At 66.2% G+C, this 113,541-nt stretch carries 106 protein-coding genes, 1 tRNA gene and 3 pseudogenes (2 of these 110 running past the window's edge); 37 read left to right on the plus strand and 73 right to left on the minus strand.

What is annotated here, in order from left to right:
• The 3 genes from uvrA to ACGFNJ_RS37165 form a co-directional block, all read right to left on the minus strand.
• Positions 1-1,019, minus strand: the 5' end (the start) of a protein-coding gene (gene uvrA, locus ACGFNJ_RS37155; protein WP_393459568.1) for an excinuclease ABC subunit UvrA. 2,041 nt of this gene lie to the left of the window's left edge; only the first 1,019 of its 3,060 coding nucleotides appear in the window; its start codon is at positions 1,017-1,019; its stop codon lies beyond the left edge, outside the window.
• A 118-nt stretch (positions 1,020-1,137) separates the two neighbouring features.
• Positions 1,138-3,243 carry a glycogen debranching N-terminal domain-containing protein gene (locus tag ACGFNJ_RS37160; RefSeq protein ID WP_393459571.1) on the minus strand — a complete coding sequence of 702 codons (2,106 nt, stop codon included), beginning with the start codon at positions 3,241-3,243 and terminating at the stop codon, positions 1,138-1,140.
• 272 nt (positions 3,244-3,515) lie between these two features.
• Entirely contained in the window at positions 3,516-4,568 is a 1,053-nt protein-coding gene (locus tag ACGFNJ_RS37165) for a glycosyltransferase (RefSeq protein WP_393459574.1), read from the minus strand.
• A 327-nt stretch (positions 4,569-4,895) separates the two neighbouring features.
• Here ACGFNJ_RS37165 and ACGFNJ_RS37170 point away from each other — a divergent pair, with 327 nt between their 5' ends.
• Positions 4,896-5,528 carry a response regulator gene (locus ACGFNJ_RS37170; protein WP_393459577.1) on the plus strand — a complete coding sequence of 211 codons (633 nt, stop codon included), beginning with the start codon at positions 4,896-4,898 and terminating at the stop codon, positions 5,526-5,528.
• 8 nt (positions 5,529-5,536) lie between these two features.
• Entirely contained in the window at positions 5,537-6,736 is a 1,200-nt protein-coding gene (locus ACGFNJ_RS37175; RefSeq protein ID WP_393459580.1) for a GAF domain-containing sensor histidine kinase, read from the plus strand.
• Between the two features lie 6 nt (positions 6,737-6,742).
• Here the strand turns inward: ACGFNJ_RS37175 and ACGFNJ_RS37180 are convergent, their stop codons facing one another.
• Together ACGFNJ_RS37180 and ACGFNJ_RS37185 are read right to left on the minus strand one after the other, a co-directional pair.
• Entirely contained in the window at positions 6,743-7,795 is a 1,053-nt protein-coding gene (locus ACGFNJ_RS37180; protein ID WP_393459583.1) for a fused (3R)-hydroxyacyl-ACP dehydratase subunits HadA/HadB, read from the minus strand.
• 149 nt (positions 7,796-7,944) lie between these two features.
• Positions 7,945-8,727 carry a sigma 54 modulation/S30EA ribosomal C-terminal domain-containing protein gene (locus tag ACGFNJ_RS37185; protein WP_393459586.1) on the minus strand — a complete coding sequence of 261 codons (783 nt, stop codon included), beginning with the start codon at positions 8,725-8,727 and terminating at the stop codon, positions 7,945-7,947.
• A 264-nt stretch (positions 8,728-8,991) separates the two neighbouring features.
• On the opposite strand from ACGFNJ_RS37185, the pseudogene ACGFNJ_RS37190 reads away from it, so the two are divergent.
• Positions 8,992-9,744, plus strand: a pseudogene (locus ACGFNJ_RS37190) (GAF domain-containing protein); the annotation flags it as partial.
• A gap of 1,278 nt (positions 9,745-11,022) precedes the next feature.
• Positions 11,023-11,640 carry a sensor histidine kinase gene (locus ACGFNJ_RS37195; RefSeq protein ID WP_393459999.1) on the plus strand — a complete coding sequence of 206 codons (618 nt, stop codon included), beginning with the start codon at positions 11,023-11,025 and terminating at the stop codon, positions 11,638-11,640.
• Between the two features lie 3 nt (positions 11,641-11,643).
• Here the strand turns inward: ACGFNJ_RS37195 and ACGFNJ_RS37200 are convergent, their stop codons facing one another.
• Positions 11,644-12,789 (minus strand): beta-ketoacyl synthase N-terminal-like domain-containing protein, encoded by a 1,146-nt coding sequence (locus ACGFNJ_RS37200; RefSeq protein ID WP_393459589.1) that lies wholly within the window; start codon positions 12,787-12,789, stop codon positions 11,644-11,646.
• 258 nt (positions 12,790-13,047) lie between these two features.
• Here ACGFNJ_RS37200 and ACGFNJ_RS37205 point away from each other — a divergent pair, with 258 nt between their 5' ends.
• Both ACGFNJ_RS37205 and ACGFNJ_RS37210 read left to right on the plus strand, forming a co-directional pair.
• The gene (locus ACGFNJ_RS37205) at positions 13,048-14,397 is read left to right on the plus strand and encodes a diguanylate cyclase domain-containing protein (protein ID WP_393459592.1); all 1,350 of its coding nucleotides are present in this window, start codon (positions 13,048-13,050) and stop codon (positions 14,395-14,397) included.
• Positions 14,398-14,708: 311 nt separating this feature from the next.
• Positions 14,709-16,997: a HelD family protein gene (locus tag ACGFNJ_RS37210; RefSeq protein WP_393459595.1), complete on the plus strand. Its 2,289-nt coding sequence runs from the start codon at positions 14,709-14,711 to the stop codon at positions 16,995-16,997.
• Positions 16,998-17,292: 295 nt separating this feature from the next.
• Here ACGFNJ_RS37210 and ACGFNJ_RS37215 read toward each other — a convergent pair whose 3' ends face one another.
• The 3 genes from ACGFNJ_RS37215 to ACGFNJ_RS37225 form a co-directional block, all read right to left on the minus strand.
• Positions 17,293-17,745, minus strand: a complete 453-nt coding sequence (locus tag ACGFNJ_RS37215; protein ID WP_069165577.1) for a universal stress protein — start codon at positions 17,743-17,745, stop codon at positions 17,293-17,295.
• Between the two features lie 484 nt (positions 17,746-18,229).
• Positions 18,230-18,658: a DoxX family membrane protein gene (locus ACGFNJ_RS37220; RefSeq protein ID WP_393459600.1), complete on the minus strand. Its 429-nt coding sequence runs from the start codon at positions 18,656-18,658 to the stop codon at positions 18,230-18,232.
• Between the two features lie 96 nt (positions 18,659-18,754).
• A complete protein-coding gene (locus ACGFNJ_RS37225) occupies positions 18,755-19,642 on the minus strand; it encodes a DUF6597 domain-containing transcriptional factor (RefSeq protein WP_393459603.1) in 888 nt (295 codons plus the stop codon).
• A gap of 94 nt (positions 19,643-19,736) precedes the next feature.
• Here ACGFNJ_RS37225 and ACGFNJ_RS37230 point away from each other — a divergent pair, with 94 nt between their 5' ends.
• On the plus strand, positions 19,737-20,207 hold the full coding sequence (locus tag ACGFNJ_RS37230; RefSeq protein WP_393459606.1) for a VOC family protein: 471 nt from the start codon (positions 19,737-19,739) through the stop codon (positions 20,205-20,207).
• 1,631 nt (positions 20,208-21,838) lie between these two features.
• Here the strand turns inward: ACGFNJ_RS37230 and uvrB are convergent.
• Positions 21,839-24,031: an excinuclease ABC subunit UvrB gene (uvrB, locus tag ACGFNJ_RS37235; protein WP_393459609.1), complete on the minus strand. Its 2,193-nt coding sequence runs from the start codon at positions 24,029-24,031 to the stop codon at positions 21,839-21,841.
• 327 nt (positions 24,032-24,358) lie between these two features.
• On the opposite strand from uvrB, the gene ACGFNJ_RS37240 reads away from it, so the two are divergent.
• The 5 genes from ACGFNJ_RS37240 to ACGFNJ_RS37260 all read left to right on the plus strand — a co-directional run bounded on the left by ACGFNJ_RS37240 (position 24,359) and on the right by ACGFNJ_RS37260 (position 26,995).
• Positions 24,359-25,003, plus strand: coding sequence for a DUF402 domain-containing protein (locus tag ACGFNJ_RS37240; RefSeq protein WP_393459612.1), 645 nt, complete (start codon positions 24,359-24,361; stop codon positions 25,001-25,003).
• 47 nt (positions 25,004-25,050) lie between these two features.
• Positions 25,051-25,575, plus strand: coding sequence for a DUF402 domain-containing protein (locus tag ACGFNJ_RS37245; RefSeq protein WP_393459615.1), 525 nt, complete (start codon positions 25,051-25,053; stop codon positions 25,573-25,575).
• 90 nt (positions 25,576-25,665) lie between these two features.
• A complete protein-coding gene (locus ACGFNJ_RS37250) occupies positions 25,666-26,004 on the plus strand; it encodes an ArsR/SmtB family transcription factor (RefSeq protein ID WP_393459618.1) in 339 nt (112 codons plus the stop codon).
• Positions 26,001-26,537, plus strand: a complete 537-nt coding sequence (locus ACGFNJ_RS37255; protein WP_393459621.1) for a pyridoxamine 5'-phosphate oxidase family protein — start codon at positions 26,001-26,003, stop codon at positions 26,535-26,537. Before ACGFNJ_RS37250 ends, ACGFNJ_RS37255 begins: the two co-directional genes overlap by 4 nt.
• The gene (locus ACGFNJ_RS37260; protein WP_393459624.1) at positions 26,534-26,995 is read left to right on the plus strand and encodes an SRPBCC domain-containing protein; all 462 of its coding nucleotides are present in this window, start codon (positions 26,534-26,536) and stop codon (positions 26,993-26,995) included. Before ACGFNJ_RS37255 ends, ACGFNJ_RS37260 begins: the two co-directional genes overlap by 4 nt.
• On the opposite strand, the gene coaE is transcribed toward ACGFNJ_RS37260, so the two are convergent.
• A complete protein-coding gene (gene coaE / locus ACGFNJ_RS37265) occupies positions 26,992-28,194 on the minus strand; it encodes a dephospho-CoA kinase (protein ID WP_393459627.1) in 1,203 nt (400 codons plus the stop codon). The genes ACGFNJ_RS37260 and coaE overlap by 4 nt on opposite strands.
• A 329-nt stretch (positions 28,195-28,523) precedes the next feature.
• Here coaE and ACGFNJ_RS37270 point away from each other — a divergent pair, with 329 nt between their 5' ends.
• Positions 28,524-28,736 (plus strand): hypothetical protein, encoded by a 213-nt coding sequence (locus tag ACGFNJ_RS37270; RefSeq protein ID WP_393459630.1) that lies wholly within the window; start codon positions 28,524-28,526, stop codon positions 28,734-28,736.
• A gap of 66 nt (positions 28,737-28,802) precedes the next feature.
• Here the strand turns inward: ACGFNJ_RS37270 and ACGFNJ_RS37275 are convergent, their stop codons facing one another.
• From ACGFNJ_RS37275 to ACGFNJ_RS37320, 10 genes are all read right to left on the minus strand, one after another.
• Entirely contained in the window at positions 28,803-30,347 is a 1,545-nt protein-coding gene (locus tag ACGFNJ_RS37275) for a phospholipase C (RefSeq protein WP_393459633.1), read from the minus strand.
• Positions 30,348-30,570: 223 nt separating this feature from the next.
• Positions 30,571-31,971, minus strand: a complete 1,401-nt coding sequence (locus ACGFNJ_RS37280) for an MATE family efflux transporter (RefSeq protein WP_393459636.1) — start codon at positions 31,969-31,971, stop codon at positions 30,571-30,573.
• 4 nt (positions 31,972-31,975) lie between these two features.
• Positions 31,976-33,034, minus strand: a complete 1,059-nt coding sequence (locus tag ACGFNJ_RS37285) for a PLP-dependent cysteine synthase family protein (protein ID WP_393460002.1) — start codon at positions 33,032-33,034, stop codon at positions 31,976-31,978.
• Between the two features lie 89 nt (positions 33,035-33,123).
• A complete protein-coding gene (locus tag ACGFNJ_RS37290; RefSeq protein ID WP_393459639.1) occupies positions 33,124-34,461 on the minus strand; it encodes an alanine racemase in 1,338 nt (445 codons plus the stop codon).
• The gene (locus ACGFNJ_RS37295; protein WP_393459642.1) at positions 34,458-35,435 is read right to left on the minus strand and encodes an ornithine cyclodeaminase; all 978 of its coding nucleotides are present in this window, start codon (positions 35,433-35,435) and stop codon (positions 34,458-34,460) included. The genes ACGFNJ_RS37290 and ACGFNJ_RS37295 overlap by 4 nt, the downstream gene beginning before the upstream one ends.
• Positions 35,432-36,109 carry an ABC transporter ATP-binding protein gene (locus ACGFNJ_RS37300; RefSeq protein ID WP_393459645.1) on the minus strand — a complete coding sequence of 226 codons (678 nt, stop codon included), beginning with the start codon at positions 36,107-36,109 and terminating at the stop codon, positions 35,432-35,434. Before ACGFNJ_RS37300 ends, ACGFNJ_RS37295 begins: the two co-directional genes overlap by 4 nt.
• Positions 36,106-36,933, minus strand: a complete 828-nt coding sequence (locus ACGFNJ_RS37305) for an ATP-binding cassette domain-containing protein (RefSeq protein WP_393459648.1) — start codon at positions 36,931-36,933, stop codon at positions 36,106-36,108. Before ACGFNJ_RS37305 ends, ACGFNJ_RS37300 begins: the two co-directional genes overlap by 4 nt.
• The gene (locus ACGFNJ_RS37310; protein ID WP_393459651.1) at positions 36,930-37,745 is read right to left on the minus strand and encodes an ABC transporter permease; all 816 of its coding nucleotides are present in this window, start codon (positions 37,743-37,745) and stop codon (positions 36,930-36,932) included. The genes ACGFNJ_RS37305 and ACGFNJ_RS37310 overlap by 4 nt, the downstream gene beginning before the upstream one ends.
• On the minus strand, positions 37,738-38,718 hold the full coding sequence (locus tag ACGFNJ_RS37315; protein ID WP_393459654.1) for an ABC transporter permease: 981 nt from the start codon (positions 38,716-38,718) through the stop codon (positions 37,738-37,740). The genes ACGFNJ_RS37310 and ACGFNJ_RS37315 overlap by 8 nt, the downstream gene beginning before the upstream one ends.
• Positions 38,715-40,322 carry an ABC transporter substrate-binding protein gene (locus ACGFNJ_RS37320; protein WP_393459657.1) on the minus strand — a complete coding sequence of 536 codons (1,608 nt, stop codon included), beginning with the start codon at positions 40,320-40,322 and terminating at the stop codon, positions 38,715-38,717. Before ACGFNJ_RS37320 ends, ACGFNJ_RS37315 begins: the two co-directional genes overlap by 4 nt.
• A 136-nt stretch (positions 40,323-40,458) precedes the next feature.
• Here ACGFNJ_RS37320 and ACGFNJ_RS37325 point away from each other — a divergent pair, with 136 nt between their 5' ends.
• The gene (locus tag ACGFNJ_RS37325) at positions 40,459-41,586 is read left to right on the plus strand and encodes a hypothetical protein (RefSeq protein ID WP_393459660.1); all 1,128 of its coding nucleotides are present in this window, start codon (positions 40,459-40,461) and stop codon (positions 41,584-41,586) included.
• A 6-nt stretch (positions 41,587-41,592) separates the two neighbouring features.
• On the opposite strand, the gene ACGFNJ_RS37330 is transcribed toward ACGFNJ_RS37325, so the two are convergent.
• Both ACGFNJ_RS37330 and ACGFNJ_RS37335 read right to left on the minus strand, forming a co-directional pair.
• On the minus strand, positions 41,593-42,537 hold the full coding sequence (locus tag ACGFNJ_RS37330) for an AEC family transporter (RefSeq protein ID WP_393459663.1): 945 nt from the start codon (positions 42,535-42,537) through the stop codon (positions 41,593-41,595).
• Positions 42,538-42,559: 22 nt separating this feature from the next.
• A complete protein-coding gene (locus ACGFNJ_RS37335) occupies positions 42,560-43,258 on the minus strand; it encodes a TetR/AcrR family transcriptional regulator (protein ID WP_393459666.1) in 699 nt (232 codons plus the stop codon).
• Positions 43,259-43,344: 86 nt separating this feature from the next.
• Here ACGFNJ_RS37335 and ACGFNJ_RS37340 point away from each other — a divergent pair, with 86 nt between their 5' ends.
• From ACGFNJ_RS37340 to ACGFNJ_RS37350, 3 genes are all read left to right on the plus strand, one after another.
• The gene (locus tag ACGFNJ_RS37340) at positions 43,345-44,022 is read left to right on the plus strand and encodes an NAD(P)-dependent oxidoreductase (RefSeq protein ID WP_393459669.1); all 678 of its coding nucleotides are present in this window, start codon (positions 43,345-43,347) and stop codon (positions 44,020-44,022) included.
• Between the two features lie 110 nt (positions 44,023-44,132).
• Positions 44,133-44,795, plus strand: coding sequence for a hypothetical protein (locus tag ACGFNJ_RS37345; protein WP_393459672.1), 663 nt, complete (start codon positions 44,133-44,135; stop codon positions 44,793-44,795).
• A gap of 231 nt (positions 44,796-45,026) precedes the next feature.
• Complete coding sequence (locus tag ACGFNJ_RS37350; RefSeq protein ID WP_393459675.1) at positions 45,027-47,255, plus strand: MMPL family transporter; 2,229 nt, start codon at positions 45,027-45,029, stop codon at positions 47,253-47,255.
• On the opposite strand, the gene ACGFNJ_RS37355 is transcribed toward ACGFNJ_RS37350, so the two are convergent.
• Complete coding sequence (locus ACGFNJ_RS37355) at positions 47,242-47,874, minus strand: TetR/AcrR family transcriptional regulator (RefSeq protein ID WP_393459678.1); 633 nt, start codon at positions 47,872-47,874, stop codon at positions 47,242-47,244. The two genes, ACGFNJ_RS37350 and ACGFNJ_RS37355, sit on opposite strands and share 14 nt — an antisense overlap.
• A gap of 102 nt (positions 47,875-47,976) precedes the next feature.
• Positions 47,977-49,458 (minus strand): 30S ribosomal protein S1, encoded by a 1,482-nt coding sequence (rpsA, locus tag ACGFNJ_RS37360; RefSeq protein WP_069165557.1) that lies wholly within the window; start codon positions 49,456-49,458, stop codon positions 47,977-47,979.
• A gap of 245 nt (positions 49,459-49,703) precedes the next feature.
• Here rpsA and ACGFNJ_RS37365 point away from each other — a divergent pair, with 245 nt between their 5' ends.
• Positions 49,704-50,558, plus strand: coding sequence for a class I SAM-dependent methyltransferase (locus ACGFNJ_RS37365; RefSeq protein ID WP_393459682.1), 855 nt, complete (start codon positions 49,704-49,706; stop codon positions 50,556-50,558).
• Here the strand turns inward: ACGFNJ_RS37365 and ACGFNJ_RS37370 are convergent.
• The gene (locus tag ACGFNJ_RS37370) at positions 50,555-51,919 is read right to left on the minus strand and encodes an erythromycin esterase family protein (RefSeq protein ID WP_393459685.1); all 1,365 of its coding nucleotides are present in this window, start codon (positions 51,917-51,919) and stop codon (positions 50,555-50,557) included. The two genes, ACGFNJ_RS37365 and ACGFNJ_RS37370, sit on opposite strands and share 4 nt — an antisense overlap.
• A gap of 113 nt (positions 51,920-52,032) precedes the next feature.
• Between ACGFNJ_RS37370 and ACGFNJ_RS37375 the strand changes: the two genes are divergently transcribed.
• Positions 52,033-52,734, plus strand: coding sequence for a MerR family transcriptional regulator (locus ACGFNJ_RS37375; RefSeq protein ID WP_393459688.1), 702 nt, complete (start codon positions 52,033-52,035; stop codon positions 52,732-52,734).
• Between the two features lie 93 nt (positions 52,735-52,827).
• On the opposite strand, the gene ACGFNJ_RS37380 is transcribed toward ACGFNJ_RS37375, so the two are convergent.
• From ACGFNJ_RS37380 to ACGFNJ_RS37390, 3 genes are all read right to left on the minus strand, one after another.
• Positions 52,828-52,980 carry a toxin-antitoxin system HicB family antitoxin gene (locus ACGFNJ_RS37380; RefSeq protein ID WP_141717931.1) on the minus strand — a complete coding sequence of 51 codons (153 nt, stop codon included), beginning with the start codon at positions 52,978-52,980 and terminating at the stop codon, positions 52,828-52,830.
• A gap of 11 nt (positions 52,981-52,991) precedes the next feature.
• A complete protein-coding gene (locus tag ACGFNJ_RS37385) occupies positions 52,992-53,876 on the minus strand; it encodes an SPFH domain-containing protein (RefSeq protein WP_393459693.1) in 885 nt (294 codons plus the stop codon).
• Between the two features lie 101 nt (positions 53,877-53,977).
• A complete protein-coding gene (locus ACGFNJ_RS37390) occupies positions 53,978-55,342 on the minus strand; it encodes an FAD-binding oxidoreductase (RefSeq protein ID WP_393459696.1) in 1,365 nt (454 codons plus the stop codon).
• Positions 55,343-55,413: 71 nt separating this feature from the next.
• On the opposite strand from ACGFNJ_RS37390, the gene ACGFNJ_RS37395 reads away from it, so the two are divergent.
• Complete coding sequence (locus ACGFNJ_RS37395) at positions 55,414-56,319, plus strand: LysR family transcriptional regulator (protein ID WP_393459699.1); 906 nt, start codon at positions 55,414-55,416, stop codon at positions 56,317-56,319.
• A gap of 73 nt (positions 56,320-56,392) precedes the next feature.
• Here the strand turns inward: ACGFNJ_RS37395 and ACGFNJ_RS37400 are convergent, their stop codons facing one another.
• The 4 genes from ACGFNJ_RS37400 to ACGFNJ_RS37415 all read right to left on the minus strand — a co-directional run bounded on the left by ACGFNJ_RS37400 (position 56,393) and on the right by ACGFNJ_RS37415 (position 60,300).
• Positions 56,393-57,145 carry an amino acid ABC transporter ATP-binding protein gene (locus ACGFNJ_RS37400; RefSeq protein ID WP_393460005.1) on the minus strand — a complete coding sequence of 251 codons (753 nt, stop codon included), beginning with the start codon at positions 57,143-57,145 and terminating at the stop codon, positions 56,393-56,395.
• Positions 57,146-57,204: 59 nt separating this feature from the next.
• Positions 57,205-58,164 carry an amino acid ABC transporter permease gene (locus tag ACGFNJ_RS37405; RefSeq protein WP_393459702.1) on the minus strand — a complete coding sequence of 320 codons (960 nt, stop codon included), beginning with the start codon at positions 58,162-58,164 and terminating at the stop codon, positions 57,205-57,207.
• Between the two features lie 3 nt (positions 58,165-58,167).
• Entirely contained in the window at positions 58,168-59,028 is an 861-nt protein-coding gene (locus ACGFNJ_RS37410; RefSeq protein WP_393460008.1) for an ABC transporter substrate-binding protein, read from the minus strand.
• A 183-nt stretch (positions 59,029-59,211) separates the two neighbouring features.
• On the minus strand, positions 59,212-60,300 hold the full coding sequence (locus ACGFNJ_RS37415) for an isocitrate/isopropylmalate dehydrogenase family protein (RefSeq protein ID WP_393459705.1): 1,089 nt from the start codon (positions 60,298-60,300) through the stop codon (positions 59,212-59,214).
• A 219-nt stretch (positions 60,301-60,519) separates the two neighbouring features.
• Between ACGFNJ_RS37415 and trxA the strand changes: the two genes are divergently transcribed.
• Entirely contained in the window at positions 60,520-60,891 is a 372-nt protein-coding gene (gene trxA, locus ACGFNJ_RS37420) for a thioredoxin (RefSeq protein WP_393459708.1), read from the plus strand.
• Between the two features lie 67 nt (positions 60,892-60,958).
• Here trxA and ACGFNJ_RS37425 read toward each other — a convergent pair whose 3' ends face one another.
• Both ACGFNJ_RS37425 and ACGFNJ_RS37430 read right to left on the minus strand, forming a co-directional pair.
• Positions 60,959-61,393 (minus strand): alpha-isopropylmalate synthase regulatory domain-containing protein, encoded by a 435-nt coding sequence (locus tag ACGFNJ_RS37425; RefSeq protein WP_393459711.1) that lies wholly within the window; start codon positions 61,391-61,393, stop codon positions 60,959-60,961.
• Positions 61,394-61,882: 489 nt separating this feature from the next.
• Complete coding sequence (locus tag ACGFNJ_RS37430; RefSeq protein WP_069165568.1) at positions 61,883-62,377, minus strand: carbonic anhydrase; 495 nt, start codon at positions 62,375-62,377, stop codon at positions 61,883-61,885.
• Between the two features lie 330 nt (positions 62,378-62,707).
• Between ACGFNJ_RS37430 and ACGFNJ_RS37435 the strand changes: the two genes are divergently transcribed.
• A complete protein-coding gene (locus tag ACGFNJ_RS37435) occupies positions 62,708-63,403 on the plus strand; it encodes a hypothetical protein (protein ID WP_393459714.1) in 696 nt (231 codons plus the stop codon).
• A 27-nt stretch (positions 63,404-63,430) separates the two neighbouring features.
• Here the strand turns inward: ACGFNJ_RS37435 and ACGFNJ_RS37440 are convergent, their stop codons facing one another.
• Positions 63,431-64,051, minus strand: a complete 621-nt coding sequence (locus ACGFNJ_RS37440) for a LysE family translocator (protein ID WP_393459717.1) — start codon at positions 64,049-64,051, stop codon at positions 63,431-63,433.
• 101 nt (positions 64,052-64,152) lie between these two features.
• Between ACGFNJ_RS37440 and ACGFNJ_RS37445 the strand changes: the two genes are divergently transcribed.
• A complete protein-coding gene (locus ACGFNJ_RS37445; protein ID WP_393459720.1) occupies positions 64,153-65,034 on the plus strand; it encodes a LysR family transcriptional regulator in 882 nt (293 codons plus the stop codon).
• A 78-nt stretch (positions 65,035-65,112) separates the two neighbouring features.
• A complete protein-coding gene (locus tag ACGFNJ_RS37450; RefSeq protein ID WP_393459723.1) occupies positions 65,113-65,763 on the plus strand; it encodes a maleylpyruvate isomerase N-terminal domain-containing protein in 651 nt (216 codons plus the stop codon).
• A gap of 13 nt (positions 65,764-65,776) precedes the next feature.
• Here the strand turns inward: ACGFNJ_RS37450 and ACGFNJ_RS37455 are convergent, their stop codons facing one another.
• Both ACGFNJ_RS37455 and ACGFNJ_RS37460 read right to left on the minus strand, forming a co-directional pair.
• Positions 65,777-66,757, minus strand: coding sequence for an aldo/keto reductase (locus ACGFNJ_RS37455; RefSeq protein WP_393459726.1), 981 nt, complete (start codon positions 66,755-66,757; stop codon positions 65,777-65,779).
• A complete protein-coding gene (locus ACGFNJ_RS37460) occupies positions 66,757-67,635 on the minus strand; it encodes a DMT family transporter (RefSeq protein WP_393459728.1) in 879 nt (292 codons plus the stop codon). The genes ACGFNJ_RS37455 and ACGFNJ_RS37460 overlap by 1 nt, the downstream gene beginning before the upstream one ends.
• A 129-nt stretch (positions 67,636-67,764) precedes the next feature.
• On the opposite strand from ACGFNJ_RS37460, the gene ACGFNJ_RS37465 reads away from it, so the two are divergent.
• Positions 67,765-68,205 (plus strand): Lrp/AsnC family transcriptional regulator, encoded by a 441-nt coding sequence (locus tag ACGFNJ_RS37465; protein ID WP_393459731.1) that lies wholly within the window; start codon positions 67,765-67,767, stop codon positions 68,203-68,205.
• Positions 68,206-70,135: 1,930 nt separating this feature from the next.
• On the opposite strand, the gene polA is transcribed toward ACGFNJ_RS37465, so the two are convergent.
• From polA to ACGFNJ_RS37505, 8 genes are all read right to left on the minus strand, one after another.
• Positions 70,136-72,880, minus strand: a complete 2,745-nt coding sequence (gene polA / locus ACGFNJ_RS37470; RefSeq protein ID WP_393459734.1) for a DNA polymerase I — start codon at positions 72,878-72,880, stop codon at positions 70,136-70,138.
• Positions 72,881-73,098: 218 nt separating this feature from the next.
• Positions 73,099-74,775 (minus strand): DUF885 domain-containing protein, encoded by a 1,677-nt coding sequence (locus ACGFNJ_RS37475; protein ID WP_393459737.1) that lies wholly within the window; start codon positions 74,773-74,775, stop codon positions 73,099-73,101.
• Positions 74,776-74,826: 51 nt separating this feature from the next.
• Positions 74,827-75,522 (minus strand): ABC transporter ATP-binding protein, encoded by a 696-nt coding sequence (locus ACGFNJ_RS37480; RefSeq protein ID WP_069164483.1) that lies wholly within the window; start codon positions 75,520-75,522, stop codon positions 74,827-74,829.
• 92 nt (positions 75,523-75,614) lie between these two features.
• Positions 75,615-76,607 carry an ABC transporter ATP-binding protein gene (locus tag ACGFNJ_RS37485; protein ID WP_393459740.1) on the minus strand — a complete coding sequence of 331 codons (993 nt, stop codon included), beginning with the start codon at positions 76,605-76,607 and terminating at the stop codon, positions 75,615-75,617.
• Positions 76,604-78,028, minus strand: coding sequence for a branched-chain amino acid ABC transporter permease (locus ACGFNJ_RS37490; protein ID WP_393459743.1), 1,425 nt, complete (start codon positions 78,026-78,028; stop codon positions 76,604-76,606). Before ACGFNJ_RS37490 ends, ACGFNJ_RS37485 begins: the two co-directional genes overlap by 4 nt.
• Positions 78,025-79,062 (minus strand): branched-chain amino acid ABC transporter permease, encoded by a 1,038-nt coding sequence (locus tag ACGFNJ_RS37495; RefSeq protein ID WP_069164462.1) that lies wholly within the window; start codon positions 79,060-79,062, stop codon positions 78,025-78,027. Before ACGFNJ_RS37495 ends, ACGFNJ_RS37490 begins: the two co-directional genes overlap by 4 nt.
• Before the next feature lie 98 nt (positions 79,063-79,160).
• On the minus strand, positions 79,161-80,357 hold the full coding sequence (locus ACGFNJ_RS37500) for a branched-chain amino acid ABC transporter substrate-binding protein (RefSeq protein ID WP_393459747.1): 1,197 nt from the start codon (positions 80,355-80,357) through the stop codon (positions 79,161-79,163).
• A gap of 311 nt (positions 80,358-80,668) precedes the next feature.
• Positions 80,669-81,286, minus strand: coding sequence for an ANTAR domain-containing response regulator (locus ACGFNJ_RS37505; RefSeq protein WP_069164460.1), 618 nt, complete (start codon positions 81,284-81,286; stop codon positions 80,669-80,671).
• A 222-nt stretch (positions 81,287-81,508) separates the two neighbouring features.
• Between ACGFNJ_RS37505 and ACGFNJ_RS37510 the strand changes: the two genes are divergently transcribed.
• Positions 81,509-81,595 (plus strand) — tRNA-Leu (locus ACGFNJ_RS37510).
• A 43-nt stretch (positions 81,596-81,638) separates the two neighbouring features.
• On the opposite strand, the pseudogene ACGFNJ_RS37515 reads toward ACGFNJ_RS37510, so the two are convergent.
• The 5 genes and pseudogenes from ACGFNJ_RS37515 to ACGFNJ_RS37535 form a co-directional block, all read right to left on the minus strand.
• Positions 81,639-82,750: pseudogene (locus ACGFNJ_RS37515) on the minus strand (tyrosine-type recombinase/integrase).
• Positions 82,751-82,849: 99 nt separating this feature from the next.
• On the minus strand, positions 82,850-83,059 hold the full coding sequence (locus tag ACGFNJ_RS37520; protein ID WP_393459751.1) for a helix-turn-helix transcriptional regulator: 210 nt from the start codon (positions 83,057-83,059) through the stop codon (positions 82,850-82,852).
• A gap of 131 nt (positions 83,060-83,190) precedes the next feature.
• Positions 83,191-83,526, minus strand: coding sequence for a replication initiator (locus ACGFNJ_RS37525; RefSeq protein ID WP_393460012.1), 336 nt, complete (start codon positions 83,524-83,526; stop codon positions 83,191-83,193).
• Between the two features lie 65 nt (positions 83,527-83,591).
• Positions 83,592-84,452 (minus strand): annotated as a pseudogene (locus ACGFNJ_RS37530) (replication initiator); the annotation flags it as partial.
• Positions 84,442-84,867 (minus strand): hypothetical protein, encoded by a 426-nt coding sequence (locus ACGFNJ_RS37535; protein WP_393459754.1) that lies wholly within the window; start codon positions 84,865-84,867, stop codon positions 84,442-84,444. The pseudogene ACGFNJ_RS37530 and the gene ACGFNJ_RS37535, both read right to left, overlap by 11 nt.
• A gap of 333 nt (positions 84,868-85,200) precedes the next feature.
• On the opposite strand from ACGFNJ_RS37535, the gene ACGFNJ_RS37540 reads away from it, so the two are divergent.
• Together ACGFNJ_RS37540 and ACGFNJ_RS37545 are read left to right on the plus strand one after the other, a co-directional pair.
• Positions 85,201-86,343 carry a helix-turn-helix domain-containing protein gene (locus tag ACGFNJ_RS37540; protein WP_393459757.1) on the plus strand — a complete coding sequence of 381 codons (1,143 nt, stop codon included), beginning with the start codon at positions 85,201-85,203 and terminating at the stop codon, positions 86,341-86,343.
• Positions 86,340-86,894, plus strand: coding sequence for a hypothetical protein (locus ACGFNJ_RS37545; protein WP_393459760.1), 555 nt, complete (start codon positions 86,340-86,342; stop codon positions 86,892-86,894). Before ACGFNJ_RS37540 ends, ACGFNJ_RS37545 begins: the two co-directional genes overlap by 4 nt.
• Before the next feature lie 649 nt (positions 86,895-87,543).
• On the opposite strand, the gene ACGFNJ_RS37550 is transcribed toward ACGFNJ_RS37545, so the two are convergent.
• From ACGFNJ_RS37550 to ACGFNJ_RS37560, 3 genes are all read right to left on the minus strand, one after another.
• Positions 87,544-88,626, minus strand: a complete 1,083-nt coding sequence (locus tag ACGFNJ_RS37550; RefSeq protein ID WP_393459763.1) for a hypothetical protein — start codon at positions 88,624-88,626, stop codon at positions 87,544-87,546.
• 250 nt (positions 88,627-88,876) lie between these two features.
• Positions 88,877-89,101, minus strand: coding sequence for a hypothetical protein (locus tag ACGFNJ_RS37555; protein WP_393459766.1), 225 nt, complete (start codon positions 89,099-89,101; stop codon positions 88,877-88,879).
• A 622-nt stretch (positions 89,102-89,723) separates the two neighbouring features.
• Entirely contained in the window at positions 89,724-90,578 is an 855-nt protein-coding gene (locus ACGFNJ_RS37560) for a hypothetical protein (RefSeq protein WP_393459769.1), read from the minus strand.
• A gap of 207 nt (positions 90,579-90,785) precedes the next feature.
• Here ACGFNJ_RS37560 and ACGFNJ_RS37565 point away from each other — a divergent pair, with 207 nt between their 5' ends.
• The 3 genes from ACGFNJ_RS37565 (at position 90,786) to ACGFNJ_RS37575 (ending at position 92,690) form a co-directional block, all read left to right on the plus strand.
• Complete coding sequence (locus ACGFNJ_RS37565; RefSeq protein WP_393459772.1) at positions 90,786-91,298, plus strand: monooxygenase family protein; 513 nt, start codon at positions 90,786-90,788, stop codon at positions 91,296-91,298.
• A gap of 227 nt (positions 91,299-91,525) precedes the next feature.
• Positions 91,526-92,146 (plus strand): low molecular weight phosphatase family protein, encoded by a 621-nt coding sequence (locus ACGFNJ_RS37570; RefSeq protein ID WP_393459775.1) that lies wholly within the window; start codon positions 91,526-91,528, stop codon positions 92,144-92,146.
• 124 nt (positions 92,147-92,270) lie between these two features.
• A complete protein-coding gene (locus ACGFNJ_RS37575) occupies positions 92,271-92,690 on the plus strand; it encodes a hypothetical protein (RefSeq protein ID WP_393459778.1) in 420 nt (139 codons plus the stop codon).
• 94 nt (positions 92,691-92,784) lie between these two features.
• Here ACGFNJ_RS37575 and ACGFNJ_RS37580 read toward each other — a convergent pair whose 3' ends face one another.
• From ACGFNJ_RS37580 to ACGFNJ_RS37630, 11 genes are all read right to left on the minus strand, one after another.
• The gene (locus ACGFNJ_RS37580) at positions 92,785-93,597 is read right to left on the minus strand and encodes an acyl-CoA thioesterase (RefSeq protein ID WP_393460015.1); all 813 of its coding nucleotides are present in this window, start codon (positions 93,595-93,597) and stop codon (positions 92,785-92,787) included.
• 92 nt (positions 93,598-93,689) lie between these two features.
• Positions 93,690-95,108 carry a pyruvate kinase gene (gene pyk / locus ACGFNJ_RS37585; protein ID WP_393459781.1) on the minus strand — a complete coding sequence of 473 codons (1,419 nt, stop codon included), beginning with the start codon at positions 95,106-95,108 and terminating at the stop codon, positions 93,690-93,692.
• A 104-nt stretch (positions 95,109-95,212) separates the two neighbouring features.
• Positions 95,213-95,881 carry an amino acid ABC transporter permease gene (locus ACGFNJ_RS37590; RefSeq protein WP_069164455.1) on the minus strand — a complete coding sequence of 223 codons (669 nt, stop codon included), beginning with the start codon at positions 95,879-95,881 and terminating at the stop codon, positions 95,213-95,215.
• Positions 95,882-95,893: 12 nt separating this feature from the next.
• Positions 95,894-96,622: an amino acid ABC transporter substrate-binding protein gene (locus ACGFNJ_RS37595; RefSeq protein WP_393460018.1), complete on the minus strand. Its 729-nt coding sequence runs from the start codon at positions 96,620-96,622 to the stop codon at positions 95,894-95,896.
• A 233-nt stretch (positions 96,623-96,855) separates the two neighbouring features.
• Complete coding sequence (locus tag ACGFNJ_RS37600; protein ID WP_393459784.1) at positions 96,856-97,398, minus strand: NINE protein; 543 nt, start codon at positions 97,396-97,398, stop codon at positions 96,856-96,858.
• Between the two features lie 252 nt (positions 97,399-97,650).
• Positions 97,651-98,862: a prolipoprotein diacylglyceryl transferase gene (gene lgt / locus ACGFNJ_RS37605; RefSeq protein ID WP_393459786.1), complete on the minus strand. Its 1,212-nt coding sequence runs from the start codon at positions 98,860-98,862 to the stop codon at positions 97,651-97,653.
• A 511-nt stretch (positions 98,863-99,373) separates the two neighbouring features.
• Positions 99,374-100,174 (minus strand): tryptophan synthase subunit alpha, encoded by an 801-nt coding sequence (gene trpA / locus ACGFNJ_RS37610; RefSeq protein WP_393459789.1) that lies wholly within the window; start codon positions 100,172-100,174, stop codon positions 99,374-99,376.
• The gene (trpB, locus tag ACGFNJ_RS37615) at positions 100,171-101,436 is read right to left on the minus strand and encodes a tryptophan synthase subunit beta (protein WP_393459792.1); all 1,266 of its coding nucleotides are present in this window, start codon (positions 101,434-101,436) and stop codon (positions 100,171-100,173) included. The genes trpA and trpB overlap by 4 nt, the downstream gene beginning before the upstream one ends.
• Positions 101,433-102,251, minus strand: coding sequence for an indole-3-glycerol phosphate synthase TrpC (gene trpC / locus ACGFNJ_RS37620; protein ID WP_393459795.1), 819 nt, complete (start codon positions 102,249-102,251; stop codon positions 101,433-101,435). Before trpC ends, trpB begins: the two co-directional genes overlap by 4 nt.
• Before the next feature lie 195 nt (positions 102,252-102,446).
• The gene (locus ACGFNJ_RS37625; RefSeq protein WP_393459798.1) at positions 102,447-103,382 is read right to left on the minus strand and encodes a TIGR02234 family membrane protein; all 936 of its coding nucleotides are present in this window, start codon (positions 103,380-103,382) and stop codon (positions 102,447-102,449) included.
• On the minus strand, positions 103,379-104,929 hold the full coding sequence (locus tag ACGFNJ_RS37630) for an anthranilate synthase component I (protein ID WP_393459801.1): 1,551 nt from the start codon (positions 104,927-104,929) through the stop codon (positions 103,379-103,381). The genes ACGFNJ_RS37625 and ACGFNJ_RS37630 overlap by 4 nt, the downstream gene beginning before the upstream one ends.
• 193 nt (positions 104,930-105,122) lie before the next feature.
• Here ACGFNJ_RS37630 and ACGFNJ_RS37635 point away from each other — a divergent pair, with 193 nt between their 5' ends.
• The 4 genes from ACGFNJ_RS37635 to ACGFNJ_RS37650 all read left to right on the plus strand — a co-directional run bounded on the left by ACGFNJ_RS37635 (position 105,123) and on the right by ACGFNJ_RS37650 (position 107,240).
• Positions 105,123-105,422, plus strand: a complete 300-nt coding sequence (locus ACGFNJ_RS37635; RefSeq protein WP_393459804.1) for a hypothetical protein — start codon at positions 105,123-105,125, stop codon at positions 105,420-105,422.
• A 53-nt stretch (positions 105,423-105,475) separates the two neighbouring features.
• A complete protein-coding gene (locus ACGFNJ_RS37640; protein ID WP_393459807.1) occupies positions 105,476-105,940 on the plus strand; it encodes a peroxiredoxin in 465 nt (154 codons plus the stop codon).
• Positions 105,941-106,019: 79 nt separating this feature from the next.
• Positions 106,020-106,598 carry a permease gene (locus ACGFNJ_RS37645; RefSeq protein ID WP_393459810.1) on the plus strand — a complete coding sequence of 193 codons (579 nt, stop codon included), beginning with the start codon at positions 106,020-106,022 and terminating at the stop codon, positions 106,596-106,598.
• Between the two features lie 201 nt (positions 106,599-106,799).
• Positions 106,800-107,240: a MarR family winged helix-turn-helix transcriptional regulator gene (locus ACGFNJ_RS37650; protein WP_393460021.1), complete on the plus strand. Its 441-nt coding sequence runs from the start codon at positions 106,800-106,802 to the stop codon at positions 107,238-107,240.
• On the opposite strand, the gene hisI is transcribed toward ACGFNJ_RS37650, so the two are convergent.
• From hisI to ACGFNJ_RS37680, 6 genes are all read right to left on the minus strand, one after another.
• Positions 107,241-107,588: a phosphoribosyl-AMP cyclohydrolase gene (gene hisI, locus ACGFNJ_RS37655; protein ID WP_393459813.1), complete on the minus strand. Its 348-nt coding sequence runs from the start codon at positions 107,586-107,588 to the stop codon at positions 107,241-107,243.
• 29 nt (positions 107,589-107,617) lie between these two features.
• Complete coding sequence (locus ACGFNJ_RS37660) at positions 107,618-108,556, minus strand: TIGR03564 family F420-dependent LLM class oxidoreductase (protein ID WP_393459816.1); 939 nt, start codon at positions 108,554-108,556, stop codon at positions 107,618-107,620.
• Between the two features lie 63 nt (positions 108,557-108,619).
• Positions 108,620-109,393 carry an imidazole glycerol phosphate synthase subunit HisF gene (hisF, locus tag ACGFNJ_RS37665; RefSeq protein ID WP_069164444.1) on the minus strand — a complete coding sequence of 258 codons (774 nt, stop codon included), beginning with the start codon at positions 109,391-109,393 and terminating at the stop codon, positions 108,620-108,622.
• Between the two features lie 4 nt (positions 109,394-109,397).
• Entirely contained in the window at positions 109,398-110,213 is an 816-nt protein-coding gene (locus ACGFNJ_RS37670) for an inositol monophosphatase family protein (RefSeq protein ID WP_393459820.1), read from the minus strand.
• Positions 110,210-110,941, minus strand: a complete 732-nt coding sequence (gene priA, locus ACGFNJ_RS37675; protein WP_393459823.1) for a bifunctional 1-(5-phosphoribosyl)-5-((5-phosphoribosylamino)methylideneamino)imidazole-4-carboxamide isomerase/phosphoribosylanthranilate isomerase PriA — start codon at positions 110,939-110,941, stop codon at positions 110,210-110,212. Before priA ends, ACGFNJ_RS37670 begins: the two co-directional genes overlap by 4 nt.
• Positions 110,942-110,952: 11 nt before the next feature.
• Entirely contained in the window at positions 110,953-111,456 is a 504-nt protein-coding gene (locus ACGFNJ_RS37680) for a MarR family winged helix-turn-helix transcriptional regulator (protein ID WP_393459826.1), read from the minus strand.
• Between the two features lie 96 nt (positions 111,457-111,552).
• Between ACGFNJ_RS37680 and ACGFNJ_RS37685 the strand changes: the two genes are divergently transcribed.
• Positions 111,553-112,059 (plus strand): nuclear transport factor 2 family protein, encoded by a 507-nt coding sequence (locus ACGFNJ_RS37685; RefSeq protein ID WP_393459829.1) that lies wholly within the window; start codon positions 111,553-111,555, stop codon positions 112,057-112,059.
• A 4-nt stretch (positions 112,060-112,063) separates the two neighbouring features.
• On the opposite strand, the gene ACGFNJ_RS37690 is transcribed toward ACGFNJ_RS37685, so the two are convergent.
• Positions 112,064-112,570, minus strand: a complete 507-nt coding sequence (locus ACGFNJ_RS37690) for a hypothetical protein (protein ID WP_393459832.1) — start codon at positions 112,568-112,570, stop codon at positions 112,064-112,066.
• 227 nt (positions 112,571-112,797) lie between these two features.
• On the opposite strand from ACGFNJ_RS37690, the gene ACGFNJ_RS37695 reads away from it, so the two are divergent.
• Positions 112,798-113,262: a hypothetical protein gene (locus tag ACGFNJ_RS37695; protein ID WP_393459835.1), complete on the plus strand. Its 465-nt coding sequence runs from the start codon at positions 112,798-112,800 to the stop codon at positions 113,260-113,262.
• A 9-nt stretch (positions 113,263-113,271) separates the two neighbouring features.
• Here the strand turns inward: ACGFNJ_RS37695 and hisH are convergent, their stop codons facing one another.
• On the minus strand, positions 113,272-113,541 hold the final stretch of the coding sequence (gene hisH / locus ACGFNJ_RS37700) for an imidazole glycerol phosphate synthase subunit HisH (RefSeq protein WP_393459838.1). Its footprint extends 366 nt past the window's final position; only the last 270 of its 636 coding nucleotides appear in the window; the start codon falls outside the window, past its right edge — the gene reads right to left on this strand; the stop codon is at positions 113,272-113,274.

Consider the following 113,541-nt stretch of genomic DNA (forward strand, 5'->3'; position numbering starts at 1 on the left):
TCCATCGAGAACCCGACGGATTCGGCAAGCCCGGACAGCAACCGGGTGAAGTACTCCGCGGTCTGCCCGCGCGACCACGGCGCGATGGCACCCTCGTTCAGGCTCAACGCCGGATCGGGCACCACCAGTTCCGGATCGACCTCCTTGCGGATGCCGAGGCCGGTGCAGTCCGGGCATGCGCCGTAGGGCGAGTTGAACGAGAACGACCGAGGTTCCAGGTCTTCGATGTCGAGCGGATGCCCGTTCGGGCAGGCCAGCCGCTCGGAGAAGCGCCGCTCGCGATCGTGCGCGTGCTCGTCGCGATCCACGAAGTCGAGGACGACGATCCCGTCCGCCAACCGCAGCGCGGTCTCGATCGAATCGGTGAGGCGCTGTTTGGAATTCGGCTTGACGGCAAGGCGGTCGACCACGACCTCGACGTCGTGCTTCTCCTGTTTCTTCAGCTTCGGCGGATCGGTCAGCGGATACACCACGCCGTCGACCCGGACCCTGGAGTAGCCCTGGGTGTTCAGCTGGTCGAACAGGTCGACGAACTCACCCTTGCGGGTGCGCACCACCGGCGCGAGCACCTGAAATTTGATGCCCTCCTCCATGGCGAGCACCTGGTCGACGATCTGCTGCGGCGTCTGCTTCGCGATCAGCTCACCACAGACCGGGCAGTGCGGCGTGCCCGCGCGCGCGTACAGCAACCGCAGGTAGTCGTACACCTCGGTGATGGTGCCGACGGTCGAGCGCGGGTTGCGGTTGGTGGACTTCTGGTCGATCGACACCGCAGGCGAGAGGCCCTCGATGAAGTCGACGTCCGGCTTGTCCATCTGCCCGAGGAATTGCCGGGCGTAGGCCGACAGCGATTCCACGTAGCGCCGCTGGCCCTCGGCGAAGATCGTGTCGAACGCCAGGCTCGACTTACCGGAGCCGGACAGCCCGGTGAACACGATGAGACTGTCGCGGGGCAGGTCGAGGTCGACCCCCTTCAGGTTGTGCTCCCGAGCTCCGCGCACAGTGAGGCGTTCCGCCACCAGGTGAGTCCCTTCTCGATCGTGTTCGGCATCAACCAACAAACGGCGTTCAGACGTATCCCGCCGTCATGCTAGGCGTGCCCACCGACAAGTTTTTCCGAGCGCGTTCCGCAGGCGGTCAGTCCTCGGTCCGCCGCAGGTCACCGGACAATCCGCGGACCTGCCAGCCCTCCGTGTCGACGCTCACCGTCAGCACATCCGAACCCACGCGCAGGCCGCTGACGCGCAGCGGCAGATAGCGGGCGGGGACCACCGGCGCAACCGACAGCACCCCCTCCGGAACGCTCGGTTCCAGTCTCAACAGCGTACGCAGAAACAGCAGTGGCGCGGCAGCGGCCCACGCTTGCGGCGAACAGGACGTCGGATACGGCACCGGGATGTCGAATTCGACGCGATCGAATCCGCAGAAGAGCTCGGGCAGCCGGTAGCCGAATCGCGTCGAGGCATCGAGCACTGCGGAGACCACCCGGTTCGCGTGCTCGGTGTAGCCGTAGCGCATCAGGCCCGCCGCGCAGATCGCGTTGTCGTGCGGCCAGATCGAGCCGTTGTGATAGCTGACCGGGTTGTATGCGCCCATCGAGGTGGCCAGCGTGCGAATCCCCCAGCCACTGAACATCTCCGGCGACAGCAAGTGGTCGGCGACGCGTTCGGCTTTGTCGTCGTCGATGATCCCGGTCCACAAGCAGTGCCCGATGTTGGAGGTCAGCGCGTCGATCGGGCGCTTGTCCCGGTCGAGCCCGATCGCGAACCACCCCTGCTCCGGCAGCCAAAAGGCCTCGTTGAAGGCGGTTTTCAGCTGCAAAGCCTTGACCCGCCAGCGCTCGGCGGTCGCGTGGTCGCCGCTACCAGCGGCGAGCGTGGCCCGCGCGCGATACGCCGCGTAGACGTAACCCTGCACCTCGGCGAGCGCGATCGGCGCCTCCGGCAGCGTGCCGTCGGCGAAATTGACGCCGTCCCACGAGTCCTTCCACCCCTGGTTGGCCAGGCCGTGTTCGGCGGCACGCTGGTATTCGACGAACCCGTCACCGTCGAGATCGCCGAAGTGCTCGATCCATTCCAGCGCGCGATCCGCGTGCGGCAACAGCTCGTCCCTGATCCCGGCATCCAGGCCCCAGCGCTGCAGTTCACCGAGCAGCATCACGAAAAGCGGGGTGGCGTCGGCGGTTCCGTAGTACGCGGTGCCGCCACCGAGCAGCAGCGTCGCGGCCCGCCCGAACCGCACCTCGTGCGGGATTCGGCCCGGCTGTTCCTCGGTCGCCGTATGTACCTCGGCGCCCTGCAAACCGGCCAGGCTCTGCAGCGTGCCGACGGCCAGCCTGCGGTCGAGCGGCAACACCATCCACGAGGTGAGCAGCGAGTCCCTGCCGAACAACGCCATGAACCATGGCGCGCCCGCGGCGACCACCGAACGCTCAGGATGGTCCGGGTCGAAAATGCGCAGCGCACCGAGATCGGTGACGGTGCGCTGCAACACCGCGGCCAGGGTCTCGTCGTCGGTCTGCACAGTCGGCGAATTCGCATACCACTCGCGCAGTCGCTGCGCGGGCGCGCTGCGATTGACCGGAGTGCCGCACGGATAGCGCGGCGGTGCCTGCCCCGTGCCGAGCGCGGGCAGATACTCGATGCACGACGACCATTCGCCGCGGCCGGGAAGCTTGACGTCCCAATGCAATTCGCGGCCGGTCGCGCGACTGTTGCTCCCGATGACGGTCACCGCCATGTCGAGCTCGTCGCGCTGGATCTCGACCGCGCCGTCCATCGCACGCGCCGCGGTGATCACATCGTGGCCGGTGCGGCCTTCTTTCACCTCGAACAGGTCGGCGAAATCGGCGTCGAGTTCCAGCACGATCGTGCATTCCAGCGGTGCGCCGGACAGGTTGCGCACGGTCAGGTCCTCGCGCATGCCGTCGCCGACGTGACGGGCGACGATCACCAGCGCCGTGCTGTCGGCGATGCCTGCCCGCGGCGCGGTCCTGGCGAGCAGGGTCGCGCTGTACGGGTCGTCGTAGCGCACGGTGAGCGGCTGCGGTTCGGTCCCGTCGACGGTCAGCCGCCAATGCGACAGCACCCGGGTGTCGCGAACGAACAAGCCCTCCGGGCGATTCGGGCTGATCGAGCCGCCGACGTCGCTGATGCAGAACGTCGAGCCCTCGACCAACGTGACGCCGGCACCGATGGTCCGTGGACCGGTCGTGTCGGCCCCATCTCCCCAAGGGTGGGTCACAAGGTCGCCCTACGGTCGCTCACGACTGCGCCTCGCTGGACCCTCGGCGCCGTCGTGCGCTGCGCCCTCGGTCCACTCACTGACCCTCGGTTCACGACTTCGCCGCACTGACGAACGACTCTGTCGTGCGCGATCGTGCGCTGCGCCCTCGGTCCACTCGCTGGCGCTCGCTCATGACTGCACCTCGCTGACATCGCGCGGCCCCGCGCTGTGTCCTCGGTTCACTCGCTGACACCCGACCCCGTCGCGCGACCCCGCGCTGCGCCCTCGGTTCACGCCACCGGTGCCGGTGCCATCGCCCGGGTGGCGCGTTCATCAGCAAGGATGCTGCGGTACAGCTGTTCGTGATCGCGGGCCATCCGCAGCCTGCCGAAGCGCTGTTCGGCGGCCGCGCGGCAGGCGCGGCGATCGATGGTCGGCACGGCGTCGAGCGCGTCCACCATCTCGTCGACGTCGCGACACAGGAATCCGGTCTTGCCGTGCTCGACGATCTCCGGTGCCGCGCCGTTCGGGAACGCCAGAACCGGTGTGCCGCAGGCCAACGACTCGGCCATGACGAGCCCGAAGGGTTCCGGCCATTCGATCGGATTGATCAGCGCGTCCGCGTGGCGCACCAGCTCGACCCGGCGCGCCAGCGGTTCCTCGCGCGGTTCGGGGTCGTCGGGGCCCATCAGTGGACGCACGCGCTCAGTGTAATAGCGCCGCTCCTCGGGTTCGCGCATCTTCGTGATCATGAGCAGCTTGCGCCGGGCCTGCCTGGCGATCTGCACCGCGCGGTGCACGCCCTTCTCCTCGTTCATCCGGCCGACGAACACCACGTAGCCGCCGCCACCAGGGCCGTATCGGTAAGCGCCGAGATCGATTCCGTGCCGGATCACTCCGGCGATCGGCACGGTGCCCGCCATGCGCCGCTGTGCCTCGGAGATCGCGACGATGTGGGCGTGGCGCGCCATCGAACGGAACAGCTCCTGGCGCATCGCCGAGAACGGACCGTGGTTGGTGACCACCACGGGCGGCCCGTTGTGGGTGGCGCCGACGAACGGGCCGAGCGAGGTGTGGTCGTGAATGATGTCGAGATCGGAGAACGTCTCGTAGGCCGCGAGCACGTGCATCAGCTCGGCTTCGCCGACACCGATCTGCGCGGTCGGGTGCTCGTACAGCGAATACCGGTGCACCGGGCAGGTGGACTCACCCACCGTGAACAGGTGCACGTCGTGCCCGAGCAGGTCAAGACCGACGGCCAGATTGCCGACCACCGATTCGGTGCCGCCGTAGGCGGGCGGCGGTACCGGCACCCACGGCGGGACTATCTGCCCGATTCTCATAAGACGCCGCGCTTTTCGTCGCGTCTACCCTCCTGCGAAGCGCCCCACTGCGCGCCGCAACCGGCACACCGTGATCGGGCATCGGCAAGGGTGTCTACGACGGTGGATCCACATCCAGGACAAGCCTGTGACGGACCGAAGATCGTGCTGAAATTTAGTGTCGCTGAATACGTCATCGCTCGAGTTCCCACGAAACATGAGCCTTATGGCTCCGCTGCCCACGGCCCCTCTGGTTGACTTCATTGCAAGCTTACCCGGAACGCCGGTGTCTACTCTGGCATTTCGAGACTGCTGATTCGGCCAGGTAGACGACGCCAGGAGGCTGCCGTGCTCGAAGTTTTTCTCGTCGACGACCACGAAATCGTCCGGCGCGGTCTGATCGATCTGCTGGAGGGCGATCCCGAGCTGACGGTGATCGGCGAAGCGGGCGACGTCGCGCAGGCGATGGCCCGCATTCCCGCGCTGCGCCCCGATGTCGCGGTGCTCGATGTCCGGCTGCCGGACGGCAACGGCATCGAACTCTGCCGCGATCTGCTCGCCGAGGTCGACGGGCTGCGCTGTCTGATCCTCACCTCCTACACCGACGAGCAGGCGATGCTCGACGCGATTCTGGCCGGGGCAAGCGGATACGTCGTGAAAAACATCAAGGGCATGGAGTTGGCCGCGGCGATCAAGGCGGTCGGCGCGGGCCGCTCGCTGCTGGACAATCGCGCGGCCGCCGCGTTGCGCGCCCGCCTACGCGACAGCACCGACGACGACGGACCGCTGGCCGGGCTCACCGAGCAGGAGCGCAGGCTGCTCGAGTTGCTCGGCGAAGGACTCACCAATCGGCAGATCGCGGCCCGAATGTTCCTGGCGGAGAAGACGGTGAAGAACTACGTGTCGCGGCTGCTCGCCAAGCTCGGCATGGAGCGGCGGACCCAGGCGGCGGTGCTGGCCAGCAAGCTCGGCGACCGCTGAACCGCGCCATGACGGACGCCGTCCCGCACGCAGTGCTCGACATGCTGCGCGCCGTCGTGGACACGGCCGCCCGCGTCGCCGTCGACAATGCCCGGCTCTACCAGTGGGCCCGCACCAGGCAGGCGTGGAGCGAGGCGACCAGGGATATCGCCACCGAGTTCCTCGCGGGCACCGAGCCGCGCCGGGTGCTCGCGCAGGCCGTGCAGCGGGCGCGCACGCTGACCGGGTCGGCGCAGGCGATTCTCGCCGTGCTCGACGCGGGTACCCCGCCCGAGGAAGCCACGGAACTTCTTGTCGCGCAATGGTCGGGGACGAACGCACCCGACGGTGCGCCCACTGTGCGCCTCACCGACACTGCCGCGGGCAAGGCGTTCGCGGAACGCGCGGTGGTGCAGCTGGCCGACGCACGCGACGTCGATCTCGGCGCTCCGGTGGCGATAGCGGGGCCTGCGCTGATCCTGCCGCTGCAGACGGCAGGCGTGGGGCTCGGTGTGCTGATCATCTCGCGCGCACCCGAATCCGCGCCCTACCCAGCGGAACTCGTCGCGCTCGTCACCGCGTTCACCCATCAGGCCGCGCTGGCCATGCAGCTCGCCGACGCGCAGCGCCGCACCCGCGAGCTCGACGTGCTCGCCGACCGCGACCGCATCGCGCGCGATCTGCACGACCACGTCATCCAACGGCTCTTCGCGGTCGGGCTCGGCCTGCAACGCACGAGCGCCAGGGTCGACGATCCGCAAGTGCGGCAACGACTATCGGATGAGATCGACCGGCTGCAGGAGATCGTGCACGAGATCAGGACGACGATCTTCGACCTGCACGGCGGCGCGGGCACCTCGCTGCGGCGACGGCTGGAGGACGCGATCCGCCAGCAGACGGCGGACACCGCGATGCACGCGCGGCTCGGCGTCGACGGACCGCTGTCGGTGGTCGGCCCCGCGCTGGCCGACCACGCGGAAGCCGTGGTGCGCGAGTCGGTCAGCAACGCGGTACGGCACTCCGGCGGCGACGCCGTGACTATCCAGATCACCGTCGGCGACGAGCTGACCGTCCTCGTCGAGGACAACGGTGTCGGCCTGCCCGCCGAGGTAATACCCAGCGGGCTGGCGAATCTCACGCAGCGGGCGGTCGCGTCGGACGGCACGTGCAGCGTCGAATGCCGAGTAGGCGGCGGCACCCGAGTGCACTGGGCCGCACCACTGAGTTGAGCGCCGTCAGGACAGGCGAACGACCGCGGTGGCGCGGCCGAAGATCTTGCGGCCCGCATGCGTTGCGGTGAGCGCCACGGTGGCGGTGCCGGTCGGCTCGTCGACGGATTTGACCCGGCCGGTGAACTCGACCTCGCTACTGCCTTGTGCCGCTACGTAAACCGGGCTCGTCATGCGCACGCTGTACTCCTTGATAGCGCCGGGGTCGCCGAGCCATGAGCTGAGATAGCCCGCGCCGAGGCCCATGGTCAGCATGCCGTGCGCGACGACACCACGATCGAGTCCGACGAGTGTCGCAGCGCCGGAATGCCAGTGGATCGGATTCGCGTCACCCGCGACACCGGCGTAGTTGACCAGGTCACCGTGCTTGAGCCGAAATGTGTGCGGTGCCAGCACCGCCCCCGCCGACACGACGGCCAACGGTAAGGCGCGCCCGCTCGTCCGCGAGTCCTCGGCGGTGACAACGGGTTCGGCCGGATCGATCGGGGTGAACCCGATCGGATGCACCGGCTCGGAGATGGTGCCGTGGCGCACGATCGCGGACATCAATGTGGCGATCTCGTCCTTGTTCGCCAGGTCGCCTGTGCTCGCCATCAGCGTGGTGTACGCCGTGAGTACGGCGCGGTCGTGCTGGTCGGTCACGATGTTCTGCACCACCATCAGATCGCCGCCGAACGCGCGGCGAAATGAGTGCAGCGCAAGCGAACTGGTCAGCAGGTCGCCGACGACCAACGGCCGGTGGAAAGTCAGCACCTGGTCGGTCTGCACGGTCGCGGCAAGGTCGTAGTCGTCGAGGATCTGGGTCAGCGCCGCTTGCGCGATGCCGCCGAGCACGCAGCTAAAGGTCGGTGGCGCAACCAATCCCGCATACCCGTAGGCCGTGGCGACCGTCTCGTCCCAGTGCACGGGGTGATCGTTCTGCACTGCCCTGGCGAACTCCCTGACCTTCTCCCTGCCGACCTCGTAGTGGTCGTTGACGCGAAAGCGCCTGCCGATCACCGAGTGGCTCGGCGCCGGTGGATCGACGACTCCATCGTGCACAGCACCGACACGGTTCAAGACCTACTCCTCACATCACTGGCGTTTGCAGAAGTAGTCGTCACGGCAACGGCTTCGGATGGGTTGCCGATCGGACGACGCCCCATGGTATGACCAAGCTCATACTCGATGGGCCCGATCAGCAGCAGCCTAGAAGTGCCGACGCGAGGTCAGCGCGGCGTGACGAGGGTGAGATCGCCGTCGTAGCGCCGGTAGAGCAGCCGGCCGCGGCCGGACTCGGGGTCGGTGTAGAACACGAACGGTAAGCCGTTGTCGCACAACATGATCGCGGCCTTGTCGTCGTCCAGGACGGGCGCCGATGCCGAATCGACGAGGTGCGGGAGCGCGGTCACCGCACGCGGCGGGGCGAGCAACGACACCGCGGCGTGATGGGCGGCTCGGCGCGCACCGAGCGGATCACCCCGGTAGACAACGGTGTCCACGCCGGACTCCTCGTCCACGAACAGGTACGCGTCGTAGTCCATCGCGTCCATCACGGCGGTCGCCTCGTCGGCGGAGCACTTCATCAGCACATAACGCTTGCGGCGCACGATCGGACGTGGTTCGGTGACCGCTGCCAGCGGCGGTCGCGCCGGATCCGGCCAATCGCGGGGCTGGGTCGTCGTCATCCGAGCCAGCTGCCGGTCGAGTCGTTCGGCGGCGAAGGTGACCGCGAAGCCGCCGGGGCCGGTCACCTGCACCCGAGTCGCGATGCCCTGGCAACGAATGTTGGCCTGCACCACGGTCGCTTGGTCCGCGTCGGCGGGCGCGGTGACCCGAACTCTGGTCGCCGCGTCCAGGTGATGGCGACGCAGCACCCGGCCGATCGCGCGGACCGCCCGCGTGACATCCATGGCAGGCACGTCGCCGGACGTGGTCACCGCAAGATCGAGATCACCTGCGGTGCGCCAATATTGTGGTACCGACGTATGCAACAGCCCAGACGACTTCATGTGACACGCCCTGCTTTCGATTTCTGATCCCGAAGTCATGTCACCATCGCAACGGTCTGGCGAACAGGGCCGAAAGTCCCCGATCGGCCGATGAGTCCCGATGGCGCACGGAGGCCGAGCAGGCGCAGGAACCGACGCGGGCCTGCGCTGCCCAACTAGACTGGCACGAGGCGCAGTTCACGCGTCCGACGCCGAGCAGAAGGACGGTGTCCGTCGCCAAACCGGACCACAGGCGGAGGCGCACTGCCAACAGGGGAAGCCGATATGAGTGATGATCACGGCACCGACCCCTACTCGGTCCGCGACACCCTCTCGCAACTGCGGCTGCGCGAATTGCTCAGCGAGGTCAAGGAACGCGTCGAGCTCATCCTCGATTCCCGCGACCGAATGGACGGTTTGGTCGAGGCGATGCTCGCCGTCACCTCCGGCCTCGACCTGGACGAGACCCTGCGCACCATCGTGCGCACCGCGATCAGCCTGGTCGATGCCCGCTACGGCGCGCTGGCCGTACGCGGCCACGACCAGCAGGTGGTGCAGTTCATCGACGAGGGGATGGACGACGCGACCCGCGAGGCCATCGGACGACTGCCCGCCGGGCACGGTGTGCTCGGCGTCGTGTTCAACCAGTCCAAGCCGCTTCGCCTCGAAGAGCTCTCGAATCACCCTGCCGCCGTTGGCCTTCCGGAGCACCATCCGCCGATGCATACTTTCCTCGGCGTGCCGGTGCGCATCCGCGACGAGGTGTTCGGCAGCCTCTACCTGACCGAAAAGGCGGGCGGCCAGCCGTTCACCGACGATGACGACGTGCTGGTCCAAGCGCTTGCGGCCGCCGCAGGCATCGCGGTCGACAACGCACGGCTCTACGACTCGGCCCGCACCAGACAGGCCTGGATCGCCGCCACCCGCGACATCGCCACCGAGTTCCTGGCGGGCACCCACTCCGCCAGCGTGTTGGCCCACGTCGTGGAACATGCACGCACGCTGACGAATTCGCACCGGTCGTTCCTGGCAGGCCCGCACCTGATGGACCTCTACGACCCCGAAAACATCGACGACACACCGGATCTGAGCAGCTCCGACCTGTTCGGCGGCGGAGGACCGAAAGGCTTACCGGTTCTGCACGACACCGAGAACCGAGCCGACCCCTACGGTGTGCGCGAAGTACTGGACAGAGTGAACGCGTACATCCGCGACGCACATGACCGAGCGAACGCAGGCGGCACAGCGGGCCCACACAACCCAGCCATCCCCTATCCCACCCCAAGCACACCAGGCCGAGCGAACGCGCACGGCACAACAGACCCGCACGACCCAGCTGACCCTCACCGAAAAACCGACACGGCAGGCGCATACGACACAGCAGGCACCACCGACACAACGGTCCCGCATGCCACTGCGAGCTCCCGTGACGCTGCCAGCACTCACGACACTGTCGGCCCTACAGACCTACCCGGCGCCCCTGGCACCCACGGCACAGCGGGCACTGCCGACTCACCGGTCCCGCACGGCACCAGAAGCGCACGTGTCGTTGCCGGCGCTCACGGCACTGTCGGCCCCGCGGACGTTCCCAACGCAGCTGGCACCTACGGCACAGCAGACACCACCGATACAACAGTCCCAGATGGCACTACAAGCGCACGTGACACTGCCGGCACTCGCGGTGCCGCGGACTTCCCAGACGCGACGAGCACGTACGGCACAGCCGCTCCGCCGGAGACACGTGACACAACGGACCCACCCGGCCAGCCAGACCCACCGGACAGGCGTGGCACAACGGACCCACTCGGCACGGCAGGCATACTCGGCCCGGCAAGCTCACTCGGCCCGGCAAGCTCACTCGGCCCAGCAGGCCCACTCGGCCCGAGAGCCCCACTCGGCACCGCAGGCCCGTTCGGCACGACAGACGCATCCACCACCAAGGACGCGAGTGGCGCTGAGCGACTGGGCAGTTCGCGGAATGCGCCCGACGAACTCATGATCACGCACTGGTGCGGCCCTGGCCCGGACCACGAGGGCAGCCTCGTGCGCACCGAGGGCACCGCGCTCGGCGAGGCGTTCATCCGCCGCACCCCGCTGCGCTTCGACGATGCGAAGAGTGTCGATCTCGGCATCACGCTGCCCGGTGCGGGTCCGCTGCTGATCCTGCCGCTGTGCACCCCCGACACCACCCTCGGCGTGCTTGCGACGATGCGACAGGCTGGTGCCGCACCGTATTCCGACGAGCTGGTCGAGCTGACCGCCGCGTTCACCGACCAGGCGGCGCTGGCCATGCAGCTCGCCGACGCTCAGCATCGGATGCGCGAGATCGATATCCTGGCCGACCGTGATCGCATCGCCCGCGATCTGCACGATCACGTCATCCAGCGCTTGTTCGCCGTCGGTATCACCCTGCAGGGCGCGGTCGCCAAGACCACAGTTCCCGAAGTGCGGCAACGGCTTTCGACGGTGGTCAACGATCTGCAGGAGGTAGTGCAGGAAATCCGCACCTCGATCTTCGACCTACACGGCGGCCACGGCAACCCGCTGCAGCAGCGGATCGAGCATGCGATTCGTCGGCAGACCGCGGAAAGCCCGATGCGGGCAACGTTTTCGGTGTCCGGCCCGCTCTCGGTGCTGGAGGCGGAGTTGGCCGACGATGCGGAGGCGGTGGTGCGCGAGGCGGTGAGCAATGCCGTCCGGCATTCGGGCGGCGACACCGTCGCGGTGTCGATCAGCGTCGACGACGACCTGACCATCGTGGTGACCGACAACGGCTGGGGCGTGCCGAATCACGTGGTGCGCAGTGGATTACGCAATCTGGAGCAACGAGCGGAGAAAGCAGGCGGGCAGTTCGGCCTCACTCCGGCCGACGAGGCGACGGCAGGCTCTGATTTGCCTGGCACCCGGTTGTGCTGGTCGGTCCCGCTGCCGTGAAGGTCAGTCGACCGGCCCTAATAACACGACGGAGTTGTTGCCGCCCATGCCCAACGATAATTTTGCGGTGATACCGCCCTCGAACGGCGTTGGCCCGTCTAATAATCGAGGATGCGCAGACGCGACAATCGGTGCGGCAGGCACGATCCCCCGCTCGTAGCCGAGCGCGGCAGCAGCCACTTCGACGCCTGCGGCCGCGCCCTGGCAGTGGCCGGTCAGCGGTTTGAGCGCGTAGACGTGCGGCTGGTCGCCGAACATGTTTTTCATCAGATCCCGTTCGGCCATATCGCATTGCCGGGTGCCGGTGCCGTGCGCGTTGAAGTACCGCACGTCCTCGGCGGCCAACCCGGCCTTGTCGAGTGCGCGCGCGGTGCATTCGAAGATCTGCGTGTGCGTCGGTTCGACCGAAACCACGTGATAGGCGTCGTTGTTCATCGCGCCGCCGAGCACCGCGACGTACGGCAGGTCTGCCGAGCGAGTCAGCACGAACGCGACCGAGGCCTCGCCGAAGCCGAACCCGCGGCTGCCCGCCTGGAACGGACGGCACGCGTCCAGCGGCTCGGTGTCGGACACCGCGGCGCCGAGCTGGACGAAATGCTCGACCATGTCCGCGGTCGCGGACATGTCGGTGGCGATGCACACCACATCGTCGGCGATGCCGGCGTCCAGCCAGAGCTGCGCGGTGACCAGCGCGACGTTGGCCGAGCTGCACGCCGCGGACACGTTCATGGCCGGTCCGTGAAAGCCGTACTCCTGCATCAGCACCGAGACCGGGGTGGACGGCAGCAGCCGCATGTAGTCACGGGAGCTCCGATGGCCGCCGTCGACGAGGTAGAAGTCGCGCCAATTGACCACATCGCCGAGCACGATCGCGTGCAACACACCCACCGTCCGGCCCGGTTGCCAGCCGCGTGCCAGCGCGTCGGTGATGGCTTCTCTGGCCGACTCGTGCATGGCCCGCCCGTACCGGCTGGTGCTGACCACCGGATCGCCGCCCTCGGGCACCAGCGACACCCAAGCATCCTCGTCGCGACCGGGCCCGTACCCGTGCTGCACGGACGCGGCGGACTTGCCGCTGAGCAGTCCCTGCCACAGCGCCTCGCGACCCCAGCCGTAGGCCGTGACTGCGCCGATTCCGGCCAAGGTCATATGATCTTGATGCTGTTGTCGATGATTAGGCTTGCCGCCCGGCATAGCATCGCTCCTTCGCCAGATTTCCCGGCCGATCAGCGGTCGGCCAGTTATTTTCCAGGAAACCCGGTTCTGTAATGATCACCGGACAGAGCCCGATTAAGTGCCCGAACTGTGATCGAAGCAATAGCGTCGACGCTGTGATCTTGTACACGTCGATACCAGAATAATCCCATGTTCCAATGGCCATAATCGGGTCGACGATCGGGGGTTCGAGTGGGTGAGGACAAGGTAGCCGCTGCGGTCGACGCCGCCGAGCAGCTAGCTGAGCGCTACCGTTCTCTGGTCGAGCACACGCCCGACGGCATCTGCGTGCACGAGCGCGGTGTCGTCGTCTATGTCAACCCGGCTACCGTGCGTTTGCTGCACGCCGAAAGCGCCGACGACATCATCGGCAAGCCACTCACCCAGTTCGTCCACCCCGACTCGATTCCCGGCATGCTCGACCGGATCAGCCACCTCAACACCAAAGGCGCCGCCTCGGTGCCCACCGAGATGCAGTTGGTCCGCGTCGACGGCGCCGTGATCCCGGTGGAGACGGTGTCGGTGCTCACCGCATGGCACGACCACCTCGCCTATCAGGTGGTCATCCACGACCTCACCGCCCAGCGGCACGCCGAGGCCGCACAGCACTTGGCCGAGCAGCACTTCACCTCGGTCGTCTCGCAGTTGGAGGAGGGCGTGGTGGTGATCGATCCGGAAGGCCGGATCGAATCCATCAACCCGGCGGCCAAACGCATCCTCGGCACCGAGCACACCGACGACGCGGACATCCTCGGCCAGGTCATCCAGTCGCTGCCGTTGGTCCTGCTCGACGCCAACGCGCAGCCGCTGCCGCCGACCCGCCACCCCATCGCCCGCACGCTGGCCACCGGCGAAACGATCACCGGCTACGTCTTCGGCGTCGACCGCGCCGACGGACAACGCCGCTGGCTCTCCGGCAGCAGCAGGCTGCTCAACCCGGACGACCCGCGCTCCTCCGCCGTCTCCTCGTTCGCCGACATCACCGAATTCCGGGCCAGCAGAAGGCAATTGGAGTATCAAGCCACGCACGACTCGCTGACCGGGCTGGCGAACCGCTCGCTGGTGCTCTCCCAGCTGGCCGCCGCGCTGGCGACCAGCGAGGACCTGCCGGTGTCCACGGTGCTGTTCATCGACCTGGACGGGTTCAAAGCGATCAACGACACGCTCGGGCACGCCATCGGCGACACCGTGCTGCAGATCGTCGCGCAACGGTTGCAGCGCGCGCTGCGCAGCGACGACATCGTCGGCAGGCTCGGCGGCGACGAATTCCTGGTGCTGCTCTCCGGCCGCACCCGGCGAGTGGACATCGACGCGCTGGTTTCGCGGCTGCGCGCCAGCATGGCCGAGCCGATCATCGCGCGCGGGCACCGCATCGAGGTGAACGCCTCGATCGGCGTCACCCCGCTCACCGTCGGCGACCGCCGCACCCCCGAGGCCGTGCTGCACGACGCGGACCTGGCGATGTACCGGGCCAAGCCGTCCGGGCACCGCGAAGGATCGGTCAGCCAGGGCCGCCGACCGAACAGCACGCACGCGTCCTGAGCTGCCCGGCTGACGATGCACATGGATGTCGCTCGGCGAACGGTCGATCACGCAGGTTTTCCTGGCGCACCGGAATACCTGCGGTGGACCGAACAGTTACATCACTTCTGTGACCACTGCCCGGTGGTCGAACCAGTGCCTGTCGGCAACGACACACCGATAGGACACGCGATCTCGGGTACCCCACCTGCGGTTGCGGCGAGCCCGCCGTAATCGCAGTAGACTCGACAACTCTGTTTTCCGAGCGTTCGCGTACACGGTGCTGTCCGTGTGTACCGTTCTCTCGGCTCATCGCGGTGAAGGAGTTCAGTTTGCCCGACCTCACTCAGGACCGTGCCACCCAAGACGGCGCGCCGGAGCTGACCCGCGAGACCGAGCAGGAACAAGCGTATTTGTCGGTGCTCTACGACCGGCTCGACGAGATGCGCGACTACGCGCGGAACCGGTTGCGCACCGTGCTGCTGGAATCCGGCGGCACCCCGCAGGCCAGGAGCGAGCGCGAATCGTTCAGCCAGCTCTACACCGAGGACCTCGCCAAATACGATGCGGCAGAACACGGTTTGTGTTTCGGCCGGATCGATCTCGACGACGAGAACCGCTACATCGGCAGGCTCGGCATTCTCGACGAGAAGGACGACTACGAGACGCTGCTGCTCGACTGGCGCGCACCGCTGGCCCGCCCGTTCTACCTCGCCACCACCGCAGCGCCGGACGGGGTGACCCGGCGCAGGCATATCCGCTCGCGCAACCGCAAGGTGACCGCGATCAACGACGAATACCTCGACCTGGACGCCGCGCGGCAGGCAGGCGTCACCGACGACGACGGTGGTGTCGGCAGCGAAAGCGCGCTGCTCGCCGCGCTCAACGCCGCGCGCACCGGACACATGAACGACATCGTCGAGACCATCCAGCACGAGCAGGACGCGATCATCCGCTCTGAACACAAGAGCGTGCTCGTGGTGCAGGGCGGGCCGGGCACGGGCAAGACCGCTGTCGCACTGCACCGAGCCGCGTACCTGCTGTACACCTACCGGCAGCAGCTGGCCAAGAGCGGCGTGCTGATCATCGGGCCGAACGCCACCTTCCTCGACTACATCGGGCAGGTGCTGCCCTCGCTCGGCGAGACCGGCGTGCTGCTGTCGACCATCGGCAACCTGTACCCGGGTGTTAAAGCGACCCGCGAGGATTCGTTGCGGGCCGGCGAGATCAAGGGCTCGCTCGACATCCTCGAGGTGCTCAAACAGGCGGTGCGCGACCGGCAAGAAGTGCCGACCGAACCGATCCGGCTCAGCTTCGACGGTTACCCGGTGACGCTGGACCGCAAGATCGCCACCAAGGCTCGCGGCCGGGCTCGCTCCTCACGACGACCACACAACCTGGCCAGGCCGATCTTCGCCAGCTCGGTGATCGACGCACTCACCGAACAGCTCGCCGAAACCATGGGCGGTGACCTGTCCGGCGGGCCGAGTCTGCTCAGCCGCACCGACATTGCCGAAATCCGCGACGAGATGCGCGCCGACCCGGAAATCCAGCACGCCATCGGCAAGCTGTGGCCGCTGCTGTCGCCGCAGGACGTGCTCGCCGACCTGCTCGCCGACCCGAAACGCCTCGACCGCGCGGGCAGCTCGCTCGACCCGGACGACCGCGCCGAGCTGGTGCGTTCGGACAACGGCGAATTCAGCGCCGCCGACGCCCCGCTGCTCGACGAGCTCGCCGAACTCCTCGGCGTGGACGACGCCGAGGAACGCGAGCGGTCGCGGCGGCGCTGGCGCGCACAGCTCGCCGAGGCACAGGACGCGCTCGACATCCTGACCGGTTCTGCGCCACAGGATCTCGAAGACGAGCTCGACCCGGAAATCCTGATGGCCTACGACCTGATCGACGCGAGCCAGCTGGCCGAACGCCAGGACGTGCGCGTCCGGCAGACCACCGCAGAGCGCGCCGCAGGCGACCGCACCTGGACCTACGGCCACGTCATCGTCGACGAGGCGCAGGAGCTCTCCGAGATGGCCTGGCGCATGGTGATGCGGCGCATCCCGAATCGGTGGATCACCGTCGTCGGCGACGTCGCGCAAACCGGCGATCCGGCGGGCGCGTCATCGTGGCAGCGGATGCTGGAACCGTATGTGGCGAAACGGTGGAAGCTCACCGAGTTGACCGTCAACTACCGGACGCCCGCCGAGATCATGGACGTGGCCGCGAACGTGCTCACCGCCATCGACCCGACCGCCTCGGCGCCGCGCTCGGTGCGCGACAGCGGACATCCGCCGCGCGCGTATCGGGTGGCCGCCGACGAGGTGCGTAGCGAAGTCGCACGGTTGGTGGCCACCGAGACCGGGCCGGGCACGACCGCAGTGATCGTGCCGCACACGCTGATCGAAGAACTAGCGGAACTGGCCGCGGAATCGGTGCGAGTGTTGACGGTGCACGACGTGAAAGGTCTCGAGTTCGACGCGGTCTATCTGGTGGAACCGCAGGCGATTCTGGCCGAGTCACCACGTGGCCTCAACGACCTGTACGTGGCGCTGACCCGCGCCACCCAGCGGCTCGGTGTGGTGCACAGCGAAGAGCTACCGGAAGTACTCGGCGCACTGAGCTGAGTCAGCGCACCGCAAGCGGTTCCACCACACAACCGGCTCACCACGAACCGAACTCACCACCAACGGAACCCACCACGGACCTGCTTCATCAGGGAACCATGCTCACCACGAGCTGGGGACCCACTACCAACTGGGCTCACCACGTACCAGGCTCACCGGCATGCCGGGCTCACCACAGGCCCGACTCATCGGGATGCCTGCGCGCCAATGCAGCGCCGCCCGGGGCCGGGACAAACGAAACGGCCGCGAACCTGCCGGGATGCCCGGCTTGTTCGCGGCCGTGATGTTGTTTCGGTCAGCGAGTCGTGTGGACGATCAGGACGTCCGAGCGGGACTTGCGGGCTACGTCGGACGGGACCGAGCCGAGCAAGCGGCCGGTCAGGGTGTTGAGGCCGCGGTTACCGACGACGAGCAGGTCGGCCTCGACCTCCTTGGTCAGCGTGAGCAGCGACTCGACGGGCTCGCCGACGACGGCGCGCTCGACGATGTCCACGGCGCCCGCTGCGGTGGCCTTGTCCCGCGCGGTACGCAGGATCTCGTTGGTGGGGGCGGACCCGCGCACCTGGTAGGCCTCTTCCTTGAGCACATCGGCGGCGGCGGCCACGTCGCGATCGTCGGTCGGGTAGTACGCACATGCAATGACGAGGGTCGCGGCGGACACTCCAGCCAGAGCGGCGGCCTTTTCGACGGCTACGTACGACGAGTCCGAGCCATCGGTACCGACGACAATGGTCCGGTAGGCGGTCATCTTCTCCTCCAACTGTGCGGTGGTCAGGTGCCTACGTCCGGTGCACCCTCGAAGACGCGGCACCGGCGCAGCGACTTGCGTCGACCCTAGCGGCAAACCGAGTGGAAATAACAGAAATCGCAACACATCACATCTGGGCCCGTACCGCATTGGCGCCACATGTTCGCCAGGAAATGCGGTAAGGGCATGACCAACCAGCACAGACACAATTGCCTGCCCGCGAATCTGTGACCAAGCACAACCAGGATGAACGGTCTTGTCTCCGTGGGATATTCGTCACAAACCAGGAGCAATCCGACATGACGACGGCCCGCCACGGCGCGCGATTTGCCCGCCGGACGGGCCGAGAGAGCCTGGGACTACCGTGCCATTACGGCCGTGTTTGGTAGTTCGCCCAAAATATGCCGGGCACGGCTCTGCCGATGTCGATACCTGCCTCTCCTTGCCCGAAAAAGGACACACACAATTAACGCGGCCGGGCGGTTCAGAGGTGGAAAAGCGGTCCGGTGAGGGTCAATCCCAGATCCTCGACGTGAGCAAAGAGCGCGAACAGCATCAACCCAGCGCCTGCCAGCGCCACATTCTTGTTGAAGTTGACCATCTCCGCCTGCTTGGCCTGCTCATCGCTCTCCTTCCAGAACTGATGCATCACCACCGCAATGACAAGCAACAGCGCCGCGAGCACCAGGAAACCGAGGTCGGCCCAGACGCCGAGCAGCACGCTCAATCCGCCGAGACCAAACACCACCCCGGAACCGAGTACGCCCCACTTCGCCATCGGAACACCCTTGCTCTCCGCATAGGGCGCCATCGCATCGGCTTGGGTCAAGTGCCCGAAGGCCGCGCCCAGGAACAACGCCGCAAACAACACCCGCCCGATCAACACCACAACATCCATGTCCAGCTCCCTCATTCGGCTGACGGTAGGTAGTGCGACATTCAACTAAGTGATCCGAGAAATACTTCCCGGGCCCTACGGTCGAATGGTCGAAAACGATCGGCCCGGCAACTACATCCTGGTCGGCATGACCTTTGCAGTGACCTCGTTGCGCGAGCGTAGCGAATTCTTGGCGTATTCCAGTGGAGCCATTCCGACTTCCGCGGTGAACTCCCGCGAGAAGTGCGCCTGATCGAAGTATCCCAGTTCCGCGGCCAAAGTGGCGAGATCTTCGGTACGTCCGCGGGCAAGCAGTTCGGCGCCGTCCTGCAGCCGATATCGGCGCAGCACCCATTTCGGCCCCGCCCCCACATAGCGGCGGAACATGCGCTGCAACGTGCGAGTCGGCACATCGAAACGTTCGGTGATCTGATCGACTCTGGTCAGGTCCTTGTCACGGGCCATCGCCTCGATGATGCGCAACACCTGGCGATAGGTCGGATCGTCGGTTGCCGGGCGCGACGCCAGGAACTCCTCGAGCACAACACGACGGGCCTCGTCGGTCGGCGCGTCGAGCACCCGCTCGATCAGCGCGTCCGTGCCAGGCATGACCTCGGTCAACGCGACGGCGGAGTCACGGAACGAGCCGACGTCCAATCCGGTGAACGCGCCGAAGCCACCGGCACGGAACCGCACACCGAAGGTTTCCCCCTGGCCGCTGAGCTCCCGCACGAACTTGGTCGTACACACACCGTTGACGAAACCGCCTGTGCGAGTGGACGATCGCTCGAATGTGACATTGACGCTCGGGTACGGCAACACCTCCGCGTGATACGACGGCCTGCCCCGCAGATCCCAACGCACCGACCAATACCACTCCACGAACCGACCCACCTCCGGGCCGGGCGCCAGCCGCGTCAACGAGCGGTACTTGGCCTGCTCGTCCGGATGCAGGATGCCGGTGGTATCCGTCGGGACCGCCGGATTCGGCAGCGGCTCGGATTCCGTAGTGCCGGACACGCGTTCACCACCCTCCGCTACCGAAGTGCCGCCATCGACGATGGTGTCGCTTTCTTACAAGACCACCAGCAGCCCGCCGACCAGGATTGTTCCCATGACGAACACCGTGAACCCCATCGCAGACGGCTACCACTCCATCACCTGCTTCCTCGCAGTCGGCGACGGCAACAAAGCCATCGACTTCTACACCGCAGTCTTCGGCGCCGAAGTGATCAGCCGCAACGACCTGCCCGACGGGCAGCCCGCGCACGCCGAGCTCAAGATCGGCGACTCCACCCTCCAGCTCGGCATGCCCATGCCCGACAACGGCGTCCTCGCGCCCAACGGCGAATGGGTACACACCTCGATCGTGCACTACTGCCCCGACGTCGACGCCGTCATCGCACGCGCCGTTCAACACGGTGCCCGCAGCGCCGAAGAACCCCAAACCTTCGTCACCGGAGACCGTTTCGGCGTCGTCATCGACCCCTTCGGCCACCGCTGGGCCGTCATGACCAAGGTCGAAAACGTCTCCCGCGCAGAAGCCGAACGCCGCGTCAACGAATGGATGGCCACCCAGGGCTGACACCCCCACCCCACCTAGCGCCACCTGCCCCACCTCACCTCGTCGCCAACCCTGGTCACCAAACACGGTAGTGCGCCCCACCCGCCCCCACCTCCCGCCGGGCCGCGCAGCGTCCCCACCGGAATCCGCACCGTTCTAGAGTTGGTCGATTGATCACGGGGTACTGGTGCAAGCATCGCCCGAGAAGCCACCTGCACCAGTACCCCCTCGGCCCGAAACCGTCCCTGCGATCCCACATACCGGGATCCGCCGGTATGTGGGATCGACAACCACGACCAGCACCGCACTAACCCGAAATCCGCACCCCTTCCGTCCATCCGCACCCCTTCTAACAGCCCAGAACGAGTGCGGATCGCTAGAACGAGTGCGGATCCGAAGTCTCTGATCATGAAACCCCGCTGCCGCACACTTTCTGCCTTCCCGCACACGATCTGGCATGCCAAATCGTGTGCGGGAACTCAAAACGTATGCGGCTGAGTGTCTTTGATCTCGGATCTCTGTCTTTGATCTTGAAGTTCTCGAAACGGGAGCACAGCCAAGTGACCCGGCTGGGACAAGACGACGCGTGAGCGGCTGCGGAGGTCAGCCGGGTACGGCAGGCGAAGCAACCACGCTAATCGGATGCAAACCCTGGACTGCCGTACTCGTCAGGAGACCGTAGAGCCGAAGAAGCTTTGCCTTCGCCAAGCCCAAAGCGGCACGGTCTCAGACCAACCCAGCCCGTGGGGCGCGGTCTCGGGCGGGCGCGGCCTCGGGCGGGCGCGGCCTCGGGCGGGCGCGGGTTTCGTAGGGGCGAGTTGCGTTTGGGGTGGTGGTTTATCCGCGGGTTGAACGGTTTCCTGGCGAGCGGGACAGTCTCGGGGTTTGCACTGGATAGCGTGGTGGCGTCGTGTGCCGTACCCGGCTGACCTCCGCAGTCGCTCACGCGTTCTCTCGTCCCAGGGCGGGTTGCTTGGCTGTGGTCCGGTCCAAAGATCTTTTCGGGGAAGTGATCTCGAGGGAGGTTGACGGGAGTCCAATGGTGGGCGTGTCGGCGTGTACTGCCGCCATATGACTACCGTCAACGACGATCAGCAACCATTTCACTCCCGTCAACGGGGCAACAACCATTTCACTCCCGTCAACGGGGCAACAACCATTTCACTCCCGTCAACACGGGCGGCAACCGTCCCGGTCATCGGCCGGTAGTCCGGCTCAGCGAACTTCACCGCGATCTTGAAGCGTTGACGTGAGAGAAAAGGCGCGTGTCGCGACACGCGTCGCAACCACTTCACTCACGCCAATCAGGTTCAGCAACCACTTCTCTCACGCCGATGCGAGGCTTCTCACCTCGGAGGGTTCCAGCGCGAAAGTTGATGCAGCCACGTCCCGTTCGCGCGGGTACTCGTGACAGTGCGTCCCAGTGGATGGGACGCCGGGTGGACGGCCGTGCTCAACACGCAACTCAGTGCCGACCGGGGTGCGCCGACGCCGTTGCGATGTCCGCTATCTCATGCTCAAAAGTAAAGAGCTATAGCGCAATTCCACCAATGCCGCGTGATCACTTGTTTCACGGCGTCCGGTCGATCAGCTCCTCGACTGAGGGCGCCGACCGCATGAATATTTCGTCCTTCTCGCTCCCAACCCCGATCTCAGCTCAACCCCGCCGCATCCATCCCCCGCAGCTCCTTCTTCAAATCCGCAATCTCATCACGCAACCGCCCCGCCAACTCGAACTGCAGCTCCCTTGCCGCGTTCATCATCTGAGCTGTCAGTTCCTTCACCAAGTCGGCCAGCTCGGCTCGCGGCATGGACTTGATGTCGCGGCCCTCGTAGACGCCGGCGCTGACCGCGCGCCCTGGTTCGCCTTGGGCTCGGCGGCCGCGGCTGGAGTTGCGGCCGGAGCCGCCTACTTCTACTTCGGTCTCGTCGGCTTCGCGGTAGACCTGGTCGAGGATGTCGGCGATCTTCTTGCGCAACGGTTTCGGGTCGATGCCCATCTCCGTGTTGTAGGCGACCTGTTTGGCGCGACGGCGATCGGTTTCCTCGATGGCGTGCTGCATCGAGTCGGTGATCTTGTCGGCGTACATGTGCACTTCGCCGGAGACGTTGCGCGCCGCGCGGCCGATGGTCTGGATCAGGCTGGTGCTGCTGCGCAGGAAGCCTTCCTTGTCCGCGTCGAGGATCGCGACCAGCGACACCTCGGGGAGGTCGAGGCCTTCACGCAGCAGGTTGATGCCGACGAGCACGTCGTATTCACCGAGTCGCAGCTGCCGCAGCAGTTCGACGCGGCGCAGCGTGTCGATCTCCGAGTGCAGGTAGCGCACCCGAACACCAAGTCCGAGTAGATAATCGGTGAGATCCTCGGCCATCTTCTTGGTGAGCGTGGTGACCAGCACGCGCTCGTCCCGCTCGGTGCGCACCCGGATCTCGTGCACCAGATCGTCGATCTGCCCCTTGGTCGGCTTGACCACGACCTGCGGATCGACCAGCCCGGTCGGCCGGATGACCTGTTCGACCACCTCACCGCCGACCTGGCCGAGTTCGTACGGGCCCGGTGTGGCCGACAGGTAGACCGCCTGCCCGATCCGGTCGGCGAACTCCTCCCAGGTGAGCGGGCGGTTGTCCACCGCGGACGGCAACCGGAACCCGAATTCGACCAGGTTGCGCTTGCGGGACATGTCGCCCTCGTACATGCCGCCGATCTGCGGCACCGTCACATGCGATTCGTCGATGACGAGCAGGAAGTCGTCGGGGAAGTAGTCGAGCAGGGTCGCGGGCGCGGAGCCGGCCGGGCGCCCGTCGATGTGGCGCGAGTAGTTCTCGATGCCGGAGCAGAAGCCGACCTGCCTGATCATCTCCAGGTCGTACTGGGTCCGCATGCGCAGCCGCTGGGCTTCGAGCAGCTTGCCCTGACGCTCGAGCTCGGCAAGGCGCTCTTCCAGTTCGGTCTCGATGTCACGCACCGCGCGTTCCATTCGTTCCGGGCCTGCCACGTAGTGAGTGGCCGGGAAGATGCGCAGCATGTCCACCTGCCGCACCACGTCGCCGGTGAGCGGGTGCAGGTAATACAGCGCCTCGATCTCGTCGCCGAAGAACTCGATCCGGACCGCGAGCTCCTCGTAGGACGGGATGATCTCGACGGTGTCGCCGCGCACCCGGAACGAGCCGCGGGTGAACGCCATGTCGTTGCGGGTGTACTGCACGTCGACGAGCAGCCGCAGCAGCGCGTCGCGGTCGACCTCGGTGCCGACCTCGAGCTGCACCGAACGATCGAGGTAGGACTGCGGGGTGCCGAGACCGTAGATGCACGACACCGACGCGACCACCACCACATCGCGCCGGGACAGCAGGCTGGAGGTCGCCGAGTGCCGCAGCCGCTCGACGTCGTCGTTGATCGAGCTGTCCTTCTCGATGTAGGTGTCGGTCTGCGCGATGTACGCCTCGGGTTGGTAGTAGTCGTAGTAGGAGACGAAGTACTCGACGGCGTTGTTGGGCAGCATCTCTCGCAGCTCGTTGGCCAACTGCGCGGCGAGCGTCTTGTTCGGCGCCATCACCAGTGTCGGCCGCTGCAGTCGCTCGATCAGCCAGGCGGTGGTCGCCGACTTGCCGGTGCCAGTGGCGCCGAGCAACACGACGTCGCGCTCCCCCGCCGTGATCCGGCGCTGCAGCTCCTCGATGGCCGCGGGCTGGTCGCCGGCGGGCTGGTGCTCGCTGACCACCTCGAAGCGTGCCTCGGACCGCTCGATATCGCCGACCGGACGGTGCTCCGAGTGAGCGAGCGGGGTCGCGCCCGCGGCCCTGTCCTCGTAGCCTTCCGTCGGAATCTCGGTTGCGAATGCCATGCTCACCAGCCTAGGCCCACCCACCGACAGATTTCGCGGGCCGCAGCTCGGCGCCGCGACCGCCGCCGTTCGGTAACGCATCCCGAGCGGCTCGCCGATACGCGGTTACCCGGGCACACCCCGACCCCGATATCAGCGTCCGCAGATCGTCACCACACCGATATCGTTTCACTTATCGATTCGATACATGTCCGAATTGTCCCTTGCGGCAACGCAATTCACAGGAATATTGATCCCAGCTCATTCTGCCCCGATTCCCGGCACCGGGTGTAATCTAATTTGGTTGTTCGGACAACGAGTTCGGATGTGGCGAAGGACAAACGAGCCATGAGAGGTCTGATTCCATTGCTCAATACCGTGCCAACCACCGGCTTTGCCGGAAACGTTGCCAGGCATCTGCGCGCAGTTGTCCCCGGCTTGAACCACAGCGCACCCGCCGCACCGCCGACCTCCTTACCCCCTGGCCATCCGCCACATCGCCCCGAAGTCGAGTTCTTCAATCTCGCGGACCTCACCAGCACCGACAACAAGGGTTTCGTCCGCCAGGTCGAGCGCTACCACCACGAACCGTGGGGCCTCTACATGGCGCGCATCGTCCCGGTCCCGCACCGGCACTATCTCGAGACCTGGCTGCTGCCCGAGCTGTCGCTGCGGGTGACGGTGACGCGGCGCAACCCGGCGCATCACGTCGATCACAATTTCCGGCTCGATATCGGCGAATTCACGCAGGTCGGGCCGAAACGCTGGAAAGCGGTCGACCATTATCTCGACATCGCGGTGCATTGCCGTCACAATGCCGAATTGCTCCGGGTGGATGACCTATTGGCCGCCCACGCGGCCGGTTTCGTGGACACGGCGCAGGCGAATCGCGCGGTCGGCTGCGCGACGGCCGTATTGGACGGGCTCGCCGCCAACGACCATTGCGTCGAGGACTGGCTCGCCACCCACGGCATCACGCTCACCTGGATGTAACCGCCACGCCACTCGACTCGGTCGCCGCGCCGGTAGATTCTGAATGCATGACGCAGGCACCCTCGGTTGACGTCCATAAGCCGAAGGTCGAATACTTCGACCTCGCGGACCTGACCAACACGGACCCGAAGGGCTTCGTGCGACCGGTCGAGCGGTATCAGGTCGAGCCGTGGGGCCTGTACATGGCGCGCACGTCGGACCACGAGCAGTTCCACTACATCGAGTCGTGGCTGCTGCCCGATCTGGCGCTGCGCGCCAGCGTCTTCCACTACCACCCCGAGCATCGCCGGGATCAGGACTACTACCTGGACCTCGGCGAGTTCAGCCAGGTCGGCCCCGAGCGGTGGAAGTCGGTGGACCACTACCTCGACATCGTCGTGCGCACCGGCCGCGACACCGAACTGCTCGACGTCGACGAGCTGCTCGCCGCGCACGCCGCAGGCCTGCTCACCGCCGCGCAGGCGCAGGCGGCGATCGAGGTCGCGACCGCCACCATCGACGGCATCGCCGCCAACGGTTACAGCCTCGACCGCTGGCTCGAAGGTCGCGGCATCGCCCTGACCTGGAAGTAACCGGGTTTTTCGACCAATCTCTTGACAGGCTGCCGTCGCAACGTCAGTATTTAACCAGTCAGTTAATTAGCTAGGTGGTTTAATACGACCATGACGGATGACGAACTCAGCAGAACCTTCGCGGCGCTTGCCGATCCGACCAGACGGGCCATGCTCGCCCGCCTGGCGGAGGGTGAAGCCACCGTCACCGAGCTCGCGGAACCGTTCGCGATGAGCTTGCCCGCGATCTCCAAACACCTGAAGGTGCTGGAGCGGGCCGGCCTCATCACCCGAGGCCGGGACGCCCAGTGGCGTCCGTGCAAGCTCGATGCCGCACCGCTCGGCCAAGCCACCGACTGGCTGGACCGCTACCGGAAGTTCTGGGACACCCGGTTCGATCGCCTCGACGAACACCTGAAACGGCTACAGAAGAAGGACCACTCCCGATGACCGAAACGATCGACCTCGCCCAAGGCGACGTCCGCCTGCTCGACACCGACCTCGCCAAGCGCCTGCTCGCCGCGAATATTCCTGCCCGCCTTGCCTTCACCGCCGCCGACGGCACCCCTCGGGTGGTTCCGATCAACTTCTGGTGGAACGGCACCGAGGTCGTCATGACCGGCTTCGCCACCTCGAAGAAGGCGCGGATGCTTCGTGCCCGCCCCGAGGTCGCGATCACCATCGACACGAATGCCGCACCGCCGGAGGTGCTGCTGATCCGCGGCCGCGCCGAAATCAGCGAATCCGACGGCCTGCTACCGGAATACGCGGCCGCCATGCGTAAGGGCGGCGAGGCCGAGGTCGCCGAGTACCTCGACTTCCTGACCGGCACGGCGCCACGCATGGAGCGAATCGCGGTGCGCCCCAGCTGGGTCGGCTTGCTGGATTTCCGCACCCGTTACAACGAAGGTGCTCCCGAATGGATGACGGGCGCATCCGACGCCGCAGCACAACCCGCACACGAGGAGACGAGCGAGCAATGAGCGAATCAACCCTGGTCACGGCCGAGCGCGAGTTCACCATCACCCGTGTCTTCGACGCCCCGCGCGAGCTGGTCTTCCACGCCTGGACCGATCCTGACCAGATCGCGGAATGGGCTGGGCCCCATGGTTTCTCGACGCCCCGCGACAGCATCGTTGTCGAGCCGGCGGTCGGCGGGCGGTACGAATCACTGATGGTCTCCGATGCCGACGGCACCACCTTCCCGAGCTCCGGGGTGTTCCGCGAGATCGTCGAACCCGAACGACTGGTGTTCACCTGGGGCGACCCGACCAGCCCCGACTCGATATCGATCATCACGGTCACCTTCGACGAGAGCGGCGACAACAAGACGACGATGACCTTCCACCTGCTCGCACCGGGACCACTCAGCCCGGACGACGGCGCCGCGGAAGGCTGGGGACAGAGCCTGGATCGACTGGCAGAGCTGTTGCGCCGCTAGCGATCTCGCCAGTTCAGTGCGCGGGTGTAGGCGGCGTCGAACCAGGGTTCCTTGACATCGAGGTAGGCGAGCGTCGCCTCCTGACCGGTCAACCCTGCCGCCTTCGCCTCGCCCGCGCGCTTGACCTCGAGATATTCGGCGCGCGCCGCGGCGTCGGCGCGCAACCAGTCGCGGAAGGCCAGCGCGAACTGCTGCCCCGGCGATCCGTCCACGCGCACATGCACATTGGCGAGGCGACCGGGGTCGGCGTTCTGATGGAGACGCTTGGTCCACAACGCCAGATCGGTCCCGTCCGGATCCTGCGGCGTCGGCTTGGGACTGTCTTGGCTGTACTCCGCCCTGGCGGGGAAACCCGCCTTGCCCAACGCATCTCGCAGTCCATCGGCGACCGCCAGATCCGCGACAGTGATCTGCAGATCGATCACATCCTTGGCGGGCAGCTCCGGCACCGAGGTCGACCCGATGTGATCGATCCGCGTCGCCGCTGCGCCGCACGCCAGCCACAGCCTGGCAATGAGCCGCTGCGCCTGCGCGGGCCACTCCGGGTTCGGCGGGACAAGGCGCACGTCCTTGCGTCGAGCGGGCGTCCCGGTGCGCAGGTTGTGCTCGAACGGCACCAGCCGCTCCGCCCACACCCGCCGCACGGCGGCCTCGACCAGCTCCGGCGGACCGCTGTTGTCGAGCAGCACATCGGCCACCGCACGCCGCTGTTCGTCGGTGGCTTGTTTCGCCATTCGCGCCCGCGCATCGGATTCGGCGACACCGCGCGATTCGACAAGCCTGCGTAGCCGAATTTCCGCATCGACATCGACGATGAGCACAAGATTCATCAATGGCGCGAGGCCATTTTCCACCAGCAATGGAATATCTTGCACGACAATAGCGTCCTGTGGCGCGGCGGCAATGAGTTCAGCGGTGCGCTTACCGACCAAGGGATGCGTAATCGAATTCAATTTCTGCAGCGCCGCGTCGTCACCGAATGCCTTGGCCGCCAATGCGGGGCGGTCGAGGCCGCCGTCGGCCGCGAGGATATCGGTGCCGAATGCCTCGACGAGCGCCGCAAGACCCTCGGTGCCCGGCGCGACGACCTCCCGCGCAATCACGTCGGAATCGATGATCACCGCGCCGAGGTCGGCCAGCACCCGTGCCACCGTCGACTTGCCCGCTCCCATGCCTCCGGTGAGGCCGATCCGCAACATCTGATCAGTCTCGCATCCGGCCGTCGCGGGCCGGATCACCCCCCGCTCGGATCGGACGCGTTCGCTGCGGCGACTGTCGCGGGACACGGCACAATCGGCCTGATTACCCACCGCGGCCGCACTTTCCACCTCCCGCCGCGCCAATTGCCCGATCCGTGACGAGGCCGAGACCATCTCGCAACAATTCCGCGCGCGCAAGGTAACGCGACGACAACTTTCCGACACGCCGACCCAATTACCTGTGCAAAATACTCTGCGACGCAGTTTCGTTCGGCTAATCTTCGCCCTGGCGATCCAGGCGCCAGCACTCAGCAAGCAAAGGAACACCATTGGGCACCAGAATCAACCAGACGGGTCGCCACCGCCTGGGTAGGGCGGGTGGCGTGCACTGCACACACATCCCCGCCGTCGCGGCCGCACTAGCCGAGCACCGCCGCACATGGTTCACCGCGTTGATCAGTCCGGCCCGGCATAGTTTCGCGGCCATGCGTAAACGCTCGGCCGCCACGTCCGTCCGGTGGGTGCCCGCCACCGCAGGCTGACGTTCGACGCAGGCCGACCTTCGACTTTCGAGCAGTGGCCCAGCCCCCGCCAGGGCTGGGCCACTGTCACGCCCGAACCAACCCGCTCGGCTTGCGCCGAGTTCCGGGTTGCTGAGTCGGCATCGAGTTCGGCGGCACCGGATACGGAATCCCGGTGGTCGCCGTTCCCAATGCGATATTCGGGCCGCACTGGGCGATCGCCGCATCCATTTTCGGTTTCGGGTCCGGCAGTACCGGTTTCGCGGTGCTCGGCGCCGAACCGAAATCGAAAGTGGACGTCATATCGCCGGTAACGCTGCGCCGCCACGCGGTCAGGTTCGGTACCTCGACCCCGAATCTGGTTTCCAGCAGGCGCAACTGGGAGGTGTGATCAAATGTCTCCGAGGCGACGAGTCCGCCTCGGGTGTACGGCGAAATCACCAGTCCGGGAACGCGATAGCCGAGGCCGATCGGCCCTGCGATGCCGTCGGACTTCGACACCCGGTTCAGCGGGACGGTGAGGAACTCCCCCGGCGTGCCGGGTGGCGCGGTCGGCGGGGTGACGTGATCGAAGAACCCGCCGTTCTCGTCGTAGCTGATGATGAGCGCGGTCTTCTCCCAGACCTTCGGGTTCGAGGTGAGGATGTCGAGCAGCTGCACGATGCCGTACGCGCCGAATGCCGCAGGCAGAGCGGGATGTTCGCAGTTGATCAGCGAGGGAATCACCCAGGAGACGGCGGGCAGCGTGTCGTTCGCGACATCGGCCTGAAAGTCGTTGGGGTACACCGGCGCCAGGCCGCGGCGTGCGAGTTCCGAGTTGGGGTCCGAGGATTGGGTGAAGCAGCCGAGCATGCCGTCGAGGATCACCGAGGACAGCGGGCCGACATCGCGGTTGTTGTAGACCTTCCAGCTGACGCCCGCCTCGGACAGATTTTCCGGGTAGGTGCGCCAGCTGTACACGTGCTGTGGGATCAGCGCCGGGGTCTCCACCAGCGGACCGCCTGCGGTGCCGTCCGGATCGATGGTGGCGCTGATCCAGTAGAGCCGATTCGGGTCGGTGGGGCCGAGCACCGAGCAGTGGTAGTTGTCGCACAGCGTGAATGCGTCAGCCAGTGCCGTGTGGATCGGAATGTCTTGCGGCAGGTAGTAACCCATGGCGGCGGGCGCGTTGGCCGGACCGACGCTGGCGACCGACATCGGCATCCAGCCGTCGTTGCGGCCGCCGTTCCACGCCTTGTGCATGCCGCCCCAGCTGTGGTCGGGGTCGTTGATGCATTCGCCGTCCAGCGTCGCGCCGCGTGTGGTGTCGAGGCGGAACGGGTTCACGTAACCGTCGCGGGTCGGTCCGACGCCGGGTGTCCAGCCGTATTGTTGCCATGCCGCGGACGGATCGTCGAAACCGCGCACACCCGACAGGGTGCCGAAATAGTGGTCGAAGGAACGGTTTTCCTGCATCAGCAGCACGAAATGTTCGATATCGCCGAGCCCGCCCATGCCCGCCGGGTCGGCGGCGTACGCGCGCTCGATGATCGGATTCGCCCACGAGGCCAGTGCCCCGACCGCGCCGGCCGCCGCAGCCTTCGCTAGGAATTGTCTGCGATTGAGCCCGCTGAACGGCCCCGCTGCGCACATGTCTACGGCCGACCTTTCCGCCAGGGCTGTCGAGCAGAGTTTCGCGATCCGCGCCGACCCTACCCGACGTGGTGCGATGTCGCGAAGAAAGATCGTTTAGCTCGGCCGGGAAAGTGAGCAAAACCACGCTGGCGGGCGAGAATTCCTGAAGAGTTGCCCGTTAACCTCCCGATGGTCCGATATTCGTTGCGCCGAGTGCCTGTTTCGCCCCAAGTGCCCGCTTTTACGCAGCGGCAGAAGCGGATTCCATCGGCATCGCCAAGTCGGCCGCGCCACGCACGAACCGGCGCCACACCAGCAGCGCGGTGGTGCCGAAACCCAGGCACAGCCCGAGCCAAATGCCGGGCCCACCCCAGCCGACACCGAATCCGAAAACCGCCATGGCGGGTATGCCGACGGCGAAATAGCCGATCAGCGTGCTCTGCATGCCCGCCTTGGTATTACCGATACCGCGAAGCAGTCCGATCGACAGGTTCTGCGAGCCCTTGCAGTACTGCTGGGCAATCGCGAACCACAGCAGAGTCGACGCGGCAACGACGACGGCGGTGTCGTCGTGATGCGAGCCGAGGAACGGGGCAAGCACCTGATTCGGGAACAGCACATAGCTCAGGCCGACGAGGGTCATGAACGCGAAACCGAGAGCGTAGGTGCGCCTGGCGATTCCACGGACGGCAGGCCGATCCTCCTGACCGACGGTACGACTCACCAGGATCGAAGAGCCTTGGGACAGGCCGATATTGACCTGGTACACCAGGTAGGCCAGCTGGTTGACGATATTGCTCGCGGCCAGCGCCACCGGGCCGAAGCTGCCCATCAGCACGGTGGCAACGGACGTGATCGCTGCTTCCGCGCCGTAGGTCAGCGAGATCGGCGTACCCATCCGGACGATCTGGGTGACGGTCTCGCGCTCGGCCCGCCAAGCCCGCAGCGACAGCAGGTCGCCGAGCAGCGGGTCACGGGTGACCGTGCGTAGATAAATGCCGAAGGTCCAGAGCTGAACGAGGGTGGTGGACAGGCCGATCCCGGCCAGGCCGAGCTTCGGCATGCCGAACCAGCCGAAGAGGAACAGTGCGTTGAGCAACGCGTTGACGCCGATCGACAACAACGTCACGCGTAGCAGCGACCCTGCGCGGCGCAGCCCGACGGCGAACTGCCGCAACACGTTCAGCCACAGCATCGGGATCAGCCCCGGCGCAAGCGTCCACATGATCGGGCGAGCCAGGGCGAGCACCTCAGGATCCTGTCCGAACCACTGGAGGGCATAGCCGAGGACGATCAGGACGAGTGCGCCTACCCCCGATGCGACCGTGGCCACGAACGCGGCCGCGCGCACGTAGCCGCGGATCTCCCCGCGCGCCTGCGCATCGAGATCGGCTCGCCCGGTGCGTTTTTCGCTACGCCCCACCGCCCCGGCGATCATGTTCCCCACGCCGGTGACCATGCCGACGCACATGGTGCGCAGCTGGTTGTACAGCAGCAGCGCCAAGCCGCCCGCGGCCACGGACGCCACCCCGAGTAGCCCCATCATCGCCAAGTCGACGGTGGTGAGCGCCGCCTGCGCGAGCTGGATGCCTGCGATCGGCGCGGCCAACGCGACGATGGCTCGATACTCTCGAAAGGCCATGCGGCTAGGCTCCCGTCCGCTCGACGCGGTAGGTCGCGAGCCGCACCGATTCGTCGTAGGCCTGGCAGAGCCGGGCGATCCGCTGCTGTGCCGCCCGGTCGAACAGTCCGCGCTCGCACAGCCAATCGTCGTCGTACACGGTGTCGAGATACTTCTCCCCCGCGTCACACACCAGCACGACCACGGTGCTGCCCGCAGGTAGGTGCACCAGACGGCGCAGGGCCACCTGGATCGCGGCGCCCGCGGTGCCGCCCACCAGAATCCCGGTGCGGCGCGCGACAACTCGTGCGGTCGCGAACGCGTCGATATCGCCGACGCGGCAGCCTTCGTCGATGGCGTCGTACTTGACGTTGGCACCGATCGGAAATCCCGCCGGGCTGCCTGCGCCGGTCTGCCAGTAGCTGCCGCCTGCGCCACCGAAGATGGTGGAGCCTACGGGTTCCACTCCTATCGCGTACACACCTGACCCACGCCTACGGAGTTCTTCGACAGTGCCGCAGAGCGATCCGCCGGTGCCGACGGCGCCGACCAGACAGTCGACATCGGTGTCGAGGTCCGCGAGTAGTTCGGCGGCCAGATCGCGATAGCCCGCGTTGTTGTGCGGATTGTTGTGCTGGTCCGGCTGATACGCGCCGGTGCGAGCCGCGAACTCGGCGGCGATCCGCCTGCGCTCGACGGTGCTCGGTCCGCCACCGGCGGCGTTATCGACCGAAACCAGGTGCGCGCCCATGGCTTTCATCGCACGGAGCTTGTCCTTGGCGGCGTGATCGTCGACCACCGCGGTGAAGGTGTAGCCGCGTTCCAAGGCGATCAGCGCCAGCCCGGTGCCGGTGTTGCCTGACGTCGGTTCGACGATGTGCCCACCGGGACGGAGTTCGCCGGTGCGTTCGGCGTGCAGCACCATCTCGCGGGCCATGCGCACCTTGGCCGAGCCGGTCGGGTTGAACTGCTCCAACTTCAACAGCAGACGGGTGCCGGTGCCTGCGCGCACGAGTTCGAGTAATGGAGTGGCACCGATGAGTTCGGAGGCGCAGCGGACGACGTTCTCGGGTCGCCGAGGCACTCGTAAAGCGCGCACACCGACCGCGTCCACCGCCGGACCGTCCGGCCCCGCACTCACCGCTTCCCGCTCCACTGCGTCGGCCACAGTCTTCACGTGTCCAACCTCCACATCATCCGGCCGTCCTGATGGGAGACGACCACCTTGGGCGGCAACGGCAGCTGATGGAACTCGCTCTCGTTCTTATCCATCTGGTAGCCGGCCGTATTCGGATACAGCAGCAGATCACCGTGCGCTGGGCGCTGCGGCAGCCGCACTTTGCGCCAGGTGAGCACGTCGTATTCCATGCAGCTCGCGCCGCCGACACAGCTGGCGACCGGTGCCGCCGCCGGATCGCGACGTCGAGGCACCAGGATCGGGTCCGGCAGGAATTCACTGCCCTTCCACTGTTCGGACACGCTCATGCTGAGGCCGTGCACGGTGGTGATGCCGTAGTCCGCGTTCTGTTTGTAGCCGAGAACCGGGAATACGGTGCACCCCGCGTCGATGAGCAGCGCCCGTCCCGGCTCGACGAAGAGCTGGATAGCGTTGTCGCGCAGGTGCGCTGCGAGTGTGCGGCCGTCGAAGGTGGTCGCGAGGATCGCATCGAGCATGTCGGCGCCGGTCGGGCCCTGCGCGTAGGGATAGAACTTCTCGAACCGCTTCCCCGCGTGGAACCACTCGTCGCGGCGATCGGCGAGAAAGCCGTGCCAGTCGTCGTCGCTGAGGTAGCGGCAGGCGAAACCGCCGCCGATCGAGAGGGTGTCGACCGGCAGACCCTGTGCTTTCACCTTGGCGCACAACCTGATCAGCTCGTAGGCGAGTTCGGCTCGCGGCGCCACCGCGTAGCCGTCGAGGTGAAAGGAGAACCCGACGAGTTCGATCCGATCCCGCAGTTCCGCGCACCGGGTGATCGCGGTCGCCAGATCGGCTGCGGACAAACCGAATCGGCTGTGCGGCGCGTTCGGCGGCAGCCGCCGCAACAGAATCCGCGCCCGCCCGGCCTGCACCGCGATTGCCGCCATCCGTGCCAGCTCATCGAGCGCGTCGATCGCGACCACACAGTCGTGCCTGGCCGCGAGGCGCAGCAGCGCATCGGTTTTCGCGGCACCGGTCACCCCGATATCGCGCCCGCGGATGCCGTGCGCCAGTGCATGCACCAATTCGGGCTCGCTCGCGACATCGACGGCGCCGTCGAGCTCGGCGATCGTCGGCAACCAGCAGCCCGCCTTGTTGGCCTTCTTGCCGTAGTAGACCTGGCCGCGCACGCGATGCCCGGCCAGCGTCTGGTGGAAAGACCGGAGGTTCGCACCGAGCTGGTCGGGGTAGACGAGATGGAACGGGCCGCCGACGGCGTGCTGGATGTCGAAGAGCAGGTGCGGATCGCTGCGAACCTTGCGCAGCCATTCCTGTTCCAGCGCAGGGAGAACCGGGAGATCGACCGTGTTCACGACCACAGTTCCACCCGCTGCCCACGTCCCGCTGCCACCGCACGCGTCGCCAGTGCATACGCCACCGGGATATCGGTGATGATCATGCCGCTGGCGAACGCGAACACCCGATCGTCCGCACCGGATCTGCCTGATGCCCGCCCGGCAACGATGTCCGGCAGCTCCGCATCGATCTCGGGTTGGCCGGCCGGGCCTGCCAGCCGAGCGCCGGTGACGCCCAATTGTCCAGCGCTGGTGGCGATCGCATAGTCGGCTGCGCGCAATGCACCGCTCTCGACGCCCTTGCTGGCCACCGAGATCAGCAAGCCGCCCGGCGGCAGCCATTCGGTGCGCACCTTGGGATGCGCGGCCCGACCGGAGGCGACGACGACGATGTCGGACTCGGCCACCGCGGTCGGCACATCGTCGACGAGGTCGATCTCCCGCTCGGGAAACCAGCGATGCAGCGCAGCAATGCTTTCCGCGATCCCGTCGGGATGAGTGCCGAACAGACGCAGCCGCTCCAAGTGCGGCAGAGCGGTCAGCAGATAGGGCAGGGTGTTTCGGCCCTGCACGCCGGTGCCGATCATCAGTGCGCTGGTAGCGCAGGCACGGGCACTGTGTTTCGCGATGATGGCCGTGGTGGCCGGTGTCCTCGCGGCCCCGACCCGCTGGCAATCCATGTACGCGAAGGGCAGTCCGGTGGTGTCGTCGTACAGGCTGATCGTCGTGTAGTACTTCTCGGCGCTCTCGCTGCCCTGCCGATAGGAGGTCTTGAAACCGAGATGCTCGAGCGAGCCGTCGTATCCCAGCATCGAATACGACACCGCGTCGCGTTCCGGCTTCGGGATCGGCATCATCAGCTTGACCGGGCAGCGCGAGTCACCCCGCGCGAACGCCAGATAGCCGTCCTCGACCAGCTCGATGATCTCGGCGGGCGGGATGTCGATATCGGCCAGATCGGTGCGGGTGAGGATATGCAGTGCGTTAGTCATAGAACTCCGATGCCGTTGTGCGAATCGAGGGGGCGGCCCGCGTGTCGTGCGGGCGCCGCGGAACGGCTGTCCAGGTGCACGATTCGGTCCGTGCACGCGGTGAGCAGCGGCAGGTTGTGACTGATGAACAGGACCCCGACACCTGTTCCGGCCAGGCCGGTCACGGTGCGCGCGACGGTGGCCGTGGTGGCCGGGTCGAGCATCGCCGTCATTTCGTCGCAGAGCAGGTAGTCGGGCTTCGACGCGAGAACCCTGGCGACGGCGGCCCGCTGCAGTTGGCCGTCGGACACCTGCACGGGATATCTGTCCAGCAGATCCGGTGTCATGCCGACAGATTCGAGGATGGCGTCCCAGTCGACCGATCCCCGCGCGAGCTCGACGATCGACTGTCGCAGGGTCATCCGAGGATCGCAGGATCGGCGCGGTGACTGGAACAGCATCGCGATCCGGCCGGTCTTGCGCCGAGGCAGCGGCGAACCGTCACAGGTCACGGTCCCGCTGTCGGGCGCGCGCAGCCCCGACATGACCTGGGCAAGTGAGGTTTTGCCCGCTCCCGACGGGCCGGCCAGCCCGACCACCTCGCCTCGGCCGATCGCCAGGGAGACCTCGGTGAGGACGGGACGCCGACCGAATCGCAGTGAAACACCGTGTGCGGCAAGCGCGCGGCCGGTCATCGGGTGCCGTACCGAAAGTCGGCAGCTAGATTCACCAGCTCCGGAGTGGCGAACGGCAGTGGATGCAAGCCGTTCTCCGGCAAAGCCGCTAGTAGGTCCCGCGTGTACCGCTCGGCCGGTTCGTCGAGAACGACAGCGGCGCTCCCGATCTCGACGATCCGCGATGCGTACATGACCGAGACGTCGGTGCAGATCTCCGACGCACGCAACGCGGTGAGATCGTGCGTGACCAGCAGGACACGGCCGCCCCGGGCAGCGAAGTCGCCGAGCAACCGAAGAATCGCCGCCGCCCGCTCTGCGTCGAGTGCCGAGGTCGGCTCGTCGGCGATGATGAGGGCCGGATCCCCGGCCAGTGCGAACGCGATCGCCGCACGCTGAGCCATGCCGCCGGAGAGTTCGTGCGGATACCGCTGCAGCGCCTCGACTTCCAAGCCGACCTCGGCGAACAGGTCGGCCGGGCGGTGGGCGGTGCCCAGATATCGAATCGTCTCGGCCAGTTGCGGGCCGACTCGGCGCACCGGCGTGAAGTAGGTCATCGCCGATTGCGGCACCCACGCCACAGCGTGGCCACGCGACCGGCGGATCTCGGTGGTGCCCAACGTTCGACCGTCGAGCGCCAATGACACCTCACCTGTCATTCGTGCTCGCTTCGGTAGCAGCCCGGTGATCGTCGCGGCCAACATCGACTTCCCCGAACCCGATTCGCCGATCAGCCCGTGCACGGTGCCGCGGCGCACCACCAGATCCGCGTCGGTGACGGCGTGCACCACCCGGCCCGGCGCGAGCGGCACCCGCACGCTGACCTTTCGGAGTGTCAAAGTCACGACGAAACCTCCTGAAGCGCTTGGGCTTTCCGCTGCCACGACCGACCGAGCACCGCCACCGCGAGGGTGACGAGGGTCAGCACGCCCGCAGGGAACACCAGCAACCACCAGTCCCCCAGCAGGATCGACGCCTGTGCGTCGGACAGCAACGTGCCCAACGACGCCCGGTGCGGCGGCAGACCGACACCGAGGAACGACAGCGTCGACTCGTGCCAGATGGCATGCGGGATCAACAGCACCACCCCGATCAAGATCTGCCCCATCGCGACCGGAACGAAGTGCTGCCGGATCATCCGCCACTGCGGCACCCCGCGCAGCCGGGCCGCCTGCACGAATTCGGCATGCCGCACCGCGAGCACCTCGCCGCGCACCACACGCGCGATCGAGGTCCAATGCGTGAGCACCAGCGAGACCACGATGGCAAGGACCGAGCCGCGGTACATGGCGACGATCAGCAGCGTGAGCAACAGGCTCGGCAACGAGTTCACCGCGTCGACCACCCGCATCGCGATCCGATCCCACCAACCGCCGAGCGCACCGGCGCTCACGCCGACCAGCGCACCGACCACTGCCGCACCGAGTGCCGTCGCCGCCGCGATGAGCAACGAGCTGCGCATCCCCTCGGCCGCCCGCACGAAGACGTCGCGCCCGGCATTGTCGGTGCCGAACGGGAATTCGAGGCTCGGTGGTCGTCGGCTGATCGCGAAGTCCACCAGTGCGTCGTCCACCGGCCGCAACACCGGAACCACACCCGCGTACAGCACCGCCGCGACGAGCACGACGGTGGCGAGGACTACCGCGGGCCTACCCATCGGCGTCGATCCGTGGATCGATCAGCACCGCCGCCGCATCCGCGGCCAGGTTGCCGAGCAGTACCACCACGGTGATCAGCACGGTGAGGATCGCGAGCAGCGGAAAGTCCACGCTGCGTGCGGCTTCGACGGTCGCCGACCCCAATCCCGGCCAGCTGAAGATGGTCTCGACCACGGTGGCGCCGACCACGAGCTCCGGCAGCCTGGCACCGCAGAGCGCCAGGAACGGCACCACCGCCACCGGCAACACATGCCGAAAGGCGATGACCCGCCACGGCATACCGCGGGCCCGCGCGCCCTTGATCGCGTCGCTGTCCAGCGTGCCGGCCACGGTCTCGCGCAAACCGAGCACGAGCCACGGCAATTGGGTCACGCCGAGCAGAGCAGCAGGCAGCACCACATGCCGTGCCGTCGACGCCGCGGTGACCGCGCCACCTGGGTCGGTCAGCCCCGACGCCGGGAACCAGCGCAAGGTCAGGGCGAACAGCAACACCGCGCCGAGTGCGAGCACGAAGGGGGGAACCGCTTGCAGCACAACAGCACATGCACTGATCGTCCGATCGACGAGCCCGCCTCGACGTAGTCCCGCCCAGGCACCGAGCAGCGCCGCGAGCACCAGGGCGATCACCCCGCCGAGCGCACCGAGCAGCAGACTCCACGGCAGCCGTTCGACCAGCACCTCGGCGACCGGTTGCCGATACGAGCGCGATTCACCGAACTCGCCGTGCACCAGGTCACCGACCCAGCCTCGCCAAGCGTCGAACCAACTGTGCCCCAAGCCGAGCCGGTCTCGCAGCTCCATACGCTGCGCCTCGGTGAACCCGTCGCCGTGCGCACCGAGGTACGCGTCGAGCGGGTCGAACGGGCTGGCCGCGGCGAGCGCGAACACCGCGAGCGAGACCAGTCCGGCGAGCGGAACCGCAAAAACGAGGCGGCGCGCGATCAGCTTTCCCGCCCTGCCGCCACCGGTCATCGGGTCCACCGGGACAGGCCGTACCACGGACCCCACGCGACGCCGTGCGAGTGCGGTTCGAGCGCCGTCGGCGTGATCCGCCAGCCGTTGTCGCGCACCACGTAGACGTGGTTGGTGGCGACCAACGCCAGCATCGCCGGATCGCGGTGGTACTCGGCCTGCACCTGCCGGTACAGCTCGGTCCGCCGCTGCGAATTCAGCTCTGCGCGTGCGGCATCCAGCAGCTGATCGATCGTCGGGTTCACATAGTCCGAGGCGTTGTCCCACTTGGAGCCGACACCCGGTGTGGCGTAACGGGAGTGGAGTTTGGTGTACAGCTGGCCGTCCACCGTGTAGGGCTGACCGCCGCCGCCGAGCATGAACGCGGTCTGCGCCAGGTACGCGGGCGTCATCTTGGCCTTGTCCACGGCTACCGGGGTGATCTCGATGCCGACCTTCTTCGCGTCCGACACCACCGCCATCGTCAGATCCCGGCGCAGCACTTCCGTTGGGTAGTAAGCGATCTCGAAGGCCGCGCGGCGACCGTCTTTGGCTCTGATGCCGTCCGCGCCGACCCGCCAGCCTGCGGCGTCGAGCACGCGCGCAGCCTCGACTTGATCGTGGATGAAATCCTGGGCCGGGTCGTAGGTTTCGCCGTACACGGGGCCGACCAACGTGGACATGGCGGTGCCGTGACCGCCGAGAATGTGCTCGACCATCGCCTTGCGGTCGACGGCGACGTTCAGTGCGCGGCGAATCGCGAGATCTCCCGCCACCGGATTCCCCGACGGCAACGTGATCGCACGCCAATCATTGGCGACGGCGGACACGACCCGATAGCCGTCCTTCGCCGCGGCCTGCGCCAGCTCCGGCGGCAGCACCGTCCCGTCGGCGCCGTCGCGCAGTTGGCTGGCCCTGGCGTTGTCGTCGTCGCTGCGCCGAATGACGAACCGCCGCACCTGCGCCTGCTCACCCCAGTAGTCCGCCCGCGCGGTGAGCACCACTTGATCGGGCCGGGACTCGGTGAGCACATAGGGCCCGGTGCCGATCGGATGCCGGTTGAGCTCGGCACGATCGGCGGGCCCCGGCTGCGCGAACGACTCTGCGGGCGCGATCGCCACGAACAGTCGGTGATCGAAATCCGCGTAGGCCCCGGTCAGTTGGAACTCGACGGTATCCGGCCCGGTCTGCTTCGCGCTGCGCAGGAAGTCGTAGTCGGCGGCGATCGGGGCGGCAAAGGCCGGATCGATCAGCGAGTTATAGGTGGCCACAACGTCTTCCGGACCGAAGGAGCTCCCGTCCGAGAAGCGGATGCCGGACCGCGTCGTGACCCGCCAGCGCGACAGATCGCCGTCGATCGGCTCCGGCGGGCCTGCGGCCAGTACCGGTATCGCCGCCGGAATCCGATCGTCCACGCCCTCTGCTACCCGGTACAGGCTCTCGAAGATCTTCGACTCACCATTCTTGCCGTGCCCGAGCAGCGGACTGAAGTCGCCGAGCTCCTCGGTGTCGATCACCACGAACTGCTCGGGAGTACCGGACGTCTGCCCTGGCGCCGCGCATGCCGTCAGCCCTACTACGAATGCCGTTGTGGCAGCACAGATTCCGATCCGAAACAAAGCCATGTCAGCATCGTAGACTACCGATAACGATTTTCATTAGCATTTGTGAAATGAGACACATACACCAAGCCGGACACGACCCGCGACACCGGCGCGCGGCTCACACACCTCGGGCTAACCTCGAGCTAATCTCACGGCTGTGGCGATCAGGGAGATGATCTCGCGCCGATGGCGGCCATTGCTGTGGTTCGGCTCCCTCGCCGTGTCCCTGCTGTTCGCCCTCGGCACCGTGACCTCGTGGGTGCATGTCGGCAACCGGCATGCGCCGGTCGCCGATGTCGGCACCACGGTCACGAATATGGCGGAGGTGCAGAACACAATCGCGCCGCGTATGCCGAAGGACAAAGTCATCCCACTGCTGCCGACCGGCGTACTGGTGAGCTCGCTGCAATTCGTCAACGCGCACAACGTCAAAGCAACCGGCCATATTTGGCAGCACATCGTGCCCGGATTTCCCGAGGACCAGATCGAGCTCGGCGTGTTATTGCTCGAGGCCGAGGACCCGCACTGCCTCAAGAAGGTCTTCGAATATCCGCTCGGCGACACCAAGGTGGTCGTCTGGTCCTTCTCGACGATCATTCGCCAGCAGTTCAATTACGAGAACTATCCCCTGGACCACCAAGACATCTGGCTGCGGATGCGGCCGATCGACATGACCAACCCGGTCCAGCTGGTGCCAAGCTTCGAGTCGTTCCCGCCGTGGAATCCGGATGCGCTCTTCGGCTTGGACCCCGGCCTCGTGTTCGGTGACTGGAAGCCGGACTACACGGTGTACAGCATGCTCCACCAGAAATACAGCATGCTGGAACGCCCCGGCCTGTCCAATACCGACGAATTGTATTTCAACGTCGGCGTCAGCCGCGGCTTGCTCGGCCCGCTGATCGGGCGAATCGTGCCGGTGATGCTGCTCGCGTCACTGATGTTCCTTTCGCTGTTCGTCATCACCACCGATCCGGATCGGCGGCCGATCTCCGGCTTCACCGCCTTCGCGATCATCACCTTCTCGGTGTCGACGGTGCTGGTCGTCGCGGTCAACGACAACGCGGTCCGCACGGAGGTCGGTTCCGCAGGCATTTCCTACATCGAATACTGGTATTTCACGCTGTACATGATGACCCTGCTGGTCGCGCTCAACGCGACCGTGCTGCTCTCCGGCGCCTTCGCCAAGGTGATCCATTGGCGCGAAAACCTGCTGCCCAAAATCATCTTCTGGCCGCTGTTCACCGGGACCATGTTCGCGGCAACCATCGGATATCTCGGGTTCTGACCTCGCTCATCGCGCAACGAGCAACCACCCAGGCAACAACAGCAACGCAAGCAGCGAGGTCTTGGCCACGATCGCGGCGGCCAGATCGACGTCGGTGTCGTAACGCTGGGCGAAGATGAACAGGTTCTGCGGCGCGGGCATGGCGGCGATCAGCACCAGGTAGGTCAACCAGGAACCGCCAATTCCGAAGAGGTACTTGCCGATCAGCAGCGCGAGCACCGGGAAGACCAGGCACTTGAACGCGATCAGCGCGTACTCGTCGCGCGCGGCGCCGCGCAGGCGTAAGCCAGTGCCGCCGAGGTGCAGCCCGATGGCGAACAAGGCAACGGGCGCAGCGGCATTGCCCGCGAACGACAGCGCATCGAGCAGCCAGCGCGGCACCGGCACGTCGACCGCGTTCGCGGCGATCCCGAGATAGCACGCCACCACGATCGGCGTCGCCAGCGCCGCCCGCACCCCGCGCAACGCGGCGCCGTGTGCGGGCTTATCCGAATGCTCTTGCCCAGCACCGAATTCCATGACGGCGATGACCACGACGGTGAGCACACAGACCTGTAGCAGGATGATCGGGAAGATCGGGGACGCGTCGCCGAAGAGCAGCACGAAGACCGGAATCGCAAAGTAGGTCGTGTTGACCTGCACGCCGGCCATGATGCGCAATGCGACGCCCCTGGCGTCGGCGGTCCGCCGCGACCAAAATCCGACGGCGAGCATGCCGACTAGCGCAGTAACCAGGTACGCGGCGATCGCGCGCGGGTCGAACAGCCGCCCGAGGTCGCTCGAGTAGAGCGAGCCTGCCAGGTAGCACGGAATCGCGAAGAGAAAGGCGAAGTCGGAGAAGGCCTTCGACGTGTCGGCCCCGATGATCTTGCGGCGCGCGAAGACCACACCGCCACCGAACACGAGCGCCACCGGCGCCAGCTTTCCGACGGTAGCGACAAGATCACTCACCCACCGAACCTAGCCTGCGGTGTTACAGCCCGAGTGAGCGCACCAGATCGAGCATCTCGGCGCGATAGAGTTTCGCCGGATCCTGCGCCTGCGGACGCAGGTGACCGTAGACCTCCAGCGCGATCAGCCCGTGCATCCGGCCCCACATCCGCAACGCCAGCGCGAGCGCCGCGGGCGGCAGGTCAGGAAAGTCCGCGCGAACGTGCGCAACCAGATCCGCATCGAAATCCGACCACGTGGTCTGCCCGATCGTCTGGAGTTCCGCCGCGTGCGGCCAGGCGGCGACGGCGAGGCCGACCAGTCCGGTGCACGCACGCAGCGCCGCCGCTGCCGCGGGTCCGCCGGGCGGCGGTCGATAGCCGAGGACCGGGTCGCCGTAGATGAGCCGGAACTCCGCGGGAGCAGCGACCGCCCACGCGCGCACCGTCTCGCCCCATGCGATGATGCGGCCGGCCGGATCAGCTTCGGGGACAGCGTCTCTGGCCGCTTCGACCCGATCGACGAGTGCGGTGTAGACGTCGGAGATCAGGGTGGAGATCAGGTCGTCGCGGGTGGCGTAGTAGCCGTAGAGGGCACCCGCGGTCATGCCCATCTCACGGGCGATGGCGCGCAACGAGATCGCGTCCGGTCCGCCCTCGGCCAGCAGGCGCAGCGCGATCGACTTGATCTCCTCGGCCGCCTGGGCCCGTAGCCGTTCTCGGCGACTTTGTACGACCTCCACGAATTGACACTCTACAGCGTTTGACTACTATCTGCCGTACCGTTTCTGAACGGCGTGTAGTAAATGATCACTGTGTAGGAGCAGCAATGGACATCGGAGTTTTCGGCGCGACCGGCGTCATCGGCGGCCGGGTAGTGGCCGAAGCAGTGGAGCGGGGACACCGGGTCACGGCCTTCACCCGGGACGCCGCGCGGTTTCCCGCCGAGCATGGCGAGGCGGACTGGCGAGTCGCGGACTGGCTCGACACCGACAGCATCGCGACCGCAATCACCGGTCTCGACGTGGTGATCAGCGCGGTGAACGCCGGCCACGGCATCGCGGACACCATCGCCAACGCGGGCGATTTCGTGCTCGGCGCGCAGGCGATGGTGCGTGCGCTCGAACGACATCCACGCATTCGGGTGATCGCGGTCGGCGGTGCGGGCAGCCTGGAAGTCGCGCCGGGAGTGCAGTTGGTCGACACCGGCGAGGAGTTCACCACGACGCTCACCGAGGTACTGGGAGTGCCCGCCGAGTACCACACAGTCGTGCGCGCACTCCGCGATGCGTTGAACGTCTACCGGCTGTCCAATCGCCATTGGACCTATCTCAGCCCATCGGCCGGGCTCATCCAGTCCGGCACGCGCACTGGACGTTTCCGCGTCGGTGGCGACCAGCTACTGCTCGGCGGCAGCGATATCTCCGCCGAGGACGTCGCCGTCGCGCTGCTCGACGAAGCCGAACTCCCCCGCCATCCCCAGCGTCGCTTCACCGTCGGTTACTGACGGCTCGGCGGCGCCGTTACTTGTCGTACCCCTCTGCCATACTTGTTTACAGGTCGGACGTCGATCGAGTTGTCGCGCAAGGTAATTCGCAACTCGACCGAGGAGGCAGCATGCCTGACGTCCCAGCTTCGACGCCCGACCCCCGTGATCCGATGTCCATCGATCATGATCGGCTGATCGAGCTGGCGGCCGAGATCGAACGGCACCGGTACCTGCTGCGGTCCGCCGCCGAGGGATACCGGTGGCGGGTGGCACGGCAGGTGGAGTACCTCGACCCGGACGACCGGGACATGCGCATGTCGCATGCCGAGCGGCTGATCGAGGCGTTGATGATCGATCCGGTTCGGCACAGCGATCTCGACCTCGACTCGTATCGGGCCGTCCGGGATGGCGCGCCGATCGTCTTCGACGCCGAAACCCGGACCTATGTGCTGCGGCTGCCGGGCAGGGACCCGCTTCCGATTCGGCCCGGCATGCCGGAACACCGGCTCGGGGTCATCGCCCGGCTCGCCGGGCTCGGCCTGCGGCTGGAGCAGATCCAGGTCGTCGCGCTGACGACGGCGCAGGTTGTCGCGCCGAACGAACCCGCGGTGCCGCCGAGCAGTACACCGGTCGTGCAACGCGGAACAACCAAGCCCGCGCGGCGGCTGCGCGCTCGGCTCGTCGGCGGGTCGAGCGCGGGCTCAGAACTCTCGCCACGCGATCCAAACAGACCAGTCGGTCCACTCGGCCCTTGCCATCCATGGCCGAGCGCCGACGCACCTGCCGAGTAACCCCGGGCCCGACCTCGGATCAAGAATCCGCACCCGCTCTGTGGATCCGCACACCTTCCGGCCGCCCAGAACGGGTGCGGATTGCGACAAAGGGTGCGGATCCCGCCTTGGCGGCGGGAGGTGCGGACCTGAGGGTTACGTGAGAGTGCCTTGCTAATTTTTGCTTAGTGTTCCTATGCTTGCCGGGAGAACCTGATAGTGACTATCAGGTATGACTTCTGGGGAGCAGCAATGGCGCATACCTCGATCCTCGAACGGCCCGAACCAACTCAGCCCGCACCGCGGTGGGGTGCGGCGGGGCGGTGGGGTGCGGCGATGGCCAGGCATCGCAAGCTGGTGCTCGGCGTCTGGCTGCTGCTCGTGGTAATCGGCGCCGCGGCCTATCCCGCGCTGCACGGGCGGCTGGGGACACCTGACTACTCCGTGCCGGGGTCGGAGTCGGTTGAGGTTGATCGCCTTGTCGCCGAACACTTCTCGCAGTTCGGGACCGAGCAGGACGTGGTCGTCTTCCATTCGGCCCGAGACACCGTCGACGCTCCCGACTATCGGGCGGCGATCGATCGAGCGCTCGATGTCGCCAAGCAGACGAAGGGTGTGGCCGGGGCCGTCGGGCCGTTCCAGGGCAACGCCGCTCAGATCTCCGCCGATCGGCACACCGCTTTCGCCGTCGTCGGCGTCGACGGGGACATCTCGGCGCGCGTCCAGGTCGTCCGCGAGCTGCGCGAAGCCCTGGCAGCGGGATCGACCACCGACGTCAAGGTGATGCTCAGTGGTTACGCGCCGATCCAGGCCGATCTCATGGACATCGAGACAGCCGATATGCAACGCGCGGAAGCCGTCGGCCTCCCGGTGGCGACGGTGCTGCTCGTGCTGGCGTTGGGTGCCCTGGTCGCTGCGCTGCTGCCGATCACGGTGACCGCGGCGGGGATCGCGGTGGCCGTCGGCATCCTGTTCGGCCTGACCAGCTTCCTCGCGTTCGACTCGATGGTGCTGTCGATCGCCACCATGATCGCCACCGGCACCGCGATCGACTACGCGATGTTCATCGTGAGCCGCTTCAACGAGGAGCTGACGCAGCGCGGTGTCCGAAACCGCAAGGACCGCACCGCGATTGCGCAGGCGGTCGGCACGGCGATGGACACGACCGGGCGCACGGTGCTCGCCTCTGGGCTCATCGTGATGATCTCGCTGTGCTCGCTGGCGGTCGTTGGTCTACCGATGCTCAACGGCATCGCCGTCGGCGTGATCGCCGCGGTCGTTTCAACGATGGGCGCCGCATTCACCCTGCTTCCTGCGTTGCTCGCGACGCTGGGCCCGGCGGTGAATCGCGGCGCTATCCCTGAGCGAATGCGGCCCGCGGAGGTGCGTGCGACGACGGCGTCCAGCGGCTGGGCGCGGTGGGCGCACACCGTGATGGCACGGCCGGTGCTGTTCGGCGTGGTCGGCGTCGCACTGTTGCTCCTGGCGGCAACCCCGCTCACCGGCCTCCGATACGGCGTGGACATGGGGCTCAATTCGCTCGGCGATCGCCCATCGGGCCAGGCCATCACCCTGGTCGAACAGAACTTCACCCCTGGCCTGCTCGGACCGATCGAGGTGGTCGCCACCGGGGCGGCGACCGCACCGCTGTCCGGCAACGCCCGTGCCGAAGCCGATCGGTTCCTCGCCGAGCTCTCCCGTGACCCGCGGATCGCCGCCGTCCTGCCGCAGTACGCGGACGGCCGGATGTTCGCCGCCGTCATCCCGAAGACGACGTTCGGGTCGACCGCGGCCACCGATCTCGTCTCCGATATCCGTTCCCGCGCTGCGAGTCTCAGCGACGCGGAGATCCGGGTCGGCGGCACGTCGGCGTTGTTCGTCGACGTGTCGCATCGGATCGTCAGCCGCTTCCCCGTGCTGATCGCCCTGGTGCTCGCCGTTTCTCTGATCTTCCTGGTCGTCGCGTTCCGCAGTATCGTGTTGGCACTCAAGGCGATCCTGCTGAATCTGCTGGCGACCGGTGCGGCCCTCGGCATCACCATCGCGGTGTTCCAAACCGGCATCGGTGAAGGCATTCTCGGTTTCCAGAGCACCGGGTTCCTGCAGATCTATCTGCCGATGCTGGTGTTCGCGGTGCTGTTCGGCCTGTCGATGGACTACGAGGTGTTCCTGATCCGGCGCATGAAGGAACATTGGGATGCCAACCACGACAATGCGGCGGCGGTCGCCGACGGGTTGCAGCGGACGGCCAGGCCGATCACCGCCGCGGCCGCCATCATGGTTGCCGTGTTCGCCAGCTTCGTGACGGCAGATGTGCTGGAGCTCAAGCAGGTCGGCTTCGCGCTTGCCGTCGCCATCGCGATCGACGCGATCCTGGTTCGGCTGATCCTGGTGCCCGCGTTCATGCGACTGTTCGGCCGGTGGAACTGGTGGTTGCCGACCTTCGGATCGCGTTCGGCGCCAGCGACTATCGGAAAATGATCTCGATCTGGTCGATGATCGCGCCGACCGCTCTGGTGTAGACGTCCTTGAGCCGGTCGGCGAAATCCGTTCCCGCCCAATGATCCAGGGCCGCAACACAGCCCCAGACGGCGGTGGCTGCGGCCATCCGCACCCGTAAGTCGTTCGGGTCGAAGCCGGTTCGTTCGGCGAACAACACCCGGAACTGCTCGGCCATGTCGCGCATCTGATTGGTCTGGGCCGCTTTGATTTCCGGGATCGCTGCGGTGTACAAGAGTCGACTGCGGATGCGGCGCTCGGACTCCTCGGTGAGCAGCGATTCCACCAGCACCGGGACGAGCATCCGCGCCACCGCGATCAGGTCGGTGGGTTCCACGGTCGTCGACCCGCCCGCCGTGCGGATCGCCTCCAGGATCTTCGGATCCGCCTCGTCGTGCAGCACGAGCATCTCTTTGGTGCCGAAGTAGCGGTACACCGAACTGGGCGACACCGCAGCGGCGGCCGCGACCCGCTCGATCGTCACATTGCGGTACCCGTGCGCGTCGAACAGATCCAGCGCGACCCGCTGGATTCGGCTCATCGCCTCCATCTTCCTGCGCTCCCAGGAAGTCGAAGGAAGCTCTACGGCGGCATCGGACATCCCAGTCAGAATACCGGGCCGCGCCGTTGGCACTGCGAAAGCGGGGCGAAAAGGGCGAAGGCCCCGGTCCATTCGGACCGGGGCCTTCGTCGGACGTACCTATCAGGCGTTGCCGGAGAGCTTCTCCCGCAGAGCCGCCAGCTGCGCGTCGCTGGCCAGCGAACCGCCGGCCGACTCGGACGAGCTGGAGGACGAGGAGGAAGCCTGCGAGCCGCCACCACTCTCGGAGGAGTAGTTCGACGAGCCGCCACCGTTCGCGGCCTCGGCCGCGGCGTCGGCCGCCATCTTCTCCATCTGAGCGGTGTGCATCTTGTGGCGACGCTCCGCCTCGGCGTAACGGCCTTCCCACTCTTCGCGCTGCTTGTCGAAGCCCTCGAGCCACTCGTTGGTGTCGGGATCGAAGCCCTCGGGGAAGATGTAGTTGCCCTGGTCGTCGTAGCTGTCGGCCATGCCGTACTTCGACGGGTCGAACTCGGCGTGGTAGTCCTCGTTCGCCTGCTTCAGCGACAGCGAGATCCGGCGACGCTCGAGGTCGATGTCGATGACCTTGACCATCGCGTCGTCGCCGACGGCGACAACCTGGTCCGGGACCTCCACGTGGCGCTCGGCCAGCTCGGAGATGTGCACCAGGCCCTCGATGCCCTCTTCGACGCGCACGAACGCACCGAACGGAACCAGCTTGGTGACCTTGCCCGGCACGATCTGGCCGATCGCGTGGGTGCGGGCGAACTGACGCCACGGGTCTTCCTGAGTCGCCTTGAGCGACAGCGAAACCCGCTCGCGATCCAGATCGACGTCGAGCACCTCGACGGTGACCTCGGTGCCGACCTCGACAACCTCGGACGGGTGGTCGATGTGCTTCCAGGACAGCTCGGAGACGTGCACCAGGCCGTCGACGCCACCCAGGTCCACGAAGGCACCGAAGTTAACGATCGAGGAGACCACACCCTTGCGGACCTGGCCCTTCTGCAGCTGGTGCAGGAACTCGCTGCGGACCTCGGACTGGGTCTGCTCGAGCCAGGCACGACGCGACAGCACCACGTTGTTGCGGTTCTTGTCGAGCTCGATGATCTTGGCCTCGATCTCCTTGCCGACGTACGGCTGGAGGTCGCGGACCCGACGCATCTCGACGAGCGAAGCGGGCAGGAAGCCACGGAGGCCGATGTCGAGGATCAGGCCGCCCTTGACGACCTCGATGACGGTGCCCTTGACGGCCTCGTCCTTCTCCTTGAGCTCCTCGATGGTGCCCCACGCGCGCTCGTACTGCGCCCGCTTCTTCGACAGGATCAGACGGCCTTCCTTGTCCTCCTTGGTGAGAACAAGCGCTTCGACCTCATCGCCCACGGAAACGACCTCGTTCGGGTCGACGTCGTGCTTGATGGAGAGTTCGCGGGAAGGAATGACGCCTTCGGTCTTGTAACCGATGTCGAGCAGGACCTCGTCGCGGTCGACCTTGACGATGGTTCCTTCGACGATGTCGCCGTCGTTGAAGTACTTGATCGTGGCGTCGATGGCGGCGAGGAAATCCTCGGCGGAGCCGATGTCGTTGACGGCTACCTGCGGCGAGGTGACGGTGGTGGGCATATGTCGGTTTGCTCCGGACGGATTGTGGTCGGTTGCGGACATTGGAACTTTCGGTACGCTGGCGAATTCACCGCGATGGTGTGAAGACGGACACTAGGAACGTACCGCACGTAACGCACGTGAAACTCAGCACGGGTGGTTGACTCCGGTACGGCTGTACAGAAGGCACTCGCGCGTTCAGCGTACGCGACCTTGGTCCGGGCGGGCAAACCGGTCCCGCCGCCACGCCGGGATACTCTGACGGCGTGTCGGAAGATCGCCATGCGCAGGCAAACACACTGCTCGGAACCGCAGGGACGGCGCGCGCCCGGATCGGTTCGGCCGCAAGTCAACAAGCCAGCCGTCGCTGGTGGGATGCGGACGCAGGCCAGTACCACGAGACGCACGCCGACTTCCTCGGCGTCGACTCCCCCGGCGGTGAGTTCGTGTGGTGTCCGGAGGGTCTGCACGAGGGCGATATGCGGTTCCTCGGCGATGTCGCGGGCAAGCGAATCCTGGAGATCGGCTGCGGCTCGGCGCCGTGCGCGCGCTGGCTGGCCGGGCAGGGCGCGCATCCGGTGGGGCTCGATCTGTCGATGGGCATGCTGACGCGAGGACTGGCGGCGATGGAACGGGGCGGGCCGCGGGTGCCGCTGATCCAGGCGGGCGCCGAACTGCTTCCGTTCCGCGACCAGTCCTTCGACCTGGCCTGCTCGGCGTTCGGGGCCGTTCCGTTCGTCGCGGACTCCGCCCAGGTGATGCGTGAGGTCGCCCGAGTGTTGCGGCCCGGTGGTCGCTGGGTGTTCTCGGTGAACCATCCGATGCGCTGGATCTTCCCCGACGATCCAGGCCCGGCCGGACTCACCGCCGCCATCTCCTATTTCGACCGCACCCCGTATGTCGAGGTGGACGGCGATGGCGAGCCGACCTACGTCGAACACCACCGCACCGTCGGCGACCGGGTCCGCGAGATCGTCGCGGCCGGACTGGTGCTGGTGGATATCGTCGAACCGGACTGGCCGGAGTGGCTCGACCGCGAGTGGGGGCAGTGGAGTCCGTTGCGCGGCGAGATCTTTCCCGGCACCGCGATCTTCGTCACCGAGAAACCGGAAGGGCGCTAGATCGTTTCGATGAAGGCGACCGCGTCGACGCCGTCGAGCTGGGCGGGGTCGAAATGCGCGACGCGATAATCCATCGAAGGGCGTACCCGGACATCCGAGTCGAGCGCGGTGGCCAGTGCGCGCGCCGGGAACAGCGCGCGACCGGTGGTCGCTGCCGCGAGAACGGTCTGCAGACTGTGCGTATCTTCTTGGGGCGCAGGAACGTCCGATCGCTCGGCAACAGCGGTTTCCTCGGATTCGACGGCCGCCCACTGGGGCACAGCGACACCCGCGTCACGGGCCGCGGCGGCGACCGCCTTCCTGGCCGCGGCGGCATCGAACTCGGACGCTGCGGAGGCATCGGCTCGCCGGTCGAAATCCGTGGCGATGCAGGCATATTCGGTGCCCAACGTCGACGCGGCGAGCGCACCCGCACTCCACCAGTGCTGATCCGCGCCCGCGAACGACATCGCCGACTCGGCCCGCTGGAGGTGCGAGTTGTGCGCGAAAACCAGGCAGGGGCCACGGTGTTTCTCGATGCGGGCGATGGCGAGCAGGTTGTCCGCCCCGATGGCGTCGCGCAGGGCGAGCAGGGTGGCGAATCGTTCGGATCCCGGAGTCGCCATGGCCGCGTGGTAGCGCAGCAGGCCGACGGCGGTGCGCGCGAACAGGAACGCGCGCTCGAACTCGTTGTCCGAGCTGACCTCTCGTAGACCCGGTGCCTCGAGGGTGCAGCGCTGGAGAATGTCGTCGGCGGCGAGCCGCAGCAGGCGGGCGCGCTCGGTGTCGCCGATGGAATGCGCCGCGTCGAACATCGCGGCGGGGTTCGACCACTCGGCGTCGTCGCCGAGCCAGGTGTCGAGGGTGTGCGCGTCGTGCGGGACCCGCTCGGCGGGCAGGTGCCTGGTCAGATACGCGTGTGCGGCGAGCAGGGTGGTACGGGGGCTCGGTGCGGCCTCCACCTCGGTCGGGGCGTCGAATCCGTAACACCGGATCTGCGCGCCGGGGTCACGATCGGCGTTGTAGTCACGAATCCAGCTGATCAGCTCGCGGGTGGCAGGCGGGTCTCCCAAGCCGTGACTGAAGCCGGTGGCGAGGACATCCGTGCGCGAACCCGCGCCGGTCCGCACGTAGTCGTCGAGGACAAGCGCTGCGAGGCAACTGCTTTCGAATGCGATCGAGCGGTACCCGTGCTGCTCGACCAGGTATCGGAACAGCTGGTTGCGCAACTGGAGAAACGCCTCGACGCCGTGGGTCGGCTCACCGAGGCCGAGGAGTGTCGGCGGCTGATCGAGGGTGTACAGGAACCGGCCGATCGTCGAGCCGAGGTGGGCGGCATCGAGGTCGAGGGCGATATCGCGGAGCGAGGGGTGCGGGCTCATGGTGTGCCTTTCGCGAGGCCAATCGGACCCCCTCAACCGTATCGTTGAACATTCAGTGGAAACTTCTGCTGGCATTACTGGATGATCTGCCCGTAAACCCTCAAACTGGGACGATGGCAGCCCGCTCATTTCGGCCCATCGACCTGGCTCGCGAACACGGTCTGTCCACCCAGGCCGTCCGCAATTACGAGGATGCAGGGATTCTCCCGCCTGCCGACCGCGGCGACACCGGATATCGCCGATACTCCGAAACGCACGCGCGAGCATTGCGCGCCTTTCTCGCCTTGCGTCCCGGCTACGGGCATCAGGCCGCCGCCGCCATGCTGCGCGCCGCGCACCGTCGCGATGCGGAGGCGGTTTTCCGCTTCGTCGACCAAGCTCACGCCGACCTGCTGCACGAACGTCGGACGCTCGACGAGGTGGCCGCCGCCCTCGACACGCTGACCGCCGCGCCCGTCCCCGCCGAGGACCGATCGGCCGGGGTGACCATCGGCGCGCTGGCCCATCAGCTCGGCATGCACCCGGCGTCGCTGCGCAAATGGGAGGACGCGGGAATCGTTCGCCCGCAGCGTGATCGGGCCACCGGTTACCGGCACTACCCGCCGGAAGCCGTGCGGGACGCGCAGGTCGCCCGCCAGCTCCGCCGCGGCGGCTACCCTCTACCCCAGATCACCCTCTTCGTGAATCACCTACGTGCGGCAGGCGATTCGGCCGACCTGCACGACGTTCTCGAACAGTGGCGCACCAGGATCACCGCCCGCAGCCGAGCCATGCTCACCGCCGCACCCCACCTCGCCGCCTACCTCGACCTCTGACCCGCATACCGAAATCCGCACCCTCCCTGTGGATCTGCGCAGGCCCGGTGGGAGCGAGTGCGGTTCACGGAAGGGTGCGGATTTCGAGGTTCGCTATTTGGGTTTGCGTCCGGCTTGTTCGAGGGCCAGCCGGATGGCGTACTCGATCTGGGCGTTGATGCTGCGCAGATCGTCCGCCGCCCACTTCGCGATGGCTTCGTGGACAGCCGGGTCGAGCCGTAGCAGCAGCTTCTTGCGCTCAGCCATGGGCCCGGCGCTCAGTTGTAGAGGGAGCCGGTGTTCACCACGGGCTGGATGGCTCGGTCACCGCACAGCACGACCAGCAGGTTCGACACCATCGCGGCACGGCGCTCCTCGTCCAGTTCCACCACACCCTGTTCGGTGAGGCGGTCGAGCGCGAGGCTGACCATGCCGACCGCGCCCTCGACGATCTGCGTGCGGGCGGCGACCACCTGCGATGCCTGCTGGCGAACGAGCATGGCCTGGGCGATCTCCGGCGCGTAGGCGAGGTGGGTGATGCGAGCCTCGATGACCTCGATGCCGGCCAGCTCGGTGCGGTCGCGCAGTTCGACGGTGAGTTCCTCGGCCACCTCGGCGCCGTCACGCAGGCTCGTGCGGGTGTTGTCGTGCGAGTCGTACGGGTGGGTGGTGGCGAGATGCCGTACCGCGGCCTCGGATTGGGTCTGCACGTACTCCTCGTAGTCGTCGACCGCGAAGGCGGCCTTGAAGCTGTCGACCACGCGGTAGACCACGACGGCGGCGATCTCGACCGGGTTGCCGTCCGCGTCGTTGACCTTCAGCTTCTGCGTCTCGAAGTTGCGCACCCGCAATGAGATTCGCTTGCGGTCGGTCAGCGGGAGCACCGAGAAGAAGCCCGGCTCGCTCACCGAACCGATGTAGCGGCCGAAGAACTGGACCACCTGGGCCTCGTTCGGGTTGACCACGATCAGCCCGGTCGCGGCGAGCAGGAGTGCGAGCACCACCACGCTCGCGGCGATCGCGCCGACCAGCGCGGGCACGTTGTGGCTTTGCGCCATCGCGACGTAGCCGAGCGCGGCGAGGCCGCCGAACAGCAGCGTGAGCACCAGCCAAGCCAGCAGCACCACGAAGCCGTTGACATGTAATGCGGGCCGAAGCTTCATGACATCCTCCAGGTATCAAAGTGATATCACGAAGATAGCAGTCGATCGGACCCGCGCGCAACGGCCGGGAGCCGCGGCGCTTCGCGGATCCCGGCCAGCGGTCAGGCAGTTGCGGGGGTGATATTGCGGTTGAAGCGGAACATGTTGTGGGGGTCGTACTTTCCTTTCAAAGAGGCCAGGCGGGCGTAGGTGTCCTCGGCGTATCCGGCGCGGGTTTGCGTGTCATCGGCGTCGGCGCCCGCCCCGTAGAGGAAGTTGAGGCTGTGGCCGATGGTCCACGGCGCGAGCGCGGCGCGGATGTCCGCATGGGCGGCGGGCGCCGCGGCAGCATCGGCGGGGCCGGTGATGACGCGAACGACGAAGCCCGCGTCGCGATGGTCGACGGCGACGCCGGTCCCGGCCGGCCTGCTCAGTGCGCCGCCGAGGTGCCTGATGTCGATGACCGCGTCGGCGCCTGAGCCGGGTCCCGACGCGGACAGCAAGGCGGACAACGCTTCTGGCGTGAGCTCGCTGAGCATGGCGTTGGTCGCCGCGTAGGCGTGCGGATGGTCGGGATCACTGTGAATGGTGTGCGATTCGGTGTAGGGCATGGCGCGCAGGTCGTCCTTGATGCGGTCGCCCACCGCACGCAGCGGCGCCACCAGGCGCTCCCCTTCCTCGGCAGAACCGTTGTAGGCGATGCGGATCGACGCCACGTAGCGGCCGCGCAACGGGGCAGGCAGCTGCGGAATATCCGGGTAGGTGAGCGTGACGACGGTGGAGGTCAGTTCTTCGGGAACCGTTGCGGCCCAACCCCGCCACGCCTCCAGCGCGGATTCGACCAGCGGGGTGTCGAAGACCAACTGGCCGCCGTACACGGCGGTGACGGGCAGCAGCTCCAGCTCGATCGCGGTGACCACGCCGAAGTTGCCGCCGCTGCCGAGCACCGCGCCGAACAGCTCGTCACCGGGCACCAGCCTGCGCACCCGGCCGTCGGCGGTGACGAGTTCGATAGCGCGGACGTACTCGGCCGCATACCCGAATTCCCGTGCCAGCAGCCCGAATCCGCCGCCGAGCAGATAGCCGACCACGCCGACCGACGGTGACGAACCGTTCAACGGCGCGAGCCCGTGTGCGGCGGCCGCCTCGACCAGGGCACCCGCCCGCACGCCCGCGCCGATCCGCGCGATCCGAGTGTCCGGATCGATGTCGAGTGCGGTCATCCGGCGAGTGCTGATCAGCACGCCACCGTCCGCCGCGACCGACAGTCCGTGCCCGGTGGCCTGCACCGCGACCGGAAGGCGGTGCCGCGCCGCGTATTCCACCGCCGCGCGGACGTCCTCGGCGTGTGCCGCGCCGACGACGAGTGCGGGCCGGTGCGTGTAGGCGGTCTGGAAGCCTGCGATCTCCTCGTCGTATCCGGCGTCGCCGGGACGAAAGGCCGGGCCGGTGAAGGTGTTGATGTCGTGCGCTGCGATGTTTGCCATGGCCTCGACGATGCCCGGCACCGAGCAAGAAGTACAACAGATAGATCTTCTACAAACTAGAATCATCTGTTATGGAACTGCGGCAGCTGCGTTATCTCGTCACCGTGGTGGAGGAGGCGAACTTCACCCGTGCCGCCGCCCGCCTGCACCTGGCCCAACCCGGGCTCAGCGCCCAGATCCGCCAGCTCGAACGCGAGCTCGGCCAGCAGTTGCTCGACCGCGGCGGGCGGACGGTCACCCCGACCGAGATCGGTGCGGCGGTGGTGCGGCACGCACGCGAGGCACTGGCCGCGACGGACCGGATCACCCAGACGGTGGACGAGTTCGCCGGGCTGCTGCGCGGGCACGTCCGCATCGGCCTCATCTCCGGCGCCGCCACCGAGGAACTCGATGTGGCCTCGGTGCTCGCCGACTTCCACGACGACCATCCGCAGGTCGGCATCAGCCTCACCGAGGACACCTCCGAGCGCATGCTCGCCGCGCTGAACCGTGCCGACCTCGATCTCGCGCTGATCGGAATGAGCGGTGCGCCAATGGATCCCGGTGTCGGCGTGGATGTGGTGCTGGAGACCGCGGTGGTCGCCGCGGTCGCCGCCGACGACCGCGCGCATGGCCAGGACATCCCGTTGACCGCGCTTCGTGCGCACCCGCTGATCTGCTTGCCGCCCGGCACCGGTGTCCGCGGCGTCTTCGAACGCTCCTGCGCGGCAGCGGGATTCGAACCCAACGTCGCCTTCGAGGCGGCCGCTCCCCCGCTGCTGCTTCGGCTCGCCGCCCGCGGGCTCGGCATCGCCGTTGTTCCCGAGCTCACCGAAGCAGAGGCCGCCGCATTCCGGGTGCGCACGGTCCGCATCGTCGAGCCTGAGCTACGCGGCAGGCTCGCCTTGGTGTGGCGGACCGACCGCTCGCTCGGTCCTGCCGCCAAGGTCCTGCTCGGCCAACTACGTATCGCCCTGTCCCGCAACCCACCTCGATAGCAGCACACCCCCGATCAGCGAGATCGGGGGTGTGCGGCAATCCGTGTCGAGTGCCGAGGCACTCATGTTTCGGCTAAAGCAGGTGGGACAGGAAGGATTTGGTGCGCTCGTGCTGCGGGTTCGCCAGCACCTCACGCGGATTGCCGCGTTCGACCACCACGCCGGCGTCCATGAACACCAGCTCGTCGGCCACCTCGCGGGCGAAACCCATCTCGTGGGTGACCACGACCATGGTCATGCCCGACTTCGCCAGCTCGCGCATCACCGAAAGCACCTCACCGACCAGCTCCGGGTCCAGTGCCGAGGTCGGCTCGTCGAACAGCATCAGCTTCGGATCCATCGCCAGCGCACGGGCGATCGCCACCCGCTGCTGCTGCCCGCCGGACAGCTGCGCCGGATAGGCATTCGCCTTCTCCGCCAAGCCGACTCGGTCGAGCAACTCCTTCGCCCTCGTCACCGCGTCCGCCTTGCGGACCTTCTTGACCTGGGTCGGCGCCTCGATCACGTTCTCCAGCGCCGTGCGGTGCGGGAACAGATTGAAATGCTGGAACACCATGCCGATTTCGCGACGCTGCCTGGCGGCCTCGCGCGGGTGCAGCTCGTAGAGCTTGCCGTTCTTCTCCTGGTAGCCGACGAGCTCGCCGTCCACGTAGAGCCTGCCCGCGTTCACCTCCTCCAGGTGGTTGATGCAGCGCAGGAACGTGGACTTGCCCGAACCCGACGGCCCGATCAGGCACAGCACCTCACCGCGGCCGACCTCGAGCGAGACACCCTTGAGCACCTGCAGCGCACCGAAGTTCTTGCACACCCGCTCGGCCACGATCATCGGGAGCCGACCGGTCTTCTCGACATCGACACTGCTGGTCGTCGCCGTACTGTCGCCGGTCATTTCGCCTTCACAATCGTCTGGGCGTCGGCAAGATCCTGCAGCTGCTTACCGGTCAGCTGCCGGGAAAGGCCGCGCGAGTAGTAGCGCTCCAGGTAGAACTGCCCGACCATCAGCACGCTGGTGACCACCAGGTACCAGGTTGCGGCGACCATCAACAGCGGGACCGGCTGGAAGTTCACGCCGTAGATATCGCGGGCGCGACCGAACAGGTCGAGGGTGAACGGGAGCGCGGTGACCAGCGAGGTGGTCTTCAGCATGCCGATGAACTCGTTGCCGGTCGGCGGGATGATCACCCGCATGGCCTGCGGCAGCACGGTCCTTCGCATGGTCTGCGTCCAGGACATGCCGAGCGCGGTCGACGCCTCGCGCTGCCCTTCCCCGACGGAATTGATTCCGGCGCGGACGATTTCGGCCATGTAGGCGGCCTCGTTGAGCCCGAGCCCGAGCACCGCGAACAGGAACGGCGCCTGCAGGTTCTGCACGTTCAGCTCGAACAGGTGCGGACCGAACGGGACGCCGAGCACGATCACCTGATAGATCGACGGGAACAGCCCCCAGAACACCAACTGCACGTAAACCGGTGTGCCACGGAAGATCCAGAGATACACCCAGGCTGCCGCGCCGAGCACCGGGTTCGGCGAAAGCCGCATCACCGCGAGGATGGTGCCGAGCGAGACCGCGAGCGCCATCGACAGCACGGTCAGCTCGAGGGTGACGGCAACGCCCGACAGGATCCGGGTGTCGAACAGGTACTTGACGTAGGTGTCCCATTTGTAGGCCGGGTTCGTCGCGGCGCCGTAGAGGAACAGCCCGGTGAGCACCAGGATGATCGCGGCGGCGAGCCACCGGCCCGGCCTGCGTAGCGGAATCGCTTTGATCGGCTCCGGCTCGCCCGCTGAGTCTGCCGCACCGGGCCCGGGATCACCGGGCGCCGGCTTGGTTTCGTTCGACGTCATCGATCAGCTCACGGCGCCGTTGACGACCGACTTGGTGATCGCGCCTTCCTCGACGCCCCAGTTCTTCGCGATCTCCAGGTACTTGCCGTTGTCGATCAGGCTCTGCACGGCCTTCTGCAGCACGGCCGCCAGCGGCGAGCCCTTCGGCACTGCCCAGCCGTACGGCGCGGAATCGAAAGCAGGCCCGGCCTTTTCGAGCTTGCCCTCGCTCTGCTTGATCGCGTACGCGGTCACCGGGGAGTCGGCGGACACCGCGTCGACCTGACCGAGCATCAGCGCGTTGGTCGCGGCGCTCTGCTCATCGAAGGCCTTGATGTCGATGGCGGGCTTGCCCTCGGCGATGCACTTCGCGCTCTTGGCGGGGACCTCGTCGGTGTGCTCGACGGTGGTCGCCTGCACGGCGACCTTCTTGCCGCAGGCGTTGTTCGGGTCGACCGGCTTGCCCTTCTGCTGCGCCCACTGGATACCGGCGCTGAAGTAGGTGGTGAAGTCGACCTGCTGCTCACGTTCCTTGGAGTCGGTCATCGACGACATGCCGACGTCGTAGGTGCCGGCCTGGATCGTGGGGATGATCTTCTCGAAGGCGGACTCCACGTACTCGGCCTTCACGCCGAGGGTGGCGGCGACGGCGTCCATCAGGTCGACGTCGTAGCCGACGATCTTGCCGCTGGCATCCTTGTACTCGTTCGGCTGGTAGGGGATGTTCACGCCGACCACGAGCTTGCCGGACTGCTTGATCTTGTCGGGGAGCTGAGCGGCGATCGCGTCGTTCTTCTCGACCGATACCTTCTCCGCTTTGGGTCCGGTGTCTTCGGTATTACTACAGCCTGTCAAGACGAGTGCGCCTCCGGCGAGTACACACATCGCCTGCAGGGCGCGCCTGCCAAGAACCGATCGAACAGACACAGCAGCCCTCCACATTTCGGATTCAAGAAACCCGGGTGTCACCACCCGTTGGCAATCTAAGCGACCGAGACGCTTCGTGCTGGACAGTAACGGAAGATTCATCCGTTACTCGCTGAACACTCCGAGCTGCACACGCTCTGACTACCGGCGGTGGACCCTAGCACAAACTTGTTCCGTGAATTCGCTCGTCGAGGACAATCCACCCAGGTCCGCGGTCGCGATGCCCGCCTCGAAAGTGGCCGCGACCGCGCGTTCGATGCGCTCGGCGGCGTGTCCGAGTGCGCCGTTGTGATCGCGAGTCCCCAACCAGCGCAACAGCATTGCCGACGAGAGCTGCAATGCCACCGGATTCGCCCGATTGCGCCCCGCCAGGGTGGGAGCCGCGCCGTGCACGGCCTGGGCCATGGCGCGCTCGGCCGAGCAGTTGAGCGACGCGGCCAACCCGAGAGAACCGCTGAGCTCGCCCGCGAGGTCGGACAGGATATCGCCGAAGAGATTCTCGGTCACCACGACGTCGTAGTCGGCGGCGGCGCGGACCAGATGCGCGGCGGTGGCGTCGACGTGCTCGTCGTCGACCCGCACGCCGGGGTAGCCGTGGGCAATCTCATAGCACACATCACGGAACAGACCCATGGTCAGCGGAAGCACGTTGGCCTTGTGCACAATCGTGAGTCGCTTCCGCCGCGACTCGGCGAGCCGCAACGCCTGGTGCGCGATCCGCTCGCAGCCCTGCCTGGTCACCACGCCGACCGCCATCGCGACATCCTCGGTCGGGCGGAACTCCCCCGACCCGGCGAACATATTGCGGTCGGCATAGAAGCCTTCGCTGTTCTCCCGGACGATCACCAGGTCGATATCCGGCGCCGCCGCGCGCACGCCCTTGAACGCACGCGCCGGACGGATGTTGGCGTACAACCCGAACCGCTTGCGGATGGCACCGCCCGGCGCGACCGACGTGCGATGCTCCGGCGGATAGGAGGCGTTGTCGTGCGGACCGAGGATCCAGGCGTCGACGTCGGCCAGCGCGGTCATGGTGTGTTCCGGCAGCGGATCGCCGTGTTCCTCGATCGCCCGATGCCCCATCGGCAGCGGCACCCACTCGATCGGCGCCGCGCCTGCCGCGGCCACCGCCTCGTCGACAACCTGCCGCGCGGCACGCACCACCTCCGGCCCGATACCGTCGCCATCGATCAGGCCGAGCCGCAACGATCGCGCATTAACTTCGGTCACCACCTCATCCTCGCGCCGTGCGCAGGATCGCGGCGCACCGACCCGCGTCCGCTACCTTCTGGAGACCAATTCCGATGGTCGCGTTGGCCGGTGATTTCCCGTCGCCGATGCTGGGTACCCGCCCAGGAAGGGCGATCAGCGGCGCGGATGCCGTCTCGGCCGTGGAAGATAAAGACAACGGCCGGCGTTACAGCTGGCATACCGATACGAGAGGACGTCATGGCCACCCAGACGCTGACCCAGCAGAATTTTGATGAGGTAGTCACCGGGAACGACGTGGTACTCGTCGATTTCTGGGCTGAGTGGTGCGGCCCGTGCAAGAGCTTCGCGCCGACTTTCGAGGCCTCGTCGGAGAAGCACGCCGACGTCGTGCACGGCAAGGTCGACACCGAATCCGAGCAGGGACTCGCGGCCGCGGCCAACATTCGCTCCATCCCGACCATCATGGCTTTCCGGGAGGGTGTGCTGGTGTTCGCACAGCCCGGCGCGCTGCCGCCCGCCGCGTTGGAGGACCTGGTCACGCAGGTGAAGGGGCTGGATATGGACGAGGTGCGCAAGCAGCTCGCCGATCAGCAGGCCGCAAGCGAGTAAGAGCAGCCCGCGCGGCTATGCGATAAACACAGACCGCCCCTCGACGGAGGGGCGGTCTGTTGCGTTGTCAGCGACCGAGGCGGTTGACGCCCGCGATCATCGCGCGCACCGTCGACTCGGCGCTGTCGTCGGACAGCGCCGCACCCCAGCCGCGCCTGCCATTGCATTCGCACTGCACGAAGGTCGCAGTGCCCGCGCCGGTGCGGCGCTGATGGAACTGCAGGATCTCGACCGGATAGCCCTCCTCGTAGAGGGCCGAGGTCATCGCCGCCACCGGGTTACCGGTGGCGACGACCGTGCGCAGATGGTCGGCGAACTCCAACGTCGCGGTGAATTCCGCGTTGCGGCTCCCCGCGGGCGACCAGTCACCGAGCCGGATCGGCCCGGTGTGCCCGCAGTAGCGGACGTGGAATTGTGCCGCGGTGAGATCGGCACTTTCGGCGCGCAGGCCCTTGGGCGCAGCGGCATGGAACATGTCTGTATCAAGCGTCAGGATGGTCATTGCAAGTAGGTCTTCCCGGAGAATGTCGTGGCTCAGTTGACAGAGGGGACCAGCACTAACAAGTCGTTCAGCCCGCAGCGAGGGGGCCGGTCCGAATCAGACCCCGCTACGGCGGGTTACTACGAGGAGGAGTCGCCGCTGCGCCACCATCGCGGTAAGCGGAATTAGCGCAACGCTGTCGCGGTCTGCGACGTTGAGCGCTGCGCTGTGGCGGGCGGCGGGATTCGACACGCGCTTGAGAATAGGGTCATCGGGGCCCGAAGGCAACCATATTCTGCGCCCGATTTGTCTACCGGTGAGTAGCGTTTTCCCAGCTCGGAGCCACCGCCCAGACGGGCGGACGTGGGCGACACAACACCCGACACGCGGGGTCGGATTTTCGGCCAAGAACGCGCCGATGACGACAAAGCGGACACGCGACAAACGCCCTACAAACGACAAAAGATCCGGGCCTCCAGGCCCGGATCTCGTGCGGTCGATCCGGCGACGTCAGCCGGCGACCACCTCGTTCAACTTGCCGGTGGCGACATCGAAGATGAAGCCGCGGATGGAATCCTTGTGCGGGACGTACGGGCTGGCGACGATGCGGGCGATCGACTGACGCACATCCGTTTCCAGGTCACTGAACGCCTCGGCGGCCCATTCCGGCTTGATGCCGACATCCTGTTGGATCGACGCCTTGAAATCGTCGTCGGTGAAGGTGAGCATGCCGCAGTCGGTGTGATGGATCAGGATGATCTCGCGCGTGCCGAGCAGGCGCTGGCTGATCGCAAGCGAGCGGATCTCGTCGGCGGTGATCACGCCGCCCGCGTTGCGGATGACGTGCGACTCGCCCTCCTGAATGCCCAGTGCCCCATACACATTCAGCCGGGCGTCCATGCACGCCACCACGGCGACATGCTTGGCGGGCGGCAACGGCAGCGGCCCGCTGAAGGTGCTCGCGTAGGCCGCGTTGTTCTGCAGGTACTCGTCGGTCACGGTCATGGCTGTCCCCTGCGCTCGGTATGCACGAATCCTTATGTGTGGCGGGCATCACGATAGAAGGACGAGCACGACGGATCACCGGTCTGGCTCACCGTGATTCCTTTACTGGCGTGGCGTGAATTCGATCACCTGCGAAGATCGCCGTCGGGTGGGGACCGATCCTGCCGCGCGGGCGGTGCACCTTCGAGACCACAGTGACGATAGACGACCACCTGACCAATTCCTTGGTGCCAGAGGAACTGACGGCACGAGCGGGGCGGAGTCCCCCCCGTACCCTTGATTCGTATCGGGAGGGGTGCATTCCCGCTGCCGGTACCGGGGAGGTGCGCGGTGCAGATCACCGAATTCAGCGTCATCGGGCTGCGGTCGGCGGTCATCGATCTCCGGGTGCGTGGAAAACCGTTGACCTTCCGGCTCTTTCCGATGGTGCATATCGGTCAACCGCAGTTCTATCGGGACGTGGCCGACCGACTGCGGCAATGCGACCTGATCGTCTCGGAAGGTATCGACGCACCCAATTCCACCGGCCTCGCCATCATTCTCGCGATGCGCATGACCTTTCAACGTTCCGCGCGAACCCTGGTGCCCCAGGACATCGACCACTCGGCGCTCGGCGTTCCGGTCGTATGGCCAGAGAGACTCTCCCGCCACAACCGAAGACAGCGCGTGCCGGTCCTGTCCTACCTCGACCTCCTACTGATGACCCCCTTCTATGTCGTCGTCATGGCGCTCGGCGGCCGAGGATGGTTGCTACGCACTCGGTTCGAGATCAACGACAACAGCGAGGTCCGAATCCGGTTGATGAACAAGACCTTCCTGCACGACCGCGACAAGGAGCTCGTATCAGCTCTCGCCGACATCCACCAGGAACGCCAGGGCAGCAGTGACATCGTTGCCGTCGTCTACGGCGCCGCCCACATGCCCGCCGTAATCCAAGGCCTGAACGCCACTTTCGGCTATCGCGCGGTCGGTGCCGACTGGCTGACCGTCTTCGACGCGGCCAGGGATTACCGTCCTGTCGACTGAGTTGTTCAGCGCACCATGCGAATTCCGTTATTGGTGTGCGGTGGCCAGGCGTACGGCGACCGTGACTAGAGCCAAGCCGGTGACCTGTTCGATGCGCGCCTTCACCTTTGGCTTGCGCAGCCAGCCGGCGAGCTGGTCGACGACCGCCACGTACATGCCGAACCAAGCGATGTACAGCACGGCGAAGACGACCGAGAGAAGCAGTGCCTCGGTCCGCGGCGAGGCCGAGTCGGTGGCGATGAACTGCGGCAGGAAGGTGACGAAGAACAGTGTCACCTTGGGGTTGAGTGCATTCGACAGGAATCCCTGCCGCAGGCACGCCAAGCGGCGGCCTGGCCTTACCGCCGAATCCGGTGCGACAGGCTCCCGCAGCGAACGCCACGCCGCGCGCAAGGTCTGCAGACCGAGCCAGAGCAGATAAGCCGCGCCGACGATCTTCAGCACGGTGAAGGCGGTGGGCGACGCGAGCAGCAGTGCGGACAATCCGAACGCCGCGGCGCTCGCGTGCAAGGTCAGGCCGAGTACGCCGCCGATGGTGGTGAGTAACCCGCTGACGCGGCCTCCGGCCAGCGCGTTCCGGGTGATCAGTGCCTGATCCGGCCCCGGAATCATGATCAGTACCAGCGCCGCGAGCGCGAAGGTCAACATCTCGGAACCTCATTCATCGGTGGGTGCTCACTAATCGTGTTCCACCGATCAGATGACGTCTAATGCCAATTCGAGGTGCATCCCATAAGTAACCTTGATACATGGTGAGCCTCGTTCAGCTGAAAGTGCTTGCCGCAGTGGCCAGGCACGGCTCGGTCACCGACGCGGCAAAGGAACTGCACTACTCCCAACCCGCGGTCAGTCACCATCTGGCCAGGCTGGAGGCGGCGACGGGCGCCAAGCTCATCCAACGAGTCGGCCGCGGGATCCGGCTCACGCCGGAAGGGCAGCTGCTCGCCCAGCGCGCCACCGAGATCGTCGGACGCGTCGACACCGCAACGTCGGAACTGGCCGGGCAGCTCGGGCTGCGGGCCGGACGAGTCAGGGTGGTCGGATTCCAGTCCGTACTGAGCACATTGGTGCCGCGCGCCGCCGCGCTGCTTGCCCGCGAGCACCCCGGTATCGAAGTGCATCTGGTCGACGCGCATCCCGAGGAGGCGTTGCGCATGCTCCGCGCCGGTCAGGTGGACCTGGCGTTGATCTTCCGCTACGCGGAGACACCGGGCGAAGAGCACGGACTCCGGCTGCTGCACCTGCTCGACGACCCGATCTATCTCGTCAGCAGGCACCCGGGCCAGACCCTCGACGACCATCGCGACTCGGACTGGATCGCAGGCTGTGAACGGTGCAGGCACGAGCTGATCGCGATGTGCGCGCCCGCGGGCTTCACGCCACGCATCACCTCGGTGAGCGACGACATGGTGGTGATGCAAGCCCTGGTCGCGGCCGACATGGGCGTGACCACGTTGCCAGGGCTCGCGCTCGAATCCCACCGCCTCCCCGGCATTCACACCACCGAACTGCCCGGCTTCCCGCGCCAGATCCACGCCGCGACCTACGGCGACCCGCCTGACCCACCCGCCACCACCGCCCTGATCGCGGCCCTGCGGCACGTCGCGGGCGAAGTCGACCGATCTGGCTAGCGGTGACGAGGTTTTCGGTGACTTCGAGCCGTCCGCGCAGACATGCGGTGGCGCATCGGTTCTCAGTATGGTTCGGTCATGTCTCGATCAACGAAGAGTGACCGGTCTCCCGTCACCGCGGACGACCTCGACCTCGCCGTGCAGCTGGCCGTTGCCCTGCTCGGTGACGCGCCTGCGGCGGCGTGGGACCGAAAAGCCGGTTCGCTGGAATGGGACTGCTGGGAGACCGTCGAGCATCTCAGCGACGATCTCTTCGCTTACGCGGTGCAAATGGGCCCCCGGACACCACCTTTGGCAGGCGAGGTGCCCTTCGTGTGGGAGAGCCGACGCCCCGGCGGCCCCGCGAACGCCATCCACGCCGACCGGGCGGCCGGACCCGCGGGACTGCTGCAAACCTTGGAGGCGAGCGGCGCACTGCTGGTCGCCATGGTGCGCACGAAGCCGCCGGAGACCCGCGCCTACCACGGCTTCGGCATCGCGGACCCGGAAGGCTTCGCCGCCATGGGAATCGTCGAAACCCTAGTCCACACCTACGATCTGGCCCAAGGTTTGGACCTCGCCTGGCATCCCCCAGCCGATGTCTGCGCACGAGTACTCACCCGACTGTTCCCAGACGCACCGGAAACCACAGACCCATGGACCACGCTGCTCTGGGCCACCGGACGCGCCGAACTCCCAGGTCACCCCAAACTCACCACATGGCGCTGGTACGGCTCCCCTCGCCCCTGACTCGATGCGGATGTCAGCGGTGGCCGAGTACGGCGTGTGGGCGGTATGGGGCCTCTAGGGTGGCGTTCTCGGTGTCGCTCAGTTGGATTCGGAGGGCGGCGAGGGCGTCGTCTAGGTGTTGGGGTTTGGTTGCTCCGATTATTGGGGCGGTGACGGAGGGGCGGGCGAGTAGCCAGGACAGGGCGATCTGGGCTGGGGGTAGGGTGCGGGCGGCGACGACGGTGCGGACCGCGTCGACTATGTCGAAATCGTCGTCGACGTACATGTCGGCGGCGATGTGATCGAACTCGGCGCGGGTGGTGGACTGGCCGCCGCCGCGGTGGCGGGAGCCGGTCAGCAGGCCGCGAGCCAGTGGGCTCCACGGGATTACGCCGACGCCCTGGTCGTGGCAGAGCGGGATCATCTCGCGTTCCTCCTCGCGGTAGACGAGGTTGTAGTGGTTCTGCATCGAGACGAACTTTGTCCAGCCGTTGGTTTCGGCGATCTGCTGCGCCTTGGCGAACTGCCAGGCGAACATGCTCGACGCGCCGATGTACCTGGCCTTTCCCGCGCGGACCACGTCGTTGAGGGCGCGCATGGTCTCCTCGATCGGCGTCTCGTAATCCCAGCGGTGGATCTGGTACAGGTCGACGTGGTCGACGCCGAGCCGATCCAGCGAGGCATCGATGGCAGCCATGATGTGCTTGCGGGACAAGCCTTTATCGTTCGGGCCGGACCCCATCGGAAAGTAGACCTTGGTGGCGAGCACATAGTCGTCGCGGCGCGGAAACAACTTGGCGAGCAGCCGGCCGGTGACCAGCTCGCTCACCCCGTCGGAGTAGACGTCCGCGGTGTCGAAGAACGTCACGCCCGACTCGACGGCCTGACGGACGATCGGCGCCGCGGCGTCCTCGTCGAGCACCCACTCCCACGACGCGGGACTGCCGTAGCTCATCATCCCGAGGCAGAGCCGGGACACGGTGAGGCCCGAGGTGCCCAACCTGATGTATTCCATTACTTCTCCTTGGTTTCCCGTGGTTGCTGGTGAACGGAGACGCCCGCGACGATCAACGCGATGCCTGCCAGCTCCTGGACGGTGGGGACTTGGGTGAGCACCACTATCCCGATCACCGTCGCGACGGCGGGCAGGATGCTCAACATCAATGCGAAGGTGGCTCGGCGTAACCGAGCCATGGCGAGCTGATCGGTCACGTATGGGATGACCGACGAGCAGATGCCGACGCCGACACCGGCCAGCAGCGTCACCGGGATGGTGAAAGCCGGTGCGGCATAGACGCACAACGGTGCGGTGACCACGGCGGCGATCAGCATCGCGGCACCCAGCTGGTCGATTCCGGAGGGTCCGGAGTTCGCGACCCGGTGGCTGAGGACCACATAGAGCATGAACAATGCGCAGTTGGCGAAAGCCAACGCGAAGCCGAGCGGCGCCCCGGCGAGCCGGATATCGGTCAACGCAACCACGCCGCCCACCGCGAGCACGAGGGCAATCACGTTGCGGCCGTTGCGAACACCGATCGCGGCGAGCACGATCGTGCCGAGGAACTCGATCGCTCCGACGGTGGCCAGCGGCAGCAGCGCGATGGCGAGGTAGAAGGCCGCATTCATAGCCGCGAGCACCACACCGAGCCAGAACAACACCCACCGCTGCCCCGGCGTGAGCTGCCGGACCAACCGCCACGGCTTGCGCCACATCGCGAAAACCACTGCGGCACTGGCGATCCGCAACCAGGCTACGCCGAGAACATCCACCCGGGCGAACAGCAAGACGGCGAACGCAGGACCGAGATAGTGAAAGAGGGCGCCAACGCCGAAGTATGCCACCGCGGGTACCCGCGGCGCGGTTCGCCGCGAAGCGACCCCAGACGAGTTCATGCGGAGTATCTTCCAAGGAAGTACTCACCGCCGGAATGGCACTATCCAGGAAGACGGCGCGAGTTGTCTGGAAAAGCAAGGCCAAATGGCCAAGATTCCTTCATCGAACGATCACGGCTGCTCGACGAGGTGAACGTCCGACTCCTCAACGAGTTACACGACGAGCCACGGCTGTCCATGTCCGAACTCGCTCGCCGGGTAGGGATGTCCGCGCCCGCGGTGACCGATCGAGTGCAACGGTTGGAACGCAGCGGGGTCATCACCGGCTTCCGCATGGAAGTCGACCCGGCCGCCCTCGGCATGCCGGTCACGGCGCTGGTTCGCATCCGCCCAGGCCCCGGCCAACTCCCGAAAGTGATAGCGGCGGCGCACGATACGCCGCAGGTGGTCGAATGCTTCCGCATCACCGGCGAAGACTGCTTCCTCCTCAAGATCCACGGCCCCTCGATAGCCGAACTCGAAGACGTCCTCGACACCTTCCTCATGTACGGCCAAACAACGACATCGATAGTCGTCTCCGAACCCATCCCCCGCCGCCCCCTCCCCATCCCCACCTTGAACAAGTCCTAGAGGGACACCGGCTGCGGCGGAGTGTGTGGCGTGCGCGCCGAAGTGAGGTGCAGTAACCGCTCGGGTGGGTCGTTCGGCAGCCAGTAATGGTCGATGGGTAAGAAATGGTTGCCGACCTCCATCGACGGGAGTCAAATGGTTGATCAACTTCATCGACGGGAGTCATATGGTGGCAATACGCACCGAGACGCCCACCATTTGACTCCCGCCAACCTCCCTCGAGATCACTTCCCCGAAAAGATCTTTGAACCGGACCACAGCCAAGCAACCCGGCCTGGAACAAGAGAACCCGCACCTGACAGCGGAGGTCAGCCGGGTACGGCACACGACGCCACCACGCTATCCAGTGCAAACCCCGAGACTGTCCCGCTCGCCAGGAAACCGTTCAACCCGCGGATAAACCACCACCCAAACGCAGCACGCCCTGCGAATCCCGCACCAATCCCCCAAGCCGCACTCGCCCCAAGCCGCACCCCACGGGTCGGGTTGGACTGCGGTCGTGCCGCTTTGGGCTCGGCGAAGGCAAAGCTTCCCTGAGCTCCACGGTCTCCTGCGAATTCAACAGCCAAGGGTTTGCACCGGATAGCGTGGTGACGTCGCCTGCCGTACCCGGCTGACCTCCGCAGTCGATCACGCATCGTCTCGTCCCAGCCGGGTTCCTTGGCTGTGCTCCCGTTTCGAGAACTTCAAGATCAAAGACCAAGCTTCAAGATCAAAGACTCTGTGCCGCACACTTCCTGTCTTCCCGCACACGATTTCGCATGCCAAATCGTGTGCGGGAAGACAGGAAGTGTGCGGTTGCGGGGGTTTGCGATCAGGGGCGTCGGATTCGCACTCGTTCTGGGGATTCGCACTGGCTCTGGGCTGCTAGACGGGGTGCGGATCGACAGAAGGGGTGCGGATTTCGACGTTGGGGCGCGGTCGAGCGCGGTCGCTGGTCTCAGGAGTGCCGGCGATCCCGGTATGCGGGATCGCCGAGAGTGGTTGCGCGCCGAGGGGGCACTGGTGGCGGGGGCTACTCGGGCGATGCCGCCACCAGTGCCCCGTGATCAGCCGACCAACTCCACAACCGGTGCGGATCCACAGAAGGGGTGCGGATTTCAGTGTTGAGGCACGGCTAGCCACGGGCGTCGGCCTCGGGGAGACCCTGCGATCCCGGCATCTGGGAGCACAAGGGGTGGCTGATGGTCGAGGGGGCACTGGTGGCGGGGGCTACTCGGGCGATGCCGCCACCAGTGCCCCGTGATCAGCCGACCAACTCCGGAATGCGTGCCGAATCCTGATAAAGGCACTACCGGCCGAGCTTGGCGTTAGCTTCCGATCGATGTTCTAGCGCACCGGTGGTCGCCACGTCACGACCTTGCTCGAGTTCTGCGACCACGCCGAGCATCCGCAGAAGGGGTGCGGATTTCGACGTTGGGCGGAGCAGGCCGCGTTTGCCTGCCTCAGGGAGGCCTGCGATCCCGATATGTGGGATCAGAGGGGTGGTTTCGTGCCGAGGGGGAACTGGTGCAGGTGACTTCGGGCGATGCCTGCACCAGTTCCCCGTGATCAACCGACCAACTCCAGAACGCGTGCCGAATCCCACGTAGAGGCACTATCGGCCGAGCTTGGCGTTAACTTCCGATCGATGTTCTTGCGCACAACTTCCAAGTGATCTTGGAATGTTGGCGTGAGTGAAATGGTGCGTGTCGCGACACGCGTCGCAGCCATTTCACTCACACCAATGAAGCTGAACAACCACTTCTCTCACGCCGATGGCGCAACAACCATTTCTCTCACGCCAATACGTCAAGAGACCCGCTGCACTCACACCAGTACGTCAGCAACCACGTCACTCGCACCGATGCCGCCCGACACCGCTCTCGACCCCATCGATCCGTTACTGACACTCCTGACTACGTCCACCGCCGGACGGCCCCCGCCCGCCTCAGTGCGCGGCGGAATCCCAGCTGCGGCCGGTGCCTACCGAAACGTCCAAGGGAACCGAGAGGTGGATGGCGGCGGCCATCTGTTCCTTGGCCAGGGTTTCGAGGGCTTCCTTCTCCCCTTCGGCTACCTCGAAGAGCAACTCGTCGTGGATCTGCAGGAGCATCCGGGACCGCAGCCCTGCTTCCTGAATCGCCTTGTGCACGTTGATCATTGCCACCTTGATGATGTCGGCGGCGGTGCCCTGGATGGGGGCGTTGAGAGCCATGCGTTCGGCGGCCTCGCGGCGTTGGCGGTTGCTGGAGTCCAGGTCGGGGAGGTAGCGGCGGCGGCCGAACAGGGTGGAGGTGTAGCCGACCTTGCGGGCCTGCTCGACGACCTCGTAGAGGTAGTCGCGGATGCCGCCGAAACGGTCGAAGTAGACGTCCATCTGTTCTTTGGCCTCGGTGGTGCTGATCTTCAGCTGGGCCGCGAGGCCGTAGGAGCTGAGACCGTAGGCGAGGCCGTAGGACATTGCCTTGATGCGGCGGCGCAGTTCGGGTGTCACCTCGGCGATCGGGATGTCGAATGCCTTGGACGCGACGAAGGTGTGCAGGTCTTCGCCCGAGTTGAATGCCTCGATCAGGCCTTCGTCGCCGGACAGGTGCGCCATGATGCGCATCTCGATCTGGCTGTAGTCGGCGGTCATCAGCGACTGGTAGCCCGCGCCGACGACGAAGGTGTCGCGGATCTGCCTGCCGGTGTCGGTGCGGATCGGGATGTTCTGCAGGTTCGGCTCGGTGGAGGAGAGCCTGCCGGTGGCGGCGATGGTCTGGTTGAACGTGGTGTGGATGCGCCCGTCGTCGGCGACACACTTGAGCAGGCCGTCGACGGTCACCTTCAACCGGGTCGCGTCGCGATGCTCGAGCAGATGCTGCAGGAACGGGTGCTCGGTCTTCTCGAACAGTGACTCCAGCGCGTCGGCGTCGGTGGTGTAGCCGGTCTTGGTGCGCTTGGTCTTCGGCATGTCGAGCTCGTCGAACAGCACCACCTGCAGCTGCTTCGGCGAGCCGAGGTTGATCTGCTTACCGATCACCTCGTAGGCGGCGTTGGCCGCGTCGGCCACCTTGTCGGCGAACTGGCGCTGCAGCGTCTCCAACTGATCGGTGTCGACCGCGATGCCCGCGTCCTCCAGGGTGGCGAGCACGCCGAGCAGCGGCAGCTCCATGTCCTCGAGCAGCGGGACCGATTCGATCTGCTCGAGTTCGCTGTCGAGCGCCTCGGCAAGGTCGAGAACGGCCCTGGCGCGCAACATTTCGGTCTGGGCCAGTTCCGCGTCGACGGTGTCCTCGTCGTCGAGCAGCGACAGCTGCGGCGTCTCGTCGGTTTCGGCGCGCAGTTCCCGGTGCAGGTAGCGCAGCGACAGGTCGTCGAGGTTGAAGCTGCGTTGCCCGGGCCGGACCAGATACGCGGCCAGCGCGGTGTCGCTGGTGAGCCCGCCAAGGATCCAGCCGCGCCCGCGCAGCGCGTGCATGGCCGACTTCGCCTCGTGCAGCGCCTTCGGCACCGCCGGGTCGGCCAGCCAAGCACCGAGCGCGGCTTCGTCTTCCGGCGTCAGCACGGCGACGTCGATATAGCCGCTCTCGCCGTCGCCCGCCGCGATGGCGAGCGCGCGCACGTCACCGTTGCCGGGAGTGCCAGGGCCGACGATCGAGACGCCCTGCCGGACACCGGCTTTGGTGTGTTCGGCCAGCCAGTCCGCCACCGCGCCGACTTCCAACGCGCCGCCGCTGATCTCGAAGCCTGCCTCGGCCTCCGGCTCCTTCGGGGCCAGGGTCTCGAACAGCCGGTCCCGCAGCACGCGGAACTCGAGGTCGTCGAAGAGCTGATGAATCTTGTTGCGATCCCACGGCGCCTGCGCCAGCTGATCCGGCGTATAGGGCAGCGGCACATCGCGCACCATCTCGGTGAGCTGACGGTTGAGCACCACGCTGCTCAGGTTGGCGCGCAGCGCGTCGCCGACCTTGCCCTTCACCTCGTCCACCTTGTCGACGAGGGTGTTCAGGTCGCCGTATTCGCGGATCCACTTGGCCGCGGTCTTCTCGCCGACGCCGGGGATGCCGGGCAGGTTGTCGCTCGGGTCGCCGCGCAGCGCGGCGTAATCCGGGTACTGGGCCGGCGTGAGCTGGTACTTCGCGAACACCTCTTCGGGGGTGAACCGGGTGAGATCGGAGACGCCCTTGCGCGGGTACAGCACCGTCACGTTGTCGTTGACCAACTGGATCGCGTCGCGGTCGCCGGAGACGATCAGGACGCGGAACCCTTCGGCCACCGCCTGGGTGGTGAGGGTCGCGATGATGTCGTCGGCCTCGAAGCCATCGATCGCCATCACCGGGATGCCCATCGCGCCGAGCACGTCCTTGGTGAGCTCGACCTGCCCGCGGAACTCGTCCGGCGTCTGCGACCGGTTCGCCTTGTACTCCGGGTACGCCTCGGTGCGGAAGGTCTTTCGCGACACGTCGAACGCCGTCGCGATGTGCGTCGGCTTCTCGTCGCGCAGCAGGTTGATCAGCATCGCGGTGAAGCCGTACACCGCGTTGGTGGTCTGCCCGGTGACCGTCTTGAAGTTCTCCGCCGGTAGCGCGAAGAACGCGCGATAGGCGATCGAATGCCCGTCCAGCAGCATCAGAGTCGGCCGCTCTCCCGGTGCGGAAGCACTGGAGCCGGACGCGGTGGCGGGAACCTGGGCGGTCGTCGGTGAACTCACGCCCCCGAGTCTAGGGACCCCCACCGACAAGGTGATACGCCGACACCCACGCGGATCGTGTCGACGTATCACCTACCCGAAAAGTGACGCGGGTAACTCCCCTTCACAGCGTCGCAACAACACCCGACGCCGACTGCACCGAGACCCCGACGCCACCATCACCTGCGGCTCGGTGCCACAGAACTCAGCGCCGCGTCAGCGCGCCCCGGCGCGCAATGTCAGAGCGTGGCGACGAGCTCCCGCAGCACCGGCAGGCTCACCGAGCCGGACCCGAGCACCACATCGTGGAACGCCTTGATGTCGAAGGCCGAACCGAGCCGCTCGGTCGCCACCAGCCGCTGCTTGCGGATCTCCAGCTGACCGACCTTGTACGCGACCGCCTGGCCTGGCATACCGATGTACCGATCCACCTCGGTGGTGAGCTCCGAGATCCCGCTCGGCACGTTGGCCACCATGAAGTCGATGGCCTGCTGCCTGCTCCAGCCTTTCGCATGCAGCCCGGTGTCGACGACCAGGCGGCTGGATCGCCACGAGTCGCCTGCGAGCATGCCGAGGCGGCCGAGATCGTCCTCGTACAGCCCCATTTCGTCGGCGAGCCGCTCGGTGTAGAGCGCCCAGCCCTCGACGAACGCGGTGTTCGCGAACGACTGCCGCTGGAAGCGCGGCAGGTGGTCGAGCTCGCTGGCGATGGTGAGCTGCAGGTGGTGACCGGGAATCGCCTCGTGGTAGGCGACCGACACCGTCTCGTGCCGCGCGCGGCCGGTGGGGTGGTACTGGTTGACGAAGTAGGTGCCGGGCCGGGAACCGTCGGCGGCGGGCGGAAAGTAGTACGCCCCCGCCACATCCGCGGCCAGGAACTCCGGCACCGGCACGATCTCACAGGATTCCTTGGGCAGCCTGCCGAACCAGTTCCCCATCTCGGCGGTCGCCGCGGTGAGTGCCCGGCGCGCGTCGAACATGATCTGCTCGCCGTCGGCGTAGCGCAGGGTGGGATCGTCGCGCAGCCTGCCGAAGATCTCGGCGAGGTCGGCGGTGCCGAACAGTCGCGCGCCGATGGTCGCGTATTCCTCACGCAGCGCGGCTAATTCGGCCAGCCCGAGTTCGTGGATCTCCTCGGCGCCGAGATCCGGCAGCGTGGTGTGGTAGCGCAGCTGGCGCCGGTAGATGTCCTCGCCGTCTGCGCCGAGCCAGCACAGGCCTGCCTTGTCGTCGGGGCGGCTGGCGGGCAGCAGTTCATCGAAAAGCACGTCCCGGTACTGCTGGAACGCAGGCCGGATGACTTCCCTTGCCACCTCGGTCAATTGGGCGCGCCAGTCCGCCTCGCCGTCCCAGTCCTGCGGGCCGTCGAAGGTGACGAAGGGATCGTTGGACAGCTCCGAGCTGAGGTAGCTGTCGAGCTGATTGAGTGAGCGCTCGAGCAGGATTCGCGGGGGCGTCCGGCCTGCCGCGAGTCCGTCGCGGAAGCGCCCGACGGCCTGCCCGAGCATGTCGCCGAACTGCCGATACCGCTCGACCAGGGCGAGCGCGTTGCCGGGCTGTGGCGCGTTGGTCTGCGGCGCCAGCATCAGCGCGAACGCGTGCACGCCTTCCATCTGGTCGTATGCCATTTCCAGCGGGCGCCACCCCAAACGCTCCACCGCACCGGCCAATTCGGTCACCAGCAGACTACGGGTGACCCGGTCCACCGGCTCGAGCTCGGCGGCGTCGAGCGCCTCGACCTGACGCAACAGCTCGCGCCAGGTCGACAGCACTCGCTCTTCCGCCGCGACCGACAGGTCCTCGATGCGGTCATCGAATCGCCTGTCCCCCAACAGTGTCGCGTCGCTCGGCCTGGCCTCCAGCACGCTGTCCCAGTACCGCTCGGCCAGATTCATCAGCTCATCGTGACCATTCATGTCACGATCATGCCTCGAGTCCGGCCGCGCGGCACCGGGGTTACCGCGGAACTAACCGACGCCGAGATACGCCGACTTCACCGCGGGATCGGTGAGCAATTCGGCGCCGGAGCCGGTCTTGGTGACCTCGCCGGTTTCCAAGATGTAGGCACGGTCGCTGCGCGAGAGCGCCTGCTGGGCATTCTGTTCCACGAGCAGCACAGTGGTGCCCTGCTTGTTGATCTCCGTGATGATCCGGAAGATCTGCTGAATGATCATGGGCGCCAAGCCCATCGACGGCTCATCGAGCAGCAGCAGCTTCGGCCGAGCCATCAGCGAACGACCGATGGCAAGCATCTGCTGCTCGCCGCCGGACAGCGTGCCGCCGACCTGCTTGCGCCGCTCCAGCATCCGAGGGAACAACTCGTACACCCAATCGAGCGTCTTGTTGTACTCCGCCTTCTGCTTGAACGGCCTTCCGTAGCACCCCATGTCGAGGTTCTCCTGCACCGTCATGCCGGGGAAGACACCCCGGCCCTCCGGTGCCTGGATCAAGCCCTCGCCGACCCGCTCGTGCGCCTTCATCTGGGTGATGTCGCGCCCCTCCAACAGGATTCGGCCGCGGGTCAGCGGCAGCAGACCCGACAGCGCCCGCATGGTCGTGGTCTTGCCCGCGCCGTTGGCGCCGAGCAGGGTGACCAGCTCTCCCGGCGCCACATGCAGCGAAATCCCGTGCAGCGCCTGGATTCTGCCGTAGTTGACGACCATGTCGGTGACCTCGAGCAGCGACTCGGCGCCGTTGCCCTTGACCAGGCCGACAGCCTGGTTGTCCGGTTCTCTGTGCGATGCCATCGCTGCTCCTACCCGTTCGTCCCGTGCGCGCTTGCCGTCCCCGACTCGGTGCCGTCATCGGGCACACCGAGATAGGCGGCGATCACCGCGGGGTCCTCCCGGATATCGGCGGGCAGCCCGTCGGCGATCTTGCGTCCGAACTCGAGCACCACGATCCGGTCGGTCACGCCCATCACCAGGCGCATATCGTGCTCGATCAGCAGCACGGTGAACCCGTCGTCGCGGATCTTGCGGATCAGATCCATCAACGCCGACTTCTCGCTCGGATTGAACCCGGCCGCAGGCTCATCCAGGCACAGCAGCTTCGGCTCGGTGGCCAGCGCCCTGGCGATCTCCAGTCTGCGCTGATCGCCGTAGGACAGGTTGCGCGCCTTCTCCACCGCGCGCGGCGCGATGCCGACGAACTCGAGCAGCGCCATGCCCCGCTCGATCGCATCGTGCTCCTCGCGGCGATGCCGCGGGGTGCGGAAGATGGCGCCGGGCACGGAGGTCTTGTGCCTGGCGTCGGTGCCGACCACCACGTTCTCCAACGCCGTCATCTCGTTGAAGAGCCGGATGTTCTGGAAGGTGCGCGCGATGCCGAGCCGGGTGATGGCGTTGCGCTTGGTCTTCGTCAACGGCTTGCCGTCGAAGTAGACCGTGCCCGCCGACGGCCGGTACACGCCGGTGATCGCGTTGAAGCAGGTCGTCTTTCCGGCGCCGTTGGGTCCGATGAGCCCGAGGATCTCGCCGCGGCGGATCTCGAAACTCACTGCGTCCAACGCGGTCAGACCACCGAACTGCACGGTCAGCCCCTCGGTGCGCAACAGCGGCTCACCAACGGCGGTCTCGATCTCGCGATGCGCGGCGACGACCTCCGCGACCGTCTCCGCGTCGCCGAGATCGGGGATCACCGCGGTCAGATCGACCACGCCCGCGCTTTCCACCTCGGGTGCGGCCGCGTAGCCCGCGGCCATGTCCTCGTTGTCGAACAGCGCACCACCCGCGCCAGGCCCGGTCATCGGGTCTCTCCATTCGCCTCGTTGTTGAACGGTTTACGCACGGCCTGGTAGACCTGCCGCCCGTAGGCGAGGAGCTTCTGCCGGACCGGGAAGAGGCCCTGCGGTTTGAAGATCATGACCACCATCAGCGTGATGCCGAAGAACAGGTACTTGTAGTCGCCGAGCGACTGCGCGCCAGGCTGCTGGAATGTCAGCACGTTACCGAGCACAACGAGCAACACGACCGTGACTACCGCCGCACCGGCCGCATAGCCGAGCCTGATCGGCCGTTCCTGTTCCCGAGCCCACCTGCGCCACACCACAATCAGCGCGACGACAACGACGACGCTGACGACGATCATGATCCAGCCGGTCACCGTCTGCCCCACCGCCTGCACCGAAAGCAGCCGGTTCGGCAGGTACACGATGATGAACGCGCCGACGATCACGCCGAGCTTGTTGCCCTGCCCGCCGATGACGACCGCGCACAGGAACAGCATCGAGTTGATGACGTTGAACCCGGTCGGGTTGATGAACTGCACCTGGCCTGCGTACAGCGCGCCGGAGAGGCCGCCGACCGCGGCGCCGATCATGAACGCCCACAGCTTGAATTTGAACGTCGGCACGCCCATGATCTCGGCCGCGTCCTCGTCTTCCCGGATCGCCACCCAGGCCCGGCCCGGACGGCTGCGCTCCAGGTTGCCGACGATCAGCAGCACGATGATCACCAGCACCATGCCGAGCCAGAACCACCATGTTCCGGAGTTGGCACGGTCGAGCAGGCTCGATGATTCCGAATCGCCGAGATTGCCGGACGAGAAGTAGCCGTTGGGCTTGTTCTCGGAGACACCGACACTCGGGTAGGCGATGCCGGACAGGCCGAGGCTGCCGTTGGTCAGGTCGCCGAGGTTGTCGGCGAGCAGCCGGACGATCTCACCGAAGCCGAGCGTCACGATCGCCAGGTAGTCACCGCGCAGTCGCAGCGTCGGGGTGCCGAGAATCAGGCCGGAGACCGCGGTGACCGCGACCGCCAACGGCAAGCACGCCAACCAGGCCCACTTGTCGTTGAGCCAGCCGCCGTCGGTTTGGTTCCACGGACTGTTGGGACTGGTGAGCAAGCCGACGGTGTATGCACCGACGGCGTAGAAGCCGACATACCCGAGGTCGAGCAGACCTGCCTGTCCGACAACGACATTCAGGCCGACAGCGAGCAACGCATACATGGCGAACTGCGCCATGACGCCGCCGAAGCTGGTGCCTGGGGTGTCGATGAACGACGGAGGGAACAACGGAAGCAGCGCGAGCGCGATGATGGCAGGGACGCCGATCCCCCACTGGGCCGGGCGTGACAGCCCGCCCCACCAGGAGCGCAACGCATCGCCGACACCCCGCCCAGGCTCCTGCTTCGGCTGCGGGGCAACGGTTTTGGCAGTAGTCGTCATGCGCGGGCCTTCCCGAGGCTCTCACCGAGAATGCCGGTCGGGCGAATCATCAAGACCAGCACGAGCACCACGAAGGCGACCACGTCGCGCCACTCGGTGCCGAACAGGATCTGGCCGTAGTTCTCCGCGAGACCGAGCAGCAGGCCACCGAGCAGTGCGCCGCGCAGGTTGCCGATACCGCCGAGCACCGCGGCGCTGAATGCCTTGATGCCGAGGATGAATCCACCGGAATAGATGATGCCGTTCGGGATCTTGAGCGCGTAGAGCAGCGCCGCCGCACCGGCGAGCACGCCGCCGATGAGGAAGGTGAGCAGGATGATGCGCTCCCGCGAGACACCCATCAGCGTCGCCGTGTCCGGATCCTGTGCCACGGCCCTGATGCCGCGGCCGAACTTCGTTTGGTTGATGACCAATTCGGTGGCGATCGCCAGGATCACCGCGGCAACGATGATCACAAGCGTCACGTTGGTGATGTCGGCGCCGCCGAAGCTGAACTGAATGGTGGGCTCCACCAGCATGATCGGCTTCTGGGCGTTGGTGCCGCCGAGTCCGGGCCAGACCTTCGGCAACACGAAGTGCACGAGTTCCTGGATCACGAACGAGGCGCCGATCGCGGTGATGAGGAAGATCAGGGGTTTGGCGCCGCGTTTGCGCAGCGGCCGATAGGCGAGGCGCTCCAAGCCGACAGCGGCGCCACCGGACACCGCCATGCCGAAGATCATTGCCAGCGCCAGATAGGTGACGGTGAGGATGACGCCCTGCGAGTAGACGTCGCCACTCGGTGCGAAGCCGAGCAACATCAGACCGATGTACTGGCCGAACATGCCGAGCATGAATATTTCCGAATGGGCAAAATTGATAAGCCGCAGCACACCGTAGACCAGGGTGTAGCCCACAGCGACCAGTGCGTAGATCGCACCGTATGACAATCCGTCGACGGTCAGTCGCCAGAAATTGTCGATCACTCCCTCATAGTTGAAGTCGATCGATCCGCCGGCGAGTTGTACAGCGCCGGCTAATGCAGTGGTTGACATTCGTTAATTCGCCCTCATTCATTCGCCCTTCACGAAACAGCAGCACGTAACGGGATTCGCGCGAACCCCGTTACGTGCTGCGCGACTCGTGTTTCGGGTTACTTGACCGTGTAGATCCAGATGAGCGCGTTGCTCAGCTCGCCGTTGGCACTCCACTTGTACTGACGGGCCAGACCGGCGCCGTCGTAGGAACGCACGTACTCGAGGATGTCGGGGCGGCTGACCTTGCCCGCACCGATCGCCTTGGTGAGGATCGTAGCCAAGTCGTAGGCCTCGACCGAGTAGACACCCGAGGGCTGCTTGTTGAAGGCGACGTAGTCCTTCTCGAACTTCTCCGGAGCCGGACCACACGGGCAGGTCAGCGTCGCGCCCTTGGCCGCGCTACCCGCCTGCGAGAGGAACTGCGGATCGTTGGTGCCGTCCGGACCGACGAAGACACCCTTGAAGCCACCGGACTTCAGCTGCTGCGCGAGCGGCGCACCCTCGGCGTAGTAGCCGGCGAAGAACACCGCGTCGGCCTTCGCGCCGGAGATCTTGGTGACCGTGGCGGCAAAGTCCTTGTCACCGGTCTTGATGCTGGCAGCGCAGCTCGGGTCGGCGGCAGCGCCGAGACCCTCGGTGATGCTCTTGGCCAGGCCGGTGCCGTAGTCGCTGTTGTCCTGGACGACGCAGACCTTCTTGTAGCCCGCGGTGCCGGTCAGGTACTTCGCCACCGAGGGGCCCTGCACATCGTCGTTGGCCAGGCCGCGGAAGAAGCTGGTCCAGCCGTTGGCGGTCAGCGTCGCGTTGGTCGCCGAGGAGGTCAGCGAGGCCAGACCCGCGTCGCTCAGGATCTTGCCGGTCGCCTTGGTCTCACCGGAGAACGTCGGGCCGAGCAGGGCAACGATCGACTTGTCGTTGACGATCTGCGGGATCACCTGGGTGGCCTTCTGCGGGTCACCCTCGGTGTCGAACGACTTCAACGTGATCTGGCAGCCGGGGTTGGCCTTGTTGTGCTGGTCGAGCGCCAGCTTCGCGCCCATGTCGATGTTGATGCCGAGGGCAGCATTCGGACCGGTCAACGCGCCGGCAAAGGCGAGAGTGGTCGGCGCGCAGGTCGCCTTGCCGTCGCCCGCGGGATCGGCGGCCTTCGCCGGATCGACCTTCGGAACTTCCTTGCCGTTGATGTCCACCTGCGCGACCGGCGTGATCTTCAGGTCGGTCGCACCGCTGGTGCCCGACGTGTTCGTACCGGTACCGGTCGACTTGTCGCTACAACCGGTCAGCACCAGCGCGGCGACAGCACCGATTGCCACAACTCCCCGCGTCGTACGACTGCGCCATGTCGAACTAAGCACGTTTCACCTCTAAGTCCTGTGCTCCCCCGGATCACCGAGGAGGCCAACCACGTCAGCCCGGTCAGAACATAGCGTTGGCGCGTTAGATCCGCATCACATTCGGGTCATGAATCCGACATTGCGTCGAATTCTTGTGCACGATCGCGTTTCCAGTGAGTAAAATTTCCGACCAATCGACGCAGGTGGACACGGTCCATCAGCACGGCATGCGCCGCGGACGACACCGGCAGAAACCTGTCAGCCCAGGTCCGCTCAACGGACCTGGACCGTCACTTCGGGGCCAAGTTCTCCAACACGACCTCCGCGACCGCCTTCATGGTCGTCCGGCGATCCATCGCCGTGCGCTGTATCCACTTGAACGCCTGCGGCTCCGAAAGGCCCTGCGTCTGCATCAGCACGCCCTTCGCCCGCTCCACCAGCTTGCGCGTCTCCAGCCGATCGGCCAGATTCGCCACCTCGCCCTCCAAGGCGGTGATCTCGTGGAAACGGCTCGCCGCCAACTCGATCGCAGGCACCAGATCCGACTTGGTGAACGGCTTCACCAGATACGCCATCGCACCGGCATCCCTGGCCCGCTCCACCAGATCCCGCTGGCTGAACGCCGTCAAAATCACCACCGGCGCAACACGTTTCGACGCGATCTCGGCCGCGGCATCAATACCGTCCCTGCGCGGCATCTTCACATCCATGATGACCAGATCCGGCCGATGCTCCTCCGCGAGATCCACCGCCTGCTGGCCATCGCCAGCCTCACCGACCACCAGATAGCCCTCTTCGGTCAGCATCTCGACCAGGTCCATGCGGATGAGCGCCTCGTCCTCCGCGACGACGACGCGCTTGGCCCCCGCGTCGCGCTTCGTGCCCGCGCCCCCTGCTGCATTGCTCATAGGTAGACCCCTCTGGTTCCGATGCCTGTCCGACACGCCGAAGGGTGGACGTTGGTCCAACTAACCGACCATCGACCTCACCACCACGCATCGAGTGATGTAAAGAGTACCTTTCACTTCGGCATAGAACGCATATACCCAGGGCAAACCCACCGCTCGCGCCGCGCGGCACAACCAGTTAGGTCCAAGCGCCACCCACCCGCTATCATTTCCACCCGGTGCGCCGGGTTGGCGGAACTGGCAGACGCGACGGTCTCAAAAACCGTTGTCCGAAAGGACGTGTGGGTTCGAGTCCCACACTCGGCACCAAGGTAGAGGGCGGTTTCTCGGAACCGCCCTCCCACCCACTTCCTCACGCAGTCCGCAGTTGGTCCGCAGCTGCTCGGGCACCGGCATCCATTCCGTCCGCGACGATGTCCAGATCGTCCGGGAACAGGTGCCCGCACAGGTCCAGAGTCAGCGTCGCGGTTTTGTGGCCGAGCATCCGCTGGACGACCTTGATATTCGCCCCGGCGCTGATCGCCAGCGACGCAGCGGTATGGCGAAGCGCATGCGGCACAACGCCCTTCAATCCGACCGTGGCCGCCGCCTGGTCGAACACCCACCGGAATTCCGTCGAGGTGAGGTAGCCGCCCTTGTGCTCGGGAAAACCAGCTCATCCAACTCACAGCCCTCCAGCAGCTTCGCGAGCTCCTTGACCAGGATTCTGGGCACCGGCACCGCACGAGTCGTGTGATTCTTCGTGTCGGTCTCGACCATCCCCTCACCGGTCACACCAGTTGCCGAACGAGTGACATGGATGCGGCGGTTGTCCACGTCGATGTTCGCACCGCGGAGTGCGATGGCTTCGCCGAACCGAATACCGGTGTAGGCCAACGTAAATACGAGCGTGCGGAATCGACTGGCCGCCATGCCCAGTTGCATCACCTCCACGTGGGTGAGGTACCGTCGCTCCCCCGCAATCATCGACGGCAGGTCGATTTCCTCGGCAGGATTCACCGCCAGACGCTTCGATTTGATCGCGAACCGCAACACCTGACTAAGCACCTGATACGACTGAATCACCCGCGAAGCGGAAAGCCCGCGACCCTCAAAACGCGCGCTGCCCGACTGTGAGAGATTCACCACCCATTCCTGAATATCCTCGAACTCGACATCCCGAAGCGGCACCGAGCCCCAGCGTGGCAACACGATCGTATCCAGCAGCGATCGATATCCGGCGACGGTCTTTGGTTTGCGGAATTTCTTTGAGGTGAACCATTTCTCGGCGACCACAGAGAACAGCACGCCGCTACGGTCCGGGTCCACCCACGTACCCGTGACCACCTTCGTCGTTACGTCACCATCGATGAACTTCTGCGCCTGAACCTTCGTGTCGAACGACTGCGAGCGCTCTACGCCGTTCGGGTCGACGTACCGGGCACGCCACCGCTTGCCCTTGCCGAGCCGCTCTTCCGACTTCACCTTCTTCTTCGACTTCGCTGCCCGTGACCGGGTCTACCTCGACCACCGTCGGGTGCCACCGGTCCTCGATGCCCGACCGTGGATTACGTCGCGTCACCATCAGGCAGCCTCCCCACCGCGAGCGGTCTGCCGCTCCTGTTCGGCGATCCATGCCAGCACCACCGAGCGTTTCCACACCCGTCGCCGCGGACCAAGCTTGAAGCTTTCCGGGCCGTAGCCGACATGCGCCCACCACCGCCAGGTCGCTTCGGGAATCCCGGTCAGCTCCTCGCAGCCCTTCGCCCGTAGGTAAATCTCTTCCTCAGTCATGTTCAGCCCCTCCCGTTCCTATGCCACTCGCCGAATTGCCGAAGTTTCTTGCGCTCCAGGTGGACCAGCGGCCAGCTGAGCTCTCAGGTATTCCGCACGCCATGTCGTGCGTTTGGCGATCGCGCCCATGATCAGGTGCTCACGCAAGGGTCGGGACTTGTCGCCAGGTTCGACCGGAGTGACGCGCAGGTGCGAGGTGTCCGGCTTCTCGATCCGGCATCAGCAAGGAGTTGCCGAACAAAATCGACCCGGTCTTGCTTGTGGTCGGGCAGGGTCTTGCCGGACCAACGCCGGGAGACGAGCACCCGTCGACCGGGCAGGCCGAGAGTGTCGCGCCGGTGTGCTTTGCCCTTGCAACGTCCAGGCACGGTCTTGTCACTGGTCCCCTGGGGGCCCGCTTCGGTTCCCACACCGGCTGGAAACTCCCGCCGTAGACGCGGTTCTCGGCATCGAAACGCGGCCACCACACTTGGTGATAAGTCGCCGCGGTGACCAGCTTGAGCAGCTCGCGAGAGATCGCACCGCGGATCAGGATGTGCAGATGCGGGGCACCACGCTTCTGCGGTTCCACGGTGGCGAAGTACTGCACATCCCAGCCGACCGCGCGCCGCAAGTTCTGGATCCAGCGATCGACCAGCTTGGAGAAGAACACGATGTCCCGTGCGGCGGTCACGTAGTCGTAGCTGTCGACGTACAGTGGGGAGCCGTCGGAGACCTCTTGGCCTGTGGGATCGGTGGCGCCGTGGGGGTTGATGCGCCCGTAGGAGGGCATGGTGAGGGTGACGAACATCGAGGGTTGATGCTTGCCCGCGAACACCTTGCCGACCGTGGTCTTGGCGACCTTGCGACGAGGCAGGTTCGGTGCATCCTGACGCCGCCGAGTGGACCGCCGACGCCGATCCTTGGCCGTGGCATCCAAGGCCGGGAGGCGACCACGCAGGCCCGTTTCCCGCAGCTCGACGTCCAGGTCCCGGACCACCTCCGCGATACCGGCCGCCAGCTCCTCATCACCATCGGCGACGGCCTGCCGATACTGGGCGACCAGATCGGCTCGGGCGGTAAGCAATTCGACCTGAACGTCAGTCGGATCGGACTTGGCGGCTACGGGCTCACGATCGGTGTGCCAGCCTTCGCGGCATTGAGCGATGCGCAGCAGCCGATTGGCTTTGGCGCAGGCCGGGCACACCGATTCGATCGTCGACTTACACGGGGAGCCCTCGTAGGTGACCGTGCCTGTCTTGGGGTCCTCGATCCGCATCGCGATAGGTCGCTTGCACACCTCGTACTGCTCGGCGGCAGCCTGGGCGACCTCGAACAGGTTGGGTAGGGCACGGCGCTGTGCCGCAGTTCCCCCGTCCGAGGTAAGACGATGGTGTCGGTCATCAGGCAGCATCCTTCATCCAATGACCGCCGTCGATGCGCGGCAGTTCAATCGGTGTAGCGAGCGAATCATCAAGGCGGAAAGCAAGTTCCACGACAGCGGGAGCGGCGATGGTGGCTCGGCACTCCTGGGCACCGAAAGCGTGGGCCAGGTGCTCAACACGGTTCTGCCAATCAGCCGGGCAATGCCCTTGCAGCATCCGCACCTGAACCACATCCACCGACGCACCGATCCGCACCGAGAACAGACGCGGAACGAACGTCCTGTCGTCGCGGGTGATCGTCAAGCCGCAGGCATCGAGCAGCCGGGTCCAGCGACGGCGGTAGCGGAACCACGTCAGGAACCTGGTTTGTGCCCGCGCAGTGATCCACCGCTCGAAGGTCTCGGGATGCTTCGCACGCCAGAGCACCATCCCCGCGATGAACATCACGACAACCACGACCGCCCACGGCCACCCGATCAGAACCCCGGCGGACCTTAGCTACCGATCAGGCAGGCGATGGGCGCCGCATCTGCGAGCCCCGTTTGGCCACGTCTGCGCGGCACCCATCCATGGTCACATCGCCTGCATCCGACAACGCTGTCCGATACGCAACTTGTCAACACTCAGACCGCCCGGCAGATGTCCTACGACCTCCGAAATATCGAATTGAGTGGGCAAACGCTGGTTGAAGATGTTCGGTGCCATCCGGAAGCGCGACCGACGACACGATCTCGCTGCCCCTTTCCCCATCAACCACAGTGTGCGATAATCGCACACATGGCTGACGTCAACGCCCAGACACTAGGCGAGCGCATCCGAGATGCACGCAAGCGTGCGGACATGAGCCAGGACGACCTGGCGCGGTCCGTTGGCCTAGAGCGCACTGCCGTCAACAAGATCGAGGGAGGCGTTCGCAAGGTCACGGCGCTTGAGCTGGCCGATATCGCCGCCGCCATCGGCGTGCGTATGTCCACATTCTTCGAGGAACCCATTCCAGCGCTCGTCTCGTATCGGTCCAGCCAGGGGCTGGACACTACAGACTCACAGATCGACGCCCTGCTCGCGAAGTTGGCCGATGAGGTCGAGTTCATCGTCTCGTTGGGAGCGAGCGAATTGGGCATCGAAGCTGCTGACATCGTCGGCAAGGCCAGTATCACAAGGCCTTCGACCAACGCTGAGGCCGAGTCGCTGGCGGCAAAAGCACGTAGCCTGATGGCCCTTCCAGCCAACGAACCTATTCACAAGCTTTCTGAAAGCGTTGCGCGTATCGGACTCCTGACGTTCTCTCGCAATATCGGCCAGGACATCGCTGACGCCGGGACAATCCTGCTGCGTCGCGGAGGTGTCAGCCTCATCAACAGTCACATGAAAGTCGGTCGTAGGCGGCTCTCGCTGGCGCACGAACTCGGTCACTATCTAATCGCAGATGACTACACAGTCGACTGGCGAGTCACCGACTACCCCGATCATGCCGTCCCCATGGAGTCACGCCTCGATCGTTTCGCCCGAGCACTGCTGCTCCCGGAATCGGCGGTCGGACGGCAGTGGCAAATGGCGGTTGACCAGTTCGGAGAGCGCAGAGCAGCAATTCAGCTAGCAAGTGCGTTCCGGGTTGACATGGCAACCCTCGCAACGCGGCTAAAGGAACTAGCGCTTGCCGACAACGAGACGATCACTTTGGTACGCCAGTGCCGCACCTCTCAGACAGACATCGTTGAGATGAATTTGTGTGTCCCACTCGAAGAGCTCACGGACACAACCGTTCCTCGACCATTCGCGCTTGCGGTGCTGCAACTTGTGCGTGATGAACGGATAAGCCGGGAGCGGGCGTTGGAATTACTCCAAGGTACTTTCGACGAGACTGACCTTCCGCGCATTCGCGAACGACGATCCGATGAAATTTGGAATTTCGTATCGTGACAGTACCCGACAACGCATGGGTATTTGACACAGGACCGTTACGGCACTTCTCGGTGCAGGGATGGCTGGGAGTATTGCGGTTCCTCGCAGGCGACCGTCCCGTCTACATACCTGACAGCGTCGAAGATGAACTTAACCGTTGTACTGAGCATCGTTCGGCTGTTCGCGCAACGCTCGACGCCGACTGGATCCACGTTCACCGATCGACTGATCAAGATTTCAGCGAAGCGTTCGCTCATTACCATGATCGGTTGGTTGCGAACGGCAAGAATCGAGGTGAATGCGGCGTCCTCGCCATGGGGCAGATTTACAAGTGTGAAGTGGTGATTGACGACGCCACCCCACGGCGGATCGCGGAAGAAAAAGGAATTCGCGTCACGGCAACTGTCCCGTTGCTATGCAAGGCGATTCGTGAGAAGAAACTCACCACAGTAATGGTTGAGGAGTTGGCCGACAATCTCTTAGAGGGCGACTATCACCTACCGTTTGCTCGCGGCGGCTTCCGGCAGCATGTGATGGAGAACGGACTTCTTGACTACGAGGATCTTTGAAACAACCCTCTAGCTCGAATACCTACAGGGCTGTCGACCTAGGCCGCATTAACCATCCGCGCAGACCGCATGCCGCGCATCTTTCCTCGTCACCAGTCGAACGACGCCGCAGCAGCAGCGCAGGTACACAAGTGTCGGGCTTCGATATCGGGTGTCATTTGATGCTTGAGGTGTGAGCTTCGGTGTCGGGCTTCAGTGTCGGGCTCCGGATACTGCCGAAATCCGCCATTAAGGATCAAGAGCGGCGGCCCTACGGGCCGCCGCCGCGCTGGCGACGCGCAACGGGGCTACGCTCCGCCCCTCCGCCGCCCCGGCGCAGTCGGCGCGTCGGCGACGACCCGCAAGGCCGAATACCCTGATCCATCCATGCTGCATACCGGCAAAACCGCACCCCGAAAAGGCCGGCGGGGAAGCCGCGGTCACGTCTACAGATCCACGTGCTGGCCTGGGTGCCCGCCTCCTCATGGCCCAATGATCTGACTTCGCCACGGGAGAGTAAAGGGCGCTTCGCGTCGCTACGCGATGCCTGCGGCACCCTTGACTATCCCTCCCTCAGCACAGGACGGCCAGGATGAGGAAGCGGGTGGTGTAGGTGACAGGAGAAAATTGCCTGTCAGGCACGCTGGCCCCGCTGTGCGGTTACTTCATGCTAGGCCGGGTCCTTCTTTGAGCCCGCGACCAGATCTTTCAGAATGTCGATTACACCAGTCGGTATAATGGCAACCTGGTCCGTCTGAGTTCCTTCGGGAAGGTCCGGTACCGAGAAAACTCTTGCCCCCAGAATATTAACGATATTCTCACGCGACTCTTCTGATGGGAGCTGTTGCACATAGGCGGACACTGTCTTCAACTGCACTGCGGTGGTGCTGGCCCAAAGCGCGGACTTCCGGTGATGGTGCGCGATCCGTGCCGTGTACCCAGCTATGGCAACCAATGGCGCAAGGAGTGCCAAGTGGCCAATGACCGATTTCCACATAGAATCGAACACTCCGAAACCCGACAGCCATCCGCCAACCGCAAGGCTTACGAGAAGTGAAAGAATAGTAGCGCATGTCCAATAGAAGGCTCGATTACCCTCATCTGATGCCAATTCCGCGAAATGGTTAGCTAACGCACTATTTCCTGTGGCACCCGCCGCCTCCTGGGCCGCCTTACTGGCACGCCGTGCATCGCCAGCAGCAGATACGGCTTGATTGGCGGCCATGCGTGCATTTATCGCACGGCGACTCGTAAGCTCAATACCTTCAAGCTTGCGCCTCCATTTCAGAAAAGCCGCTTCCTCGCTGGTGGCATTAGTGAGCCGCACTCGATAGTCCGTAAACCCTCCCATGGTCAACGCCGCTGCCGCATTGCCTATCCAAGCTAGAAGAAATGATAGAATATCCGAACTATCCATCTGTCGCGACTGCTCAAGCATTAGATTCGAGAGATATGTCCTTAGTTCCGTGAATTCCTTTTCGCTAATATAATCCGCAAGATAGCGTTGGATAATTTCACCGTCAATGACTACGGGTTCAGGTTTGAAGAGCAGCAACTCTCTCAACTCATCTAGAGTGCTAGCGATCAGAAAATCTGTCTCGTCAGAGTCGCTGCTAGAGTCTGCCCAAGCATTGCCGAGAACCTGAGGTATCACGGCGCGAATGGAACGGTCTAAATCCAACCATTCATCCCTGAAGGGTCGACTATTGTCGTCTACCCACGGATAGTCCGTATCCTCAGGTTGGGTCACCATAGATGGACGGTATACGACCAATGATGTGGACCGCACCAATTCTGCAAATATGGCGACCGGGCCGCACTGGGGGTTAGGTTCGCTAGCGACACGCATTGTCCGCCGAGCAGACTGCAGGGCTCGACTCGGCCAGCCCAATACACCCGTGACCTGCCCGAGTCTGCCTCCGGAGCAGACGGCCGCCCAGCGTGGTTGGCAGACGGTAAGCAGCACAATCCACCAGCCGCGGGGCCATCCCAGATGCCCTTACCTACCGCCCCTTGCATCCCAACTCCGGTGCCATTTGGCCAGCGTTGATCATCTCCTGTCGTATCCGACAAGATTCCTCCAACTTCTGCTGCTCTTGGTTAATGCCGTTCACTAACAAAATCCCAAGAATAACGAGCACCACAATGCTGATCACGGCCAGCCAGAACCGTGCAGTGGGCGGCTTGCTGAGCCAATCGCCTCGACCCTCGGTTTCCATGGTTCCCATCCAGAGCCCCCTAGCCAAGGCTATCGGCAGCGGGGGCTGCGAGACACCGTTTCGGTCGGCCCACACTCCCCGCCGAGGCTCCGCAGTCCGCAACTGGTCCGCAGCAGCGCACGGCGAGACCGAGTCCCACCAACGAACCAAACGATCGTATCCGCTGGTCAACAACGTTCCGCTACCGACACCAACAGTCTCCGATTCCTGCAAACGTCGAGAGGGACAATCTCAAAAACCGTTGTCCGAAAGGACGTGTGGGTTCGAGTCCCACACTCGGCACTCGATCACAGGGGACCCCTGTCCGCGGAAAGCGCGGACCGGGGTTCTCTTCGTAATCACACTGGGGGTGCAACCCCCAGACCCCGCTCGGCGGGGCTTCGCCCCCCGAGCCCCCCATGCAGTGGGCGCGTTTGTTGGTCAGTGCACCTTCAATATGCTGCTGTGCGCCTTGGTTGATGCCGTGCCTTCGGCAGTATGTGACTCGCGCGAACTCAGTCTCACTTGCTCGAGCTCGGGGTGTGCAGATCGCACGACTCGGAGGGTGTGGCTCGCGCGAGCCTGGGGTGTGCGACTCGCGCGAGGTCGGGGGTCGTGGAGACTCGTGGGTTTCTCGGAGGCCGGTTGGTGGTCAGCTTGCCGGGCAGGCGGATGGTTGGCCTGCGGGGGCTTGGTCGGCTACCTGCTCGAGGGCGGGGCCGAGTACGGGGGTCAGGCGGGACCAGGGAATCTGGACGCAGGGGTAGCCGGTTACGTAGCGGCCTGTGTCGATGTGTACCTGGAGTGCGGTGGGGGTGGGGACCCAGTTGGCGAAGTTGGTGGCGGTGGGGGTCAGGTTCTCGGCGATGCTGCCGGACAGGCCGGGGTGCACTGCGTCCATCGCTTCTGTTGTCGCCTTTGCCAATTCGGTGATGCCGGCGCCGGGATCGAGGAACAGATCGCTGATCAGGATGGGGGTCGCGGTTCGAGTGTTGGTGGTGATGGTGCCGAGGATCTTCATCGGATGGGCCTCGCCGGTGTACGAGACGAAGCCGTAGACGACTTCGGCGACGGTTGTCTCGGTGAAGTAGATCCGGGCGTGGGTGGTGACGGAATGCGGGCGCGGGTCGTTGGCGCGGTTGACGTTGTCCACTTGTTCCTGGATGTATGCGCGGACACCGTGATTGAAGACCTCGGTCACGCGCGGGTCACCGCCAGACAGTTCGAGCGATGCCGCGGTGTCGGTCTTGCCAACGCCGTTGGATACCGCGACCTCACGGACCGTGTAGGTCTGTCCCGCCGAAACACCGGTGGTTTGGTCCGCGGCAGCGGTGCTGGTGGGCGGGGAAGTCGCAGGAGCGGTGGTCGCGTCAGCGGTCCGCTGCTGCGCCGCCGTAGAGCTGCTCTGGCCGGGGGTGGTCGGGCCGTCATCGCAGCCGCTGAGCACCGCCACCAACGACAGGGCCACAACCGCCTGGCACAGCGCCTGCTTCGTTGTCGATCGCATCACCGCTCCTCTCTGCTCATGGAATCGAAATCTGGTCCGCTTGCCACGAGACAGTCGACTCCGCGGCGCCGACCTCTATATCGCCTCATCAAAGCACCCCGTTTACGTCCCTGCCGGGAGATCGGGCGAAGGTTCGAACTGAACGGCGGTCTGCCTCGTATTCAGGCGTAGGTGGGCAGCAGGACGCCCGAGTCAGCGGAGGTTGCGATGCGGGTGAACAGGCAGACGGTCGATCTGAGCGAGTATCCGGATCTGGTCGTCATCTATCTCGGGATGCGGGTGCGCAAGCCGAGGGGGGTGCTGCGGTTGCTCGGTCTGGGGCCGAAACTCTATAGCTCGCACCAGGATCGGCCGGACGGGCTGCTGTCGCACGAGGACGTGATCTGGGCGCTGTTTCCGCCGCACTGGGGCGCACGGCAGTACTGGCGTGATCTCGACAGCCTGGAGCGGTGGACTCGCTCGGCGCCGCACCGGGATTGGTGGCGGAAGTTCCTGCAGGACTCCGGCGGCACCGGGTTCTGGCACGAGGCGTACTTCATGCGGGGCGGCATCGACGCGATGTACGACGACATGGACGGCACGACCGGGCTGCCCAGATTCGCGCCTGCTATCGCCATGCGCGGAAGGATGTTCTCCACCAGGGGGCGCGTCGAGAACAAAGCGGCCAAGGTGGCGCCCGTGATCGACGAAAAGACTTACTACAAGGGTGAATTCGAGTAACAGGCAGCGGTTATCACGGGGCAATCACAGCGTGGCGTTTCGATACATCCTACGCAGGGTATGTGCACAGGGACACACTCGCACTTTTGCCTCGGTCGCCCGAATGCGAACGCCCCTGCGCGCGGTTTGTGTACGTCGATCGACCTGGAGATGAACATCTGTCCAGGAGGCCCATATCAGGAGGATTTCGGTCATCTGGACGGCGATTCAGCCCTTACCGTATTCCTATGCACGTCCTGTTCGTTTGCAATGGCAATGTTTGTCGTTCGGTAATTGCCGAGCGCCTGACCCGAGCGATTGCGATCGACCACGACCTGCCGGACCTCACCGCCGAAAGCGCCGGAACCCGGGCACTGGTCGGTTTTCCGGTAGAACCGCTCGCCGCGGAAGCGATCATCGGACTCGGCGGCGATCCGAGCGGTTTCAAGGCACGACGGCTCAAGCCCGAGATGATCGACAATGCCGACCTGGTATTGACGATGACCGAGCAACTGCGCGACAACGTGAGCCAGCACGGCTTCGGAGTCGGCGCCCGCACCTTCACGCTGCTGGAGGCCAGCCGAATCGCGCACGTGACCGGGGCGCGCTCGATCGCCGGGCTGCACCGGGCGCGCAACGACCTCTCCCTGGTCGGCCGGGAGAACATCGCCGACCCCGTCGGCCTCTCCGAACAGGCATATTGCGAGGTGGGCGACCGCATCGCGGAGGCATTGGTCCCGCTCATGCTGGCCTTGGCGCCCTATGAACAAACGAAACCGGTGGTCGACGAGCCGGGCGGCCTGGTCATCGAACCGACCTCGAAGGCCCCCGAACTGGCCTCTTTCCTGGCAGCGCACCGCGTCCACTGACCCGAACGGCCCGATCCGACACCAGCAATACGGGGCCGCTATGTCTATTTCCGGGCCGGAGGTATTACACTCCCGCGGACAACAATTTCCGCCGTTGCTGGTTCGACACACGACAGGAATAGACATGCCGAAACGCATTTCGGATGTTTCGCTCCATGTGTATGTGACACCGGAAACTCTCGAAGCGATCGTCGAGACCGTGCGCGCGGTGGTGGACGACCACCTGCAGGACCGCGACGTGTTCGCATGGCGCTTCACCCTGCCCGTCGACAGTGACGACCGGGCCCACGTCGCGCTCGAAACCCACTGGCGCGCAGCGCATCCCGGACAGGAGCCGACCGGGTGCGGCACCCACGAGATCGCGCTGAGCCTGGTCGGCGCACCCGCCGAACTCAGCGACGCCGACATCGCCGAGCTGGAACAACAACTGCGGCACCGCATCTCCGGGCTCGCAGGCGAGGATCCGAGCCGGGAGATCCCGTTCTCGATCCGCGCCATGCAGCGCACCGACGTCGACCTCGACGCCGAGCGCGAACGCATCTGACTGCCCGCTAGCCACCCTGAAACGACTGCACCGCACCGACTTTCCGTGCCGACGTGCGGCGCGGACGATCGATGCGGTGCGGGTCAGTGCGTGGTCAGCGCCGCGCGGGGAAGTGCCGAATCAGCCCTTCCTGCACGGTGGTTGCGAGCAGATCGCCGTCACGGGAGAAGAACCGGCCGGTCGCCAGGCCGCGCGAGCCTGCGGCGACCGGGGATTCGGTGGCGTACAGGGCCCACTCGTCGAACCGGAACGGCCGGTGGAACCAGATCGAATGATTCACCGTCGCCGCGACGATCCGGTCCAGTCCCCAGGACAGGCCGTGTGTGGTGATGATCGAATCGAGCACCGTGGTGTCCGAGGAATAGCCGAGCGTCGCCACATGCAGCAGCGGATCGTCCGGCAGCCTGCCGTCGGTGCGCATCCAGACTCGATTGTGGTTGAGCCGCTCCCCCGTGCCCTTCATGATCCAGGCCGGGTCGTTCGTGTAGCGCATGTCGATCGGATGCGGCGCCTTGATGAACATCTCCAGCTTGTCTTCCAAGCCTTCGAAGCTCTCCTCGACCCTGGGCAGCGTCTCCGGATCCGGCACGTCCGGCAGCGGGTGCCCGTGCTCGAGCCCCTTGTTCCAGTCCTGGAACGCCGCGAGCATGACGAACAGCTCCTGGTCGTCCTGGTACGCGGTGACCGTGCGGTTGGCGAACGCGCGGCCGTCCCGATGCCGGTCCACCCGGTACTCGATCGGCTTCTTGGTGTCGCCGCCGCGCACGAAATGCGCGTTGACGGCGTGCACCGGACGGTCGCCGACGGTGCGGCCCGCGGCGATGATCGCCTGCGCGACAAGCTGTCCGCCGAACGTGCGACTCCAGACCTTTTCCGGGTGCTGGCCGACGAACACGTCCTCATCCATCTGCTGCAGGTCTAGCAGACCAAGCAGCACATCAAGATCAGATCGACCTTTCGCCGACGAATCGACGACCGAGCCCAAGGCGGCACTCACAATTAATGATCCTCCTCACCGATGCGATGCACGTGGATCAGGTTGGTGGAACCGACGGTCCCCGGCGGGGAGCCCGCCACGATGACAACGAGGTCACCCTTTTGGTATCGGTCCATGGACAGAAGTGCTACATCGACCTGGTGGATCATAGCGTCGGTGCTGTCCACTGTGGGGACGATGAACGTCTCGGTGCCCCAAGTCAGGGCGAGTTGGCTGCGCACCTCCGGCAGCGGCGTGAACGCGAGCAGCGGCAGCGGAGTGTGCAGCCGAGCCAGGCGGCGCACGGTGTCACCGGACTGGGTGAAGGCGACGAGCGCCTTCGCGTTGAGCCGCTCACCGATATCGCGGGCGGCGTAGGAGATGACACCGCGCTTGGTGCGCGGCACGTGGGTCAACGGGGGCACCCTGGTCGATTCGGTCTCCACCGCGTGCACGATGCGCGCCATGGTGCGCACCGTCTCGATCGGGTACGCGCCGACCGAGGTCTCACCGGACAGCATCACCGCGTCGGCGCCGTCGAGCACCGCGTTCGCGACGTCGGAGGCCTCGGCCCTGGTCGGGCGCGAGTTCTCGATCATCGACTCCAGCATCTGGGTCGCCACGATCACCGGCTTCGCGTTCTCGCGCGCAATCTGGATGGCCCGCTTCTGCACGATCGGCACCTGCTCCAGCGGCAGCTCGACGCCGAGGTCGCCGCGGGCGACCATGACCGCGTCGAAGGCGAGTACGACGGCCTCGAGGTTGTCGATCGCCTCCGGCTTCTCCAGCTTGGCGATCACCGGCACCCGGCGGCCGACCTTGTCCATGATGTCGTGCACCAGCTCGACATCGGACGGGGACCGCACGAACGACAGTGCGATGAAGTCGACACCGAGCTTCAACGCGAATTCCAGGTCCTCGATGTCCTTTTCGGACAGGGCAGGCACCGAGACATCCATGCCGGGCAGCGAAACGCCCTTGTTGTTGGAGACAGGTCCGCCCTCGGTCACCCGACAGACGACGTCGTTGCCGTCGACACCGGTGACGGTCAGTCCGATCTTGCCGTCGTCGACGAGCAGGCGGTCGCCCGGCTTCGCGTCCTTCGCGAGCTCCTTGTAGGTGGTCGACACCCGGTCGTGCGTTCCGTCGACGTCGTCGACGGTGATCCTTACTTCCTCGCCCGTCGCCCAGACGGTCTTACCCTCGATGAATCGGCCGAGTCGAATCTTCGGGCCCTGCAGGTCGGCGAGAATGCCGACCGCCCTGCCGAGATGATCGGACGCCGCCCGCACCTTCTTGTAGTTTTCGGCGTGATCCGCGTGTTCGCCATGACTGAAGTTCAGCCGAGCTACGTCCATGCCGCTCTCGACGAGTTCGCGGATACGGTCCTCGGTGGCCGTAGCCGGGCCGAGCGTGCACACAATCTTCGTCCGTCGCATCACGGGTGTAGAGCCTAGTCCCGTCGGGTTACCAGAGCCTGCTGTGCCCTGGGTGAAAGCTGGGTGAAAAGAATGAACTCCAGCTGTGGGAACATCCAAACCGATGCTCATCGCGCAACGTGGCGGGCCAGGCGGGTTTCCAATCTGGTCTGCGCGGAACCGAGGAACAGGCAGATGACCCAGTAGTAGAGCGCGGCGACGGTGTAGAGCGCGAAGAAATCGAACGTCGGCGCGGCCGCGAGCTGCGCGACTCGCATCAGTTCGGTCACCAGGATGAGCGAGCCGAGCGAGGTGTCCTTCACCAACGAGATGAGCGTGTTGGACAGCGGCGGCACGGCGATGCGCGACGCCTGCGGCAGGATGATCAGCCGCAGCTCCTGCGTATACGACATGCCCAGCGCCTTGGCCGCCTCCCACTGTCCTTCCGCGACACTGAGAATGGACGCGCGCACCACCTCGGCGGCATAGCCGCCGACGTTCAGGCTGAACGCGATCACCGCCGCAGGGAACGGCGGGATCACGACATTGATCAGCGGCAATCCATAGAAAACGATGTACAGCTGCACCAGCAGCGGCGTGCCGCGGATGAGCGAGATGTAGAACCGGGCGGCCGCCGACAGCGGCCACACCGGTGACATCCTGGCCAGCGCGACGAGCAACGCGATCGCCAAGCCGATGACGAAGCTGATCGCGGTCAGCGGGATCGTCGTCTTGACGGTGGCCAACAGCATCGGCCACAGGTTGTGCTGAATCAGCTCCCTGGTATCGGCATCCATGGACGGCGTCGGCTACTTGCTGACGTCGGTGCCGAAGTACTTGTCCGAGATCTTGGCGAGCGTGCCGTCGGCGCGCAGCTCGCTCAGCGCCTTGTCCACGTCCTTGATCAGGGCGTCGTCCTTGCGCGCGGCGAAGGCCTGCTGGCTGGTCTCGCCGGTCTTGCCCGCGACCTTCACGTCGGCCGAGCCGTTCTTCTTGGTGTACTCGGCGACGGCGAGGGTGTCGTTGACGGTGGCGTCGACCCGGCCGCTCTTCAGCAGCTGGATGGCCTGCACGAAGCCCTCCACCGCCTCGACCTTCGCGCCGGCGCCGGTGGCGACCTTGCCCCAGTTGCTCGTCGCGGACTGGGCGCAGGTCTTGCCCTTCAGATCGGCGAGCGTGGTGATCGAGTTGTTGTCGGCACGGGTGACGATGACACCGTCGGAGGTGGTGTACGGGGCGGACAGCGCGTACTTCTTCTTCCGCTCGTCATTGATCGTCACCTGGTTGGCGACCAGATCGAAACGCTTGGCCTCCAAGCCGGCGAAGATGGCGTCCCACGGGGTCGAAACGAATTCGATCTTCTTGCCGAGCTTGTCGCCGATCGCCTGGACCACGTCGATGTCGTAGCCGGTGAGCTTGCCGTCGGAGCCTTGGTAGCTGAACGGCGTGTACGTGCCTTCGGTGCCGACCTTCAACACATTCGGATCGCTGCTGCTGCCGCAGGCGGTGAGCCCGGTGGCGGCGACGATGGCGAGCATGGCGGCGGCGAACAGCTTGCGACGCACGGGTTCCCTCTCTTCGGTGTATGGACATCCCACACACAACACGCAAATCCGGCTCATGCTACGCCGGGACTTCTGCGAAGGACCCTATCTCGATCATGGTGCGCAAAAGGGTTGTACCCACGTATTTCCCGGTCGCGTCGCGGGTGCGGAACGACGAACGGGCACCGCCGGATCGGCGGTGCCCGTTCGGGTGGCAATGGGTCAGCTCACTCGCGCAGCTGGCGGCCTTGGCTGTCCCGGACGTTTCCGGTCAGCATGAGGATGCCGTCGATGACGCCCCAGATCCAGCCGAGCGTGAAGCAGGTGACCGCGCTGACGGCCAGCTGGGCGATGCCGAGGCCGTTGTGGCCGAGATAGAAACGGCCGACGCCGAAGCTGCCGAGGAAGATCTGCAGCAGGCCGGCGACGAGCTTCTGCTTGTCCGACAGCGGGGCGCCGAATTCGTCGCGACCCCAGGGGGCCTCCGGGTCGTTCGGGTTGTACCCCGGCGTCTGCGGGTAGCCGGCGGGCGGGTAACCGCCGGGCTGGCCGTACGGGTTGGCCGGGTCGTACTGCTGGCCATACGGATTCGCCGGCTGCTGGGCGTAGGGGTCCGACGGCTGCTGAAGGTGCGGATCGGAAGGCTGCTGTGCGTACGGGTCTGACTGTGGCAGCGCCGTGGTGTCCTGCGGCTTGTTCAGGTTCGGACCCGTACCGGGCGGACCGTACTGCGGGCCACCTTGTGGGTTCTGCTGGTAGGGGTCGGTCACGGAAATTTCCCTCCTCGTTCGCACGAGCGCGCCTACTCGCCGCCCGGCGTCGGATCGATGAGCCGAACGGAAGACGCTCGCAACGGTCAGTCGACATTGTCGTCGGACCGGTGTGGTTTGTCGCCCCGTAGCCTCGGCATTCCTCCGGGTATCGTCCGCGGCGGTGGCCTGCGTTATCGGCGATCGGGAAATTCGGGGCAAACATGATGCCTGATCGGTGCCGCCACGTAATACGCGGCGGCACCGAGGGGTTCAGGACTTGTCAGCGTCGGTCGTCGTCTTCGTTGCGGCGGTGTCGTCGGACTTGCTCGACTCCGCCTTGTCCGCGCCTGCCGATGCCTTGCTCGTCTCGGCGGAGTCCTCGCTCGGGTCGGCGGCGTCCTTGGCCAAGTCCACCGCGTCCTCGGGCGCACTCGAGTCTGGCTCGTCAGCCGTGGGTTCGTCCGGCGTTGCGTCCTTGTCGGCGGTCGAATCCTTCGCCAGCACAACCGTATCCGTGGCGGCCTCGGTGGCGGTCGCCGCGCCGGCGGCACGGAGTGCGCCGAACTGCCACGGCCACGGGCGTGGGACCGCGCCCGGCTGGAGCTGCTCGGCGGTTTCCCTGCCCTTGGTCGCGAAGATGAAATAGGCGATGGCCGCGAGGAATACGACGGCGGAGGTGAACGAGTTGATGCGGATGCCCGCGATCTTGGTGGCCTCGTCGTCGCGCATCAGCTCGACGAAGAAGCGGCCGAAGCTGTAGCCGGCGACATAGAGGGCGAACAGGCGACCGTGGCCGATCCGGTACCGCTTGTCCAGCCGGACGAGCACGATCACGATGAGCACGTTCCAGATCAGCTCGTAGAGGAACGTGGGATGCACGACCTTGTCGACGACGCCGTTGGAGACGCCGTTCATCGCGTCCGGCTTCAGGTTGTCGTTGTAGCGGAAGTAGATCTCCAGGCCCCAGGGCAGCTCGGTGGTACGGCCGTACAACTCTTGGTTGAAGTAGTTGCCGAGGCGGCCGATGGCCTGCGCGAGCAGGATCGGCGGCGCGATCGCATCGCCCAACGCGGGCAACGGGATCCGATACACCCGGCAGCCGATCCAGGCGCCGACGCCGCCGAGCGCCACCGCACCCCAGATGCCGAGGCCGCCGTTCCAGATCTCCAACGCGGCCTTGGGGTCACCGTCGGCGCCGAAGTACTTCTGCCAATCGGTGGCGACGTGATAAAGCCTGCCGCCGACCAGGCCGAACGGCACCGCGAACATCGCGACATCCAGGATCGCCCCCGGCTGCCCACCGCGGTCACGCCAGCGCCGCTCACCCCACCAGATGGCGACGATGATGCCGAGGATGATGCACAACGCGTAGGCACGCAGCGGAAACGGACCGATGTGCCATACACCCTGCGGTGGACTGGGAATGTAGGCCAGCACAGTGCTGTTGGCCGCGACACTGTCTGCCAGGACTCGTAAGGTCACGGGGCCACCGTAGCGGAGAATGTCACCGCAGCACCCCGGGGATCACCGCGTGGCGGCGAGCACCTGGGTTCGCGTCGATGCGGCCGACCAAGCGCACGGCCCGCTCGCAGGATGAATGCCGCTGTGGCCCAAACGATCTCCGGCATATCGGGACCGGATCGGCTTCGACAACATCGGCCACCGTGCTGCATCGGGTGCCGTGTGCTCGGCATCGTCACGGTGCGCTGGCGCGGCGTGGCTGATCGCGGTCGCGCCGTTGGTACGACGTGATCTGACACACTCACCGTGGTCCGCCCGCAAGCCACCGCGAGGTTGCCCGTCGCCGAGCGGCGTGGCGAATCGACCGCCGATGCGCTGCGCACGGAGTCGAAGAAGCGACGGACGCGTTCGGCGATGTGCGTCATCGACTCGAGCTGCTCATGGGACGGCATGCCGGAGCAGGGCATAGTGCACGCCGAGCAGCCTAGGGGTCTCCCGGCAGAGGAGCACGGAGGTCCCTGCGGCAAAGGCCTTACGAAGCGACGGTCGCCGAACGCACGCCCTCGGCGAGTTCGGCGGTGAGGACGCGAACCGCGTCCAAGCTCTCGCCCGCGGCGGTGACCAGGGCCGAGCCGACGATGACTCCGTCTGCGTAGGAAGCGATTTCGGCCGCCTGGGCGCCCGAGCGGACGCCGAGGCCGACGCCGATCGGGATGTCGCTGTGTGCGCGGATCCGTGCGCAGAGCGCGGGTGCGGCGGAGGACACGACGTCGCGGGCGCCGGTGACGCCCATCGTCGACGCGGCGTACACGAAGCCACGAGACGCGCTCAGCGTCTTGACCAGACGCTCCTCGGTGGAGGACGGCGCGACCAGGAAGATCCGGTCCAGGTTGTGCGTGGACGAGGCGACGAACCAGTCGTCGGCCTCCTCCGGAATGAGATTGGGCGTGATGATGCCCGCACCACCGGCGGTGGCGAGATCGCGCGCGAACCGGTCGACGCCGTACTTCAGCACCGGGTTCCAGTAGCTCATCACCACGGCCTGGCCGCCCGCACCGGTGATCGCCTCGACGACGGAGAACACGTCGTGCACGCGCACACCACCACGCAGCGCCTGTTCGGCGGCGTGCTGAATGGTCGGGCCGTCCATCACCGGATCGGAGTAGGCGACGCCGACTTCGACGATGTCGCAACCGGATTCGACCATGGCACGGACGACCTCGATGGAACCGGCCAGGTCGGGGTAGCCCGCAGGGAGGTAGCCGATGAGCGCGGCGCGGCCTTCAGCACGAGCAGCGGCAAACGTGTTCGCGAGACGCGACTGCTGGCTCATGATTGCGTTGCCCCCTCATCCAACAACCCGAACCACCGGGCCGCCGTATCCATGTCCTTGTCGCCGCGGCCGGACAGGTTGACCAGGATGATCGCACCCGGTCCGAGTTCCTTGCCCAGTTGCAGCGCGCCAGCCACCGCGTGTGCCGACTCGATCGCCGGGATGATGCCCTCGCTGCGGCTGAGCAGCAGCAGCGCGTCCATCGCCTCGGTGTCGGTGATCGGGCGGTATTCGGCGCGGCCTGCGTCCTTGAGCAGCGCGTGCTCGGGGCCGACGCCGGGGTAGTCGAGACCGGCCGAGATCGAATGCGACTCGATGGTCTGGCCGTCCTCGTCCTGCAGCAGGTACGAGTAGGCACCCTGGAACGCACCGGGCGTGCCGCCGGTGAAAGTCGCGGCGTGCCGCCCGGTTTCGACGCCGTCGCCTGCCGCTTCGTAGCCGATCAGGCGGACGTCGGCGTCGTCGAGGAAGGCGTGGAAGATGCCGATGGCGTTGGAGCCGCCGCCGACACACGCGACGACCGCGTCAGGCAGCTGGCCGGTGCTTTCCTGCACCTGCGCCCTGGCCTCCAGTCCGATGACGCGCTGGAAGTCGCGCACCAGCATGGGGAACGGATGCGGGCCCGCGGCGGTGCCGAAGCAGTAATAGGTGTCGTCGGCGTTGCTCACCCAGTCGCGCAGCGCCTCGTTGATCGCGTCCTTGAGGGTCTGCGAACCGGTGGTCACCGAGACGACCTCGGCGCCGAGCAGCCGCATGCGGGCCACGTTCAGCGCCTGCCGCGCGGTGTCGACGGCGCCCATGTAGATCACGCAGTCGAGGCCGAGCAGCGCGCACGCGGTGGCGGTGGCGACGCCGTGCTGGCCCGCGCCGGTCTCCGCGATGACGCGGGTCTTGCCCATCCGCTGGGCGAGCAGCGCCTGGCCGAGCACATTGTTGATCTTGTGAGAACCGGTGTGGTTCAGGTCTTCTCGCTTGAGCAGGATGCGCGCGCCGCCCGCATGCTCGGCCAGGCGGGTGCACTCGAACACCGGCGACGGCCGCCCGGTGTAGTCGCGCTGCAGCCGATCGAGCTCATTGAGGAAGTCCGGATCGAGGCGCGCCTTCTCGTAGGTCGCGGTGACCTCTTCGATCACGGCCATGAGCGCCTCCGGCACATGCCTGCCGCCGTAGACGCCCCAGTGGCCGCCCGCGTCGGGTTCGTGTGTACTGCGGTGCGCGACGCCTTCGCTTGCCTGAGGTAGGCCCCCCGTCACCGTCGTCACCGGCCCCGCCGGGCAGGCTTCGGGCACGAGGGATGGGTGCCTGCGGTCACCAACTCGGATACGGCGGCCCGCGGGTCACCGCTGGTCACCAGGCCCTCGCCGACGAGCACCGCGTCCGCACCCGCGCCCGCGTAGGCCAGCAGGTCGGCGGTGCCACGGATGCCGGACTCGGCGATCCGGATGACCTCGGTGGGCAGGCCGGGCGCGATCCTGGCGAACACATCGCGGTCGACCTCGAGCGTCTTGAGGTTGCGGGCGTTGACCCCGATCACCGAGGCGCCTGCCTCGAGCGCGCGGTCGGCCTCTTCCTCGGTGTGCACCTCGACGAGCGCGGTCATGCCGAGCGATTCGGTGCGGTCGATCAGCGAGGACAGCACGTCCTGCTCCAGCGCCGCGACGATCAGCAGGATCACGTCGGCGCCGTGCGCGCGGGCCTCATGGATCTGGTACGGCCCGACGACGAAATCCTTGCGCAGGATCGGGATGCTCACGGTGGCGCGGACCGCGTCCAGGTCGTCGAGCGACCCGTGGAAGCGGCGACCCTCGGTGAGCACGCTGATGATCCGCGCGCCGCCGTCCTCGTACGCCTTGGCCAGGCTGGCCGGGTCGGGGATGTCGGCGAGCTCGCCCTTGGAGGGGCTGGCCCGCTTCACCTCGGCGATCACGCCGATGCCGTCTTCGAGGAGTGCCGCGCGCGCGTCCAGCGGGGACGACGCCGCCGCTGCGGCCGCCTTGATCGCCTGGAAATCGAGGAGGGCTTCCCGAGCGGCCACATCCGCGCGGACCCCGTCGAGAATCGAGTCGAGTACCGTCATCTGGCTCGAATCCTTTCTGGGGAGACGGACTTGCTGCCTGAGAATCCCCCCAGGCGCTGTCTCACCGATGCTGACAAAGAATAAATGGCCGTACCGGCCGCGTTTGCGCCGGGGCTTGTTGTGGACCAGGCAACTGGTCCGCGCACAAGGTGTGCACCGCCACAGTCACCACTCGCTGATGTGTCAGCGGCTACGTCAGTGAACACGTCTACCCTCCGCGCCGGAGTCCGGATCGTCGGGCCGCCCACCGGAGTTCACCGCGTCCTCGGTCGGGTCGGTGCCCGCGTCCAAGGCATCCCACAGCACCCGCTCGGAGAGTTGGGTGGCGCCGAGGGTCGCGGCCTCGGTGTGCTGCTGCTGTGACACCTGCTCAGCGGCGGCGGCCCGGCGGACCACCGGGTTGTCGTACTTGCCGGAGAGCCGTGCGGTGTCTTGCGGCATCCGCGTCAGCAATGCGCCCGCCGCGAACGCAGCCAGTGCGCCGAGCAGGGCGAGGACGGCGGGCAGCGCGGCGGTGGTCGCCTCGCCGACCTGTGCCCTGGCCGGGAGCTCGGCCAGGTTGGCGGCCCGGTCGGCGATCTTGCCGGAATTGGTGAGCAGCGCGAAGGCAGGCACCGCGGCCACGGCGGCGACCAAGGCGATGAGCACGCCCAGGATCCGTCGCAACCAGCCGCGGGTGGCGAGCACGGCCGCGATGGACGCCAGCAACACCAGGGCGAGCGGGGTCAGCGCGCCGAACCAGACACCGCCGTTGAGGTGATCGGTGCGTGTTTCGGTCAGGCCGTCGGAGGAAGTGACCGTCACCCACGTCATCCGTGCGGCGCCCCAGAGCGCCGCGGCAGCGAAGGCCAGCAGGACGAGGGCACCGGCGGGGTACTTGCGTGCAGTCGCTCGGCCTTTCCGGCCATCGCCTTTCGGCTCGGAGTCCACATCGTCCGAAACTGCACCGTCGGCGGCCGGCCGTGCCTCGTTTGCTCCGTCTGCAGGGCCGGACGCGGCGGCCGCGCGGGCGTCATCGTCAGGCACCGCATTGCCGGCAGCGTTCGTAGCGGCGCGGGTGTCGGCTGCCGCGCGGGCAGTCGCTGCGCCGCGGGCGGGGTCGGCGTCTCGGCCGGATTCGGCTGCCGTCATGTGTCGTCGCTGTTCGTCGGCTCGCCATAGGCACGGACCGTCTTGGCGGCGGCGATGGCTTTGAGCACAGCCATGGCCTTGTTGCGCGCTTCGATGTCCTCGTAGTCGGGGTCCGAGTCGGCGACCACACCCGCGCCCGCTTGGACGTAGGCGGTGCCGTCCTTCAGCAGCGCGGTCCGGATGGCGATCGCGGTGTCCGCGTCGCCCGCGAAGTCGAGGTAGCCGACGACGCCGCCGTACACGCCGCGCCGGGTGGGTTCGAGTTCCTCGATGAGTTCCATCGCGCGCACCTTCGGCGCACCGGAGAGCGTGCCCGCCGGGAAGCAGGCGCGCACCGCGTCGAGGGCGATCTTGCCTGCGGCGAGCCGGCCCGACACCGTCGAAACCAGGTGCATCACATGGCTGTAGCGCTCGATGTGCCGGTACTCGGTGACCCGCACCGTGCCCGGCTGGCACACCCGTCCGAGGTCGTTGCGGCCGAGGTCGACGAGCATCAGGTGCTCGGCGTTCTCCTTCTCGTCGGCGAGCAGGCCCTTCTCCAGCAGCAGGTCGTCCTCTTCGGTGACCCCGCGCCAGCGGGTGCCCGCGATCGGATGTGTCGTCGCCACACCCTCTTTCACGGTCACCAGCGACTCCGGGCTCGACCCGACGATGGAGAACGCGGTGCCGCCGTCGCCGTCCGGCACGTGCAGCAGGTACATGTACGGGCTCGGGTTCGAGGCGCGCAGCATCCGGTACAGGTCGAGCGGCGCACCGTCGTAGTCCATTTCGAAGCGCTGCGAGAGCACCACCTGGAACGCCTCGCCCGCCTCGATCTCCTTGACCAGGCGCCGCACCCCAGCGCCGAATTCCTCGGTGGTGCGCTTGCGCCGGAATTGCGGCTCGGGCTGATCGAAGACCGACACCGTCGACGGTGCGGACGCGGCAAGCGCCTCGGTCATCCGGTCCAGCCTGGCCAGTGCGTCGTCGTAGGCCTCGTCGACGTTGTCGGCGGTGCCGTTCCAGTTGACTGCGTTGGCGATCAACGTGATCGCGCCCTCGTGGTGGTCGAAGGCGGCGAGGTCGGTGGCGAGCAGCAGCACCATCTCGGGCAGCTGCAGGTCGTCGAGGGCCAGGTTCGGCAGCCGTTCGATCCGGCGCACCGCGTCGTAGCCGAGGTAGCCGACCATGCCGCCGGTCAGCGGCGGCAGACCGGGTAGGCGCTCGGTCTGCAGTAGCTGCAGGGTTTCCCGCAGCGCCAGCAGTGGATCGCCGCCGGAGGGCGCGTCGACCGGAATGTTGCCGAGCCACGCGGCTTCTCCGTCGACGACGGTGAGCGCCGACGGACTACCGGCGCCGATGAACGACCAGCGCGACCACGATCGCCCGTTCTCCGCGGACTCGAACAGGAACGTTCCTGCTCGATCACCGGCCAGTTTTCGGTAGGCGGAGAGCGGAGTCTCGGAGTCCGCCAACACCTTTCGGATTACCGGTACCACTCGATGCTCCGCGGCCAGCTGGTGGAACTGTTCGCGGGTCGTGGTAGTGGGAGTCGACGCGCCGGGCATGATCACATCATCCCAGGCCGGACCGACAGGTCCGACAGCGGTGTCGCGACGACGGCCCGTTATCCACTCGAATTCACTTCCGTAACAAACTCGACCGCCCGGTTCTCATGCCCGCGCAAGCCGGGTGACACACGTCTCTACACTCGCTCCGTTCCATCTCGCACGCGGTATCCATATCGAGAGGAGTCAACTGATGTACCCCTCGCAACCGGAGGGTCGGCACGCCGCTCCAGGCGGTGCGGCGAACCAGCCCCCACGGATGGTCGGACTGCAGCAGAAAGCGGGCGCCCAGGGCGCCGGTGCGTCAGGCGCGCTAGCCACCTTCGTCACCTACGCGAAGGCACTCGAATCCCTGGACAAGAACCACTTCCCGGACGAATACGCCACGCACGCCGACCGCATCAAGGAACTCAAGCCGTTCCTGCGCGCGCACGGCATTCTCGACGTCATGCAGATCAAGAATCCGGAAGTAGCCGCACTTCTCGGCGTATAGCCGGACATTGGACGGGTACCGGGTGCGACAAGTGCCCGGTACTGTCCCTTTCTATGCAAACAGGTCAGCTCGCCCCCCAGTTCGAGCTTCCCGATCAGTCCGGCACCGTCCGTTCGCTCGACGCGCTGCTTGCCGACGGTCCGCTTGTCCTGTTCTTCTATCCGGCCGCCAACACCCCCGTCTGCACCGCGGAGGCCTGCCACTTCCGCGACACGGCCGCCGACTTCGCCGCGCTCGGCGCCTCGTGCGTCGGGATCAGCACGGACGGCGTCGACACCCAGGCAGGCTTCGCCGACAAGCAGGGTCTCGGCTATCCGCTGCTCTCCGACCGGGACGGCGCGGTCGCCGCGAAGTTCGGCGTCAAGCGCGGGCTGCTCGGCAAGTTAGCGCCGGTCAAGCGGCACACCTTCGTGATCGAGCAGGACCGGACGGTCAGCAAGATCATCACCGGCGAGCTGCGCGCCAACGTGCACGCCGACGAGGCGCTGAAGTTCCTGCGCCAGCGCACCACGCAGTAACGGCCCACCTGGACGGTCGTACCGGAAACGCCGGAGCGATCACCGCGTTTCCGCCGCGCACCCGGCTTACGCTGGGCACATGACTGCGAGCGACGGACAGCTGAAGCAGAAATCGACCGGTCCCGCCTGGAAGACCTGGCTCATCGGCGGGGTGGCGGTCGTCGCCATCCTGTTCGTCGCCTACTTCATCCTGTCCGCGTTCATCCCGCGCTGGTGGGCGCAGCGGATCGCGGAGATGGTGAACGGCAGCTTCGCCAAGGGCATCGGCTGGGGTCTGGCCTATGGCGGCTTGTGCACGCTCATACCGCTGTTCCTGCTGCTGTTCGCGGTGCGCGTCTGGCGAAAGCGGGCAGGCCGGTTCCTCGCGGGCGTCGCCGCGGTCCTCGCGGTGCTCGTCGCGATCCCCAACCTGATGACGCTCACCATCGTGCTCGGCGGCAGCAACGCCGCCCACGCCGGGCAGCGCATCCTCGACGTCGACGCGCCCGCCTTCCGCGGCGCCGCGCTCGTCGGCGCGATCGCCGCCGCGGTCGCCTTCCTCGCGGCGCTGCTCCTGATCGTCACCCGGTGGTGGCGGCGCAGGCACCCCAAGAACCAGGCGCCTGCCGTGCCGCAGATGACCGGTGGGCCCGCCATGACGCGACCGGAAGGTCTGTGAGTGAGCTCACGTCACATCGCATCTTCATGACGACCGAGCGAAGTCGTGGCAAACTCAGAACCACGGGTGACTGTGAACATGCTTTTCAATAATCGATAGACTTACTAACAAAACCACGCCACTTGGCTTGAAAGAAGGCACACAGTGACGAAGTGGCTCGACCCCGTCGAACAACGAGCTTGGCGCGCGATCGTAGCGCTCATGACGCGTCTACCAGGCGCTTTGGATACCCAGTTGCAGCGTGAATCCGGAGTCACTCATTTCGAGTATTGGGTTCTGACCCTCCTCTCCGAGGAACCGGGCCATCGGCTGCAGATGAGTGACCTTGCCCACAAGGCAAATGCATCGCTATCGCGGCTGTCGCACGTGGTGTCCAAGCTGGAGCGGATGGGCTGGGCGGAGCGCTCGGCTACCGCCGGGCGGCGTGGCGTCCAAGCGGTACTGACAGACGACGGCTACCACAAGGTCGTCGAAGCGGCGCCCGGTTACCTGGATGCGGTGCGCCACTTGGTATTCGACGGTTTGACACCCGAGCAGACCGCCCAGCTGGCACAGCTCAGCGAAACGCTCGCCGAACACCTCGGTGACGCGCTCAGCCGGGTGAGCACCAATTCGGACGAACCGCCCGCTGCCGCGCAGTAATCAGGACTCTTCGGACAGCAACACATCCGTGTCGAAGCAGGTGTGCGTGCCGGTGTGACAGGCAGCGCCCTCCTGATCGACGACGAGCAGGACGGTGTCGCCGTCGCAATCGAGGCGCACCTCGTGCACGTACTGGGTGTGTCCTGAGGTCTCCCCCTTGACCCAGTACTGCTGGCGCGACCGCGAAAAGTAGGTCGCCTTCCTGGTTTCCAGCGTGCGGGCCAGCGCCTCGTCGTCCATCCACGCGACCATCAGCACATCACCGGTGCCCCGTTCCTGCGCGACGGCAGCCACCAGCCCCTGGTCGTTGCGCTTGAGCCGGGTGGCGATGGCGGGATCGAGAGTCATTGCTCCGTTATAACAGGGCCGCCGTCGCGTCAGACCGCGCGGTTCAGTTCGCCGAGAAGTCGCCAGGTGCGGTGCTGATCCTCGGCGCCTGCCAGATCGGTTTGGGTGAAGACCACATCGGTGGCTCCGGCCTCGACATACTCGGCGACGCGGCGTGCGATCGCCTCCTCGGGACCGATCACCACCAAATCGGCGGCACGTGCCGCGCCGGACAGCTCGATGATTCGGTGGTAGGACGGGATGCCGTTGTAGAACGCGGTCGCTTTCTCCGCTGCCGCGCGGGCACTTTCGATGTCGGCGGTGACCACGCCTGGAACCAACGCGACGATGCGGGGCGCGGGGCGACCTGCCCGTTCGGCGGCCTTGGTGAGCGGCGCGACGACGTGCTCGGCCAGCGCACCCGGACTGGCCAGCAGCGGCAGGGTGCCGTCGGCGAGCTCACCGGTGACCCGCAACGCCTGCGGCCCCATCGCGGCGACCAGCACCGGAACGACCGGTCGCGCGCCAGCAACCGCGGCGGTCATCGGCGTGACAGCGGACACCGTCTCGCCGTGGAAATCGACTGCGCCGGTATCGATCACGGCGCGGACCACGGTGAGAAACTCACGCAGCCGCGCGATCGGCCGCGCGAACGCGGTGCCGAAAACCGGCTCGGTGAACGCCTCGGCGCCGACGGCAAGACCGAGGACGAACCTGCCGTGCGTCGCCGCCTGCGCGGTTTGCGCCTGGCTCGCAATCAGCAGTGGATGACGCGCGGAGATCGGCACGGCCGAAGTCCCGACCACCAACTCGGGCACCTCCCGCCCGACCGCGGCGGACAGCACGATGCTGTCGTGGCTGAACGTCTGACCGAACCACAGCGAACTCAGTCCCGCCGCGGCGACCTGTCTGCCGATCGCGACCGCCGCGTCCACCGCGTTGTCGGTCGAATCGAGGACCGCGGGCGACAAACCGATTCCGATGCTCATCACCAGAGCAACGGCGTTGCGCGCCTACCGAATTCCGGCACGGCCGTTTACCGCCAGCGCCGATCAGCGGACGACGATGTGCTCCGCGCGCATCGAGTCCTTGACCTGGCCGATGGTGAGGTCACCGAAGTGGAAGACGCTGGCGGCGAGCACCGCGTCGGCGCCTGCTTGCACGGCGGGGGCGAAGTGTTCGACCGCACCTGCGCCGCCGCTGGCGATCACCGGGACCGAGACCGCGGCGCGGACGGCGCGGATCATCGGCAGGTCGAAGCCGACCTTGGTGCCGTCGGCGTCCATCGAGTTGAGCAGGATCTCACCGACACCCAATTCCGCACCGCGCGTTGCCCATTCGACCGCGTCGAGGCCGGTGCCGCGCTTGCCGCCGTGCGTGGTGACCTCCCAGCCGGACGGCGTCGGCGGCTGCCCCGCCGGGACGGTGCGGGCGTCCACCGAGAGCACGATGCACTGGGAGCCGAAACGCTCGGACATCTCGCGCAGCACCTCGGGCCGCGCGATGGCGGCGGTGTTGACCGACACCTTGTCGGCGCCTGCGCGCAGCAACCGGTCGACGTCCTCGACGGTGCGCACCCCGCCGCCGACGGTGAGCGGGATGAAGATCTGTTCGGCGGTGCGGGTCACCACGTCGATCATGGTGCCGCGATCACCGGTGGAGGCGGTGACGTCGAGGAAGGTCAGCTCGTCGGCGCCCTGCGCGTCGTAGGTCGCCGCCAGCTCGACGGGATCGCCTGCGTCGCGCAGGTTTTCGAAGTTCACGCCCTTGACCACCCGGCCCGCGTCGACATCCAGGCACGGAATCACGCGTACCGCCAACGTCATTGCCTCACCCTTCGTCCGCGGTCGCCGGATCGGCGACCGTGCAGATCATCTCGAGCAGCTCCTCGTGCACACCGGGCGCGGCGGCAAGCACCGAACCCGAAGTGATGGTCCACGGCGCGCCCGCGATATCGGTGACGACGCCACCCGCGGCGCGGATCAGCGCGACACCCGCGGCGTTGTCCCACGGGTGGTGGCCGAACACGATCGCCCCGCCGAGCACACCGGACGCGGTGAACGCCAGATCGATGCCGGTGGAACCGTGCATGCGCACCCGGGAGGACAGCCTGCTCAGCGGGTCTAGCAGATCGAAGCGGAACTGCCCCGGAATCCGGCCTGGTGCACCGACACTGAACGCACCGAAGCCGATCATCGACTCGGCCAGTTTGCCGTGCGGCAACGGCGGCAGCGCCTGGCCGTTCAGCAGCACCGGCCCGCCGGCCACCGCGGCGTAGCGCTGACCGAGCAGCGGCAGCCAAGTGAGGCCGATGACCGGCTCGCCCTCGTGCACGAGTGCGAGCAACATGCCCGAAAGCGGGTGCCCCGACGAGTAATTGAAGGTGCCGTCGATCGGGTCGAGCACCCACGCGGTGCCCGAGACCAGCTGCGGGCCACCGAATTCCTCACCGTGCACCCCGATTCCGGTGCGCTGCTCCAGCTGCGCCGAAATGGTGCGTTCCAGCTCCAGATCGAGTTCGGTGGCGAAGTCGTTGCGGCCCTTGGTGACCGCGCTCGGTGCGCCGACCCCCTCGATGAAGCGGGAGGTGACCGAGTCCAGGATGTCCCGAGCGGTGGCGAGTAACGCCGATAGGTCCTGGCTCATCTCACCGCGGCCAGCGCCTCGGGCAGCGTGAACCGGCCCGCGTAGAGCGCCTTGCCGACGATCGAACCCTCGACGCCCTCCGGCACCAGTTCGGCGATCGCGACCAGGTCTTCGATGGTCGAGACACCGCCGGAGGCGATGACCGGCGCGTCGGTGGCGTTGCACACCTCGCGGAGCAGATCCAGGTTGGGGCCGGTCAGCGTGCCGTCCTTGGTGACGTCGGTGACCACGTAGCGCGAGCAGCCGTCGCGTTCCAGGCGCTCGAGCACCTCCCACAGGTCGCCGCCGTCGCTCACCCAGCCGCGGCCGCGCAGCCGGTGCTCGCCGTCGATGATGCGCACGTCGAGGCCGACCGCGACGCGCTCGCCGTGCCTGGCGATCGCCTTGGCGCACCACACCGGGTCTTCCAGCGCCGCGGTGCCGAGGTTCACCCTGGCGCAGCCGGTGGCCAGCGCAGCCTCGAGGGTCTCGTCGTCGCGAATGCCGCCGGACAGCTCCACTTTGACGTCGAGCTCGCCGACCACGCCCGCGAGCAGTTCCCGATTGGAGCCACGCCCGAACGCGGCGTCGAGGTCGACCAGATGCACCCATTCGGCGCCGGCTTCCTGCCAGGCCAGGGCCGCGTCCCGCGGCGAGCCGTAGTTGGTCTCGCTACCCGCCTCCCCTTGAACGAGGCGCACAGCCTCTCCATTCGCGACATCAACAGCGGGTAGCAGCACAAGACTCACAGAAGAGGAGCCTAGTGGTTGGTTCCACGCACCCCACCTCCGGCCTGCGGGAATACCTCCTTCGGGGTTCCGGCGCGCAGGTCGAGGATGCGGGTGAGCAGGCGTAGGAACTCGGCGCGGTCGGTGCTGCTGAGTCCGGCGAGCAGTTCGTCTTGTGCACCTGCCAACCGCTCGTCCAGTTCGGCGAGATGGTCGGTGCCTGCCGCGGTGATGGTGACGATCTTGCGGCGGCGGTCGTCGGGGTCGGGGCTGCGTTCGACGAAACCGCGGTCGGCCAGCTCGTTGACGGTGGCGACGATATCGCTGCGGTCGATGTTGGTGCGTCGGCCGAGGTCGGCCTGGCTGATCGCGCCGAACTCACCGAGCGCGGCGAGCAGCGCGTAGTGGTAGCGCCGGGACCCGGTGGCCTCCAGCGCCCGCTCGGTGGCCCGGTTGGCGACCAGTGCGACCTGGTTGACCAGCCGAGTGGGCAGGGCGCGCAGCCTCGCTGGCGCACCGTCGCGCGAGATCTCCATCGCAGCAATCTAACTCTTGTTGGTGTCACCCACAATATGTTACGTTGGCCAAGCCAACGTTGGACTTGCCAACGTTTAGTACGAAAAGGCCATCCGATGAGCAAGACCCGCTTCCGCCTCCCCCTCACCACACTGCTTGCCGCCCGCTCCGGCAATGCCGCCGACACTGATCGGCAGCTCCGAGACATGCTGGACCGCAACGAGATCACAGTGCTGATCGATCGACTCGGTCGCTCGTTGGACGAGGGCCGGTTCGAGGACCTGCGCGCCATCTACACCGCGGACGCGACGGCGAAGACGCCCGGCGGGCGCGCCGCAGGCATCGACGCATTGATCGCGCAGGCGAGCCGAAACCACTCCGCCGACAGGAAGATTCAGCACGTGATCAGCAACGTGCTGATCGACCTCGACCGGGACACCGCCGAGGCGCGGGCGAACCTGATCGCGACCTTCGCGGCTCCGACCGTCGCAGGCTCCCTGCCGACGGTGGAGTTCGCCCTCGGCGAGACCTATCGATTCGACGCGGTCCGCACGGCCGAAGGCTGGCGCCTGTCCCGAGTCGAGACCACGCCGCTGTGGTCCACCGGCACCCTCCCCCGCTGACGGCTCAGCGCGACCGGCTCAGCACCCACTCGCGGTAGCACGCCAGCGCGGCGGCCACCGCGAACACCGCGGTCAGCGCCGCAGCGGCGATCCGGAAGCCCTGACCTATCTGGAATTCCGTTGCGGCGCGCTGAATCTCGTCGAGGGTGTGCTTGCCTCGATCGTCGAACAGGATCGTCGCGCGCGGCCACTGATAGAGGATCGAGAGCAGGAACTGTCCGCTCACCAACGAGGCGAGCGACAGCCCCATCCGCAACCGGCCGAGGCGGTAGCAGAAGGCGACAACGGCGGCGATCACCGCACAGAGCGTCAGCGCACCACCGAGCGGTCGCATGACGTCGCCGACGTCGACCACGCTCATGAACCGATCGGTCAGCTCCAGCGACTCGGGGACATCCCGAAAAATGTTGGGGTACAACAGTGCCGTCTCCCCCACGGTCGTACCGAACGCAAGCGTCGCGACAACCGCGTACACCGAGACCACGGTAAGGGGGAAGGTGACGTTACGCATGACGATCTCCTCGGATCGAACTCCTCGGATCGACCGTAGAACCACGGCGTTGCCTGCGGATCCGGTGTCGTCCCCCATGTTTCGGCGGGCAGGGTCAGGGTGTACCCGGAGACCACCCGACGGCACGGTTGTCGGCAAGCGGACGCGGCGCCATCGGCAGCGCGGTAGTGTCTCGGCTCGGCGCTCACTCCGGGCGCCAAATTCCGCACTCTCTCAGGGGATCTCGTATGTCACGCTCGACCTTCGCTGCCGTGCTCTCGATTTCGGCAGCCATCTGCACCGCGGCCTTGGCTACCGCGCCGAATGCTGCGGCCGCCGCGCCTGAGGAAGCGCGGCTGGCCGGGTGCGAATTCGGCCAAGTCGCAGGGACGTACGACTACGCGCGCTTCGAGGAGCACGCGGGGAAAATGCTGCAGATCACCACCGGCAGCTTCCGCGCCGAATTCGAGAACTCCCGCAATGCCATCAAGGAATCCCTTGCCGCCGCGCACATGAAGTCCGACGTCGATTCGGTCGACTGCCGGATCGTGTCCGGCGATGAGAACCAGGCCGACGTGACCCTCACCATGGTGCAGACGATGACCAGCGACGCCACCGAAGGCATGCCGAAGACCAGCAAGATGTCGCTGCTGGTCACCGTCGAGAACGTCGCGGGCCGCTGGCTGGTCAACCGGGCCGAAACCGGCAAGTAGACCCGTCCGCTACAGCGACTGCACCCAGTTGCGCAGCAGCTGAGCGCCGGCGTCGCCGGACTTCTCCGGGTGGAACTGGGTGGCCGACAACGCCCCGTTCTCCACCGCGGCGAGGAACGGCACGCCGTGCTCGGCCCAGGTCACCTTCGGCGCCGCGAAATGGTCACCCGGCGGCAGTTCCCAGGCCTGGGCGGCGTAGGAGTGCACGAAATAGAAGCGGGTATCGGCGTCCATGCCCGCGAACAGCATGCTGTCCTGCGGCGCGCTGACCGTGTTCCA

Origin of the sequence: Nocardia sp. NPDC049149 (genome assembly GCF_043197455.1) — a bacterium.
In the GTDB taxonomy this organism is placed as follows: Bacteria; Actinomycetota; Actinomycetes; order Mycobacteriales; family Mycobacteriaceae; genus Nocardia.

Bases quoted from the DNA above. Each gene is read 5' to 3' on its own strand.
- ACGFNJ_RS37165 (WP_393459574.1), bottom strand. From the start codon at position 4,568: ATGAGAATCGGGCAGATAGTCCCGCCGTGGGTGCCGGTACCGCCGCCC.
- ACGFNJ_RS37175 (WP_393459580.1), top strand. From the start codon at position 5,537: ATGACGGACGCCGTCCCGCACGCAGTGCTCGACATGCTGCGCGCCGTC.
- ACGFNJ_RS37185 (WP_393459586.1), bottom strand. From the start codon at position 8,727: ATGAAGTCGTCTGGGCTGTTGCATACGTCGGTACCACAATATTGGCGC.
- ACGFNJ_RS37195 (WP_393459999.1), top strand. From the start codon at position 11,023: ATGCGCGAGATCGATATCCTGGCCGACCGTGATCGCATCGCCCGCGAT.
- ACGFNJ_RS37200 (WP_393459589.1), bottom strand. From the start codon at position 12,789: ATGACCTTGGCCGGAATCGGCGCAGTCACGGCCTACGGCTGGGGTCGC.
- ACGFNJ_RS37215 (WP_069165577.1), bottom strand. From the start codon at position 17,745: ATGACCGCCTACCGGACCATTGTCGTCGGTACCGATGGCTCGGACTCG.
- ACGFNJ_RS37220 (WP_393459600.1), bottom strand. From the start codon at position 18,658: ATGAGGGAGCTGGACATGGATGTTGTGGTGTTGATCGGGCGGGTGTTG.
- ACGFNJ_RS37230 (WP_393459606.1), top strand. From the start codon at position 19,737: ATGACGAACACCGTGAACCCCATCGCAGACGGCTACCACTCCATCACC.
- uvrB (WP_393459609.1), bottom strand. From the start codon at position 24,031: ATGGCATTCGCAACCGAGATTCCGACGGAAGGCTACGAGGACAGGGCC.
- ACGFNJ_RS37240 (WP_393459612.1), top strand. From the start codon at position 24,359: ATGAGAGGTCTGATTCCATTGCTCAATACCGTGCCAACCACCGGCTTT.
- ACGFNJ_RS37245 (WP_393459615.1), top strand. From the start codon at position 25,051: ATGACGCAGGCACCCTCGGTTGACGTCCATAAGCCGAAGGTCGAATAC.
- ACGFNJ_RS37250 (WP_393459618.1), top strand. From the start codon at position 25,666: ATGACGGATGACGAACTCAGCAGAACCTTCGCGGCGCTTGCCGATCCG.
- ACGFNJ_RS37255 (WP_393459621.1), top strand. From the start codon at position 26,001: ATGACCGAAACGATCGACCTCGCCCAAGGCGACGTCCGCCTGCTCGAC.
- ACGFNJ_RS37260 (WP_393459624.1), top strand. From the start codon at position 26,534: ATGAGCGAATCAACCCTGGTCACGGCCGAGCGCGAGTTCACCATCACC.
- coaE (WP_393459627.1), bottom strand. From the start codon at position 28,194: ATGTTGCGGATCGGCCTCACCGGAGGCATGGGAGCGGGCAAGTCGACG.
- ACGFNJ_RS37275 (WP_393459633.1), bottom strand. From the start codon at position 30,347: ATGTGCGCAGCGGGGCCGTTCAGCGGGCTCAATCGCAGACAATTCCTA.
- ACGFNJ_RS37280 (WP_393459636.1), bottom strand. From the start codon at position 31,971: ATGGCCTTTCGAGAGTATCGAGCCATCGTCGCGTTGGCCGCGCCGATC.
- ACGFNJ_RS37295 (WP_393459642.1), bottom strand. From the start codon at position 35,435: ATGACTAACGCACTGCATATCCTCACCCGCACCGATCTGGCCGATATC.
- ACGFNJ_RS37300 (WP_393459645.1), bottom strand. From the start codon at position 36,109: ATGACCGGCCGCGCGCTTGCCGCACACGGTGTTTCACTGCGATTCGGT.
- ACGFNJ_RS37310 (WP_393459651.1), bottom strand. From the start codon at position 37,745: ATGGGTAGGCCCGCGGTAGTCCTCGCCACCGTCGTGCTCGTCGCGGCG.
- ACGFNJ_RS37315 (WP_393459654.1), bottom strand. From the start codon at position 38,718: ATGACCGGTGGCGGCAGGGCGGGAAAGCTGATCGCGCGCCGCCTCGTT.
- ACGFNJ_RS37320 (WP_393459657.1), bottom strand. From the start codon at position 40,322: ATGGCTTTGTTTCGGATCGGAATCTGTGCTGCCACAACGGCATTCGTA.
- ACGFNJ_RS37340 (WP_393459669.1), top strand. From the start codon at position 43,345: ATGGACATCGGAGTTTTCGGCGCGACCGGCGTCATCGGCGGCCGGGTA.
- ACGFNJ_RS37345 (WP_393459672.1), top strand. From the start codon at position 44,133: ATGCCTGACGTCCCAGCTTCGACGCCCGACCCCCGTGATCCGATGTCC.
- ACGFNJ_RS37350 (WP_393459675.1), top strand. From the start codon at position 45,027: ATGGCGCATACCTCGATCCTCGAACGGCCCGAACCAACTCAGCCCGCA.
- ACGFNJ_RS37355 (WP_393459678.1), bottom strand. From the start codon at position 47,874: ATGTCCGATGCCGCCGTAGAGCTTCCTTCGACTTCCTGGGAGCGCAGG.
- rpsA (WP_069165557.1), bottom strand. From the start codon at position 49,458: ATGCCCACCACCGTCACCTCGCCGCAGGTAGCCGTCAACGACATCGGC.
- ACGFNJ_RS37370 (WP_393459685.1), bottom strand. From the start codon at position 51,919: ATGAGCCCGCACCCCTCGCTCCGCGATATCGCCCTCGACCTCGATGCC.
- ACGFNJ_RS37375 (WP_393459688.1), top strand. From the start codon at position 52,033: ATGGCAGCCCGCTCATTTCGGCCCATCGACCTGGCTCGCGAACACGGT.
- ACGFNJ_RS37380 (WP_141717931.1), bottom strand. From the start codon at position 52,980: ATGGCTGAGCGCAAGAAGCTGCTGCTACGGCTCGACCCGGCTGTCCAC.
- ACGFNJ_RS37385 (WP_393459693.1), bottom strand. From the start codon at position 53,876: ATGAAGCTTCGGCCCGCATTACATGTCAACGGCTTCGTGGTGCTGCTG.
- ACGFNJ_RS37390 (WP_393459696.1), bottom strand. From the start codon at position 55,342: ATGGCAAACATCGCAGCGCACGACATCAACACCTTCACCGGCCCGGCC.
- ACGFNJ_RS37395 (WP_393459699.1), top strand. From the start codon at position 55,414: ATGGAACTGCGGCAGCTGCGTTATCTCGTCACCGTGGTGGAGGAGGCG.
- ACGFNJ_RS37400 (WP_393460005.1), bottom strand. From the start codon at position 57,145: ATGATCGTGGCCGAGCGGGTGTGCAAGAACTTCGGTGCGCTGCAGGTG.
- ACGFNJ_RS37405 (WP_393459702.1), bottom strand. From the start codon at position 58,164: ATGACGTCGAACGAAACCAAGCCGGCGCCCGGTGATCCCGGGCCCGGT.
- ACGFNJ_RS37410 (WP_393460008.1), bottom strand. From the start codon at position 59,028: ATGTGTGTACTCGCCGGAGGCGCACTCGTCTTGACAGGCTGTAGTAAT.
- trxA (WP_393459708.1), top strand. From the start codon at position 60,520: ATGGCCACCCAGACGCTGACCCAGCAGAATTTTGATGAGGTAGTCACC.
- ACGFNJ_RS37425 (WP_393459711.1), bottom strand. From the start codon at position 61,393: ATGACCATCCTGACGCTTGATACAGACATGTTCCATGCCGCTGCGCCC.
- ACGFNJ_RS37430 (WP_069165568.1), bottom strand. From the start codon at position 62,377: ATGACCGTGACCGACGAGTACCTGCAGAACAACGCGGCCTACGCGAGC.
- ACGFNJ_RS37440 (WP_393459717.1), bottom strand. From the start codon at position 64,051: ATGTTGACCTTCGCGCTCGCGGCGCTGGTACTGATCATGATTCCGGGG.
- ACGFNJ_RS37445 (WP_393459720.1), top strand. From the start codon at position 64,153: ATGGTGAGCCTCGTTCAGCTGAAAGTGCTTGCCGCAGTGGCCAGGCAC.
- ACGFNJ_RS37450 (WP_393459723.1), top strand. From the start codon at position 65,113: ATGTCTCGATCAACGAAGAGTGACCGGTCTCCCGTCACCGCGGACGAC.
- ACGFNJ_RS37455 (WP_393459726.1), bottom strand. From the start codon at position 66,757: ATGGAATACATCAGGTTGGGCACCTCGGGCCTCACCGTGTCCCGGCTC.
- ACGFNJ_RS37460 (WP_393459728.1), bottom strand. From the start codon at position 67,635: ATGAACTCGTCTGGGGTCGCTTCGCGGCGAACCGCGCCGCGGGTACCC.
- ACGFNJ_RS37475 (WP_393459737.1), bottom strand. From the start codon at position 74,775: ATGAATGGTCACGATGAGCTGATGAATCTGGCCGAGCGGTACTGGGAC.
- ACGFNJ_RS37480 (WP_069164483.1), bottom strand. From the start codon at position 75,522: ATGGTCGTCAACTACGGCAGAATCCAGGCGCTGCACGGGATTTCGCTG.
- ACGFNJ_RS37485 (WP_393459740.1), bottom strand. From the start codon at position 76,607: ATGACCGGGCCTGGCGCGGGTGGTGCGCTGTTCGACAACGAGGACATG.
- ACGFNJ_RS37490 (WP_393459743.1), bottom strand. From the start codon at position 78,028: ATGACGACTACTGCCAAAACCGTTGCCCCGCAGCCGAAGCAGGAGCCT.
- ACGFNJ_RS37495 (WP_069164462.1), bottom strand. From the start codon at position 79,062: ATGTCAACCACTGCATTAGCCGGCGCTGTACAACTCGCCGGCGGATCG.
- ACGFNJ_RS37505 (WP_069164460.1), bottom strand. From the start codon at position 81,286: ATGAGCAATGCAGCAGGGGGCGCGGGCACGAAGCGCGACGCGGGGGCC.
- ACGFNJ_RS37520 (WP_393459751.1), bottom strand. From the start codon at position 83,059: ATGACTGAGGAAGAGATTTACCTACGGGCGAAGGGCTGCGAGGAGCTG.
- ACGFNJ_RS37535 (WP_393459754.1), bottom strand. From the start codon at position 84,867: ATGTTCATCGCGGGGATGGTGCTCTGGCGTGCGAAGCATCCCGAGACC.
- ACGFNJ_RS37540 (WP_393459757.1), top strand. From the start codon at position 85,201: ATGGCTGACGTCAACGCCCAGACACTAGGCGAGCGCATCCGAGATGCA.
- ACGFNJ_RS37550 (WP_393459763.1), bottom strand. From the start codon at position 88,626: ATGGTGACCCAACCTGAGGATACGGACTATCCGTGGGTAGACGACAAT.
- ACGFNJ_RS37555 (WP_393459766.1), bottom strand. From the start codon at position 89,101: ATGGGAACCATGGAAACCGAGGGTCGAGGCGATTGGCTCAGCAAGCCG.
- ACGFNJ_RS37560 (WP_393459769.1), bottom strand. From the start codon at position 90,578: ATGCGATCGACAACGAAGCAGGCGCTGTGCCAGGCGGTTGTGGCCCTG.
- ACGFNJ_RS37565 (WP_393459772.1), top strand. From the start codon at position 90,786: ATGCGGGTGAACAGGCAGACGGTCGATCTGAGCGAGTATCCGGATCTG.
- ACGFNJ_RS37570 (WP_393459775.1), top strand. From the start codon at position 91,526: ATGCACGTCCTGTTCGTTTGCAATGGCAATGTTTGTCGTTCGGTAATT.
- ACGFNJ_RS37575 (WP_393459778.1), top strand. From the start codon at position 92,271: ATGCCGAAACGCATTTCGGATGTTTCGCTCCATGTGTATGTGACACCG.
- ACGFNJ_RS37580 (WP_393460015.1), bottom strand. From the start codon at position 93,597: ATGGATGAGGACGTGTTCGTCGGCCAGCACCCGGAAAAGGTCTGGAGT.
- ACGFNJ_RS37590 (WP_069164455.1), bottom strand. From the start codon at position 95,881: ATGGATGCCGATACCAGGGAGCTGATTCAGCACAACCTGTGGCCGATG.
- ACGFNJ_RS37595 (WP_393460018.1), bottom strand. From the start codon at position 96,622: ATGCTCGCCATCGTCGCCGCCACCGGGCTCACCGCCTGCGGCAGCAGC.
- trpA (WP_393459789.1), bottom strand. From the start codon at position 100,174: ATGAGCCAGCAGTCGCGTCTCGCGAACACGTTTGCCGCTGCTCGTGCT.
- trpC (WP_393459795.1), bottom strand. From the start codon at position 102,251: ATGACGGTACTCGACTCGATTCTCGACGGGGTCCGCGCGGATGTGGCC.
- ACGFNJ_RS37625 (WP_393459798.1), bottom strand. From the start codon at position 103,382: ATGACGGCAGCCGAATCCGGCCGAGACGCCGACCCCGCCCGCGGCGCA.
- ACGFNJ_RS37630 (WP_393459801.1), bottom strand. From the start codon at position 104,929: ATGCCCGGCGCGTCGACTCCCACTACCACGACCCGCGAACAGTTCCAC.
- ACGFNJ_RS37635 (WP_393459804.1), top strand. From the start codon at position 105,123: ATGTACCCCTCGCAACCGGAGGGTCGGCACGCCGCTCCAGGCGGTGCG.
- ACGFNJ_RS37640 (WP_393459807.1), top strand. From the start codon at position 105,476: ATGCAAACAGGTCAGCTCGCCCCCCAGTTCGAGCTTCCCGATCAGTCC.
- ACGFNJ_RS37645 (WP_393459810.1), top strand. From the start codon at position 106,020: ATGACTGCGAGCGACGGACAGCTGAAGCAGAAATCGACCGGTCCCGCC.
- ACGFNJ_RS37650 (WP_393460021.1), top strand. From the start codon at position 106,800: ATGACGCGTCTACCAGGCGCTTTGGATACCCAGTTGCAGCGTGAATCC.
- hisI (WP_393459813.1), bottom strand. From the start codon at position 107,588: ATGACTCTCGATCCCGCCATCGCCACCCGGCTCAAGCGCAACGACCAG.
- ACGFNJ_RS37660 (WP_393459816.1), bottom strand. From the start codon at position 108,556: ATGAGCATCGGAATCGGTTTGTCGCCCGCGGTCCTCGATTCGACCGAC.
- hisF (WP_069164444.1), bottom strand. From the start codon at position 109,393: ATGACGTTGGCGGTACGCGTGATTCCGTGCCTGGATGTCGACGCGGGC.
- ACGFNJ_RS37670 (WP_393459820.1), bottom strand. From the start codon at position 110,213: ATGAGCCAGGACCTATCGGCGTTACTCGCCACCGCTCGGGACATCCTG.
- ACGFNJ_RS37680 (WP_393459826.1), bottom strand. From the start codon at position 111,456: ATGGAGATCTCGCGCGACGGTGCGCCAGCGAGGCTGCGCGCCCTGCCC.
- ACGFNJ_RS37685 (WP_393459829.1), top strand. From the start codon at position 111,553: ATGAGCAAGACCCGCTTCCGCCTCCCCCTCACCACACTGCTTGCCGCC.
- ACGFNJ_RS37690 (WP_393459832.1), bottom strand. From the start codon at position 112,570: ATGCGTAACGTCACCTTCCCCCTTACCGTGGTCTCGGTGTACGCGGTT.
- ACGFNJ_RS37695 (WP_393459835.1), top strand. From the start codon at position 112,798: ATGTCACGCTCGACCTTCGCTGCCGTGCTCTCGATTTCGGCAGCCATC.